The sequence below is a fragment of the Cupriavidus sp. GW822-FHT06G04 genome (assembly GCF_058799075.1).
In genome coordinates this window covers 171,120-286,462 of sequence record NZ_JBXALD010000005.1, presented here as the reverse complement: position 1 = coordinate 286,462, position 115,343 = coordinate 171,120, and the positions used below count along the sequence as shown (strand labels likewise).

Below are 115,343 nucleotides of genomic sequence, written 5' to 3'. Positions count from 1 at the left end.
CTGGCGCTGGGGTCGGTCGGCTTTGGCGTGATCACCGCATTTATTACGCTCTATTACGCCAACCATGGCTGGGACCACGCCGCGCTGGCGCTGACGGCGCTGGGCACCTGCTTCGTGCTGACGCGACTGGTGATGGCCGATGCGATCGGACGATTTGGCGGCTATGCGGTCGCGCTGGTGTCGTTTGCCGTGGAAGCGGCCGGGCTTGCCATCATCTGGATGGCTCATGCGCCATGGCAGGCGCTGGCCGGCGCCGCGGTGGTCGGGTTCGGCTTCTCGCTGGTGTTTCCCGCACTGGGCATGGAAGCGGTCAAGCGCGTGCCCGCGACCAACCGCGGCTCGGCGCTCGGCGCTTACGCACTGTTCCTCGATTTCGCGCTGGGCCTGACCGGCCCGGTGGCCGGCCTGATCGCCAAACACGGCGGCTATCCGGCCGTGTACCTGTTTGCCGCGCTCAGCGCGCTGGCCGCGTTGGGATTGAGCCAGGTGCTGGCCGTGCGCTACCGCGCCCAGTTGGCGCCTGCCGCCTGAGCGATGGCGTTGGCGGCTACAGGCGCTGGCAACAGTAGGCTTCGGTGCTGTACGGGAACGACACCTCGTCGCGGCCCTGCAGCGCCGGATCGGTGGCGATCACTTCGCGCAGCCGCGCGCGCACCGCATCCTGCTCAGCCTGCGGCAACGACGCGATAAAGCTCACCGACATCACGCGATCGACGATCACATGCTCGGGCGAGCCGTTGTGGGTATAGGGCAGGCGCGTCAGCGCGAGCGGCCCGAACCCTTCGGCCGGGAACACCTTCTTCCAGTCGCCCTTGTAGAAGCGCGGCGCATCGCCCTCGTACGGCGTCATGATTGCGGTGAGCTTGGCCACCCACGGATACGATTCGTCGCGGACATTCCAGACCAGCCCCAGCCGTCCGCCCGGCTTCAGCACGCGGCGGATTTCCTGCATCGCCGCGGCGTTGGCAAACCAGTGGAACGCCTGCGCGCAAACCACCGCATCGACGCTGGCATCGGGCAGCGGCATCGATTCCGCGCTGCCCGCCAGCACCGTCACGTCAGGCAGTCGGGATGACAGTTGCGCGCGCATGGCGTCGACCGGTTCCACGGCGATAACGCTGGTGCCGGTGGGCAACAGCAGGCGCGTGAACTTGCCGGTGCCGGCGCCCAGGTCGACCACGCTTCGGCCCTCGGCCAGGCCCAGCGTATCGCGCAGCCAGCCGCCCAGCTCGGCGGGATAATCGGGACGCCCGCGGGCGTAGGTATCGGCCTGGGCGGAGAAGCCCTGGGCCGCGGCATGATGGATTGTCGTCATGGCCCGTCACGATACGCCGGCTTCATGACTGCGGCAAGCCACGCTGCCGCAATCGCTCGGCAGTTCGATCACTCAGTGCTGCACGCCCCAGCGCCGCACCGTCAGGCGTTCCAGCGTGGTGAACACCAGCCCTTCCACGGCCAGCCCGATCAGGATCACCGTGGCCAGCCCGGCAAAGACCCGATCGGTGTAAAGCTCGTTGCGATTCTGGAAGATGTACCAGCCCAGACCGCCCTTGCCCGACGAAGCGCCAAACACCAGTTCGGCCGCGATCAGCGTGCGCCAGGCAAATGCCCAGCCGATCTTGAGCCCCGAAACGATTGCCGGCAGCGCCGCCGGCACGAGGATCAGCACGACGTAGCGCAGCCCGCGCAGCCCGTAGTTGCGGCCCGCCATGCGCAGCGTTTCAGGCACGCCGCGAAACCCCGCATAGGTGTTCAATGCCAACGGCCACAGCACCGCGTGCACCAGCACGAAAATCAGGCTCTTGCTGCCCAGGCCGAACCAGAGCAACGCCAGCGGCAACAGCGCGATCGCGGGCAATGGGTTGAACATCGCGGTCAGCGTTTCGAGCAGGTCGCGGCCGATGCGCGTGGACACGGCCAGCGTGGTCAGCACGAATGCCAGCACGATCCCGGCGGCATAGCCCTGCAGCAATACCGATAGCGACACCACGGCCTTGCCCGGCAATTCTCCGTCGACGATGGCATCGACAAACGCGCGCGCCGTGGCCATGAACGTCGGCAGCAGCAAATCGTTGTCCTGCACGCGCGCGGCAATCTCCCAGATCAGCGCCAGCACGATCAGCAGCGCGCCCTTGCGTAGCCAGCCCAGCTCCCACAGCCGCCGATGCCACGGCAACGCCTGCGACAGCGGCTGTGCGGTGAACGGTTCCAGTGCGCGCTCGTACTCGGCGCGCAACGGTGCTTGCATCGTGCTCATGATCGGTGCCCCGCGGCGTGAACGGTGGGTTGCGGCGCGTGCGCGGCGTCGGTCTCCGTCGCTGCCAAAACGCCATCGGCAGGCTGCTCGAACAGCATCTGATGGATGCGCTGCGCGGCGGCCTGGAAATCGGCGCTGCCTTGGCTGGCCAGCGAATACTGATGACTGTTGAGCTCCGCGCGCACGCGGCCCGGATGCGGCGACAGCAGCAAAATGCGGCTGCCTACCACCAGCGCTTCCTCGATCGAGTGCGTGACGAACAACAGCGTGAACGCCGCGTCCTCCCAAAGCGCCAGCAATTCCTCCTGCATGCGCCGGCGCGTCAGTGCGTCGAGCGCGGCAAACGGTTCATCCATCAGCAGCACCTTCGGCCGCATCGCCAACGCGCGCGCAATCGCCACGCGTTGCTTCATGCCGCCGGACAGCGTGTGCGGATAGGCGTCGGCAAATGCGGACAGGCCAACCTTGTCGAGAAAATGCAGCGCCACGTCCGCGGCTTCGGCCTTCGACAATCCGCGCGCGTGTCGCAGCGGGAACATGACGTTCTGCTTGACGGTTTTCCACGGCGGCAGTTGATCGAATTCCTGGAACACCACGATGCGATCCGGACCGGGCGCATCGACACGCTGCCCTTCGAGACGAATCTGCCCTTCGGCCGGCGTCACAAATCCTGCCACCGCCTTGAGCAGCGTGGATTTGCCGCAGCCCGACGGGCCCAGCAGCACAAAGCGGTCGGCCGCATGCACATCGAAACTGACGCGATGCGTGGCGCGCACCACGCGCTGCGGCGTGCGATATTCCAGCGACACCTCGTCAACCTGCAGCAGCGGCTGCGGATGCGACACGACACGCAGATGCGCGCCGCCGTGATTGCCGTCGGCCATCTCAACTCCCCTGCGCGGTGACGGGATCCTGGAAGAAATAGTCCTGCCAGGATTTCGGCTGGTTCTTGATCGCGCCGACGCGATGCATGAATTCCGCGAGCGGATAGGTGTTCTGCGGCGCCACCTTGAACTGGACCTGCGGATTCTTCAGCACCTTCACCAGCAGCGTGCGATCGATTTTTGCCTGGTTGACGCGGATATAGAGATCGGCCGCCGCTTCGGGATTCTTGCTTGCAAATTGCGCGGCCTCGGCCAGCGCATCGACGAATGCGCGGTACGTCTTCGGATTGTCATTGCGGAATTTCTCGGTGGCGTAGAGCACCGTTGCCGAGCTGGGACCGCCAAGCACATCGTAAGAATTGAGCACGATATGCGCGTTGGGATTTCCCGCAAGCTCCTGTTCCTGGAACGGCGGATTACCGAAATGCGCGGTGATTTCCGTGCCCCCCGCGATCACTGCCGCCGCCGCGTCGGGATGCGGCACCGCCACGGTCCATTTGTCGAGACGATTGAACTCCTTGTCGCCCCACTGCCTGGCGGCGGCTAGCTGGAGCACGCGCGATTGCACCGACACGCCGACCGCCGGCAATGCGATGCGGTCCTTTTCGGTGAAATCGGCAATCGATTTCACCTTGGGATTATTGCTGACGAGGTAGTACGGATAGTTGCCAAGCGACGCCACGCCCTTGACGTTCTGACGCCCGCGCGTGCGGTCCCACAGCGTGAGCAACGGGCCGACGCCGGCGCCGGCGATATCGATCGAGCCCGACAGCAGTGCATCGTTGACCGCCGCGCCGCCCGACAGCTGCGTCCACTCCACCTTGATATCGACGCCCTGCTGCTTGCCGTGCTTTTCGATCAGTTGCTGGTCGCGCGCCACGTTGAGCAGCAGATAGACCACGCCGAACTGCTCGGCAATGCGCAGCCTGCCTTCGGCATGGGCGGCGCCGCTCAGCGCGAGGCCAGCGGTCAGAACTGCCAGCGTGGCGCGGCGGGCAAAGGTGTTGGCCGTGTTGGCGAACGAAAACAGGGGCATGCAGTAGCTCCGGTGCGAGTCAGTCGGTATGCAGAAAATTGCAGGCGTGGCCGCCGAGGGCGGGCCTTAGAACGGCGTATCGCCCTCGATCGTCGTGCGGTACATCACGCGGCGCAGATCATCGGGTGTGCCGCCGGCAAGATGCAGCAGCGAGCGGTTGTCCCAGAACACCAGATCGTGTTCGCGCCATTGATGCCGGTAGACGTGCGCGGGCTTCACGCTGTGCGCAAACAGTTCGTCCAGCAGCGCGCGGCTTTCCTCGTCGGGCAGGCCGATGATGCGGGTGGTGAAATGCTCGCTGACAAACAGCGCCTTGCGGCCCGTTTCCGGATGGGTGCGCACCACGGGATGCACCACTGGCTTGACCTGCGCAATCTGCTCCGGCGTCAGGTTCGGACGCCACGGACTGCGCTTTTGCAGCTCCGCGTAGCGCGCCAGATAGGTATGCTCGGCGCGCAAGCCTTCCACCTTGCGTTGCAGCGCCGGCGGCAGCGTCTCCCATGCGGTGTGCATGTTGGCAAACAACGTGTCGCCGCCCTGCGCCGGCAGTTCGATCGCGTGCAGCAGCGACCCCAGGCTCGGCTTTTCCTTGTACGAAAGATCCGAGTGCCAGAAATGTCCGGCATCGCCGAGCCCGATTGGTTTGCCGTTCTCGACCACGTTGGAGACGATCAGGATCTCCGGATGGTTGGCCAGCTGGAACTGGTGCAGCACGTGAATCTGCAATGGCCCGAAGCGCCGGCTGAAGGCCACCTGCTGCGCGGGCGTGATGCGCTGGTCGCGGAACACGACCACATGGTGATCCAGATGCGCGCGATGAATGCGCTGGAAATCTGCGGAGGAAAGGGGCTGATTCAGATCGAGGCCGACCACTTCCGCGCCGAGCGCGGCGTCGAATGGACGGATCTCGAAATCCTGAACGGTATCTGCAGCGGCAAAAGTCATGACAGTCACAGGCTCTGGGGGAAGCACAAGCCTTGCACTGTATGGACGCCGCATCGCGCGCGCAACGAATCAAATCGTGCGCCGTTATGCGCTGTGCGTATATGGCTGCGTGCACCGCGCCCCGCGTCGGCGTGCGGCACCGCACGCCCGTTCCGCGTTGGCGTGCCCTATATTGCATGCAGCAGCGTCCACAAGATGCTGCGCCGCACAGGACACAGCGAACCACAAGGGGACTTCCACATGGGCACTGTTGCGCGCTTTGAAATCGGCTTTACCCGCTATCTGTCCGCCGAGGGCGCCGCCGCGCCCGATCTCCCCGAATTTGCCCGCGATCCGGCCGCACTGCTGCCGCTGTACCGCGCCATGGTATTGACGCGGCAATTCGACCTCAAGGCAATTGCGATGCAGCGCACCGGGCAGATCGGCACGTTCGCATCGGCATTGGGACAAGAAGCGATCGGCGTTGGCGTGGCCAGCGCGATGCGCGCGGAAGACGTGCTGGTGCCGTCGTACCGCGACCACGCCGCGCAATTTGTGCGGGGCGTCACGATGACCGAAAGCCTGCTGTACTGGGGCGGCGACGAACGCGGCAGCGCTTTTTCCGCAGCGCCGCACGACTTCGGCAACTGCGTGCCGATCGGCACGCAGGTAGGACACGCCGCGGGCGTGGCCTATGCCTGCAAGCTGCGCGGCGAGGCGCGCGTGGCCGTGTGCATCCTCGGCGATGGCGGCACGTCGACCGGCGATTTCTACGAAGGCATGAACATGGCCGGTGCGTGGCAGGTGCCGCTGGTGATCGTCGTCAACAACAACCAGTGGGCGATCTCGATGCCGCGCGCGCGGCAGACCGCCGCGCCCACGCTCGCGCAGAAGGCCATCGCCGCAGGCATTCCGGGCGAACAGGTCGACGGCAACGATATCGTCGCGGTGCGGCATCGCGTGGGCGAGGCGATCGAGCGCGCGCGCAGCGGCTCAGGTCCCACGCTGATCGAAGCGGTCACATACCGGCTGAGCGACCACACCACGGCCGATGATGCATCGCGCTACCGCGACGAAGCGGCCGTGAAGGAAGCCTGGCGGCACGAGCCGATCACACGGCTGCGCAGCTATCTGGCAAGCCTCGATGCGTGGGACGCCGCGCGCGAGGAAGCGCTGGTGCGCGAATGCCAGCAGGCCGTCGGCGCCGCGGTGGACGCTTACCTCAAGACGCCGCTGCCCAACGTGTCGGCGATGTTCGATTGCCTGTATGAAACGCTGCCCGCCGCCATGGCGGATCAGCTCGACACCGCGCAGCGCTATGCGGCCGGCGCACCGGAGACGCATCATGGCTGAACTGCACATGGTCGAAGCGGTCAACCTGGCGCTGGCGCATGCGCTGGCCAACGACGCCGACGTGCTGCTGCTCGGCGAGGACATCGGCGTGAACGGTGGCGTGTTCCGCGCCACGGTCGGCCTGCAGGCGCGCTTTGGCGAAGCGCGCGTCATCGACACGCCGCTGACCGAAGGCGGCATCGTCGGCGCGGCGATCGGCATGGCGGCGATGGGACTCAAGCCGGTGGCGGAGATCCAGTTCGCCGGTTTTATCTATCCGGCGCTCGACAACATCCTCAATCACGCCGGCCATATGCGGCATCGCACGCGCGGGCGACTTGGCTGTCCGCTGGTGGTGCGCGCGCCAAGCGGCGCCGGCATTCATGCTCCGGAACATCATTCGGACAGCCCCGAAGCACTGTTCGCGCATATCCCCGGACTGCGCGTGGTCATGCCGTCATCGCCGGCGCGCGCCTACGGGCTGCTGCTCGCGGCGATCCGGGATCCCGATCCGGTGATCTTCTTCGAACCCACACGGCTGTACCGCTTGTTCCGCCAGCCCGTCGAGGACACCGGCGAGGCCCTGCCGCTCGACGTCTGCTTCACGCTGCGCGATGGCACCGACATCACGCTGGTGAGCTGGGGCGCAATGATCCAGGAAACGCTCGCCGCGGCGGACCAGTTGGCCGACGAGGGCGTGTCCGCCAGCGTGATCGATGTGGCGACGCTCAAGCCGCTCGATATGGAGACGATCCTGGAATCAGTGGCGCAGAGCGGTCGCTGCGTGATCGTGCACGAAGCGCCGCGCACGGCAGGCGTCGGCGCGGAGATCGCCGCCAACCTGGCCGAGGCCGGGCTCTACTCGCTGAGTGCGCCCGTGCAGCGCGTCACCGGATACGACACCGTGGTGCCGCTGGCGCGCCTGGAGCATAGTTACCTGCCATCGGTGGCGCGCATCGTCGACGCGGCGCATCGGGCGCTGGCGGCGTCGTGAGGGTTCGCCACGCGCCACCCCACCCGAAACAGGATTGGCGATTGCTGGCAACAGGAGACAACGATGCGGATCTTCAAGCTGCCCGACCTTGGCGAAGGCCTGCAGGAAGCGGAAATCGTCACGTGGCATGTCAAACCCGGCGACAGCATCGACGCCGACCAGCCGCTGCTGTCGGTAGAGACCGCGAAGGCGATCGTCGAGATCCCGTCGCCGTTCGCAGGCCAGGTGGCGCGCCTGTTCGCGCAGCCCGGCGATATCGTGCATCTTGGTGCGCCGCTGGTCGGCTTCGAGGGGGCGGGCGCTTCTGACGATGCGGGTACCGTGGTCGGTTCGGTCACGGTCGGCACCCATGTGATCAGGGATGAGCAAGCGCGCATCGGCGCATCGGGCATACAGGGCGGGCACGGCATCAAGGCCACGCCTGCGGTGCGCGCGCTGGCGCGCAAGCTGTCCGTGGATCTGGCGATGGTGACGCCATCGGGCCACGACGGCGTGATCACCGCGACCGACGTGCAGCGCGTGGCCACCGCGCTTACGGAAAACGGTCCGGCCGAAGTCATTCGCGGCGTGCGTCGCGCGATGGCGCAGAACATGGCGCGAGCGCAAAGCGAAGTAGCCGCGGCTACCGTGATGGATGATGCCGACCTGCACGCCTGGCAATCCGTGGGCGCATCGGCAGGCGGCCACGACATCACGATCCGCCTGGTGCGCGCGCTGGTGGCCGGGGTGCGCGCCGAGCCTGTGCTCAACGCGTGGTACGAGGGCCAGACCGGGCGGCGTCATGTGCTGGAGAGAATCGACGTGGGCATCGCCGCGGACCTGCCCGAGGGACTATTCGTGCCCGTGCTGCGAAACGTGGGCAAGCGCGACGCGGCGGACCTGCGCACGGGGCTGGACCGCATGCGCGCCGATGTGCTGGCCCGCACGATCGCGCCGGAGGAAATGCGCGGCAACACCATCACGCTTTCCAACTTCGGCATGATCGCGGGGCGCTACGCGGCGCCGATCGTGGTGCCGCCTACCGTTGCGATTCTGGGCGCGGGGCGCATTCGCGACGAAGTGGTGGCCTTCGGCGGCGCGCCAGCCGTGCATCGCGTCATGCCGCTATCGCTCACATTCGATCACCGCGTGGTTACGGGCGGCGAGGCCGCTCGCTTCCTGCGCGCGGTCATCGCCGATCTGGAGCGCCCGGACTAGCAAGTGATTCGCACGCTACCGGCATCGACGCGTGGCTCATCCAAGCGCATGAACCACCGCCCGCGCATTCCGTTCCTATACTGGATGCGCCAGACCCGAACCTCTCCGACCGACCCACCACGCACCCTACCGAAGGAGCCTGACCATGGCCATTCGACTTGGCGAAACCGCCCCCGATTTCACCGCGGACACCACCGAGGGCAAGATCAACTTTCATGAATGGATTGGCGACAGCTGGGCCATCCTGTTCTCGCACCCGAAGGATTTCACGCCCGTGTGCACCACCGAACTTGGCTACATGGCCAAGCTGAAGCCCGAGTTCGACAAGCGCAATACCAAGATCATCGGCTTGTCGATCGACCCCGTGGACGACCACGCGCGCTGGGCCAAGGACATCGAGGAAACCCAGGGCACCGCCATCAACTACCCGATGATTGGGGACGCCGATCTCAAGGTCGCCAAGCTCTACGACATGATTCATCCCGAAGCCAGCGGCGGGGCGCGCACGGCCGTGGACAACGCCACCATCCGCTCGGTATTCATGATCGGCCCCGACAAGAAGGTCAAGGCGATGCTGGTCTATCCGATGAGCGCGGGACGCAATTTCGACGAGGTGCTGCGCCTGCTCGATTCGCTGCAGCTCAACGCGAAACACACGGTGGCGACACCGGTCAACTGGAAACCGGGCGACGACGTGATCATTCCGACTTCGGTGTCCGACGACGACGCGAAGAAAAAATATCCGGACGGATTCAAGACGCTGAAGCCATATCTGCGCACGGTGGCGCAACCCAAATAAACGCGCGCGGCAATCACGCCGCGCGTTGTGCGACGACACGGCTGGCCGCGCCGGCATCCCTGCCGGCGACTGCTGCGCGGCCTCGCCGAACTATCCACAGGTTGCGTGGATAATCCCCCTCTTGACAACCTGCCAGCCCGCGCCGGTACTGGATCGAGCTGGACTGCCTTTTTTTTGTGCAGTCAGAATTGCGGGGGTTTTGTTGCGTTGCGACGGAATTTATGCGTGCCGTGAAGCGATGCTGATTGGCGACGTTTTGTGCTTGACGGCGGCGCATCAGGCGCGCTAAGCGATGCCGACACATCGCGCAAGATGACGCAGCAATCGACAAGCGGCGACGCGCTTCGCGCGATGCGAATGCGGTCGCCGCGTGTGTCCCGGTGCATGACGAGGGCGCCTTGTGCGCGACGCCTTTCGGAAGCCGGCTTGGCCGGCATGCGTTACGGATGGCGCGCCAGCACGCCGCGGATCGTATCGGCCAGGTCCTTGGCCAGGAACTTCGATACGTAGGCGTCGGCGCCGACCTTGCGCACGTGCTCTTCGCTGGCCTCGCCCGACAGCGAGGAATGGATCACCACCGGCAGCGACTTCAGCCGCGCATCGGCCTTGATCTTGCGCGTCAGCGTGAAGCCATCCATCTCCGGCATTTCCAGGTCGGTCAGCACCAGCGCCACTTCGTCGCGGATGGTCTTGCCCTGGCTTGCCGTGAGGTCGGCGATCTGGCCAAGCATCTCCCAGGCTTCCTGCCCGGTCTTGGTCATCACCACCTGCACGCCCATCGCCTTGAGGCCGTTTTCGATCAGGCCGCGCGCCAGCGCCGAATCGTCGGCGCACAGCACCTTGCTGCCCGGGCGCAGATTCAGTTGCGGGCCCACGGTGGACGGATCCACATCGGGCTGGCGAGTCGGCAGGACGTCGCGCAGGATCTGCTCGACGTCGAGTACCTGCACCAGGCGCGGATTGTCGCCGCCCGCATCGAGCTTGGCGATGCTGGTCACCAGCCCGCCCTTCACACTGGTCTCGGCCGAGATCACCTGGCTCCAGTCCAGGCGCACGATTTCCTCGACGGCCTCGACGGCGAAGCCCTGCGTCGATCGCGCGTATTCGGTCACCAGCATGATGTTCAGGCCCGATTTCGGCGTGCATTCGAGCAGCCGCGGCAGATCGATCACAGGGATCACCTGACCGCGGATATCGGCCATGCCAAGGATCGATGGTCCCGCGCCCACCACGGTCGTCACGGAAGGCATGACCAGGATTTCACGCACCTTGAATACGTTGATGCCGAACAGTTCGGACTGTCCGCTGTGTGTCGCATCGCCAAGTCGGAACAACAGCAACTCGAACTGGTTGTTGTTGGTCAGGTTGGTGCGCTCGTCGATGTCCCTCATCGCGCTGGTCATGCTGTGGCTCCGCTGGCTTGGTGAATATGGGTGTTGCCAAAGGGCTATCGGCGCGGGGCGCGCGACCTTTAGCGCCGCAGCGCTCACGCGGCGCGCTTGTGACGTGTAGCTGGCCTGGACGGCGTCGCCACGCGCCACCGAGGGAAATCCCTGAGCCTTGCGGAGCACCGCGCGGCCGTGGTTATTCGGTCGCGGGCATGTTGCGCATGCGCGGCCGATGATGAACCCGCAGGATGCCTCGCCTACCTTTGAGCCTCGCCGAGATCCCGCCCGCCAGAGGCGCCGACCGGCCCCCGGCCCCCGCGCCGGACACCGAGGAACGAGACGCCCGCACCCTTCGCCCGATGCCACGGGACCTCCGCCCTCGCACCCCCGGAACCACGTGAGACGAGACTGACGCACGATCCGTACGCGGACGCGCGCAGCGCCCCAGCAAGGAGACAAGCATGATCGAACAGCCCTATCCGTCCGTCACGGACGCAGAGGCCGTACGCCCCGCATCGCAAGCCGCGGGCAGGATCGACCAGTATTTCGAGATCAGCGCGCGCGGCAGCACCCAGCGGCGCGAGGTCGTTGCCGGCATCACCACGTTCATGGCGATGGTGTATGCCGTGTTCGTGGTGCCCGGCATGCTGGGCAAAGCCGGCTTCGATACGAGCGCGGTGTTCGTGGCCGTATGCCTGACCACGGCCTTCGGATCGCTGCTGATGGGCCTGTGGGCCAGATTGCCGATCGCCATCGGCTGCGCCATATCGCTGACCGCGTTCATGGCATTCGGGCTGGTGCTGGGGCAGAAGCTGTCGCCGGCGGTGGCGCTTGGCGCCGTGTTCCTGATGGGCGTGGTATTCACCGCGATCTCCGTGACTGGCGTGCGGTCGTGGATCCTGCGCAACCTGCCCGCCGGCGTGGCGCACGGCGCGGGCATCGGCATCGGCCTGTTCCTGTTGTTGATCGCCTCGAACGAAGTCGGGCTGGTGGTCAAGAACCCCGGCCCGGGACTGCCCGTGGCGCTGGGTCACATCACCGCCTTCCCGGTGATGATGTCGGTGCTGGGGCTGGCCGCGATCTTCGGGCTGGAACGCCGTCGCGTGCCCGGCGGCATCCTGCTGGTTATCATCGCCATCTCCGCGCTGGGCCTGATATTCGATCCGGCCGTCAAGTTCACCGGCGTGTTCGCGCTGCCGACGCTGTCGGCACCGGGCCATGCATCGCTGATTGGTGCGATGGATATTCGCGGCGCGCTGAGCGCAGCGGTGCTGCCGAGCGTGTTGGCACTGGTGATGACGGCGGTCTTCGACGCCACCGGCACGATCCGCGCCGTGGCGGGACAGGCCAACCAGCTCGACGCCACTGGCCGCATCCACAACGGCGGCCGCGCCCTGACCGCCGATTCGGTCAGTTCGATCTTCTCGGCGTTCTTTGGCGGCGCACCTGCGGCGGCCTACATCGAATCGACGGTGGGCGTGGCGGCTGGCGCGCGCACCGGGCTGGCCGCGGTCACCGTCGGCCTGGCGTTCCTTGCCGTGATGTTCCTCTCGCCGCTGGCCGGACTGGTGCCGTCGTACGCCACGGCGCCCGCGCTGATGTACGTGGGCCTGCTGATGCTTTCCAGCGTCTCGCGCCTGCATATGGACGATCTGGTCGACTCGCTGGCCGGTCTGGTCTGCGCGGTGTTCATTGTGCTGACCTGCAATATCGTCACCGGCATCATGCTTGGTTTCTGCACGCTGGTGATTGGCCGCATCGTGGCCGGCGAATGGCGCAAGCTCAATATTGGCACCGTGGCGATTGCCGTGGCACTGGCCGCGTTTTATGCCGGAGGCTGGGCCATCTAATCTGTATCGCGCACTGCGACATCCACAACGACGATGTCTCCTCCACCTGGGATCACCGGTGGATTTGCCGCCCTCGGGGACTTTCCCTCCGAGGGCTTTTTTATTTGTGCGCACCCGCCGTTGCACCGCGATCGAAATAAAACGGCACGCCGATAGCGACACCGCGCTTCCGAATTTCCGCTCCCACGAATTACCGCGATGCCGCGTCGGACAATCTGAATTTCCGACGCCGTCGCCGTATCGCTTCATCAAAGCGTCGCCGCGATTGGCGCTTTCCGATCTCGTCTCGGAAAACGCAATGATAAATTTGTCAGCATCGGAATCTTCGGATGAATGTTGATTCGCTGACACCACAGCGACATGGCGGAATTGCCCCACTACGGCATTCATGCCAATGGCCATTGAGGTAGCAAATTGGCAAGCCAGTCTGGACGCGCACCGTGTCAACCTTACAATTGACTTGCGACGAGCGCCCAATTGATCTATCCGGACCCGGGAGCGGTAAATTGACGAAAATTGGCATGGGCGTATTGCTTCCAATTGCCGCTTTTGGTTACGATGCCATCCGCCGTCGATGAAACCCAAAGGTTGATCACCGGCAGCGATCGATAATCGAGTCGATTGCCTGCCGGTTTGACATCGATCTGGCCAGTTTTTTTTGCATTTCACGTTTGAATCGTGTTTGCACGGATAATTCTTGTAGTATTTTTGTTATGCGGCCGCAATGCATGGCTCATGCAACGGGCTGCCACTCTGCACTGGGGATCCAAAAAATGCCGACATACAAGCAACTGCTGGCCGAAAAAGAAGCACTGGAAGCCAAGCTGCACGAAGTCCGTGCCACTGAGGTATCCGGCGTGATCGAGCAGATCCGCCAATTGATGGTCGAATACGATTTGACCGCGGAAGACATCGCCCCGAAGCGCCGTCGCGGACGCCCTGCCGGCAGCACCGGCGGCGCCCCGAAGAAGACTTCGGCGCTGCCCCCGAAGTATCGCGACCCCAAGACCGGCAAGACGTGGTCGGGCCGTGGCCGCGCCCCGGCATGGCTGGGCAAGCGCCCCGAGCGCTTCCTGATCGAACAGGCCTGATTGGGGCCGTTGGCGTCACGGTCCTGACGCCCGGCGCGCGCCTAGCGCGACTCGCACAGGTATTCCGCGCGCAATGCACGGAACCCTTGCTGCGTCGATTCCTGGACCAGCACTGCGCCCCCGTCGGCCTGGGGCTGCAGTTGCAATACGCGGGCCGCGCAATGCGCCGCGGTCTCGTCCCGCGTGTACCGGATCTCGTACTGCCCGCCCGCTTGCGGGATGAAAGACACTCCCGCCGCGCATCGCATGTCCTCAGCCGGCGGCGCCGCATAAGAGATCGCCGCGATATAAATCCGCTTGCCCGGCAGCACCTTGCGCTCGCGCGTGCGCGCAGGCGGCTCCACAGACCTGCCCGCCATATCGAGCCCCGTTTCCCGACCCATCGCCGCCAGTTGCTTGCCCATGCCCGCCAGCACCCGCGGATAGGGTTTCGGGCAGGCATCCGGATCCAGCACGTTGAAGGTGGTGCGGTCGTCCGTGTCGCTAGTCAACCGCACGCTGGCGTACGGCGCATCCGACGGCACCCGGTAATAGGACACGCAACCTGCCTGCAGCGCCGCGGCGAGGACGGCAAATGAAGCTGTGGATAACCGGATCGTGAACATAGCGGGCAAGAAGCTGACAATTAGGCGAGGTTGGCGGCACGGCACAGCCGCGACGTGCAAGCCGGTAGTTTCCGGGGGAACTTTCAGGATATCCACAGGTTCTGTGGATATCCTGACTTAACAGGCGGCGCCGGCCGCATCCGTGCGTTACCGCACCGGGCTGCTCAAGAATTAAGCAGATCAGGGTGGCCAGGGTGCGCCGGGAGGGTTATCGCGCCAGCGATCGGCCAGAAAATCGACGAATGCGCGCACTCGCGGCGGCACCAGTCGCCGTTGCGGCATCACCGCGTAAATGCCGTTGGCCGCCATCGGAAAATTCGGAAGCACCTGCACCAGCCGCCCGGTCCGCAAGTCTTCGCGGACATGCCAGATGGAATGCAGCGCGATACCAAAACCCGCCAGCGCCGCGTCCGACAGCAGTTCGCCGGTGTTGGCCTCGATCCGGCCGCGCACGCGCACCGCAATCTCCCCACCGCTGCCATCCTCGAAGCGCCAGACGTCGGCGCGGCCCTGCGCCCCCACCAATACCAGGCACTGGTGCCGCACCAGATCCGCTGGCGACTCCGGATATCCGTGTTCGCGCAGGTACGCCGGCGATGCGCACAGCAGACGCTGGTTGTCCGCCAGCTTGCGCGCCACCAGCGTCGAATCTTCCAGCGCACCGATGCGGATGGCCAGGTCGTAGCCGCTGCTGACCAGATCGAGCACGTGGTCGGTCAGGTCGATGCTGAGGTTGACTCCGGGATGCGCGCGCAGGAAGTCCGGCAGCAGCGGCGACACATATTGGCGACCGAACGACGCCGAGGTGGTCAGCCTGAGCGTGCCGGTGACGCCGGCGCCCGCCTGGCGCAACGAGCTCGACAGCGCCTCCAGATCCTCCACCAGTACCCGTCCCTGCTCGGCCAGGATGGCGCCCTCCGGCGTGGCATGCAGCCGGCGCGTGGTGCGATGCAACACGCGAACGCCAAGGTCGCGCTCCAGACGCTGCAGGCGCTGGCTTGCCACCGCCACCGACAGATCAAGACTGCGCGCCGCGGCACTGATCGAGCCAAGGTCGAGCACCCGCAGGAACAATCCGATGTCACCAATACGATCCATGATTCTCAACGAAGATTTGAAACTTATTATTGATATTGCCCGTTTCCGAGAAAATTGGAAATGCCCACACTGCTCCCTTCTCTCTGCCGCCGGCCTTGCTGGAGACCCAACATGATTTCGCCCTCGTCTTCCCCTCAACCCTCTGGGTCGATCCCGTCATCGGCCGCGCCGCAGGCGACGCCTCCGGGCCGGCTGCCGCTGGCGCTGTACGCGCTGACCGCCGGCTCGTTTGGCATTGGATGTGCCGAATTCGTCATCATGGGCCTGCTGTTGCAGGTGTCGGCCGATCTTGGCGTCACGATCGCCGCAGCTGGGATGCTGGTGTCGGGCTACGCGCTCGGCGTGTTTGCCGGCGCACCGGTGCTGACCCTGCTGACGCGCCGCATGCCGCGCAAGAATGTGCTGATGGGATTGATGATCCTCTACACCATCGGCAATGCGGCCTGCGCGCTCGCGCCGGACTACACCACGCTGATGGTGGCGCGCGTCGTGACATCGCTCACGCATGGCACCTTCTTCGGCGTCGGCGCCGTAGTGGCCACCGGACTGGTGCCCGCCAACCGTCGCGCGTCGGCGATCTCGATCATGTTTTCGGGACTCACGCTGGCCACGCTGCTGGGCATGCCGGCCGGCGCCTGGCTTGGCTTGCACTTCGGCTGGCGCGCCACGTTCTGGGCCATGACGGCCATCGGCCTGTTGTCGTTCGTCGTGATTGCGGTAATGGTCAAGAACAGCCGCACGCACGAGGCCCCGGTGCGCCTTGCCGACGAATTGAAGACCATCGGTCGCCCTCAGGTACTGCTGGGATTGCTGATGACGGTGCTGCAGTCGATGGGGATATTTGCGGTGATCACCTATGTGCAGCCGCTGCTGACGCGCGTGAGCGGCTTCAGCGAAGCCGCGGTGTCGCCGATTCTGCTGCTGTTCGGCGGCGGCATGATCATCGGCAATGTGCTGGGCGGACGCATGGCGGATCGCCGGCCCACCGGGGCGCTGCTCGGCGCGCTGGCGATGCTGACGCTGACGCTGGCCACGATGACGCTGTCTGTGCACAACGCCGTGGCGGTGGTGGTCTTCGTCGGCGTGCTCGGCATCGCCGCATTCTCGACGGTGTCGCCTTTGCAGTTGCGCGTGCTGCGCCATGCCCGCGGCCCGGGCGAGAACCTGGCGTCGAGCTTCAATATCGCCGCGTTCAATCTGGGCAATGGGCTGGGCGCGTGGCTGGGCGGACTGGTGGTCGACCATGGTCTGGGCCTTACGGCGCTGCCCTGGGTGGCGTCGCTGGCCGGGCTGGCGGCACTGGCCGTTGCACTCTACGCAGTTCGTACGGAGCGCAACAGTACCAAGGCGAATGCTACATATCATCTCGATCCAGTTTGACCGCCGTCAACGAGACGATTGCCGAAGTTCATGATGATGTGCCCGCATGATGCGGGCGAGTTCCGGTTCATTGCCACATACGGCGCCTGCGATTCGACACCATGCCCTCAACGCATTGTCCCAACCGCTCGCCATGTTCAATGAAGCCCAGCTCTACCATCGCATGCAACACGATTTCCCGCTGCATGCGCGTCCCTACCAGCTTGCCGCCGAAGCCGTCGGCCTTTCCGAACACACCGTCCTGAGCCTGCTGGCGCGCGACCTGGGCAATGGCCGCATCAGCCGCATCGGCGCCGTATTTGCCCCGAATACGATCGGCGCCAGCACGGTTGCCGCGCTGTCTGTGCCGCAGATCGACCTGGAGCGCGTGGTCGACCGCATCAACGGCGACGTGAATGTCGCGCAGCACCACGCGCGCGCCGGGCATCGATACAACCTCTGGTTTGCGGCCGGTGCGCGCGATCGTCGCGGGCTGGACGACGTTCTGGCGCGGATCGCCGCGGACGTCGGCCAGAAACCGCTGGATCTTCCGCTCGAACGCGAATATCGCGTCGATACCGGTCCGCTGCTGGGCGGCCCGCGCCGCGCGCCGGCGCGCTCGGCGCAAGCCTTGCGGCCGCCGCCGCGCCCGAATCTGGACGAAGCGGACTGGCGCCTGGCAGCCGCGCTGGAAAGCGGCCTCGCGTTGACGCCGTCGCCCTACCACGTGCTGGCGCGACGCAGCGGCCTGCGGCTGGACGATGTGCTCGAGCGCCTGGACAACTGGCGCACCTCCGGCGTGATCCGGCGCTTTGGCGCGATTCTCCGTTACCGTCCTTTTGGCTACACGCACAATGCCATGTGCGTGTGGAACGTGCCCGATGCGCGCGTCGACATGATCGGCCAGCGGCTGGCGCATGTGCAGGACGTCACGATGTGTTATCGCCGGCCGCGCCGGCTGCCCGACTGGCAATACAACCTCTACGCGATGGTGCATGCACGGGGCGCCGAGGCATTCCACAGTACGTTGATGCAGTTCGACGCCGTCGAAGGCCTGTCGGACGTACCGTGCGCGGTGCTAAGAGCCAGCCAGTGCTTCAAGCAGCGCGGCACGCGCTACGGCGGCGTGATGCCCGAGTTCTGAGCCCGAGTTCTGACGCGGCCGCTGCCATCATGGGCGGGGCGCTCAAACCCTGCGCCATCACCCCAACGCAAGCTTCACACCGACGCTGCATCGCACCGCATCGCCACAAACGCTGTGGCAGGCGCGGCGCGACGCCGTGGAGGCTCACGTGGCGCGCGGCTCGGGAAACAGCAGCGCCAGACGCTGCGCCACGCTGCCAAGCCAGTCGGGCCGTGGCGCGGCGTCGAGCCAGTATTTGACCTCGAGCCCCAATGCCGTATCGCCGCGAATCGACAGCTTGCGCTGGAAAAACAGCGTATCGGTATCGGCGTGGCCGCCGATCAGCCGCAGATAGCTGAGCGCGCCAGCCCGCAGCGTCAGATCCGTTTCGCGCCCATCGAACGGGCCGGGAAGAAAACGTCCGTTGGCGCAGTGAAAGCGGATTTCAAGCGCCACATCCTCCACCGTCAGCGAGAACGTCTTGCCGTCCAGAGCCGCGGGCGCTTCAAGCCAGCCGGCCCGCCGTAGCGCTTCCATTGCGAGCACCAGTGGCGCGGCGCGCAAAGGCGCGGGCATCTGCCGATGCACGCGCTTCATCAACGATGTCAGCACCGTCATGCGTGCTCCCCTGCCGGTGCGGTCCAGCGGATGCCGGGTGCCCCACTCCAGTAGCCGTTGCTGGGCGCGGCGTCGGCGGGCAGCGCCGGACTTGGCCCGGCTTCGCGCAATCCGCGCCGGATCGCATCGAGATGCGCAATCGCTTCCAGCGTGCCGCTCGCGTGCGGGCTGACGCGCATGAAGTCGACACCCGCCGCCGCCATGCGCGACACTTCGGCGCACAGGTCCAGGCACGTCGCGGACTGGGTCTGGATGCCGTTCAGCGTGAAGAACGCCTGACCCTCGCCGGTGCTGGCCACCAGCCCGTCCGGATAGTCGAGGCAGCGGTACTGGCAGGCATCCTTGCGCAGCCGGTGATGCCGCGCCGTAAAGCAGCGCGCCGAAAACGCCAGCGGCATGCGGCCCCACACCATCGCTTCCAGCGCGATGCCGGCCGGGCGGGCAACCGCCAACGTCATCATGGTTGCGCCGTCCATTTCGACCGGCACCGTGCACCCGCGCGCGCCCATCTGAGCAAACCATGCCAGCGTGTCGGCGTGATAGACATTCAGATGCGGACCGCACAGGAACGGCCGATGCGCCATGCAGCGCACCGCGCCTAGATCGTTGGCCTCGACCATGAAATCGTCCTGCGCGCAGACCCGGCGCATCACAGCGATATCGCTTTCCGATTCCACCAGCACCGGCGTCGACAGCACTACCTGCTTGCCGGCATGGTTCAGCATCTGCGCCACGTCGATCCAGTCGTCGAAGCGCATTTCATGGCGGCGCGTGCAGACGGCCTCGCCAAGATACACGCGGTCGACGGGCGCTTCGGCCACCGACGCGTAGAACTGCAGCACCGCGGCACGCGGCCAGTAGTAGAGCAGCGGACCCAGTGCGATACGGAACGGCTCGGAATGCGGGGGGAAGGTCATGGCAAGGGACGATGGAACGGGCAATTGGGAGACCGCGCAGGAGGACGATCGCAAGGACGACCTGAAAGCGGGTTCGGCGGGGATGGCTGGCGCACAGCCCGCGTGCGCCCCGGCGCCGCCGGCGTGCGAAGCATCAGCGCCACGGGCGGTCATAGGCGCCCTGCGTGACCTGATCGCCTTCGGCATGGCGGCCCAGCGTGGCCTGCCAGTCCTGGCGCGGCACGAAGCGGCGCGGGTCGCGGCAGGCATCGTCGATGGCGGCGCGCAGCACGCCCACCACGTCGGCCACATAGCGCGGACTGCGCTGGCGTCCTTCGATCTTGATCGCGGCGACGCCGATATCGATCAGCGCCGGCAGCAGCGACACCGCGTTGAGACTTGTGGGCTCTTCCAGCACGTAGCCGTGTTCGCCCTCCACGGTGAAGCGGCCCTTGCACAGCGTGGGATAGCCGGCCGGTTCGCCGGGCGCGTAGCTGTCGATCAGGATGCCGGACAGGCGCGCCTGCATCGTGCCGTCGCGCTCGTCCCATCGCACCGCGTGCGCGGGCGAGCAGACGCCCTTGTTGTTGGGCGAATCGCCGGTGGCGTACGACGACAGCAAGCATCGCCCTTCGGCCATCACGCACAGGCTGCCGAAACCGAACACCTCCAGTTCGACGCTGGTCTGCCTGGCCAGGCGCGCGATCTGCGGCACCGACAGCACGCGCGGCAGCACGACGCGCCGGATGCCGAATCGTTCGCGCATCAGTTCGATGGCGTCGGCATGCGTGGCGCTGCCCTGCACCGAAAGATGAATGCGCAGCGACGGGTGTCGCGCCGCCGCGTAGGCGATCAGGCCGACGTCGGCCATGATCACGGCGTCCGCGCCCAGCGCGGCGGCCGCGTCGACGGCGTGGTGCCAGCGCTCGACCTGCCCCATCTGGGCGAACGTGTTGATCGCGAACAGCACCTCCGCGCCGCGCGCGTGCGCCTCGGCCACGCCGGTGCGGATGTCCTCCTCGCTGAAGTTCAGGCCGCCGAAATTGCGCGCGTTGGTGGCATCGCGCAGGCCCAGGTAGATTGCGTCGGCGCCGTGCTGCAGCGCCATGCGCAGCGCCGCGAGCGATCCGGCCGGCGCCACCAGTTGAGGGCGGCGGATGGTGTCCGCCGAAGCTTGAGTCATCGTCAGGATCTGGAAAATTAACTTCCGGATGCTAGCGATTCACCGAATTCAAGCCATTGACGCCGCGCAATAACAAAACGAAGTAGCCGTTTCCTTATGTTCGGACGTAGTGCAAATCGGCCACGCCGATGCCGTCGCGCCGGCTACTGCGGCGCACCCAGCCGCGCCGACAGCCGGTCGGCCAGCGCGCGCACCTCGCGGCCGATGCGCTCGCCGGTGACGGCGTCGATCTCGCTGCTGAGGAAACTGACGGCGATGGCCCCGGCCGCGCGCGCGCGCATCGCTTCGAACACCGGCGCGCCAAAGCACGTCATGCCTTCGCGCATCTGGCCGTTGTCGATCGAGTATCCCGCCGCACGCACCTGTTCCAGTTCGTCCGCCAGCGCCCTCAAGGTTGCCACGCTGGCGCGCGTGAGCGGCGCGGGCATGCCGTCGGCGAACAGGCGATGGACGTCCGCCGTGGGCAGCGTGCTCAGCATGGCTTTGCCGGTGGCCGTGTATGGCGCGGGCAGCCGCATGCCGATGCGGAACGTCACGCCAAGCGGACGATCGCCGTTCTGGCAGGCCAGATAGACCACTTCGGCGCCGTCCATCATCGACAACGTGACGGTTGCGTCGTGAAACGCATCGGTCTCGTCCCACAAGGCCTGAAATTCCGCGCTGATCTGCGTGCGCGAGAGGAACGCGCTGGCCCAGCTCATCACATGCGGACCGAGCGCCATGCCGCCGTTGGGCATGCGCTTGATCAATTGCAATTGGGCCAGCGTGTCGCACATCCCGTGCAGCGAGCTCTTGGGCGCGCCGGTCAGGCGCGTCAGGTCCGCCAGCGTGAGCGGCTCGCCGGCCGCCGCGATAGCGTCCAGTACCTGCACCGCGCGCACCACGGCTGGCGAGGTGGGCCGGGCGGCCGGGGTATCGTCGGATATGTCGTAGCTGGATTTGGGCATGGGCGTGAGGGTTGTGGCTGCCGACGGGCGGGAGACCGATGATTTTGAAGGAACGGCGATGCCTATTGCCGGTCTGCCGAGGATGGGCGTATCATCGGCCCATCGTTCAACGTACCGAATATAGTTCAATCTATTGAACTTACGCAAGCGGGACCTTATCGGGTCGCGCGTTGGCCAACTTCCAGGAATCACACGCCATGAAACTCAAGGATCCTTCGCTATTCAAGCAGCTGGCCTATGTCGATGGCCAATGGGTGGGCGCCGATTCGGGCGCCACGTTCGACGTGACCGATCCCGCCACGGGCGAGGTGATCGCCCGCGTTGCCGACCTGGGTGCGGCAGAAACCGAACGCGCCGTGGTCGCGGCCGAAGCGGCTCAGAAGGGCTGGGCGGCCCGCACTGGCAAGGAACGCGCGATCATCTTGCGCCGCTGGTTCGACCTGATGCTGGCCAACACCGACGACCTGGCCTACCTGATGACGCGCGAACAGGGCAAGCCATTGGCCGAGGCCAAGGGCGAGATTGCCTACGCGGCCAGCTTTATCGAATGGTTTGCCGAAGAAGCCAAGCGCGTGGATGGCGAAGTGCTGGCCACGCCCGCGGCCGACAAGCGCCTGGTCACGCTGCGCCAGCCAGTGGGCGTGTGCGCCGCCATCACGCCGTGGAATTTCCCGGCCGCGATGATCACGCGCAAGGCCGCGCCGGCGCTGGCCGCGGGCTGCGCCATCGTGATCAAGCCGGCCGAGCTGACGCCGCTGTCGGCCTTCGCGCTGGCCGAACTGGCGCACCGCGCGGGCGTGCCCGCTGGCGTGCTGCAAGTGGTCAGCGGCGACGCCAAGACCATTGGCGCCGTGCTGACCGGCAGTCCGATCGTGCGCAAGCTGTCGTTTACCGGATCGACCGAAGTGGGCCGCATCCTGATGGCCCAGTCCGCGCCGACGGTCAAGCGTCTGTCGCTGGAACTGGGCGGCAATGCGCCCTTCATTGTGTTCGACGACGCCGACCTGGACGCTGCCGTGGAAGGCGCGATCGCCGCCAAGTACCGAAACGGCGGCCAGACCTGCGTCTGCGCCAACCGCTTCTATATCCAGGACGGCATTTACGACGCATTCGCCGCGAAATTCGCCGAACGCACGGGCCAGCTGCGCGTCGGCAATGGGCTCGAAGACGGCGTGTTGATCGGCCCGCTGATTGAAGACGCGGCCATCGAGAAAGTGAAATCGCTGGTCGAGGACGCCACCGCCAAGGGCGCGCGCGTGCTGACTGGCGGCGGTGCGCACAAGCTGGGCGGCACCTTCTATACGCCGACCGTAATCGCAGACGCGACGGCCGATATGCGCATGGCGCGCGAGGAAATCTTCGGGCCGGTGGCACCGCTGTTCCGCTTCAAGCAGGATGCGGACGCCGTGGCCGCCGCCAACGCCACCGAATACGGCCTGGCCGCGTATCTGTACACACGCGATATCGCGCGCGCCTGGCGCACGGCCGAGGCGCTGGAATACGGCATGGTCGGCCTGAACACCGGGCTGATCTCGAATGAGGTGGCGCCGTTTGGCGGCATCAAGCAATCGGGCGTAGGCCGCGAGGGATCGCGCCACGGCATCGAGGAATATCTCGAGATCAAGTATCTTTGCCTGCAGATGTAAAGCGTCACCGCTCGCCGCTCCGCGCGTGCAAAGCGCCGCGGGGCGGCACGATAAGAAACTAGCCATCGGACATCCTCCCGGAGACACCATGAACCCTTTCCGCTTTCAGACTGTGCCCACGGTCGTCGTCGAATTTGGCGCCGCGCGGCGCCTTGGCGCGTTGCTGCGCGAGGCGTTTGCGCAGGCCCATCGGCTGTGCGTCGTGACCGATGGATTTCTCGCCAAAAGCGGACTGCTGGCGCCAGCCTTGGAAGACCTTGCCCGGCACGGCTGGCAGGTCACGGTGATCGACGATGTGATTGCCGACCCGCCCGAGCACGTGGTCCTGGAAGCCACCGAACGCGCGCGCCAGGCCAACGCGGAAGTGGTGCTCGGGCTCGGCGGCGGATCGTCGATGGATGTCGCCAAGTTGATCGCCGTGCTGCTGCCGGCCACGCAGACCATCGGCGAAATGTACGGCGTGAAGAAGGTCACGGGCACGCGCCTGCCGCTGGTGCAGATGCCGACCACCGCCGGCACCGGTTCCGAAGTCACCGCAGTGTCCATCGTCACCACGGGCGAGACCACCAAGATGGGCGTGGTTGCGCCCCAGTTGATCGCCGACCTGGCGATTCTCGATGCCGAGCTGACGCTCGGTCTGCCGCGCGCGGCCACCGCCGCCACCGGCATCGACGCCATGGTGCACGCCATCGAGGCCTACACGACTGCGCATCTGAAGAACCCGATCTCCGACATGCTGGCGGTGCGCGCGCTGCAGTTGCTGTCGCAGAACCTGATGCGCGCCTGCGACAACGGCGAAGACCGCGGCGCGCGCGAAGCAATGCTGCTGGGCGCGATGTTCGCAGGCCAGGCGTTCGCCAATGCGCCGGTGGCCGCCGTGCACGCGCTGGCGTATCCGATCGGCGGCATCTTCCACGTTGCGCACGGCCTGTCCAACGCGCTGGTGCTGCCGCATGTGATGAAGTTCAATGCGCCTGCCGCATGTCAGCTTTACGCCGAACTGGCCGATGTGGTGCTGCCCGGCACCACTGGCAGCGCGGAAACCAAGACTGGGGCACTGATCGCGCATATCGAGGGACTGATCGCGGCCACTGGCATTCCGCGCACGCTGCGCGAAGTCGGTGTCAAGCAGACCGATATCGCGCGCATGGCCAGCGATGCGATGCTGCAGACGCGGCTGCTCGTGAATAACCCGCGCGAAGTGCTGGAAGCCGACGCTCACGCCATCTACAGCGCCGCATACTGAGCCCGGCGCGGCCGCATCGCACACGCCCCCCACGCCGCCAGCCGCGCGCACCCCGTTGCGCGCCGGTGCGCCGACAAACGCGCCCACTCGCGGCGCCGAAGTGTCGTCATATTCCTACAGTGAATTCAGCCCCTGCCTGCCTTGGGGATGGTCGGCGCTGTTCTAACCTGTAATCACCGGGACAGCGCAGCGCGGGGCACCAAATGCCGCCGCGCCGCCCGCACCACAACAAAGGAGCACGACATGGCCATTGGAACCATCCTCTTGATCATTCTTATCCTGCTGCTGATCGGCGCACTACCGACGTGGCCGTACAGCTCCGGTTGGGGCTACGGACCCAGCGGCGGTCTCGGGCTGATCGTCGTCATCGTTGTGATTCTGGTGGTGTTGGGCCGGATATAGGCGCGGATAAAGGCGGCCAGAGGTGACAGCCGTTGCAAACCGCATTTGCCCGTTGCGGCGCGAATCGCGACGCCGCGACGATTCTTCTGAACCTCGCATCGAAGGAGATCGACATGCCAGCCAAATCGAAGGCACAGCAAATGGCGGCCGGAGCCGCGCTTTCAGCCAAACGTGGCGAGCGCACCGCCGGTTCTCTCAAGGGCGCATCGAAGTCGATGGCCAAATCGATGAGTAAGAGCGAGCTTGAAAAAATGGCTTCCACCAAGCAAAAGGGCAAGCCGATGCACAAGTCCAAGAGCTAAGCGCGCCTTATCGCTCCTAAGCCCCTCGTCTGCGTCATGCGGACGAGGGGCTTGGTTTTTATTGGCATGCGTATTGGCGCGCGCCCAGCGCCTATCGCCGTCGACTATCGGTGTCCAACGCTCACCCGTCTATTCGCAACGCCCAATGAAACCCGGCAGTCGGCGCGCCTTGCTACTGCGCGCCAGCGGAATCGCCACCGTCATCGCGCGGGCAAATCCCGCGATGCTCTTCATGTCCTCCTCGACATGACGCCGAAAAAACCCCGCCCAGCGAAAGTCGCCATAGGCATTGCCCGGTTTGCGGTACGCCCCCGCCATGCGCGTGAACGCCGCCAGGCTGCGGTATGGATCGTCACGCATGCCCATCACTGTGGACGGCAACGCGGCCGTATCGAGCAGCTTGCCGTGCTCGTCATAGGGATGCACGTGTCCCAGCTTACGCATGCGCTTCCAGAACTTGCCAGGCGGCAGGCCGCTCAAATCGTCGAGTATGACCACCGGCGCGCGCCGCCATCCCAGCTCCAGCCACGCGCGGGTCCAGTGATGATGGTCGGCGATAAACAGCGCCCCGCCGGGGCCGACGATGGTCTTGATGCGGTGCTCGTTCAGGAACCGCTTGAGCGCCTCGGGCTCGCGCGGTCTGGCGGAGACATCCATCTTTTGCCGCACCTGATACAGCCCCAGCGTCAATTGCGTGGGACGCAGGGTATCGAGATCGGCCATGGCATGCAATTCCATCGACATCCTCCATGCGGCGCCGCATCACGGCACGATGCCGCATCACGATCAGTTATGGCTGGCCACTTGGCGATCGACGTAATGCTCGAGCTCGCTGCCGGGATCCTCGTTGCCTGTGCTCTGTTCCGCAACCGCCTCCGCGGCGACCGGGCCGGCGTGGTCGCGCCGGGCATCGTCCGCGCCGCGGTGCGATGACTGCGTCGCGGCGGCAGACGGCGCGGGCCAGCACTCGCCCGCGACGTCGTCCACCAAGGTCGGCGGCTGGTGCGGATCAAAGTCGACCCACTGGCCCCCGTCCCACTTGCCGCTGGCGCGCTCGATGTCGCATGCGCCGCCCTCGCGCAGGACGTCCAGCGCTTCGTCGCGGCGCTCGCCCTTGGCCCGTGCCGCGAGCAAAACGCCGGGCGGGCGCGCACCGCCGGGATTGACCGACATGATCGATACATCCCACACCGAAAAGCCGCGTGCATAGAGCTTCTGCGCGATCTGTTCGGCTTCGGGAATCGAGTTGAAACGTCCTGCGACAATCGATGACATGCTCGCTCTCCATGTTGATGGCGGAATCCAATCTGCAATGCGGACCTAGGCATTGACCACTTCGCCACCGTTGATGTGAAGGACCTGACCGGTGATGTAGCTCGCCGCGTCGGATGCCAGAAACACGTAGCCCGCGGCCACTTCGAACGGTTGACCGGGGCGTCCCATCGGCGTCTTGGTCCCAAACTCGGCCACTTCCTCCGCGCTGAATGTCGACGGGATCAAAGGCGTCCAGATAGGACCCGGCGCCACGCCGTTGACGCGAATGCCGCGCTTGACCACCTGCAGCGCCAGCGACCGCGTAAAGGCGACGATGGCGCCCTTGCTGGCCGAATAGTCGAGCAGATGAGCGCTACCGCGGTAGGCCGTCACCGACGTCGTATTGAGGATCGCCGCACCCTTCTGCAATTGCGGCAACGCGGCACGAGTCACATGAAACATTGCGAACACGTTGGTCCGGAACGTGGCCTCGACTTGCCCCGGCGAGACCTCTTCGAGCGACTCGCGCGGGTGCTGCTCGGCGGCATTGTTGACCAGGATGTCGAGGCGGCCAAACTGGGCAATGGTGTCAGCCACGATCTTGTCGGCGTGGGCGACATCGGCAATATCGCCCGCCATCGCCAGCGCGCGCTGTCCCGACTCAGTGATCAGTCGCTCGGTCTCCTGGGCATCCTCATGTTCGTCGAGATATGCAAAGGCTACGTCTGCGCCCTCGCGCGCGAAGGCGACGGCAATCGCGCGGCCGATGCCGCTGTCGCCGCCGGTGATCAGGGCCACCTTGCCTTTTAGCCGGCCGCTGCCGATATAGTCGTCGGCGCCGCTGTCCGGCCGTGGCGTCATCTCGCTTTCCAGCCCCGGCTCGCGCGCCTGGTGCTGGGGCGGTACTTTCTGTGGCGTGGACATCGAGCGCTCCCATTGAATAACGGATAACCGATCTGCCAGCGCATGGCGCAATTTCCATGCCGCACGGCTGTGCGCGCCGCGCAGCGCCGCGGCGTGCCACCGCACGGGTAAGGGTTACAAACGATGGCAAGCTTTCCCGGCGCCACATGCGCGCATGGCCCGCCCGCGCATCGGCGGCACGGCACGAACCTTGCTGCCTGCAGCACATCGCCAACCCGCACACGACGGCCGATGACCACCAAGCGGAAGGAACCAGTACGCCTGCTCAGGGAAGGCGCCCGACTGATGGTTCCAGTCGATCATCTGCGCCCCACCCAGATCACGGTGGGCGGCTATCACGTCGCGCAGAAAATCCACGTCACGCGGCGCCTGTCGCATGCGGAATTGCCGGGCTTTCTGGACAAGCACCGGATTCATGTAGTGCTCGGTCCCGAACAGACGTTGTATGTGGTCGATCACCACCACTGGGTGCGTGCGTGGCACGAGATGGGGATCGTGATGGTGCCTGCGATCGTGCGGGCAGACCTGAGCCATCTTTCTCCACGCAAATTCTGGAAGCACATGGTCGACACGCACATGGTTCATCCCTATGACGAACACGGCAAGCGTCGGCCGTTGAAGGAGCTTCCTGGCGATATCCACGGTATGCGCGACGACCCGTACCGCAGTCTCGAAGCGTTTGTGCAACTGGCCGGCGGCTATCGCAAGGTCAAGGCCGCCTATCCGGATTTCCGCTGGGCCGACTTTTTCCGCAAGCACATCGACGGTCCACTCGACAGCCATCACAGCTTCGCGACTGCGCTCGCGCGTGGGGTCAGGCTAGCGATGAGCCCGGCCGCGCGCGAACTGCCGGGATATATCGGTCCCTGCAAGCCGGCACGCCGCTAGCCCGGCGTTTTTCGGCGGCCTCAGCCTTCAGAACGCGCGGCGGCGTCCGATGCGGCGGCGTTGCGGCGCGCCATATCGCGTGCGTGCGTCAGCGCGCAGCACAGCAGAAAATACGCGCGCTTGAATTCGTTGGCGGCTTCGTGCGTGCTGCCACTGCGCGCATGACGAAAGCCCGCGTGCAGTCTTTCCTCGATGCCGCGCTCGATCTCGGGCTGCAGGAAAACGGCTCGATCGCGATTGCGCCACAGCGCCATGGTCGTGGTGTGGCGCGTATCCAGCGTCGCTGCGAGCCATGCCTGATCGGGGCTGCGCAATTCCAGACGCATCTCGCACAACGCCTGCATCAGCACGCGCGCCTGCCGCATATCGGCGCCACGCAGGGCACGCGCGCCGCTGCCCTTGGCGCGGGCCACCGTCGCAAGCCGCGCCGCGCGGATATGCCGCGCATTGGGATGGGGATGAGGGAGGACGACATCGGGCAGAATCGTCGGCGCATGCGTAGCGCAAAGCGATGCGTGCGCGGCTGATTCTTCCGATCGCTCTTGTCGTGCTGTTTGTATTGTCTTGGCTGTTTGCGCTGTTCGGGCGGTTGCCGCGCCGCTGCCATCGGCCTGCGTGCTCCGCGTAATGACTTGTTCCACCTTGGGCCTCGCTTGCTACGTGCTGGATGTTGTTGTGATGCACGTATCGATGCAATAGGCGTGCCGGGCAAATGCGGTGAACAAGCGATGAGAAAGCGATGAGAAGCCCGTGCATGGTCGCACCGCATTCCCATGCTTTCGCCCCGCTTTAAACGCGATCAAGCCGCCTTGCGCGCGGCGGTCGCGGGCGCCTGGGTACTTTCCAGCAAGGCCAGCAATCTCGCTTCGTCGGCGCGCAGGCGAATTGCGGAACGCGGTGCCGGTAAGGCTTGCAAAGTATCGGCCATGAACGCCGTCAGCACATCGGGATGCACGTAGCATTTGCGGCAGACCGCCATCGTGTTGCGCAGCCGCCGTGCAACTTCGCGGATGACTTCCACCACGGCCTTCTTGCGTGCGGTTTCGCTGTCGGCCGCCGTCTTGCGCAACAGCGCCAGCGCGTGCACGCTGCCTGCCCACGTGCGGAAATCCTTGGCCGTGAAATCGCCGCCCATCACTTCGTGCAGATAGGCGTTGACGTCGACCGATCCGATCTCGCGGACGTCGCCCTCGCCATCCTTGTACTTGAACAGCCGCTGTCCGGGCAGTTCCGCGCAGTTGCGCACCACGCGCGCCAGCCGCGCATCGTTGACGGACACATCGTGCGTGACGCCGCTCTTTCCGGTGAACTGGAAGCGCAGCCGACTGCCCCGCACCACAACGTGCTTGCGATGGAGCGTGGTAAGACCGTAGGTACGATTCTGCTCGGCGTAGCGCGGCGTACCCACCCTTACCAGCGTGGCGTCGAGCAACGCCACCACTGCGGCAAGCACCTTTTCACGCGGCATACCGTTGCGCGCCAGATCGCGCGTCACGCGTCCGCGCAACCTTGGCAAGGCCCTGCCGAACGCCATCAGGCGCGTGTACTTGTTGGCATCGCGCAGTACGGCCCAGTCCGGGTGATAGATGTACTGCTTGCGGCCGCGCGCATCGCGCCCTGTCGCCTGCAAATGACCGGACGGATCGCAACACACCCAGACCGACTCGTAGGCCGGCGGGATGGCCAACGCATTGATGCGGGCGAGCGTGGCCTCGTCGACACGCTTGCCGTCCGGGCCCACATAGGCAAAACCGGACCCGCTGCGGCGCCGCTTAATGCCGGGCTCGCTGTCGTCGACGTGGCGCAAACCCACGCGTTTCAGCGCCGCCGCTGTGGCGGCCGTGTCATCGTCAGGTTGCAGAGTTGCAGGATTGGCGGAGCTCATATGGCAACGCTCTGCACAAGCCATGCCATCCGCCGAACATGTGATCGCTGTGGGACATGGCAGTTTTTACACGCCAGCCGCGCACCAATCGTGCAAGTCTTGCAAGCGGGGAGTTCCCTCGCCCGTCAGGCGCTGCGCCGCGGCTGGGCGGCGATGACCTGCGGATCGTTGTCGTCGTCGCCCGCCGTCACCGCCTGTGCCGGCTCGTCGGGCACAGTGGACAGGCCATCGTCGTGATGGGGCGCCGATGTGGCGCTGGACGGCTTCGACGGCCGGCTTGGCACCGCGGGGCCGGTACGCGCCTCGGTCACCATTTCGCGCAGCCAGCGCAGCAACAGCTTGGTATAGGCGCGCTGGCTGTCTTCGGACGACAGGCCGTGGTCGGCGCCCTTGAGCACGCGGTAGGTGATAGAACTGGCCTGGATGCACGCATCGACGTAACTGAGCACCGCCGTGTGCGGCACGATGTTGTCGTGCTGGGATTCCACTACAAGTACGTCGCCCTTGAAGTTGGTACAGGCGCGCAGCGCCCGATTGCTCTCGGCCGCCACCACCTTGCGCCGATACGCCACCAGATCCTGGTCGCGATGCAACTGGCGCTTGGGCGATTCCCACCCGCTGTCCATGTAGAGCGCGGGTGCGCGAAACGCCAGCCATCGTACTGAGCGCAGTTCGCACAACACCGCTGCCAGATATCCGCCGTAGCTGCTGCCCACCACCGCGATGGCGTTGCGGTCGACCTCGGGGTGCCGCACCAGCATGTCGTAGGCGGCCAGCACATCGGCGAGATTGCGCATGCGGCTGACGGTCTCGTATTGCGCGGCCGTGCCGGCATGGCCAGTCAGGTCGAACGTCATGCACACCGCGCCCAACCCCGCCACTTCACGGGCGCGTGCCAGATATTGCTGCTGACTGCCGCCCCAGCCGTGCACGAACAGCACGCCGGGTAACTTGGTGGCGGGCGAGATCACTGTCCCGGCGATGACGCCGCCATCGGTATGGATCTTTATCGATTCTTCATGTGTGGCCATTGGAAACGGACTCCAGAATTGCGTACTTGGTCAGTGCACCGACACTGCGGTCTTCTCCCTGAAAATAGACGTCCGCGCCCGCCGGCACGGTGACGTCGGCTCCGTAGATTTCTCGCGTGCTGGCGGTGGCGCGCACGCATTGCGGATCGGCCTGAAAGGCGGCCAGCGCCGCCAGTTCCGCGCCGGTCGCGCCGCCCACGCGCCACGACTGCTCCAGCACACCGAGGCAGGCCTGCGCGCCGTGCCGGCCCAGCGCCACGTCGTAGTTGCAGCGCGATACCAACACGCCGGGAAAGCACGCCACAGCCGCCGCGTGATAGGCGATGGCCGCGCGCACCGCATCGCGCAAATGCGCTTCCACCGGGTGAGCCAACAGATCCTCCAGCCCGCCGCGCACCATGCGCAGCGTGGAGCCGCCATAGACTTCCTGCCCCGCATTGTTGGGCGTCAGCGTTTGCGTGCCGCAGTAGCTTGCGCGCAGATCGCCAATTTCCACCTGGCCCACGCTGTACGTCACCACGTCGTCAAGATTGCGTTCGAGCACGAGCCCTTCCCGGACCACGCGATCGGCGTCCAGGCCGGCCAGCGCCGCGTCAAGCTCGGCGGCGTTGCGCACCACCTGCTGTCCCAGCCCGCCGATCCCGCACGGCTCCTTGACCCGCACCGCGCCATCGCTCAGCATGCGTTGCCCGGCGCGACGCGCATCGTCGAGCGAGAACGCCGTGAATCCGGGCAGGACGTGGTCGCGCACATGCGCGGCAAACGCCTCGCTCCACCCTTCCGGCGCCTGCGCGTCGGGAGACACGAGCCCATGCGAGATCGCCTTGGTGCCGATGAAGGCGTGCGGCACTACGCCGCCAAACAGATTCTGCAGGCTTGTGATGCCAAGCTGCCGCGCGTGATCGAGACCGATCAGCGTTTGCTCGGGCACGAAGTAAAGCTTCCCGTCGGCGGTGCGGTGCGTTGCGGCGTCATAACTACCCGCATAGGTGAAGCCGGCCAGCCGCGCCACGCGCTGCGCGATGCCGGCGAGCGTGGCGCCCTGGTGGCTGCGCGGATCGTCACAATCGGCGCGGCCGTAGGCCACCACCCGAACGTCGCGGCTGACGGGATCGGGCGCAGCGTCGATGTCGATCGCCGCGGCCGAGGCCGATTGGGGAGTCGCGTGGGTCGCCATGTGGGCTCCTGTGCGGCCAGGCCGCTTTCTACGCCATGGGTTGTACGGTGTACGGAAGGACCGCGCGCAGGCATCGGCCCGATTGCGCCGATGCGCTCAGGCCGCGGCGGACGCCTCTCCCGTTTCCTGCTGGACCGCTGGATGGTGCCGTCCGTGGCGCGATAGCTGCGCCTGCCGCTTGTCGCGATGATTCAGGTTGGCCTCGTCGATCGAGTGGCTGCATTTCACGCCGCCCTCCTCGTCGGCAAGCTTCGCGAGCTGCCGGTAGAACGCCACGAGCTGGCGCAGTTCTTCCTCGTCGAGGTCCTCGATCGAGACCAGATGGTTGCTGGCCTCGCGATGCGACGCCAGCAACTCGTTGAGCTTCAGGTGCACGGCAAGGGCGTCCTTGTTCTGGCTCTGCTGAATCAGGAACACCATCAGGAAGGTAATGATGGTGGTGCCCGTGTTGATCACCAGTTGCCATGTCTCCGAGAACTTGAACATCGGCCCGGTGACGGCCCATATCACCACCACGAGCACGGCCAGCACGAACGCCACCGGCGAGCCCGCCTGCCGCGTGGCGGAGCCGGCAAAGCGATCGAATAAATGCAGAATGCGGCGATTGGTTGGCTGTGGCATGAATCGCTCCCATGCGAAGCAGGACTGACTACATTGTAGGGAGCGCCCTCATGCAGTTTCAGTCGGTGGCGTCCTACAAGGATGTCATCCGGCACCGTGACACGTCGTTTCTACAAACCTCGACGTGAACCTGGGCGCTCCGCGTGGGCATGACGATTGCGTCTCACCGGTGTGCGTGCGCGGCAAGAAGCTGGCCGCGTCCATCTCTTGTCCGACAGGAAAGGAACCACCATGACGCAGACTGCAAACGCAACGCCCGAGCGGCTTCACAACGACGACGAAGACGAACAACTGCGCGAGCGCGTCGGCACGTGCATCGCCGAAGCGTGCGGCGGCGACATGCCGGACGGCGTGGCCGTGCACGTGGTGGATCGGCGCGTAACGATCACCGGCCGCGTGGAAGATATCGACATCGCGCAGCGCATCGAAAAGGCCGCGTCCACCCCGCCCGGCATCCTGGGCGTATCTAACCAGTTGACCACGCGCGTACCGCCGCCCCAGGAACCGATGGGACAGCCGCCGGAAGCCACCGGCATGCGCGCCGACCCTTCCAACAAGCCGCCGGGCCAGGTCAACCACAAGGTATAGCGGATCCAGAAACGAAAGCCGCCTCGCATGCACAGTAACGCGAGGCGGCGGATTCTTGCCCGGCTCGCATCCGCGCGAGCCGGGTGGTGACAATACTGGCGTTCAAGCCCAGGGATCGTAGCGATCCTTTTCCCAGTAAGGCGAGATACCGTAGTACTCGTGAATGCTGGTGGCCCATTGCGAATTCGCCATGGTGGGCCAGTGCTCCTTGTCGAAACCGGGAGCGGCCTTGATCCGCTCTTTTTCGACGCCGAGCACGAAGCATTTGCGGCGCGTGTCGAGCGTCAGCGCGGACCAGGGCAACGCATGCAGGCGCTCGCCGATACCCAGAAAGCCGCCCATCGCCAGCACCGCATACGCGATGCGACCGCCAAGCACGTCAAGCATGATGTGGTCGATCGTGCCGATTTCCTCGCCCGACGGATCGACGACCTTGTTTCCCTCGAGCGTATCGGAGGCCATCACAAACGGGCCGCAGCCGGCTCCTGTTTGATCGACATCGCCGATGATCGCGGCGCCGCGCACCGGGCCGCCGGGCGGCGGGGGTACTTGTGGTTCAACGGGCTTCATGAGCAGCTCCTCTGGGTGAAAAATAAAAAGGGAATCGATCACGCGCGCTCGCTCGCGCTGGTGCGGCCCACAGGCACCGGCGCGGCCAGGGGATCGAAATCTTCCCAGCGTCCGTTGCGCCATTGGCCCTCAGCGCGCTCCACGTCCTGCGCGCCGTTCTGTCGCAGTTCGTTGGCGACCAGCGTGGTGTTATCGGGACTGACATGCGCGGCCAGCAAAACGCCCGCGTGACGCATGCGGCCGCTACGCTGGCTGGTCAGCGACAGCGCGCCAACCAGCGACCCGCCATACGCGCCGAGCCCGGTCGCAAAGGCCACCACCAGTACCAGCACCCACGGCTGCAGGTTCGCGCCATACCAGGCGCGCACCGCCGCCGCGAGGCAGATGCCGATACCCGCGCCAATTACCGCGCCGATCAACGCTCCACGGCCCGCGCCCTTGCCGGATTTTCGCGCAGCCGGGTCGGCCGCGTGGTCGCCGCCGATCGGATATGCCGCGTGCTGGCCGGCCGGATTCACATAGAACATGTTCAGATCGTCCTGCTTGACGCCCTTGGCCATCAAACGCGTTGCGGTGGTCTCGGCCCGGGCAAACGTATCGAATCGTCCTGCGATGATCGTAGACATCCTGAGGCTCCGTTCAAGGCATGTTGCAATGCAATGGTGTCCAGGCGCACAAGCCGGCGCTTCGGAATTTCAATCGCTCGGCTCGCCGGCGCCAACTGGCGCGACATCTCGCGGCGCGCTGCGCCTTCGCGCGATTCAGCGCTTGTCGGTGGCGCCCTTGCGGTGCGCCGCGGCCTTTTCGCCGGTCGGCTGGTGTTCGCTGCCCTTCTTGAGTTTCCAGTCGACGTCGTCGCGCTTGGTCTGGGTCTGCTTTTCCGCGTGCACTGCAGCACCCGGCGAAATCGGATCGCTGGCGGGGAACGTCATGTCCAACGATTCGTCGACAGCGGCCTGATATGTGCGGGCCGGCTTATCGGATTTGCCGTGCGTGGATTTGTCCGATGCCTGCGTCGAAGGCTTGGCGGACGGCTTGTGCGATCCCTTCGATTCTCGTGCCATGGCGTCTCTCCAGTTGCATATCGCATATCGAGTTGGGATCCCCTGTTGGCGGGGCTCCGTCTGCATACGATGCAAGTGCCGGGCCAGCGCACGCGCGCGTCGAGGCGTGCACAACGCGACGCGGGCCAGATCCGCCCCGCGGCGACGGCCAGCCGCGTTATGGCGGCGTTATCGAGGCGGTACTACGACGATAGCGGCACGACAGGAAAGGCGCGCGACGCGGCGCATGAGAGACGTTGCAGCGCACAAGGCGCTGCACTTTGTGCGCACGGCGGTAAAAACTGCCGCAGCACATGAGGTGGAAGCGAAGACTGGGCTCAGGCGGAATGCTTGCGCGGGAAACGGACGGCGATGCAGATCGTCACGCTATCGGTGTCGCACGCTTCGTTTTCCGCGGTCAGTTGCGCGCCCTGCAGTTCGACCATGCGGCGCGTCAGTAGCAGCGCGGTGCTCTGGCGCGGCGAATGACTGCCATCGGGCGGGATGCGGCGCGCGAAGAAATCGCTCAGCGCCGCCAGGCGGCTGGCGCCGCGCGTTTTTTCGACTGGCGGGCTCTCGGTAATCCGGAACTTGACGTAGTCGTCTTCTGCGGTAAGGTGCACGCTGACCGATCCGCCCGCGGCAGCGCGCCAGATGCAGTGCACCAGCAGATGCCGGAGCAGTGGCGCCATGCGCAGCGAATCGCCCTGCACCAGAAAATCGCGCCCTTGCGGGCTACGGCAATCCAGATCGGTCAACATCACGCCTCGCGCCTCGGCTGCGGGCCGCTTATCGGCAATCGCCTGTTCGGCCACCACGCGCAGATCGGCTTCTTCCCACGCCGGGGTGCGTTCATCCGCCAGCAGGCGCACGCCCTCTTCCATTTCCTCGATCAGTGCCAGCTGCTGCTGCATGCCCGAGCGCATACCTGCCAGCGCGCGCTGCGCGGGGCCGGCCATCGCATCGATCGAGCGATCGAGTACGTAGCTCCAGCTCTGGATCGCATTCAGCGACGAGCGCAGGTCATGAGAAGCCTGCTCCATCAGGGCCGTTACCTCGTTGATGCTGTGCACGGGCAACGGCGCATCGCAGGGATCACAGACATCGTGGGACTGCGGTAGCGCGCTCGATGCATCGCGTGCATCACTGGAAGGGTTTCTGGGGGCGTCAGCCATGTCGCTGCTCAACCATTGATCTGCACTTGGGAAATTGCAATGGCACCTTGCACGCAAGAATCGTGCGCCCCGGCGGGCGCGTTGCTGCGCGATCGGCCCATGCCGTGGCGAATCGCCTCGCGGGACCGCGGCTCACGCGCGCTTATGAGGCCGCCGGAGGGCTGGCGTCACCGTTGCGCGACGTGCGCAGCCATTCGGGCAGTTCGCCCTTGGCCGCATAATCCTCCAGCCGGTTGTACAAAGTTTTCAAACTGATACCCAGAATTTCCGCCGCATGCTTCTTCACGCCGGCGCATTGCTCCAGCGTGGCGAAGATCAGCTGGCGGTCAGCCTCGGCCAGCGACATGCCCACCGGCACCGACACCATCGCCGTGCCGCTGGTGGGCGCGGCGGCCACCTGCAGTGGGATCTGTACCTCGGTGATCACATCCTGGTCGGCCATGATGTAGGCGCGCTGCACGAAGTTGCGCAGCTCGCGCACGTTGCCGGGCCAGGCGTGCATGCGCAGGCTTTCCAGCACGGTGGACGAGAAGCGTCGCTGCGTGCCTTGTTCCGCGTTCAATTGTTCGAGCATGGTGTTGGCGATCTGCACCACGTCGTCGCCGCGCGCGCGCAGCGGCGGTAGTTCGATCGGGAACACATTGAGCCGGTGATAGAGGTCGGCGCGCAGCTTGCCTTCGGCCACCGCTTCCTCCGGATTGCGGTTGGTGGCCGCCAGCACGCGCACGTCGGCATGCTGCTCGCGGTTGGTGCCCACGCGCATGAACGTGCCGTTTTCCAGCACGCGCAGCAGCTTGACCTGCAATTCAAGCGGCATCTCGGTGATTTCGTCGAGAAACAGCGTACCGCCGTCGGCGCGTTCGAAATAGCCCTTGTGCTGGCGGTCGGCGCCGGTAAAGCTGCCGCGCTCGTGACCGAACATTTCGGTTTCGATCAGCGTGGGCGAGATCGCGCCGCAGTTGACCGCCAGGAACGGCTGACGCCGGCGCGCCGACAACTCGTGCACGGTCTGCGCGGCCAGTTCCTTGCCGGTCCCGCTCTCGCCGATCAGCAGCACGGTGGCTTCGGTCGGCCCAACCTTGCTGAGCTGGTCATAGACCGCCTGCATGGCCTCGGAGCTGCCCAGCAGCCGGCCAAAGCGGCCGTAGCGCCGCAGCTCGCCGCGCAGCGAATGGATCTCCGCGCGCAGCTCGCTCGTGGTGGCGATGCGCTTGAGCACGGTCTGCAGGCGCGTGACGTTGATCGGCTTGACCAGATAGTCGGTGGCGCCCAGCCGCAGCGCTTCCACCGCGGATTCGACGCTGGCATAACCCGTGGTCAGGATGACCTCGACGCCGGCCGATCCCACCTCGTCAAACAACTCCATGCCGCTGCCGTCCGGCAGACGCAAGTCCGCCAGGATGGCGTCGGGCATGCGCCATCCCAGTTGCAGCCGCGCTTCGCGCAGATTGCCGGCAGAGGCGGAGGAAAAACCTTCGATCGCAACGATTTCCTCCAGCGCCGCGCAGGCGTTTTCATCGTCGTCGACGATCAGGATGTGGGGCATAGGCGCAAGTAGGGGACGTCGTCTGACCAGCGTCGGGATGTCATGGCCGAAGCGGTGGAATGATAGTTAGGCGCACGGTTGGAGACTGCCGCCTCGCGCGCCGGTTTAGGCTGAAGTGTAATGATTGCACACTGGCCGATATGCCAGTGTCTGTCTTACACGCCTGTGGGATCATGCCGCGACGCGCCCTCGGGCGGTAGCCACTTGGCGCTCGAGCGGATAGCATGATAGGCATCTTCACCATCATGAAGCGCTCGCACCCCCCATCGCGGCAGATGTGCCCCCGGCGGGACAGGGCGGCGCGCCAGACAAATCCGTGTCAACCACTGCCACGCTCCCTTCCGGACGCTCCGTCCCGCCCCCGGCCCGCACGCCGGGGCGCCGTGCCGCCCCGGCCCAGGTTTCGCCGCTCTGGGACAGCACGTCGCCAGCCATGCAACGCCTCATCGCCCAGCTCAACCGCGTCGCCGTGACCGACGTCACCATGCTGGCGGTGGGGGAATCAGGCACTGGCAAGGAGGTGGTGGCGCGGGCCGTACACGACCGCAGCAATCGCCGCAACGGTCCGTTCGTGGCGGTCAACTGCGGGGCGATTGCCCCGACGCTGATCGAATCGGAACTGTTCGGGCACGAAAAAGGCGGCTTCACCGGCGCGCTCGACCAGAAAGCCGGTTACTTCGAACAGGCGCAGGGCGGCACGCTGTTCCTCGATGAAGTCACCGAGATGCCGGTGGAGATGCAGATCAAGCTGCTGCGCGTGCTGGAAAGCCGCTCGTTCCATCGTGTCGGCGGCGATACGCCGCTGGTGAGCGACGTGCGCATCCTGGCCGCCACCAACCGCGACCCGATGGAAGCCGTGCGCGGCGGCCAACTGCGCGAAGACCTGCTCTATCGGCTGGCGGTGTTTCCGCTCCATATTCCGCCGCTGCGCGAACGCGTCGAGGACATCACCGTCTTGGCGCGCCATTTTCTCGATGAATTCAACGCCATGGAGCAGACCGACAAGACGTTCGCGCCCGGATCGCTGGAACGCCTGACGCGCTACGACTGGCCCGGTAACGTCCGCGAACTGAAGAACACGATCTATCGCGCGTACATCCTGGCCGATCGTCAGGTGGAAATCGGCAACCCCGGCATGTCCAGCCAGCCGCCCCGGCCCACCACGGTGGACGGCGTGGTCAGCGTGCGCGTCGGCACCACACTGGCCGATACCCAGCGCGAGATTATCCTGGCCACGCTGGCCCGCTTCGACGGCGACAAACGCCAGGCCGCCAAGGCGCTCGGCGTCAGCCTGAAGACGCTCTATAACCGGCTCGACGTGTACCGCACGAGCTGATGACGCGCCGGGGTCTCCCGGCGTTTTTTTGCCCGCCATCTTCCATTTCGCACAGTCGGTCGCCTGCGCATCGACGCCTCACGTCACCCGAACGGAGGATGTGGAGCGCCCGACGCACACGCCATTCCTACCCTGAACAGGGCGCCACGCACGCAATTTTTACAACGCTGACAGGTCCGCCTTCCTGGTCCGGTTACCGTCGATCTCCACCATTCCGTTGCTCCGCCACGGCCGTGCTGAAAATCCTGTCGCGGCGCGCACACTGGCACGTGATTCGCATGTCCGGTCCGAATTGAAACAGACGAAACAGACGTCGCGCGCCCAACCTGCCCCGGGGCGCTCACGGCCAGAGGACTCTTGCAGTGCGCATATGCCAACTCAATCTGACGGACGCCCGGGCAGTGGATCGCGACGCGCTGGTACGCGCCGCGTCGCTCGGATTCGACCATATCCTGCTGGCCGGCTGGTCAGCGCCTCACACGTCGCAAGACGCGCTGCACCAGGCGCTACAGGCCTGCCGCGCCGAAGGGCTTGCCCCGCTGCTCGATCTGGCGCTCGATCGACTCCCGTCGAACATCGCCGGCCAGCATGACGGCTGGGTCGATCACGCGCGCCCGTCGGGCAGCCCCGACGCTACGGACAGTCATCTGCCCGGCGTGCGCGCGCGATGGTTCGACGACGCGATTGCCGAGCAACTGGTGGCGTGGTGGAGCGCGCAGCTTGGCGACGCCGTCCAGGCCGGCGCGGCCGGTTTCTGCTGCCGTGCCCCGGCGCGCGTGGCCGCTAGACACTGGACCGAACTGATCGAAACCGTGCGGCGTCAGGGCGACGCGCTGTTCCTGGCGTGGACGCCGGGTACTTCGGCCGCGCAACTCGACGAGCTCGCCAGCGTGCCGTTCGACGGCGCGTTCTCGTCGCTGCCCTGGTGGGACTATCGCAGCGCCTGGCTGACCGAGGAGATCGCCCGGCTGCGCCGCTTCGGCCGCGTGCTGGCGGCGCCGGCGCTGGCGCCCGACGGCGTCGACGTGCTGGCTGCGCGCCGCGCGCTCTGGACCGCCGCCGCCATCGGCGACGGCTGGCTGGTGCCGGCCGGGTATGAAACGGGCGCTGCCGCAGCGCAGGCCGCCAGCTTCGATGGCAGTGCCGTGTCCTCTGCGGGACAGGGCGACGGCCCAGCCGGCGACATCGTCGACGCGCCTTACGATCTCACGCACGAACTGATGCAGGCCAACGCGTGGCTGACCGCGCGCGATCCCGAACCGGCCGTTGCCATCCGGCACGTCAGCGGCCCCGGGGCCCCGCTGACGGTCCTGGCGCGCGTGCCGCGCCATGCTTCCAATGGCGCGCCCGCCGCACCAGCGCTGACGGTGGTGGTCAATCCCTGCCCGCTTGAGCCCGCCTGCCTGGGCGCGGACCGCGTGCTGGGCGCCTTGCCGCAGCCGGCCGCCACGCTGACACCCGCCGCAGGCGGCCCCGGCAGCGCGCTGGAAGCCGATGCGCCGCTCGATCCTTCCAGCACCATCACATTGCCGCCCGCCGACATCCGCCTGTACGAAGCCCGGCCCGCGCCTGCGGCCGCCGCGCCGAAGCGCGCGACCAACGGGCGCAAGACCACTAACCGCGCGCTGGCGTCGGCACTGGCCGCACCGCGCGTGGCCATCGAAAATCTCTCGCCCAGCGTCGACAACGGCCGCTTTGCCGTGCGCCGCGTGGTCGGCGAGCGCGTGGAGGTGACCGCCGACATCTGGATGGACGGTCACGACAAGCTGGCCGCAGCGGTGCTGTGGCGCGGCCCGGGCGACCAGGAGTGGCACGCCGCGCCGATGACGCACGTGGACAACGACCGCTGGCGCGGCAGCATTCCGATGGTGGCGCTGGGACGCCATGAGTTCACGGTCGAAGCCTGGCGTGATGCGTTTGCAAGCTGGCTCGACGAAATCGGCAAGAAGCGCAAGGCCGGCGTGCAGATCACGCTCGAGATCGAGGAAGGCGCGCGGCTGGTAGCCGAAACGCTGAACAGCCCGCAGGCGAGCGGCATCGACGATGCCGCCGCATTGCTGGCGGATCTCGACGCAGCAGCCGGCGACGATGCGCTGCGCCTGGAAATACTGCTTTCACCTCGCACCGAAGCCGCCATGCGCGCGGCCATGGCAACGCCCGCCGGCCGGCCGTTTGCCAGCCGCTATCCCACCGCGATGCCGATCGAGGCCGATCGTCTGGCCGGACGCTTCGCCAGCTGGTACGAGCTGTTTCCGCGCTCGGAAAGCGGCGACGTCAATCGCCACGGCACCTTTGACGACGTGATCCGGCGCCTGCCGGCAATTCGCGCGATGGGCTTCGACGTGCTGTACTTTCCGCCGATCCATCCCATCGGCCAGGCACACCGCAAGGGCAAGAACAACAGCCTGAAGGCCGAGCCGGGCGATGTCGGCAGCCCCTACGCGATCGGCAGCGCCGAAGGCGGCCACGACGCGATCCACCCGCAACTGGGCACGCTCGAGGACTTCCAGCGGCTGCGCCAGGCGGCGGCCGCGATGGGCATCGAGCTCGCGCTCGACTTCGCCATCCAGTGCTCGCCCGACCATCCGTGGCTGCGCGAGCATCCCGAGTGGTTCTCGCACCGGCCCGACGGCACGCTGCGCTACGCCGAGAATCCGCCCAAGAAATACGAGGACATCGTCAACGTCGATTTCTACGCCGCTCCGCCGGCCGGTGAACAGCTGTGGCAGGCGCTGCGCGACGTGGTGATGTTCTGGGCCGAACAGGGCGTGCGGATTTTCCGCGTCGACAATCCGCATACCAAGCCGCTGCCGTTCTGGGAATGGATGATCGCCGATGTGCGCGCCCGATATCCGGACACGCTGTTCCTGGCCGAGGCGTTCACGCGGCCCAAGATGATGGCGCGGCTGGCCAAGCTGGGCTTCGCGCAGTCATACACGTACTTCACGTGGCGCAATACCAAGGCCGAGCTGACCGAATACATGACCGAGCTGACGCAGAGCCCATTGCGCGAGTTCTATCGTCCGCACTTCTTTGTCAACACGCCCGATATCAACCCGTTTTTCCTGCACAACGGGGGACGTCCCGCGTTTCTGATTCGCGCCGCGCTGGCCGCGCTGCTGTCCGGCCTGTGGGGCATGTACAGCGGTTTCGAGGTTTGCGAAGGCGCCCCGCTGGTGCTGAACGGCGTGGAGCGCGAGGAGTATCTCGATTCCGAGAAATACCAGCTGCGCGTACGCGACTGGCAGGCGCCGGGCAATATCGTGGCCGAGATCGCGCGGCTCAATCAGATTCGCGCCAGTCATCCGGCGCTGCAGAACCATCTCGGGCTGCGCTTCTATCACGCCAGCGACGACGCGGTGCTGTATTTCGCCCGCTATATGCGCGCCGATCCGTGCGATCCGGCCAGCGCGGCGGGCACGGAGGCCGTGCGCCAGCGCGAGTTCGGCGACGACGTGCTGCTGGCCGCCATCAACCTCGATCCGCGCGCCGCCCGCGAATGCGACATCGAACTGCCGCTGTGGGAGTGGGGACTGCCCGACCACGCCGCGCTAAACGCGGAGGACCTCATGCACGGCAAGCGCTTCACGTGGCACGGCAAGCGCCAGCGCATCCGCCTCGATCCGCACGAATTGCCGTTTGCGCTCTGGTATGTGCGCCCGCAACAACAAGGAGAAACGGCATGAAGCGACTCTCCGAGCGCGCCAACGCCGCACTGCTCAATGCGGACCCGCTCTGGTACAAGGACGCGGTCATCTATCAACTGCACATCAAGTCCTTCTACGATGCCAATGGCGACGGCGTGGGCGATTTCGCCGGGCTGCTGGCCAAGCTCGACTACCTGGTAAGCCTGGGCGTCGACACCATCTGGCTGCTGCCGTTCTACCCGTCGCCGCGCCGCGACGATGGCTACGACATTGCCGACTATCGCAACGTGCATCCCGACTACGGCACGCTGGCCGAGGCCAAGCGCTTTGTCACCGCGGCGCATGCGCGCGGGCTGCGCGTGATCACCGAGCTGGTGATCAACCACACATCGGACCAGCACCCGTGGTTTCAGCGCGCGCGCAAGGCCAAGCCGGGATCAGCGGCGCGCAACTACTACGTGTGGTCCGACAACGACCAGAAATACGCGGGCACGCGCATCATCTTCTGCGACACCGAAAAGTCGAACTGGAGCTGGGACGCGGAGGCCGGCGCGTATTTCTGGCATCGCTTCTATTCGCACCAGCCCGACCTGAATTTCGACAATCCGCAGGTGCTCAACGAAGTGCTGTCGGTGATGCGATTTTGGCTCGACATCGGCATCGACGGACTGCGCCTGGACGCGGTGCCGTACCTGGTGGAACGCGAGGGCACCAGCAACGAGAACCTGCCGGAAACCCATGAGGTGATCCGCAAGATCCGCCGCCACCTGGACGAGCACTACACGGGCCGCATGCTGCTGGCCGAGGCCAACATGTGGCCCGAGGACGCGCAGCAATACTTTGGCGGCGCCAGCGGCGGCGGCACGGCGGACACCACCGGCGCGGCCAGTCCGGACGGCGGCATCCAGGGCGACGAATGCCATATGTCGTTCCACTTTCCGCTGATGCCGCGCATGTACATGGCCATCGCGCGCGAGGACCGTTTTCCGATCACGGACATCATGCGCCAGACGCCGGAAGTGCCGCCCAATTGCCAATGGGCGATCTTCCTGCGCAACCACGACGAACTGACGCTGGAAATGGTCACCAGCAGCGAGCGCGATTATCTCTGGGAGGTCTATGCCACCGACCGCCGCGCACGCATCAACCTCGGCATTCGTCGACGCCTGGCGCCGCTGATGGAACGCGATCGCCGCCGCATCGAACTGATGAACAGCCTGCTGTTCTCGATGCCGGGCACGCCGGTGATCTACTACGGTGACGAGATCGGCATGGGCGACAACATCCACCTGGGCGACCGTGACGGCGTACGCACGCCGATGCAATGGTCGCCCGACCGCAACGGCGGTTTCTCGCATGCCGATCCGGAACGGCTGGTATTGCCGCCGTTGCAGGGGCCGCTGTATGGCTATGAAGCCGTCAACGTGGAAGCGCAGACGCGCGATCCGCATTCGCTGCTGAACTGGATGCGCCGCATGCTGGCGCTGCGGCGCCAGCATCATGCGTTCGGCCGCGGCACGCTGCGCTTCCTGTTTCCCGGCAACCGCAAGATCCTTGCGTATCTGCGCGAATACGACGGCGAGCACATCCTGTGCGTGGCCAACCTGTCGCGCGCGCCGCAGGCCGTGGAGCTGGACCTGTCGCAATTCAACGGGCGCGTACCGGTGGAAATGCTCGGCGCCACGCCGTTTCCCGCCATCGGCCAGCTGACCTATCTGCTGACGCTGCCGCCGTATGGCTTCTACTGGTTTGTGCTGAGCGAAGACGCGGCGCCGCCCGCCTGGCACGTGCACGCCCCCGAACAAATGATCGATCAAGTCACGCTGGTCCTGCAGAACGTCGGCCAACGCAGCGAGCTAACGGAAGCTGCGCGTCGCACGCTGAACAACGAGGTGCTGCCCCACTACCTCGCCCGCCGCCGCTGGTTTGCATCGAAGGGCGAGCGCATCGAACGCGTGAGCGTGGCCTATGCATGGCCGATTGCGCAGGTCGACAACAACGAGGAGATCTGGCACTGCGAAGTGGAAGTCTCGCTGCCGGGCCGCACCGAATGCTATCAACTGCCGGTGGCGCTGCTGTGGGACCGCGAAAGCACGGACGGCATGCCGCAACTGGTGCACGGCCTGTCAATGGCGCGCGTGCGCCGCGGCAGCCGCGTCGGCGTGGCCACCGACGGCTTCGTGCTCGAATCGTACGCGCGCGCCATCGTGAAGGCGATGCGCAATGGCGTGCAGGCGGAAACCGCGCGCGGCGTGATCCGTTTCCAGGCCGAACCGGGCCTGGCCGCCGCGCCGCTGGAAGACGAGCCGGTGCAGTGGATGTCGGCCGAGCAATCGAACAGTTCGCTGGCATACGGCAACAGCGCGGTGTTGAAACTGGTGCGGCGCGTGGCCGGCGGCGTGCACCCCGAGGCCGAAATGACGCGCTACCTGACCGCCAACGGCTACACACATTCCGCGCCGCTGCTGGGCGAAGTGGTGCGCGCAGGGGCCGACGGCACGCCGCATACACTGATGCTGCTGCAGGGCTACATCCTCAACCAGGGCGATGGCTGGGACTGGACGCTCGATTACCTGGGACGCACCATCGACGACGCGCTGCCCTCCACCGACGGCGAGGACGAATTCGACGAGTCACTGAACGGTTATGCCGCGATGGTCGGCACGCTGGGGCGGCGTCTGGCCGAACTCCATGCGGTACTGGCGCGGCCGGCCGAAGACGCTGCGTTTGCGCCCGAATCCGCCGGTGAGGACCAGGCCAGCGAATGGGCCAACGAGGCATTGCATTCGCTGAACGAGGCGCTCGATCTGCTAAAGGCACACCGCAAGTCGGCCACCGGCGATTTCGCCAGCGATATCGACATGCTGCTGGACAGCCGCGACGCACTGCCGCGTCTGGTGGCGCGGCTCGCCACGGCCGCGCCGGGCAGCCTGCAGACGCGTATCCATGGCGACTTCCATCTGGGACAGATCCTGATCGCGCAGAACGACACCTATATCGTCGATTTCGAAGGCGAACCGCGCCAGCCGCTGGCCTTCCGCCGGCGCAAGACGTCGCCGCTGCGCGACGTGGCCGGCCTGCTGCGCTCGCTCGATTACGCGGCGGCCACGGTCGGCACCGATCGGCGTGAACGCACCCATGCCACGTTGCCGCCCGCGCAGGCGCAACGGCGCGCCGCGCTGCTCGACCGCTTCCGCGCCACGGCCGGCAACGCGTTCCTGCACTGCTATGCGCAAACCATGGCGGCCGCTGCGCAACCGTGGGCCACGCCGGAGCAGCTGCATCCGCTGCTCGACCTGTTCCTGCTGGAACGCGCGGCCTATGAGGTGGGCTATGAAGCGGCCAATCGCGTGGCGTGGATCGACCTGCCCACCAGCGGGCTGGCGCGTCTGGTCCGCCGACTTCTGGGAGACGATCATGGCCAGCAATGACGCCGCGCTCGACCTGCCCGCGCCGACCCTGCCGGGTCCGGTCATCGATGCACTGCGCGAAGGCCGGCTTGCCGATCCGTTCGGCGTGCTGGGTCCGCATCGCGACGAACATGGCATGACGGTGCGCGCCGTGGTACCCGGCGCTGCAGCCATGCAGCTTACCGATGCGCATGGGGATTTCCTGGCCGACATGGTGCAACTGCATCCAGACGGCGTGTTCGCGGGCCGCTTGCCCGATTGGCCTGAGACCGGCCGCAATCCGGTCGGCAATCAGCCCGACGCGCAGCGCCTGCCAGGCGTCCAGGACTATCGCCTGCGCGTCCGCTGGCCGGACGGCAGCGAGCAGATCAGCGCCGACCCGTACGCGTTCGGCCTGCTGCTTGGCGATCTCGACCTGCATCTGTTCAACGAGGGCCGCCATCTGGAACTGGGCAAGTGCCTCGGTGCGCAGTGCCTGACGATCGAGGGAGAGCCCGGCGTGCGCTTTGCCGTGTGGGCGCCCAACGCGCAACGTGTGTCGGTGATCGGCGATTTCAACGGCTGGAATCCTGCACGGCATCCGATGCGGCTTCGCCTGGGGTCCGGAGTCTGGGAACTGTTCGTGCCGCAGGCGATGGGCGCGGCGGGCGGCAGCCGCTACAAGTACGACATGACCGGCCCGCACGGCGAGGCGCTGCCCGACAAGGCGGACCCGGTGGCGCAGGCCACCGAGCTGCCGCCGGCCACCGCGTCGGTGGTGGCGTGCGCGGGCCGTATGGCGCCGCCGTTCCAGTGGAATGACGCGGCGTGGCTGGAACAGCGCGCACGCACCGATCCCTATGCGACGCCCATGTCGGTCTACGAGCTGCATGTCATGTCGTGGCAGCGCGCGGCCAACGATACCGGGCGCGGCTGGGATATCCTGGCCGAGCGGCTGATTCCGTACGTGCGCGATCTGGGCTTCACGCATATCGAACTGCTGCCGGTGACCGAGCATCCGTTCGGCGGATCTTGGGGCTACCAGCCGCTCTCGCTATTCGCGCCCACATCGCGGCTGGGACCGCCAGACCGGTTTGCCGCGTTCATCGACCGCTGCCACCAGGCCGGCATCGGCGTGATCCTCGATTGGGTGCCCGCGCACTTTCCGACCGATCCGCACGGGCTGGCGCAATTCGACGGCACCGCGCTGTACGAACACGAGGACCCGCGCGAGGGCTATCACCAGGACTGGAACACGCTGATCTACAACCTCGGCCGCAACGAGGTGCGCGGCTTCCTGCTGGCCAACGCGATGCATTGGCTCGAACACTTCCACGCCGATGCGCTGCGCGTCGACGCCGTGGCGTCCATGCTGTACCGCGACTACAGCCGCGAGCCGGGCCAATGGGTGCCAAACCGCTTTGGCGGCCGCGAGAACCTGGAATCGGTGGCCTTTCTGCGCGAGATGAACGCGCTGGTGCGCGAGCGCTGCCCCGGCGCGTTGACTATCGCGGAAGAGTCCACCGCATGGCCCGGCGTCACGGCAAGTGTGGAATCGGGTGGCCTGGGCTTTCATTTCAAGTGGAACATGGGCTGGATGCACGACACGCTGCGCTATTTGTCACACCAGCCGATCCACCGTCCATGGCACCACAGCGACATGACCTTCGGGATGGTCTACGCCTGGTCCGAAGCGTTCGTGCTGCCGCTGTCGCACGACGAAGTGGTGCATGGCAAGGGATCGATGATCGGCAAGGCGCCCGGCGACGACTGGCAGCGCTTTGCCAACCTGCGCGCCTACTACGGCTTCATGTGGACGCACCCGGGCAAGAAGCTGCTGTTCATGGGCGGCGAGTTCGCGCAGTGGCGCGAATGGAACCATGACGAGGAACTCGACTGGGCGCTGCTCGATCAGCCCGCGCATCGCGGCGTGCATTCGCTGGTGCGCGATTTGAACCGCCTGTATCGCAACCTGCCGGCGCTCCATGCCGCCGATCACCGGCCCGAAGGTTTCCAGTGGATCGTGGGCGACGATCACCAGAACAGCGTCTTTGCCTATCTGCGCCGCGCCGCGGCCGACAGCCGCGACACGGTGCTGGTGGTGGTCAACATGACACCGGTGCCGCGCTACGGCTATCGCGTGGGCGTGCCGTTTGCGGGCGACTGGGAGGAATGCCTGAACACCGACGCCGGCGTCTACGGCGGCAGCAACCTGGGCAACGGCGGGCGCGTGCAGGCCGACGCGACGCCATCGCACGGACAGCCGGCATCGGTGGCGCTGACGCTGCCGCCGCTGGCGACGCTGGTCCTGCGCCCCGCAACCGATTTGTAATCACCGCCACACCGACAACAACCACAAACAGGAGCCTCTTGGATGGCGAGCAATACCGTGGATCGCCTGCTGCCCGGAAAACCGTGGCCGCTTGGCGCGCATTGGGATGGACTGGGCGTCAACTTCGCCGTGTTTTCCGCCAACGCCAGCCGCATCGACCTGTGCCTGTTCGCGGCCAATGGTCGCAAGGAAGTGCAGCGCCTGCAGCTGCCCGAATGCACCGACGAGATCTGGCATGGCTATCTGCCGCACGCGCAGCCGGGCCTGCAATACGGCTTTCGCGCGTTCGGCCCGTACGAGCCCGCGCGCGGCCATCGCTTCAATCCGTACAAGCTGCTGCTGGATCCGTATGCGCGCGCGCTGAGCGGACCGGTGCGCTGGTCCGACGCGCTGTTCGGCTATCGCCTGAACAGCCCGCGCGCCGACCTCACGCCGGACCGCCGCGACAGCGCGCCGACCATGCCCAAAAGCGTGGTGGTCGACGAAAGCTTCAACTGGGGCGACGATCGCCCGCCCGCCCATCCGTGGCCGCAGACCTCGATCTACGAGGTCCACGTGCGCGGCGCATCTATGCTGCGCGACGATCTGCTGCCGCAGGCGCGCGGCACGTTTGCCGCGCTGGCCGATCCGCGCTTCATCGATCATCTGCACAAGCTCGGCGTCACCTCGATCGAACTGCTGCCGATCCATGCATTCCTGCAGGACCGCTTCCTGATCGAGCGCGGCCTGCGCAACTACTGGGGCTACAACACGCTGGCGTTCTTCGCGCCGGAACCGATGTACATGTCCGGCCGCCAGCTCCATGAAGTCAAGATCGCGATCCGCCGCCTGCATGCGGCCGGTATCGAAGTGCTGCTCGACGTGGTCTACAACCACACCTGCGAAGGCAACGAACTCGGGCCCACCATGTCGTGGCGCGGCCTGGACAACGCCAGCTACTACCGGCTGATGCCGGGCGACGAACGGCACTACGTCAACGACACCGGCTGCGGCAATACGCTGAATCTTTCGCATCCGCGCGTGCTGCAGATGGTGATGGATTCGCTGCGCTACTGGGTCGAGGTGTTCCATGTCGATGGTTTCCGCTTCGATCTGGGCAGCACGCTGGGCCGCGAGCCGACCGGCTTCGATCCCAATTGCGGTTTCTTCGATGCGTTGCTGCAGGATCCGGTGCTGTCGCGCGTGAAGCTGATTTCCGAGCCGTGGGATCTGGGCCCCGGCGGCTATCAAGTGGGCAACCATCCGCCCGGCTTTGCCGAATGGAACGACAAGTACCGCGACAACGTGCGCCGCTTCTGGCGCGGCGACGCGGGCCAGCGTGGCGAACTGGCGGCCCGTCTGACCGGCTCCGCGGACCTGTTCGACCGCCGTCATCGCAAGCCGTGGGCCAGCATCAACTTCATCACCGCGCACGACGGCTTCACGCTGGCCGATCTGGTCAGCTACAGCCACAAGCACAACGAGGCCAACAACGAGGACAACCGCGACGGCAACGACGACAATGCCAGCGCCAACTGGAGCCCGGACGGCAGCGTGGAAGGCCCGACCGACGACGAGGCAATCCTGGAAACGCGCAGCCGCGTGGCGCGCGCGATGATGTCGACGTTGCTGCTATCGCAAGGCACGCCGATGATCACCGCCGGCGACGAATGGGGCCGCAGCCAGCAGGGCAACAACAACGCCTACTGCCAGGACAACGAACTGTCGTGGCTCAACTGGAATGACGCGGCCGAGCCGTCCAACGCGCCCATGTTGCGCGTGGTAAGCCGCCTGCTTGAGCTGCGCAGCCAGTTGCCGGTGCTGATCGAAAACCGCTTCGTGCACGGGCGCTCGCAACCGGCGCCGGGCTTGCCCGATATTGCGTGGTTCGGCCCCGATGGCAACGAGCTGAACAGCGACCAATGGGCCAACCCGGAAGAGCGCACGCTGGCTCTGCGCCGCGCCACGCACACGGCGCAGGAAGAGGTCGAAGTCATCCTGCTGTGTCTGAACGCCACCCACGAGGACGTAGTATTCCGCACGCCAGCGCCGGGCGAGGACTGGCGTCTGTTGTTCGATAGCGCTGCGCCCGATTTGGAGGACGATCCGGTGCCGGCCGACGAGGAAGGCCGTCCCGCGTACAAGGTGGCGGCGCACAGCGTGGCGCTGCTGGCGGCGGCCGTGCCCAAGGACGAGGGTCCATCGCAATGACCACCGGCGATCCGCTCCGTCAACTGGCAGCGCGCGCGGGCCTGCAGGTGCACTGGCGCGATGCGTGGAACCGGCCGCAGGCGTTGACCGACGAGGCCCTGCGCGCGGTGCTCACGGCGCTGGAGCTGCCGTGCGGATCTGCCGGCGAATGCGCGGCGTCGCACGCGCGGCTGGCCGCTGACGACGGCGCGCAGCCGCTGCCACCGCTGATCACCGCCGATCAGCATCAGCCCGTGATCGTGCCGTGGGCGCATACCGTGCCGCAGCGGCCCTATCGTCTCGATCTCGAGGACGGCACGATCATCGAGGGCGTGGCGCAGCGCATCAGCGAGAGCGCCATGCAGATCGAGCCGATTGCGCAGTGGGGCTATCACCGTCTGTTGCTGGGCGATGCCGAAACCATCGTGGCGGTGGCGCCGCCGCGATGCTTTGGCGTGGCCGACGCACTAGCCGCTTCGCCGCGCGCGGCGCAGGCGCGCAAACCTTGGGGCGTCTCCGTCCAGCTCTACGGCCTGCGGCGCGGCGCCGATACCGGACTGGGCGACCTGAGCACGCTGGCACTTTGCGCCGAAGCCGCGGCGCGTGCCGGCGCCGATGCGGTGGCGATCAACCCGCTGCACGCGGGCTTCATCGGCCTGCCCGAACGCTACAGTCCGTACTCGCCGTCGAGCCGGATCTTTTTCAATGCGTTGTACGCCGATCCCGCGCGTGTGTTCGGCCAACAGGCCGTGGCCGACGCGATTGCCGCGCTGGGCCTGGGCGACGCGCTGGCACTGGCCGAGCGGCGCGCGGAAATCGACTGGCCGGCGCTGGCGCACGCGCGCCATGCGCTGCTGCGCGCATTGTGGGAGCGGCATGACACGCTGCTCAGCACCACGCAACGTCAGGCATTTGCCGCATTCCGTGCGCGCGGCGGCAATGCGCTGCTGGCCCATGCGTGCTTCGAAGCGATTCAGAACGCGCGCCTTGCCGACGTGCGCGAGCGCGAAGCCGCTGGCGGCCTCTCGCCTGAATCCTTGCAAGAAGCCATCGCCGACGCGGCCGACTGGCGACGCTGGCCAGTGGCATTGCGCTCACCGAACGGCGCGGCCGTTACCGCGTTTGCGACCGAGCATCCCGACGCCATCGGCTTTCACACCTTCGTCCAATGGCTGGCTGCCGACGGGCTCGACGACGCGCAGCAGCGTGCGCGCCGCGCGGGCATGGCGATCGGCGTAATTGCCGATCTGGCCGTCGGCACAGACCCTGGCGGCAGCCATGCATGGACGCGCCAGACCGAAATCATCAACGGCTGCCATGCAGGCGCGCCGCCCGATCTCTATAACCCGCTGGGTCAGGACTGGGGCGTGGCCGTGTTCTCGCCGCGCGGATTGCGTCGCCATGGCTACGCCGCATTCATCGAGATGCTGCGCGCCAATCTGGCCCACGCGGGCGGCTTGCGCATCGACCACGTGCTGGGCCTGGCGCGCATCTGGCTGGTGCCGTCGGGCGCGCCCGCCAGCGCCGGCGCCTATCTGTCATATCCGCTCGACGATCTGCTGCGCCTGGTGGCGATCGAGTCCTGGCGGCACCGCGCGATCATCATCGGCGAAAACCTCGGCACCGTGCCGGAAACGCTGAACGCCGCGCTCGAAGCACGCGGCGTGCTTGGCATCGACGTGCTGTGGTTCGAACGTGCGGCGCGAGATGACGACGCGGCTGGGGCAGAGGAAGCGGCCAAAGAAGCGGCGACGCCGCAATCCGCCGACACAGGCACCAAGGCATCCGATGAAACGTCCGTCGATAAAGACGCCTACGGAGACGCCGATGCGTCCGCGCCGTTCCTGCCGCCGTGGCAATGGCCCGCGCAAGCGGTGGCCACGACCACCACGCACGATCTACCGACCATCGTCGGATGGTGGTCCGGCAACGACATCGCGTGGCGCGCGCGCCTGCGGCAGTTGGGCGCCGATGAAACCGAAGCGTCGGCCATGGCGGCGCGCGCGCGTGAGCGCAGCGCGCTATGGCAGGCGATGCGCGACGCAGGCGTGGCGCATGGCGACGAACCGCCGGCGCAAGCCGCGCCGGTCGATCTCGTGCTGCAGTGGCTCGGGCGCGCCGCGACACCGCTGCGCCTGGCGCCGATGGAAGACCTGCTTGCGCTGCGAGAGCAGCCCAACCTGCCCGGCACGATCGCCGATCACCCCAACTGGCAACGGCGCATCGACGCCGACGTGCGCGACGTGTTCGACCGTCCCGAAGTGCGGCGCCGTATTGCGGCGCTGACCGCCAATGGCGAAGAGGCCAGCGCGAGCGCAACGCATACCGGCAAGCGCAGCGATGGGTAAATCACGCGCGGAGGTCTCCGGCCAGCGCGCGGCACAACGCCTCCACGGTCAGTGGCTTGACCAGATGCGCGTCGAAGCCGGCGGATTCGGTCAGTCGCCGGTCCTCGGGCGTGCCGCGGCCGGTCAGAGCGAACACACGCAGGCCGGGATGCTCGCGGCGCAGCACCGCCAGCACTTCGAAGCCGCTCATGTCCGGCATTTCCAGATCCAGCAGCACCACGTCGGGCGTGAAGTCGCGCAATATCTCCAGCGCGCGCAGGCCGGTGTAAGCCGGCCGCGCGTCGTGTCCCAGCACGATCAGCAACTCGGCCATGCTGTCAGCCGAATCGGCGCTGTCGTCGACGATCAGGATGCGCTGGCCCGTGCATGTGGCCGGGCTGGCGCGCTGCATGCCGGCGCCATCCATTTCGACCTCGGGCAGGATCACCGTGAACGTGCTGCCGCGACCTTCGCCCGCGCTGCTGGCCCGGATCGCGCCGCCATGCGCATCGACCACCGCGCGCGCCAGGGCCAGGCCGATGCCGAGCCCGCTGCGCGCGGTGTCGGCATCGCCCTCCTGCGCGAACAGATGAAAGATGCGCTCGAGCGCCGCGTCGGCAATACCGCGTCCCGTATCGCTGATGGTAGTGATCACCTGGCCATCGTCGGCCCTGACGCGCACCGTCACCGTGCCGCCGCGCGGCGTGTACTTGGTGGCATTGCTGAGCAGGTTCGACATGACCTGTTCCAGCCGGGCCGCGTCGCCGTTGACGAACACCGGCCCGGGCGGCAGCGTGACCGTCAGCGTCTGGCTGGCCGCTTCCAGCGCCGGGCGGATAGCCTCGATCGATGCGGTGACCACGTCGTTGTAAAGGATCGGCACCCGTTGCACCTTCAGCTTGCCGCTGGTGACGCGCCCCACATCCATCAGGTCGTTGACGAGCCGCGTCAGCAACTGCAGCTGGCGGCCGATGATCTCGGCGCAATGGCGAATGCGCGTGTCGCCGCCCGGCGTCAGCCGGATCACGTCGACCGCATTGCGGATCGGCGCCAGCGGGTTGCGCAGCTCGTGGGCCAGGATGGCGAGGAACGCCTGCACGCGATGGCCCGCGCGCTCCAGTTCATCGAGCCGCGCCGTATCGGTGATATCGCGCGCGGTCCACAGGATGCCGGACAGGCTTTCGGCGCTGTCGCGCTGCAGCACCTGCTGGATGCGGCAGCGCACCACTGTGCCGTCCTGACGCTGCAGGCGTTGCTCGCCGCACCAGCTGCCGGTTGCGCGCACGGCTTGCAGCCCGGTCTGTTCGCCATCGGCCGCAGCATCGTTGCCCGGATAGAGGCTCGACAGCGGCTGTCCCACCATCTCGGCCGCGGTATAGCCGAACAGGCGCTCGGCGCCCGGGCTCCAGCTGCGGATCTCGCCTTGTGCGCTCAGTTCGCACACCGCGGTATCGTCGAGCTGCGCCAGCAGTTGAAGTTGGCGCGCCTCTGTCTGCCGCGCATGTTCCTCGGCGGCGTACTGGATGGTGATGTCGCGATAGACCACGGCGAACCCGCTGGGTGCGCCATCGGTATCAGGCAACGCCACCAGCACTGCGCTGGCGTAGAACACGCTGCCGTCGCGACGCACGCGCCAGCCGCGGTCTTCGGCGCGTCCGCTTTGCCGGGCAGCCTCGATCCAGCGCGCAGGCTCGCCGGTGGCGGCGGATTCGACGGAGTGAAAGCGCGACAGGTGGCTGCCCAGCGCTTCTTGTTCGGTGTACAGCAGGGTGCGGCGTGCAGCCTCGGTCCACAGGCAGACATGCCCGTCGAGACTGATCTCGAAGATCGCGGTATCGTCCACGGCATCGAGCAGCGCACGCGCGCGATCCCCTGGCGCGGGCGCGCCATCCGATATCGATTCCCTCCCCGCCCGGCGCACGACTACGCCTGGCGTGCCATCCGTCTGCAGGTCCGGCATGCGGAGTCCCTTTTGTTCGGATTGTTCTATGGAAATATGGCAGCGCTCTGTGACGATTCTTGCGGCAATCGTCGCAGCGTTCCGCGGCGCTTTGCCATACGGCTGCAACGGGTTTTATCGTGGCCCCCATGGCAGCGCCTTTTAATCATAGCTGGCGCTTCGCGATCCGCAGATAGCGCGAATGCAATTCGTACAACGATCGCGCCAAGGGTGCTGGAATCCTTACGTTGCATGCGCGCCGCGCGCGGTCGACCAGCGTCGCACCGCTCGCGCGGCACGCGCCCCACGCAGAGTGGCCGAGGGCGGCGTTGGATGCTTGTCCGGCAGGTTGCGTGCCGGCTGATCCCCTTTTTCCTTGCCGTGATCGGGACTCTGGTCGGGCCGGGGGTCCGGCTTGCGTACGGGGTCGTGCGGAATCTGGTTCGCCATGGTGCGCCTCGCAGCCGTTCACGTGAAAAATGGAATCGTCAGTGCAGCAGCTTTCATACCAGCTTTACCGGCAGTCTGTAACTTGACGCCGGAGGCACGATTTCTAGCATGAAAGATCGCGCCGCGCCCATCGATATCGATTATTTGTCCTTTTCGTGTAGGAGTTACGTGATGACCGATGCATCCCGGCTCTGGCCGGCCCATGCCGATGCAAACCGCAGTACCGCTCAAGAAGTCCGGTCGCAGCATGACCAGGGCGACGACACGAGAACCGCGATGTCCAGCGCCACGATCCGGCGCGCGTTTCTCGATCACGTTTTTTATACGCAGGGAAAGCTTCCCGGTCATGCCAGCGGCAACGATCTCTACCAGGCCCTGGCGCATACCGTGCGCGACCGGCTGGTACAGCGCTGGATCAGCACAGCTGAGACCTATCAGGCACAGCCGTCGCGCACGGTGGCGTATCTTTCCGCCGAATTCCTGATGGGCCCGCATCTGGGCAACAACCTCGTCAACCTCGGTATCGTCGACGAGGTGCGCGGCGCGATGGCGTCGCTCGACCTCGATCTCGACGACATCCTGGCGCAGGAAGAAGAGCCGGGCCTCGGCAATGGCGGCCTGGGGCGTCTGGCGGCGTGCTTCATGGATTCGCTGGCGACGCTCGAAATCCCGGCGCTCGGCTACGGCATCCGCTATGAATACGGCATCTTCCACCAGAACATCATCGACGGCATGCAGGTGGAGACCACCGACACCTGGCTGCGTCACGGCAACCCGTGGGAGATCCAGCGTTCCGAATGGGCCGTACAGGTGCGGCTGGGCGGACGCACCGAGCACTACACCGACGACCGCGGCCGCTATCGCGTGCGATGGGTGCCGGAAAAGACGGTGGTCGGCGTGCCGTTCGATTCGCCGATTCTCGGCTATCGCGTCAACACGGTGAATACGCTGCGCCTGTGGCGCGCCGAAGCCACCGAGGCGTTCGACTTCCACACCTTCAACCGGGGCGACTACCTGGGTGCGGTGAGCCGCAAGATCACCTCGGAAAACCTGACCAAGGTGCTCTACCCCAACGACGAGACCGTGCAGGGCAAGGAACTGCGGCTGGAGCAGCAGTATTTCTTCGTCGCGTGTTCGCTGCAGGACATGCTGCGGCTGCTGGCCACGCACGGCATCCCGGTGACGCGCTTCCATCAGAAGTTCGCCGTGCAGCTCAACGACACGCATCCGGCCGTCGGCATTGCCGAACTGATGCGCCTGCTGGTGGACGATCACGACCTGGCGTGGGACGACGCCTGGCACATCACGCGCAGCGCGTTTTCCTATACCAACCACACGCTGCTGCCCGAGGCGCTGGAGCAGTGGCCGGTGGAACTGTTCCGCCGCATCCTGCCGCGCCATCTGGAAATCATCTGCGAGATCAACGCGCGCTTCCTCGACGAAGTGCGCATCCGCTTCTACGGCGACGCGACGCGGCTGGCGCGGCTGTCACTGATCAACGAGCAGGGCGAGCGCTACGTGCGCATGGCCGGGCTGGCGTGCGTAGGTAGCCACACCATCAACGGCGTGGCCGAGTTGCATTCGCGGCTGATGCGCGAGGACGTGCTGCAGGATTTCCACGCCATGTGGCCCGACAAGTTCACCAGCATCACCAACGGCGTGACGCCGCGACGCTGGCTGGCGCTGTCCAACCCGCGCCTGACGCGGCTGGTCAGTGACGCCATCGGCGACGGCTGGATCAAGGACCTGGACCAACTGCAGGCGCTCGAGCCGTTCGCCGAGGACGCCGCGTTCCGCGAGCAGTGGCAGGCCGTGCGGCTCGACAACAAGCGCGACCTGGCGCGCCTGATCCACGAATGCACCGGCGTGTCGGTGGACCCGACATCGATGTTCGACGTGATGGTCAAGCGCATCCACGAATACAAGCGCCAGCATCTGGCCGTGCTGCACATCATCGCGCTGTACCACCAGATCAAGTCCGATCCGCACGCCGATGTCTTGCCGCGCACCTTCCTGTTTGGCGGAAAAGCGGCGCCGGGCTATCACTACGCCAAGCTGATGATCCGCTTCATCACGTCGGTAGCCGATGTGGTCAACCGCGATCCGCAGGTGCGCGATCGGCTCAAGGTGGTATTTCTGCCCAACTTCAATGTCACCTACGGGCAGAAGATCTATCCGGCGGCCGATCTATCCGAGCAGATTTCGCTGGCTGGCAAGGAGGCGTCAGGCACCGGCAACATGAAGTTCGCGATGAATGGCGCGCTGACCATCGGCACCATGGACGGCGCCAATATCGAACTGCGCGACGCCATCGGCGCGGAGAATTTCTTCCCGTTCGGCCTCAATGCCACCGAGGTTTATGCGCTCAAGGCGGCCGGCTATCACCCGGCCAACTATTACGACAGCAGCCCCGAACTGCGCGCGGTAGTGGATCTGATCCAGCACGGCTTCTTCTCGAAGGGCGACGCCGCGGTGTTTCGTCCGCTGTTCGACGGCCTGTTGCAGCATGATCCGTACATGCTGATGGCGGACTTTGCATCCTATCTGCAGTGCCAGCGCGACGTGTCGGCGGCCTATGCCGATACGCAGCGCTGGCAGCGGATGTCGGTGCTGTCGTCGGCGCGCTCGGGACGGTTTTCGTCCGATCGTGCGATTCGCGAATACGCCGAGCGCGTATGGCATGTGAACGCCGTGCCGGTTTGCCTGCTGCGACGCTCGAGCGGCCAGGTGCAGGGGCCGCATCGCCCCGCCGATCCAGGCGAGCCAGCCAGCGGCGGATTCAGCGAGCGCTGCAAGTAGACGACGCCGGATGCGCGTCCGGGTGCTCGATCCCGGACGCCGATGCGCACAGCTTTTTCGCACGCCCGTTCGCACGCCCCCTCGCACGCCACTGCACCGGTTCTGAAGCTTTGTTCCCTCCCGCGCCACGGCGCGGCGAACATTTACAGAGGTGGCCCATTCGCCGGCGCGGCGCTGCACTTTCTACAACAGCGCCAGCAGCTTATACATCCGAGACCTTGTCGACCGCTCCGCCGCGCGGCGTCCGCCGTTGACGGCACAAGGAAAGCGGACTGCATTTTGCACCGCCGCAAGCTGGCACAAAGTTCGCATTGCTGTACGCCGCGCCGTCACCGACGCCGCAGGCAGCACGTCCCAAATAGAACAGAACAGCAATGAGCGGGAGTCTCACCTTGAACGCAAACACCTTGTTTGTCGCGGCGGAAGCGCAGCCCCTGGCCAAGACCGGCGGATTGGCCGATGTCGTGGGCGGGCTGGCGCAGGCACTGGCGCAGCGCGGCGCCGACGTCACCATCCTGATGCCCGGCTATCCGCGCGCAATTGCCGCGGCGCGCGACGTGCGCAGCCTGGGCACGATCCAACTGCCGATGGCGCTGCCTCCCGGACATAGTCCGGCGCGGCTGCTGTTGGGGCTGATGCCCGATAGCGGCGTGCGCGTGGCTTTTCTCGATTGCCCGTCGCTGTACGACCGGCCTGGCTCGCTTTACGTGGACGCCACCGGCCGCGACTACTGCGACAACGCCCAGCGCTTTGCCGCGCTGGCGCACGCCGCGGCGGCCATTGCCGCTGGCGAGACGCCGTTGCCGGTGCCCAGCCTCGTGCATGCGCATGACTGGCATGCCGCGCTGACGCCGCTGCTGATGCATCTGCGCGGCCTGCGCATTCCCAGCGTCTGCACGATTCACAACCTCGCGTTTCAGGGCGTGTTCCCGATGGAGTGCGCCGAACGTATAGGCTTGCCCGCAAGCTGCCTGACGCCGGACGGCATCGAGTTCTGGGGAAAGATCAATTTCCTGAAGGCCGGCATCCGCTATGCCGACCGGATCACCACGGTCAGCCACACCTATGCGCGCGAAATCCTGACGCCGCATTTCGGGCATGGGCTCGATGGCTTGCTCAACCACCGCGCGGCGGCGTTGGGCGCGATTCCCAATGGCATCGATACCCATGCATGGTCGCCCGCCACCGACCGGCTGCTGCCGCAGCGCTATGACGTGCGCAGCATCGCCAACAAGCGCGTATGCAAGGCAGCGCTGCAGGCACGCCACGGTCTGCCGCTGGACCCCGACCACCCGATCATCGCCATGGGCAGCCGGCTGACGCATCAGAAGATGGCCGACGTGGCGCTGCCGGCGATCGAGCAGGCGCTGGCCACGCATGACGATGTGCAGTTCGTGGTCCTCGGCTGCGGCGACCCGGCGCTGGAAGCGGCATACAGTGCGCTGGCGCAGCGCCATCCCGGACGTGTCGGCGTGACCATCGGCTATCGCGAGGAAGACGCGCATTTGCTGCATGCGGGCGCCGACGCGCTGCTGCACGGCAGCCGCTTCGAGCCGTTCGGCCTGACGCCCGTGTACGCGATGCGCTACGGCACCGTGCCCATCGTGTCGCGTGTAGGCGGCCTGGCGGACACCGTGCGCGATGTGGGCAACGGCACCAGTCCGCTGGCGCGTGCCAACGGCATCGTGTTCGAAGGCGAATCGGTCGAATCGATGGGCGTGGCCATCGCGCGTGCACTAGGCTGGTATGGCCGCCCGCGCCATTGGCGCACCCTGCAACGCAGCGGCATGCAAGGCGACTTCGGCTGGGAATCGCCGGCGCAGCAGTATCTGGCGCTGTATGGCGCACTGTCGCCAGCGCTGGCCGGTCTGCCGGTGGCGCCTGCCCATGCCGAAGCTGAAGCCGAGAGGATCGGGACCGTGCCGGTGCGCCCCACGCCCGCCCGCGCGCGCCGCCCGGTGCTCGTGCCGGACACGGCGGCGTTGTCCGCTGCCGACCCCGGCCCCGCCGCAACGCTCGCCTGAAACTTGCCGGACTCTTGCCCGAGGTAGCGCATCATGATGAGCTCTGTCCCCGCCATGCCGCCGCGCGGCGGTGTGGCGCCTCCCCCGAACTGGCAGACGTTGGGCGCCGACGCGCGCCTGCTGCCATGCGGCGACAAAAGCGCCCAGGCGTATCAGTTCGGCCCGGTCAGGCTCGCCGATGGCCGCGTGCGGTTCCGCCTGTGGGCGCCCGACGCCGCCGCGCAAGGCCAGACCGTGCGACTGGAAGTGGCTGGCATGGCGCCCGTGCCGATGGTCGAAGCGCGCTCCGGATGGTTCGAAGCGGTGGCGCCATGCTGTGACGGGGCGCGCTACTGGTTCCGCCTCGACGACGGCACCATCGTGCCCGATCCTGCGTCCCGCAGACAGGCGGACGGCGTGCACGGCGCCAGCGTGCTCTGCTCGCCGGACAGTCCGGCCAACGACTTCGCATGGCAGCACACCGAATGGCGCGGCCGGCCGTGGCAGGAGGCCGTGATCTATGAAATGCACGTGGGCCTGTATGGCGGCTTCGCCGGCGCCGCCGCGCAATTGCCGCGGCTGGCGACGCTCGGCTTTACGGCCATCGAGCTGATGCCGTTGGCGGAGTTTCCAGGCCAGCGCAATTGGGGCTATGACGGCGTGCTGCCGTTTGCGCCGCAGCACAGCTACGGCAGCCCGAACGATCTGCGCACGCTGATCGACACCGCGCACGGCCTGGGACTGATGGTCCTGCTCGATGTGGTGTACAACCACTTCGGCCCCGAAGGCAATTACCTGCATCGCTACGCGAGCGCCTTCTTTCGCGAGGACCGGCAGACGCCGTGGGGCCCCGCCATCGATTTCCGCCGCGCAGAAGTGCGTCGCTTCTTCGGCGAGAACGCACGCTATTGGCTCGAATCGTTCCGCTTCGACGGCCTGCGTCTGGATGCCGTGCACGCGATCGAAGACGAAGGCTGGCTGCCGCAGCTGGCCGCCACGCTGCGCGAATGCCTGCCCAATCGCCATATCCATCTGGTGCTGGAAAACGACCACAACGACGCGAGCCTGCTGCAGGCCGGATTCGACGCGCAATGGAACGATGACGCCCATCACGCGCTGCATGTGCTGCTGACGGACGAACACGATGGCTACTATCGCGAATACCAGGCGCCGTTGCCGGGCGCCGCGCGCACTCAACAACCCGGCGTGCCGGCGCTGCATCATCTGGCGCGCGTGCTGTCCGAAGGATTCGCGTGGCAGGGCGAGGTCTCACCGCACCGCAGCGGCGACGCCGACGGTCCCATGCAAGGGCGCGAGGTGCGGCGCGGCCAGCGCAGCGCCGGGCTTTCGCCGACAGCCTTCGTGATGTTCCTGCAGAACCACGATCAAACCGGCAACCGCGCCTTCGGTGAACGGCTGGCTGCGCTGGCCGATCCCGATGCGCTGCGCGCCGCCGTGGCGTTGCAGTTGCTGTGCCCGCAGATTCCGCTGGTCTTCATGGGCGAGGAGCACGGCGCTCGCACGCCGTTCCTGTACTTCACCGATCATCCGCCCGAACTGGCGCAAGCGGTGCGCGACGGACGCCGTCGCGAATTCGCCGCGTCGAGCGCCTTCCGCGACGACGCACGCGCGGCGGAGATATCGGACCCGAACGCAATCGAAACCTTCGACGCGTCGCGCCCCGTTTGCGACGACACCGACGGCTATTGCCGCGCGTGGAACCACTACTACGGCGAGCTGCTGTCGATTCGTCGACACGAAATCGTGCCGCGTCTGCGCGATTGCCGCACCGCCGGCGTCACGCCGCTTGCCGACAAGGCACTGGTGGCGCGCTGGCGCATGGGCGACGGCAGCCATCTGGCGATCTGGCTCAATCTGGGCGAAGCGCCGGTGCAGGTGGACTGCGATGGCGGGCAGATGCTGCACGCCAGCCAGGCCGGCGCCATCGCGTCGCTGACTGCGGGCACGCTGCCCGGGTACTGCTGCATCGCCTGTCTGCATCCCGCATCCGATTCGCCCAACACATCGCCATGACGCAATCCGCCGATCTGGACCACGCCGGCGTGCCACGCGCGACGGCGCGGCTGCAACTACACGCGGGATTCACGTTTGCCAACGCCGCCGATCTGGTGCCCTACTACGCCGGCCTTGGCGTCAGCCATCTGTACCTGTCGCCGATCACCACGGCGCGACCGGGATCCACGCACGGCTACGATGTCACCGATTTCACGCGCATCAATCCCGAGCTTGGCGGCGAAGCAGGCTTTCTGGCGCTGGCCGAACGCGCGCGCGCCGCGGGTCTTGGCATCGTGCTCGATATCGTGCCGAACCACATGGCAGCCGACGCGATGCACAACGCATGGTGGCGCGATGTGCTGGCGCGCGGCGCGCAAAGCCCTTACGCGCACTATTTCGACATCGACTGGCAGTGCCCCGACGCAGACCTGCGCGGCAAGGTCGTGCTGCCGATCCTTGGCGAGCCATACTGGAACACCGTGCAATCCGGCGCCTTGACCGTGCAGCGCCATGACGATGGCGCGCCAAGCCTGCGCTATGGCGACCTCGATCTGCCGCTGTGCGAGTCCAGCGTCAGTCAGGATATTTCCGACGACATCGCGCACGAGCCCGAGGCGCTGCACCGGCTGCTCGAACAGCAGCACTACCGGCTGACGTGGTGGCGAGCGGGCGCGGCGACGCTTAACTACCGGCGCTTCTTCGAGATCACGGATCTGGCCGGCGTGCGCGAGGAATGCGAAGACGTGTTCGAAGCGGTGCACGCGCTGGTGTTCCGGCTCTATCGCGAAGGCTGGATCGACGGCGTGCGCATCGACCACGTCGACGGGCTGGCCGATCCGGCAGGCTATTGCCGCCGCGTGCGCGCGCGTCTGGATACGTTGCGCGCCGGGCGGCCCGCGCCGCTGGCACTGATGCATCCGTGGCTGGTGGTCGAGAAAATTCTTGGCGAGAACGAACCGCTGCCGCGCAACTGGCAGACGGACGGCACGACCGGCTACGACTTCATGGACGAAGTCAGCGCCGTGATGCACGACCTGCGCGGCGAAGCACGGCTGAACATGCTGTGGATGGGCATCAGCGGCAGCGACCGCAAGTTCTGCGACGAAGTGCGCGCCGGACGCCATCGCGTGTTGGCGCGCCATCTGGTGGCCGAAGTCGACGCGCTGTGCACGCGCCTGCACGACGCGGCCCGTGCGCAGCCGATCACGCGCGACCTGAGCCGTCACGCGCTACATCGGGCGCTGTCGGCCTTCATGACGGCGATTCCCGTGTACCGCAGCTATTACACCGGGCGTGATGACGTCCGCGCGCTTTCCGGCAATGACGGCGATGCCAGCGCCGGGCGCGATGGCTGCGCCGATGACGAGCGGGACGCCACCGATGACGACAACATGGTCACGTCCGCAGCCAACGCGGCGCGCGCGCATTTGTCGCCCGACGAAGCAGCGGCGCTCGATTTCATCGTGCAGCGCCTGCGCGATGACGCGCCGCTGGACACGCCCGCCGGCGTGCTACGCACCAAGCTTCAGCAACTGATGCCGGCGCTGGCCGCCAAATCGACCGAGGACACGGCGTTCTATCGCTACGGACGCCTGCTGTCGCGCAATGAAGTGGGCAGCGATCCCGGCACGCTGGCCATGGCGCCGGCGCGTTTTCACGATCGCATGGCCGCGCGGCGCAAGGCATTCGCCCACGCCATGCTGGCCGTCGCCACGCACGACCACAAGCGTGGCGAGGATGCGCGCATGCGGCTGGCAGTACTGAGCGAACTGCCCGACGAATGGGCCGACGCCGTGGCGAGCTGGGAAGCGCAACTTGCGCCGCTGCTGATTGCATCGCCAAAAGGCCCCGATGGCGTGGACCGTCTGATGCTGTATCAGACGCTGGTGGGCGCGTGGCCAGCGGATCCTCTCGCACTGCAATCGGAAGAGACGCAGCGTGCGTTTGTCGAGCGGATTCTGGCGTGGCAACGCAAGTCGATTCGCGAAGCCAAGCGGCATGGCAGTTGGACGCATCCGGACGAGGAATACGAAGCCGCGTGCGAAGCCTTTCTGCCGGCGCTGGCCAGCGGCGAGGCCGATAGCGTGCTGGAACGGATCGGGCGCTTTGCCGCGCGGATCGGCCCTGCCGGTGCGCTGAACAGTCTGGCGCAGACGCTGCTCCAGTTGACCGCGCCGGGCGTGCCTGACCGCTATCAGGGCAACGAGACGTGGGATTTCAGTCTCGTTGATCCCGACAATCGGCGTGCCCCGGATTACGCGCGCCTGCAGGCGCATCTTGAATGCCGCGCGGGCTGGGCGCACTGGCTCTCGCACTGGCAGGACGGCCGCATCAAGCAGCAACTGATCCGCAGCGCGCTGAAGCTGCGCCAGGCGCAACCTGACCTGTTCGCGCAGGGCAGCTACACGCCGCTATCGGCAAGCGGAGAGCTGGCGGACAACGTCTTGGCATTTGCGCGGCAATGCGGCAACGTGCAGATGGTGGTGGCAGTCACGCGGCTGGCGGCGCGGCATGTCGATCAGTCCCTGCCGCGCGTGCCACCGCAATGCTGGCGCGACACGGGCCTGCACGTGGGCGACGGCGCGTGGACCGACGCGCTGACTGGCCACAGCCTCACGTCGCATGCGGGGTGGTTGCGCGCCAAGGACATGTTTGCGACGCTGCCGGTGGCACTGCTGATGCGTGAGTCCGAGGTGGGGCGCGGCTGATTTCTGGGGGCTATTTCGGGCGATGACTGCGGCGGCCGATGAGGGGGGCGCCGGGGGCGCTGGCCCATGACTGCCGCTGGCTGGCCGCCCGTCGCCCGTCGCCCGTCGACACTGGTGCCTGGAATCTGCTACAGGCAAGCCGGAATCCTCAGTCTGCAACCTGAGGGCGCAATTACTGGCGCCCGCCGAGCGCGGCGGCGAGATCGCGGGCAACATCGTCGGCCGTGCGCTCAAACTGCAGCGGCGTCACCGCGATGGCGCCGCGCGCCACCACCACGGCCTCCGCGTCGTCCACATCGGCGCGCGGTGCCCGGGAAAACTGCAGCCAGTGATAAGGAATGCCGCGCGGATCGACGTGCGCGCGCACGTCGATAGCTTGGACCAGCCCGCGGCCTTGCCGCGATACCGTCAACGGCCCGGCTGCGTCGGCTTCCACATCGGGAAAATTCACGTTAAGGCACGCGCCGTCGCTCCAGCCGGTGGCCACCAGTTGGCGGATCACGCCCGGTGCCAGGGCGCGCGCGGTATGCCACTTTACGGCGTTGCGATCAGTGAACACCTGACTCAGCGCGATCGAGCGGATGCCGAGCAGCATGCCCGTCATCGCCGCGCCGACCGTGCCCGAGAAGACCGTTTCCAGCCCAAGGTTGCCGCCGCGGTTGATGCCGGACAGGATCAGATCTGGCGGCGTGTCGCGCATGATCTGGCGCGCGGCCATCACCACGCAATCGCCGGGCGTGCCCGAAATGCCAAAGCGGCGCTCGCCGTGCGCGGCGATGCGCAGCGGCGCATGCAGACTGATCGAATGCGAGGTGCCGCTCTGGTCATGTTCGGGCGCGACGATCCATACCTCGCGCGCCAGTGCGGCCGCCACGTCCTCCAGCGCACGCAAGCCCGGCGCGTCGATACCATCGTCATTAGTGAGCAATACGCGATCGACTACAAAATCAGACATCGGATAGCCTTTTATTGAAGTGGACAAATCGTGTGGGGCTAACTGTAGCGCAATCACGTGTCAGAAACTGTTGGGGGCCAATGCTTGGCACGCGGCAGACCGCCGAAAAAAAACCCGCATCGTTGCGATGCGGGTTTCGACGAGGCGGCCTGGGCAAGCCGATTACAGGTACTCCAACGTGATCGTGGCCGAACCGTCCAGTTCAACGTTCGATGTCAGCGACGGCAGATCGGCCGTGCTGTTCAGGGCGCCGACGATACGAAGGATTTGCGAGATGGTCTTGTACGGATGAGGGGTGCCGCCGCCGGTGTCAGACCACGACACTACCTCGTTCACATTCGTATAGTTTCCGTTACCTGATAGAGAACCACTACTTGCGTAGTCCGCATACACAACGTCGCCCACGGCGGCGCCGTCTGCCGTCGCGTCTGCGACACGGGCCTGAATGCCATAGGCGCCCAGATTTTTGCCGTCCACGGCACCCAGGCCTAGGGGATAGATACCCTCGGCTTTCGGATCGACGTCGTCCAAAATCCAGGACTCCGTTCCCAACCGATTGTCCGCAACGCGAAAGCCAACCTTGGTAGCCGCCTCGCAGTTGATCGTCATCGTCACGTCACGATCGGGCAGCTTGGTGACGTCGGTAGCGCTCAGGCTCTTGGCCGAAATCGTGCCGTAGTCCACCGTGCCGTTGTTCGACAGGGCACTTGAACAGGCCGAGGGGCGAATCACGCCCTTGACCGCCAGGTCCGCGCTTTCGGCCGCAAACGCGCCGGAGCAAGCCGTGGCCAGCATTGTCAGTAGCAGACCGTTACGCAGTTGAGTGGAGATGTTCATGATCGATTTCCTTTCAGATGTGGGGGCTTTAGGTGCTCCGTCGGCGTTGCCGGGCGGGGACAGCTGAAGTCTGGTCTATGCGCGGTGTGTGCTTAATCACCGAATCTTCAAATGTTGAAACCGCCAATCTCTGACCGGCGCAACGGTGCAGCGCTCCGCGGCGCACGCGCATGAAAAAACCCGCATCGTTACGATGCGGGTTTCGACGAGGCGGCCTGGGCAAGCCGATTACAGGTACTCCAACGTGATCGTGGCCGAACCGTCCAGTTCAACGTTCGACGTCAGCGACGGCAGGTTGGCCGTGCTGTTCAGGCCGCCGACGATGCGAAGGACTTGCGAGATGGTCTTGTACGCATGCGGGGCACCGCCTTCGGTGTCAGACCACGACACTACCGCATTTATATCCGTATAGTTTCCGTTACCCGATAGAGAACCAGAACTCGCGTTGTTCGCATACACAACGTCGCCCACGGGGGCGCCGTCTGCCGTCGCATCTGCGACACGGGCCTGAATTTCATAGGCGCCCAGATTCTTGCCGTCCACAGCACCCAGGCCCAAGGGATACACAGCCCACGCTGCCGGATCGATGTCCTCCAAAATAAAGGACGCTGTTCCTTGCCGATTGTCGTATACCCAAAAACCAACCTTGGTGGCCGCCTCGCAGTTGATCGTCATCGTCACGTCACGATCGGGCAGCTTGGTGACGTCGGTAGCGCTCAGGCTCTTGGCCGAAATCGTGCCGTAGTCCACCGTGCCGTTGTTCGACAGGGCAATTGAGCAAGCCGACGGGCGAATCACGCCCTTGACCGCCAGGTCCGCGCTTTCTGCCGCAAACGCGCCGGAGCAGGCCGTGGCCAGCATTGTCAGCAGCAGACCGTTACGCAGTTGAGTGGTGATGTTCATGATCGATTTCCTTTCAGATGTGGGGGCTTTAGGTGCTCCGTCGGCGTTGCCGGGCGGGGACAGCTGAAGTCTGGTCTATGCGCGGTGTGTGCTTAATCACCGAATCTTCAAATGTTGGACCAGCAAATCTTTAACCGACAAAAAGGCGCAGCGCTTCGCGGCGCGCGCACATGAAAAAACCCGCATCGTTACGATGCGGGTTTTGGCGAGGCGTTTCGTCCGAGGCCGATTACAGGTACACCACAGAAATCGTGGCCGAGCCGTCCAGTTCAACGTTCGATGTCAGCGACGGCAGGTTGGCTGTGCTGTTCAGCCCGCCGACGATGCGAAGGACTTGCGAGATGGTCTTGTAGGAATTTGGCGTGCCGCCGTCGGTGTCAGACCACGCAAAGATTTGACCGAACGTGTAGTTGCCAAGCTCAGATGCAGGCTGCCACAAAGTGTCACCATCAAGACTGTAAGAGTTCCCTCCCACGGCAGCTCCATCGCCAACGGCGTCGGCGGGCAGCACTTTGATTCCATAGGCGCCCAGATTCTTGCCGTCCACAGCGCCGAGGCCGTAGCCAGCGAGGTCCAAAACGGACGGATCCACTTTACTCAGGATCTGCGCCGCCGTTCCTACACGATTGTCCGCAACTTGAAATCCAACCTTGGTGGCCGCCTCGCAGTTGATCGTCATTGTCACGTCACGATCGGGCAGCTTGGTGACGTCGGTAGCGCTCAGGCTCTTGGCCGAGATCGTGCCGTAATCCACCGTGCCGTTGTTCGACAGAGCAATTGAGCAAGCCGAGGGGCGAATCACGCCCTTGACTGCCAGGTCCGCGCTTTCTGCCGCGAACGCGCCGGAGCAGGCCGTGGCCAGCATTGTCAGCAGCAGACCGTTACGCAGTTGAGTGGTGATGTTCATGATCGATTTCCTTTCAGATGTGGGGGCTTTAGGTGCTCCGTCGGCGTTGCCGGGCGGGGACAGCTGAAGTCTGGTCTATGAGCGGCACGCGCTTAATCACTGAATCTTCAAATGTTGGACCAGCAAATCTTTAACCGACAAAAAGGCGCAGCACTTCGCGGCGCGCGCACATGGAAAAAACCCGCATCGTTACGATGCGGGTTTTGGCGAGGCGTTTCGTCCGAGGCCGATTACAGGTACACCACAGAAATCGTGGCCGAGCCGTCCAGTTCAACGTTCGACGTCAGCGACGGCAGATCGGCCGTGCTGTTCAGCCCGCCGACGATGCGAAGGACTTGCGAGATGGTCTTGTACGCATGAGGGGTGCCGCCGCCGGTTTCAGACCACGAAACCAGCCACGGTCCATTCGTATAGTTTCCGTAATCCGATAGAGACTCAGGAGACGTGGGGTTATTGAGGAACACAACGTCGCCCACGGCGGCGCCGTCTGCCGTCCCATCTGCGACACGGGCCTGAATGCCGTAGGCGCCCAGATTCTTACCATCCACGGCACCCAGACCATAGGGAGTCACAGCCCACGCGCCCGGATCGACGACATCCAGAATCCAGGATCCTGTCCCCGACCGATTGTCCGCAACGCGAAAGCCAACCTTGGTGGCCGCCTCGCAGTTGATCGTCATCGTCACGTCACGATCGGGCAGCTTGGTGACGTCGGTAGCGCTCAAGCTCTTGGCCGAAATCGTGCCGTAGTCCACCGTGCCGTTGTTCGACAGAGCAATTGAGCAAGCCGACGGGCGAATCACGCCCTTGACTGCCAGATCCGCGCTTTCTGCCGCAAACGCGCCAGAGCAAGCCGTAGCCAGCATTGTCAGCAGCAGACCGTTACGCAGTTGAGTGGAGATGTTCATGATCGATTTCCTTTCAGATGTGGGGGCTTTGGGTGCTCCGTCGGCGCTGCCGTCCGGGGACAGGCTGAAGTTTGGTCTACGCGCGCTGTCCGCTTAATCACGGAATCTTCAAATGTTGGAACCGCCAATCTCTGACCGGCGCAACGGTGCAGCGCTTCGCGGCGCACGCGCATGAAAAAACCCGCATCGTTGCGATGCGGGTCGGTTTAGCTGTCAGATATCCACCGAAATCTGTGGATACCTTACAGACGCCTCACAGATATACGACAGAGACCGTGGCCGAACCCTCGAGCCGCAGGTTCGTGGTCAGCTCCGGCAGGTTGGCCTTGCTGTCGACAGCCGCTGCCAGTTTGAGCACTTGCGCTACGGTTCGATAACGCAGCGGTTCTCCGCCATCCACAGCGGCCCAGGCGCTCACCACCATCGGCGCGACGTAATCGAACACCGCAGTGGCGCTGAGCCAGGTTGCGCCGCCATCGACCGAGCGCGTGCCACCGGCAACCGCCGCGCCATCGGCAACCGCGTCGGCCGGCAGCGCGCGGATGGCGTAAGCGCCCAGATTCTTGCCGTCGACAGTGCCCATGCCAAACCCCATCGTTTCGCCGATATTGGCGTCCAGGCCACGCAAGATCGGCGCCGCAGTGCCGGCACGGTTGTCGACAAGCCGATAGCCCACGACCGTGGCGGCGTCGCACGTCATCGTCATGGTGATCTCTTGCTCGGGCAGCATGGTTGGTTTGGTATCGCTCAGCGCGCGGGAGGAGATCGTGCCGAAATAGACGTTGCCGTCGCCGGACAAATCAACCGAACACGCGGAAGGCCTGATCACGCCCTTGATCGTCAAGTCGGCGTTTTCCGCGGCAAACGCGCCCAGGCAGCCAGTTACCAGCAGTACCAGCCAAAGTTCGTTGCGCAGCGAGACGGCGATTTTCATGGTGGGGTCCTTTCAGAGTCCAGAAAGTTTGTCTGCCGCGCAATGTCACTGACGCGACAGAATCTACAGTCTGGTGGAACGACACCGAGGGTTTAATCGCGAACCCTTTAATTGGCGCGCTATTATCCGCGCGCTTGTTCTGACCCGCATTCGGATGCGACGCCGCCGTCCGGGCGAGCGGCGGCGCAACTATCCGAGAAACGATCCGAAAGATCATGCGCAAGCGTATCCGCACCGCAGCGCCGGATACTTTTCCGGCGCGATACGGTACGGCACAGCGCGCTCAGTGCAAGCGGTGCGCGTCGGTGTCGAGCACCTGTTCCGCGGCGTCGCCGGTCAGTCCCCGATAGTAGAGATGCACGCCGATGGCGAGCGAATCGTGGCGGATTTCATGCAGCGCGCGCCAGGCCTGCGCGACATCGGTGAACACCAGATAGTGCGCCTCGCGCTCCACCAGCGTGGCCACTTCATGCAAGCCGTGGTTGCGCAGCGCGCCGACCAGCAGATCGAGGCTGCGATGCGTGCGCGCATCGGTGCGCGGATACAGCATGTGCAGCACCGCGACAGGTTGCGCGCCCGCTTGCGCGGTGAACGCCGCCACGATGTCCTGATGACGGATCGCCGTGACTGGCTCGCCGGTTTGGGTCCGAAATGCTTGTGGGGCGGTGTCGAGAGTCGCGTTGCGCATGGCTTTACCTCCGGGTCAGAATCTGTACGACAGTGGAGGAAAGATTAGAGCAAGTTTGATGCGGCGCAATACTTGTTTTGTGCAACAGTGAATTTCATCCGATCCGCGGAACTGATTGTCCAGCGGGTTGCCCGCGCAGCCGCGCACGGACAACCTTTCAGTTGGCTTACTTCGATGGCGTCACGCTGCCGAGCAGACCGCCCACCACGGGCAGATTGCTTACCGGACTGATCGGACTTGTTGCACCGCCAGAACCGGCCGCGCCCTTCAGCGCGTTGGTCACCGGCGCCAGCACCGGGCTGAGCGGACCGCTGGCGCCGCCCGTCGCATTGGTCAAGGTGGAAACGGTGGTGTTCACCAAATTGGTGACCGGCGCGAGCGCCCCGGAAGGGCTAGGCAGCGATCCGCCCGATCCTCCGCCAAGATTGCCCAGTCCGCTTAGCAATTGCGTGACAGGCGCCAGCGGACTGGCCGGCGTCGTACCGCCCGATGGCGTGCTCACCGCTCCGCCCAACGCCGACACCGTGGTGCCGACCGTTGCGACGATACCGCCCACATTGCTGACCACCGGCGCGTTGGTCTGATCGATCGCGGTGCCGATCTGATTCACTGCGCCGCCCGTAGCGACCAGCAGATTATTCAGCGGCGCACCCAGGCCGGTCGTGGCGCCGATGGTCTGCGTCGCACTGCCCAGCGCCGCAGTCAGCGGCACGATCGCGGTGTTGGCGGTCGTCAGCACCTGGTTGACGGGATCGCTCAGCGTCTGCGGCGTGAGGCCGCCCACCAGGCTGCCGGTCTGGCTGACGACCGAACCAACCGGCGCGGTCACGCTGGCCAGTGGCCCGGTGCCGAGCGTGCCGACCGTATTGCCGACGCTGCTGACGGCGGCGCCGACTTCGGCCAGCGGCGTCGGCCCGGTTGCGCCGGTCGCTCCCGTGGCACCCGCGACGCCGGTGGCGCCCGTGGCACCCGTCGCACCCGCGACACCGGTGGCGCCTGTGGCTCCCGTCGCGCCGGTGGCGCCTGCCGCGCCCGTGGCACCGGTTGCGCCATCGGCGCCATTCGAACCATTCGTGCCGTTCGAACCCGCAGGTCCGGCCGCGCCGGTCGCACCCGTCGCGCCCGTTGCGCCTGCCGTGCCTTGCGATCCCTGCGCACCGGTCGCGCCTTGCGATCCCTGCGCACCGGTCGCACCTTGCGCGCCCGCAGTGCCCGCCGTGCCGGCATCGCCGGTGGCACCTTGCGCACCTTGCGGACCCATCGCGCCCGGCTTGCCGTCATGGCCATTCGCACACCCGCCCAGCAACGCCGCAACACTGACGGTCACACCGATCCAATATTGTCGTTGACGCATGCTTCCACCCCTCATTTGTGTTGTGTTGGATGGATCAGGACAAGGCAACGGCCGTGCCATTGACCTACGCGTGGCAGACGAGAGCCGCAGGCGCACGGCGCTTCGGCCTGCAAACCCGCGCGGATGCTCGGTTTGCAGGCGACCCCGGCAAATCCGGCCAGCCGTTTGATACGGGTGGATCGGTCAGTCGTTGCTGTTACGTGTTACGTAACGCCGCATGGGCAGCGCGGGAACGTGCGGCACGGACGGCGCGGAAAAGCGCACCGCCCGGCCATGGCGAGATCCGCCGCGCGCGGTGCGCGGCTCGCTTAATCGAAGGGTCGCGGCTTTGGCGTGGCGTTGGTGGACGGCGGCAGGATCGGCAGCACGATGCGCGGCTGCTCGCCGGTCAGCGTATTCAGGAAGGCAACGATGTCGGCGTTTTCCTCGTCCGTGAACTGGCGGCCGAGTTGCAAGCGTCCCATCACGTCCACCGCCTGCGTCAGCGTGGCGGCGCCGCCATCGTGGAAATACGGATACGTCAGTGCAACGTTGCGCAGGGTCGGCACCTTGAAGCTGAAGCGGTCGATATCGTTGCCCGTGATGGCGGCGCGCCCCTGCGACGGATTGCTGGTCTGATACGGCGTGACGATCCCCATCTTCTGGAACGACGCGCCGCCCACGTTCGGGCCGTAGTGGCAGGCCACGCAGCCCGCAGACTTGAACAGCCGATAGCCGCGCAGTTCCTGGGCGTCGATCGCATAGTCGTCGCCATTGAGCCATTTGTCGAAGCGCGAATTGGGCGTGACCAACGTTTCCTCGAACGCGGCGATCGCCAGCGAGATTTCGTCCATCGTCAGCTTCTCGGTGCTGAACACCTTGCGAAATTCCATCACGTAGTCGGGAATCGATTGCAGCGTGTCGACGGCCAGTTCATGCGTGTACGCCATCTCAACGGGATTGGCGATGGGCCCGCCCGCTTGCTCGGGCAGATTCCTGGCGCGGCCGTCCCAGAACTGCACGAAATTCAGGCTGGCATTGAGCACTGTGGGGGAATTGATCGGGCCCTGCTGCCAGTGGTCGCCGATCGATGTCTTGAGATTGTCCGTACCGCCCAGGCTGAGGTTATGGCACGAGTTGCACGAGATGAACCCCGAGCGTGAGAGTCGCGGTTCGAACCACAGCTTCTGGCCCAGCGCCACGCGCGCCGGATCGGTGATGGCCGGGCGGGCGATCGGTTGCACGGGCTCCGCGCGCGGGGTGGCGGCCTGCACGCCGCAGGCGAGGACAAGGGCCGCCCATGGCGGCAACAGCAGCAGTTTCAGCTTCATCGAAGGGCTCCGGTCGATCCAGCGCGGTGCGCATCGCCATGCGTGCCGCGCGAAAAAACCGGATTAGGCCCGCAAGCCCCGCAGCCGGCGTTGATAGCCATCAAGCCGGTTCCGAAAGCCAATCGTAAGGCGGCGCCAGATATCGATAGCCATTCTTCTTCGTTGGCGCGCGGGCGCGGCACGCCTACGATGTGGCCTCGCCTGCTGCGGCAACGCCCGATCCGGGGCGCCGGTCACGCGCTGACCAGGCCGCGCTGCAAGGCTGTTTTGAGCATCGAAAAGACATGACGCGCGACGGGATTGACCGCATTGGGACGTGCCCACAGGTAATAGGTGACATCGGGCAGCCGCGGCAGTCCGTCGGCCTCGCCAAGGATGCGCATGTCCGCGGCCAGCAGGTCGATGCTGCGCGCAGTAATCCCGAGCCCGCCGCGCAGCGCCGCCTTGATGCCGATCAGGCTCGGTGCCAGGTAGGCAATGCGCCAGGGCACGCCGGCCTGCGTCAGCGCCTCGAGCGACAGCTTGCGGAACAGGCTCGGCTCGTCGGCCAGGATCAGCGGCACGGGCGCGCCGCGTTCATAGACGAAATCGGCCGAACATACCCAGATGGTGGGCGTGGTGCGCAGCACGATGCCGTCGAGCGTGTTGTCCTCGCGCGTCGACACGGTCAGGTCGATTTCGCCGCGTCGCAGCGATTCCATCAGGAAGGGACTGCGGCCGACATGGATCTCCAGCCGCAACGCCGGCGACGAGCGCGCGATATGCGACAGCAGCCCCGGCAGGATCGTATCGGCCACATCGTGCGGCGCGCCAATGCGCAGCGATCCGGTCAGGTCGCCCTCGCGCAGCATGCGCAGCGCCTCGTCGTTGATGGCCAGCATCTGGCGCGCGTATTCCACCAGTTTCTTGCCATGCCGCGTCAGCAGCTTGCCGCGCCCCTGGCGTTCGAACAACGCGAGGCCGAGCTGCTCTTCCAGCCGCTGCATCTGTTGCGTGACGGCCGACTGCGTGCGCTGCACCGTCAGCGCCGCGGCGCCAAAGGTTTCGTGGTCGGCAATCGCGACCAGCGACCGCAGCAGGTCCAGATCGAGGTTACGCATACATTAGCCCTGCTAATGAATTTTCGTTGCGCATTAAGTGGTTTTTAGAACAGGTGTTCATTACAGTGAAACACGAAGCACCGTTCTACCCCCCAAAAACAGAGATTGCAAGGATTGATCGCACCATGTCCATCGCCCAACAGCGCCAGACTGCCGTCGGAGACACCATCGAATCCATTAGGAACATTGTGAACAAGGGGGGCGTCACCCGCGCCAGCCTGGCCGATGTCCTGACCCAGGTGGAAGAACTGGCCGCGCGCACCGAACTATGGAACGAAGGCGATTTCCCGCCGCCGGAGCCGGGCGAGCGCCAGGCCCGCTATCTGATTTCCGAGGATCCGGACCAGACCTTCGCGCTTTACCTGAACGTGCTGCGTCCGGGCAAGCGCATTCCGCCGCACAACCACACCACCTGGGCGTGCGTGGCGGGCGTGGTTGGCGTGGAGTTCAACGACGTCTATGTGCGCACCGATGACGGCAGCCAGCCCGGCGTGGGCACGCTCGAACACGAGCGCACCGTGGAAGTGGGTCCGCGCAACGGCATCGCCCTGCTGCCCGACGACATCCATTCGGTAGAGATTCGCGGCGACGACATCATTCGCCATCTGCACATGTACGGCCGGTCGCTGGAAACGCTGACCGAACGGCTCACGTTCGACCTTGAAACCGGACGCTGCCAGATCATGAACGTGGGCGTCCAGACCCGCCGCTAAACAATCCTGACCGGGGCGGCGCCGCGCCGCACTACGCCGGCTGCCCGCCCCGACTCCTGAAAATCAGCTTGCCGAAATTTCCTCTGTGCGCAGAGGACGGCCCCCTATTGCCCGGAATTTCATGAGCCAACCTACCTACACCGCAGTCGACGCCGTCACGCTCAAGGGCTGGCTGCACGATGCCGACGAGATCGCGCTGTTCGATGTGCGCGAACACGGCCAATACGGCGAAGGCCATCCGTTCTATGCCGTGCCGCTGCCCTACAGCCGTCTTGAACTCGACGTGGGACGCCTGGCGCCGCGCACCGATGCGCGCATCGTGCTGGCCGACGATGGCGACGGCGTGGCGCAACGCGCCGCCGCCGCGCTGGCGAAGCTTGGCTATACGCGGCTGTTCGTGCTCGATGGCGGCATGCCGGCGTGGCAGGCATCCGGCTACACGCTGTTTGCCGGCGTCAACGTGCCGTCGAAAACCTTTGGCGAACTGGCCGAGCACCACTACAACACGCCGCGCATTTCCGCGCAGGATCTTGCCGCGATGCAGGCCGGCCCCAATGCGCCGGTCGTGCTCGACGGGCGGCCCACGTCGGAATTCCGCAAGATGAACATTCCCGGCGCGGTCTGCTGCCCCAACGGCGAACTGGCCTACCGTCTGCGCGACCTGGTGCCCGACAGCACGACGCCGATCGTGATCAACTGCGCGGGACGCACGCGCAGCATCATCGGCGCGCAATCGCTGATCAACTTCGGCGTGCCCAACCCGGTCTATGCGCTGGAAAACGGCACGCAGGGCTGGTATCTGAACGATTTCACGCTGGAACACGGCGGCACGGCGCGCTATCCGGACAACACCGCGCCGCGCGACCTCGATGCCGCGCGCAGCGCCGCGCAGGCGCTGACCAAACGCTTCGACGTGCCGCATATTTCGGCCAGCGAAGCGATGGCATGGCTGGCCGACGACTCGCGCACCACGTTCCTGTGCGACGTGCGCACGGCCGAGGAATACGCCGCGCAGACGCTGCCCGGCGCGCAGCACACGCCAGGCGGCCAGTTGATGCAGGCCACCGACCAGTACGTCGGCGTGCGCCGCGCGCGGCTGGTGCTGTTCGACGCGGAAGGCGTGCGCGCCACCGTGGTAGCCAGCTGGCTGCGTCAGATGGGCCATCACGCGGTGGTACTCGACGGCGGCCTGCAGGCGGGACTCGCGGCTGGCGTGCGCGCCGCCGCCGGGCCGCAGCATGAAGTGGTCGCGCCACCCACGGTCGACGCCGCGCAACTCGCCGCGGGCTTGGCCGATCAATCGATGCTGGCGCTCGATCTGCGCGGCAGCATGGCGTATCGCGCCGGACATATCGCCGGTAGCCGCTGGGCCACGCGCGCGCGGCTGGCGCAAGACCTGCACGGCGTGCCTCACGACACCACGCTGGTACTGGTGGGCGACGCCGATGCCGACGATCCGGCCGAACTGGCGGTGGGCGATCTCCACGCGCTGGGCTACCGCGACGTGCGCCGGCTGCACGGCGGCTTTGCCGCATGGCGCGATGCCGGCCACGCCGTCTCGCAAGGCGCACACACGCTGCCCGATGCGCGCTGCATCGACTACCTGTTCTTCGTGCACGACCGCCACGACGGCAACAAGGCCGCCGCGCGCCAGTACCTGGCGTGGGAAACAGGCCTGATCGCGCAGCTCGACGCGCAGGAACTTGCCACCTTCCGTTTTCCGCAGCACGACTGAGCTGCCGACGATTCCACGCACACGCATCCGTATCCGCATCGCAAACCTGCCCGAGAAAAGAGGTCGCCCCCATGCCACGCCCGATGTCATCCCGTCTTTCGCAGTATCTGGTCACCGCCGTTGCCGTCACCGCCACCGCCATGACGGGTCTTGCGTCGGCGCAGCCGCTGACGCCGGTGAACGGCTTTCCGTCGCAGCCGCTGCGCATCGTCTCGCCATTCCCTGCAGGCGGCGGCAACGATGCGGTGACGCGCGTGGTGGCCACGCGCCTGTCGCAAGTGCTGGGCCAGAGCGCGGTCACCGACAACCGCGGCGGCGCGGGCGGCAATATCGGCACGCGCTACGTGGCCGAATCGAAGGCCGACGGCTATACGGTGCTGACTTCGCAGGTATCGATCATGGCGGTCAACCCGACGCTGTACCGCGCGCCGGGCTTCGATCCGGTCAAGCAGTTCACGCCGGTCACGCAGATCAATGCGGCGCCGCTTGCCATCGTGGTAGCGGCCAATGCGCCGTGGAAAACCTTCGAGGAGATGGCGGCGCAGGCCCGCGCGCAGCCGCAGAAGATCACCTACGCGACGCCGGGCAACGGCACGCTGTCGCATCTGGTTGGCGTGGTGCTGGAAAAGGACAGCAATGTCGCGCTGCAGCACGTGCCCTACAAGGGCGCCGGCCCCGCGATCAACGATCTGCTGGGTGGCCAGGTCGATGTGCTGATCACGTCGACATCGTCGGTGGCCGGCTTTATCCAGACCGGCCGCATGCGCGCGCTGGCCGTCACCAGCCCGCGCCGCCTCGGGGTATTCACCAAGGTGCCGACGCTTGAAGAACTCGGCTATCGCAATGCACGCTTCGAGGACTGGTACGGCTTCTTCGTACCGGCCGGCACATCGCCGGAGCGCGTGGCGCTGCTCAATCGCGCCATCGTGCAGGTGCTGCAGATGCCGGACGTGGTCAAGACCATCAACGATGGCGGCAGCGATGTGGTGGCCAATACGCCCGACGCATTCGCCGCGCAGTTGAAGCAGGACATCTCGCGCTGGTCGCAGATCGTCAAGCTGTCGGGCGCGCATGTCGATTGAGCCGGCGCCGTGCCGCAAGGCACGGTCCTTGCGACCGTTTTCCATCAATACCAGCCATCCCACAGGGCAACCATGACGTCATCGCTCCCCACCCGCCTGGCGCATGCCGGACGCACATCCACCGTGCCAGGCGGCCAGCCCGTGAACCCGCCGGTGGTGCGCGCCAGCACCGTGCTGTTCGATTCCGTCGCGCAGCAACGCGAAATGCGCGCGCGCCGCGATACCGAGCGCCTGTTCACCTACGGCGCGCGCGGCAATCCCACCAACTTCGCGCTCGAAGATATGGTGACGATGCTCGAAGGCGGCTATCGCACGCGGCTGTTCCCGTCGGGCCTGGCCGCTGCGGCGATGACGATCCTGGCCTATGTGCGCCCCGGCCAGCACGTGCTGCTGCCCGATTGCGTCTATGAACCGGTGCGCAACCTCGCCAACGGATTCCTGCGCCAGCACAACATCGCGGCCGACTTCTACGCCGCGGATGGCTCCGACCTCGATGCAAAGCTGCGTCCCGAGACGCGGCTCGTCTATGTCGAGGCGCCCGGCTCGCTGACCTATGAGATGTTGGACCTGCCCGCGCTCGCGGCGCGCGCGCATGCGCACGGCGCACTGGTCGCGGCCGACAACACGTGGGGATCGGGGCTGCTCTATCGCCCGCTGGAACTGGGCGCCGACATCTCGCTGATGGCCGCCACCAAGTATCTGGGCGGCCATTCGGATGTGATGATGGGCACGGTCTGCACCACCGAGGCCGCGTGGCCCGAACTGGCGAGCATGGCCGACGCGTTCGGCATCACAGTCAGCCCCGACGACGCCTATCTGGTGCAACGCGGCATCCGTTCGCTCAGTGCGCGGCTGGCGCAACACCAGCAAGGCGCGCTTGCGGTGGCGCAGTGGCTGCATGCGCGCACCGATGTGGCCGAAGTGTTTTGCCCCGCGCTGCCGCACGATCCCAATCACGCGCTATGGCAACGCGATTGCCACGGCACCAATGGCCTGCTGTCGTTCACGCTGCGTTCGCGCGCGCCGGTGGCCGCCGAACGTTTTGTCGACAGCCTTGAGCTGTTCGGCATTGGCGCATCGTGGGGCGGCTTCGAGAGCCTGGCGGTGCTGGCCGACATGCGCCGCGCGCGCAGCGTCACGGACTGGTCATCGCACGGCACCGTGATTCGGCTGCATATCGGGCTCGAAGCCGTCGACGACCTGCTGCGCGACCTCGCGCACGCGTTCGACGCGATTGCCGATCTTTCCACTGAACAGGAGTCTTCCCATGCCAATCATCGGTGACTGGCTGCGCCAACCAACGGGCCCTGCCCGCATCAGCGGCCATCTGCCCGTTGGCTCGATGGCATCGGGGATGGCCGTCACTCTGCCCTACGTGGCAGTGCGCGGTGCTCAGCCGGGCCGCACGCTCTGGCTGCACGGGCAGGTGCATGGCGACGAGATCAACGGCATGGTGGCCGCATTGCGCTTTGCGCGCAGCCTCGACCCGGCGACCATGCACGGCAACGTGGTGGTGACGCCCACCGGCAATCCGCAGGCGCTCGATGCGCGACGCAAGCGCAATCCCTACGATGAACTCGACCTGGACCAGACCTATCCCGGCAATGCAGGCGGACTGGTGTCAGAGCGCCTGGCGCATGCGTTGATCAGCGAAGTACGCGGCGTGGCCGATGTGCTGATCAACTTGCACACCATGAATCCGCTGTTCGACGCGCGCCCCTACACGGTCTACAAGGTCCATCCGCAAAGCCGCGTGACGGAGGCCGACGTGCTGGCCGCCATGGCGCCGTTCCATCCGCATGTGGCATGCCAGCAGGACGTCGGCGGCAAGGGCGAGCTGCCCGGCAATATCGCCGGCGCGCTCGACTATCAATGCCTGGCGGCCGGCGTCTGCGCGTTCATGCTGGAACTGGGCAGCGGCAGCCGCTTCGAGCCCGAGAACATCGCCGTGGCCGAAAACGGATTCCAGACGCTGGCCGTGCAGATGGGCATCCTCGCTGCGCCCGCGACGCGCGCGGCGGCTACCACACTTCGGCGCGTGACACGGCGCGGCTGGATCACCGCCGACGAGGGCGGCCTGTTCGTGCCCGCGGCGCGCGCCGGCGACCGGGTGGCCGAAGGCGCATCGATCGGCGACACGCTCAAGCTCGACGCGTCGCTCACGCCGGTCAAGCCGTTTGCGCGCGACGGTGTACTGATCGGCCTGCGCAGCGATCCCGTGGTCCACACCGGCGAACGGCTGGCGTTCGTGGCGTGGGAATGGGACACGGTGCCGGTCCCGCCGCCCCGCAACGCCTGACATCCGATCTTCGTCACGCCTCGATGTTTTGACGTCTTGATGCTTTCCCCACCTGCCGGAGTCTTGCCATGTTTTCCCCTCGCGCGCTGCGCCTGCTTGTTCCGCTACTCGCCGTCCTGACGCCATTCGCCGCGCACGCGGCGTGGCCGGACGCCTCCCGGCCGATCCGCCTGGTCGTGGGCTTTCCCGCGGGCGGCGGCGCGGACGCGCTGGCGCGCGCCATCGCCCCGGCGCTGTCGGACCAGTTGAAGGCCAACGTCATCATCGACAACCGGCCCGGCGCCGGCGGCCTGATCGCCACCGACATGGTTGCCAAGTCCGCGCCCGACGGCTACACGCTTTACGTGGCAACGCCCGGCTCCTTCACGATCTGGCCCAACCTGCGCAAGCTGAACTACGACCCGCAAAAGGACTTCGCGCCGATCAGCGTGCTGGTGACAATGCCCAACGTACTGGTGACCGGCGCCGATACGCCGTACAAGGACATACAGGGCTTGCTGGCCGCCGTGCGCAGCGCCAACGGCAAGTTCTCGTACGCGTCCGGCGGCAACGGCACCATCGGCCAGATCGCGGCCGAACAGTTCAAGATGCTGACCGGTCTGCAGATGCAGCATGTGCCGTACAAGGGCACCACGCCGGCGCTGACCGATGTGATGGGCGGCATCGTGCCGATCACGTTCTCCGATCCGTCGGCCAAACCGTTGATCGCCTCGGGCAAACTGCGCGCGTTGGCCGTGACCACCGCCACGCGCTCACCGCAGTTTCCGGGCGTGCCGACCGTGGCCGAAGCGGGCGTGCCCGGCTATGACGTGACCAACTGGTACGGACTGGTGGCGCCAGCCGGCACGCCGCCGGACGTCGTTGCGCAATTGAACAAGGCGCTGGTCAAGGTGATGGCCGATCCCGAAATCCGCAATCGCCTGGCGATCTCCGGCATGGACGCCACCTCGGACACGCCGCAGCAGTTTGCCCGCCTGCTCAGCACGGAACGCGCCAAGTGGGGCGATCTGATCCGCAAGGCCGGCATCCAGGGCGATTGATCCCGTGACCGTTCGCCGCTATCCGCAACTGGCGCATTGGGGCGCCTTCACCGCCGTGGTGGAAGACGAGCGTCTGGTCCGCTGCGAACCCTTCGCGGCGGACCCCGACCCATCGCCGCTGCTCGATTCGATCGTGCCGTCGGTGTATTCGCCCACGCGCATCCGTGCGCCGATGGTGCGTCGCGGCTGGCTTGCGCGGCGCGGCGACGGTGACGGTGACGGTGACGGACAGGCGCGCGGGCGCGACGAGTTCGTCGAGGTGTCGTGGGATGCGGCGCTCGATCTGGTCGCCGGCGAAATCGCCCGCGTGCGCGCCGAGCATGGCCCATCCGGCATCTTTGGTGGATCCTACGGCTGGTCTTCGGCGGGACGCCTGCATCATGCGCGCTCGTTGATCCGGCGCTTTCACTTCCACGGCGGCGGCTGCGTCGATCAGGTTGGCAACTACAGCTGGGGCACCGCGCAATTTCTGCTGCCGCATGTGATCGGCACCGATCGTCCGCTGACCGGCCGCGTCACGGCATGGCCGAGCCTGATCGCGCATACCGAGGTCTTCGTCGCGTTTGGCGGTCTGGCCCTCAAGAACGGACAAGTGTCGTCGGGCGGCGCGGCCGAACACACGCAGCAGGGCTGGCTGCGCAAGCTGGCCGCCAGCGGCGCCACCGTCATCAACATCAGCCCCACCCGCGACGACTGCCCGGCGTTTCTCGGTGCCGAGTGGATTCCGATCCGGCCCGGCACCGACGTGGCGCTGATGCTGGCCGTAGCCTATGAACTGCGGCGCGCGGACGCACACGCCGCCGCGTTCCTGCACACGCATTGCAGCGGCTGGCCCGAACTGGAAGCGTATCTGCTGGGGCAGAGCGACGGCACGCCCAAGACGCCGCAATGGGCGGCGCAGATCACCGGCATCCCCGCCGCGCGCATCGCGCAACTGGCCAGGCAACTTGCCGGCCGGCGCAGCTACATCACCTGCAGCTTTGCGGTGCAACGCCAGCACCGCGGCGAACAGCCCTACTGGATGGCGATTGCGCTGGCGGCAATGCTTGGGCAGATCGGTTTGCCGGGCGGCGGTTTCGGCTTTGGCCACGGATCGATGAATGGCGTCGGCAATCCGCGCGTGGCAACGCCGGGCCCGGAGATGCCGGTCGGCCGCAATCCCGCCAATCTGGACATCCCGTGCGCGCGGCTGTCGGACATGCTACTCAATCCCGGCGGCGCCTATCGTTTTCGCGGCGAAACGCGCCACTATCCGGACGTCAAGCTGATCCACTGGGCCGGCGGCAATCCGTTCCATCACCATCAGCAACTGTCGCGCCTGCGCCAGGCGTGGGCACGGCCGCAGACTGTGATCGTGCAGGACATCTGCTGGACCGCCACCGCGCGTCATGCCGACATCGTGTTGCCCGTCACCACGGCGCTCGAGCGCAACGATATCGGCGGATCGTCGCGCGACCGCTATGTGCTGGCGATGCATCAGGCGATTGCACCGCTGCATCGCGCACGCAGCGACTTCGACATCTTTGCCGAACTGGCCGACCGTCTCGGCTATCGCGCCGCCTTCACCGAACAACGCGCCGAGCGCGACTGGATCGCCAGCATCTACGCACGATGCCGCGATGCGCAGGCCCGCGCGGGCATCGACATGCCGGACTTCGACCAGTTCTGGCGCACCGGCTACGTGGCGCTGCCGCCGCCCACCGAAGACTTCGTGCTGTTCGACGATTTCCGCGCCGATCCGGTGGCCCATCCGCTGCGCACGCCAAGCGGTCGCATCGAGTTGTCCAGCCCCACCATCGGCGCGATGTCCAGCGATTGCGGTACGCATCCGAACTGGCGGCCGCCCGTGGAATGGCTCGGCGCGGCGCAGGCGCAAACCCATCCGCTGCATCTGGTGTCGGTGCAGCCGGCCGATCGGCTGCACAGCCAGCTCGATGCCGCGCCGCTGGCGCAGGCCGGCAAGATCGCCGGCGCCGAGCGCATCACCCTGCATCCCGCAGACGCCGCGGCACGCGGCCTGCATGCGGGCATGCGCGTGCGCGTGCATAACGGGCGCGGCGCGCTCGCCGCGGGGCTGGCCATCAGCGACGGCGTGGCGCGCGGCGTGGCGGTCATCGCCACCGGCGCATGGTACGACCCCGACGCCGACGGCATCGACCGCGCGGGCGCGGCCAACACGCTGACGCTCGATATCGGCACATCGGACCTGACCCAGGGGCCCAATGCGATGAGCTGCCTCGTGGAGGTGTCGCGCGAAGCCTAGGCGGCACGACCGACGCCGCAGGGTGCGGCGTCGGTCGTGCCGTCATTCGCGCCAGCGCGCCGTCGCTCGCGGCGATTTCCTGTCGATTCGGCCCAGCCCCCTGGAAAGTGCATGTCGCGTGGCATACAAAGGAGCCATCGCAATGCATTTCAAGAACAGGAACGAGCCATGCAACCGAATCACCCACCCTTCCCGCCGCCCGACGACAATGCCATGGCCTACTGGCGCGCACGCCGCGCGGTGCGCAAACTGCGCGGCTGGTATGTGCACCTGCTGGTCTATCTTGTGGTCAACGGCTGGTTGTGGTTCCGCTTCTTCTACTTCCCCACGCCGTCGTGGTCGCACCATGCCACCAGCGGCTGGCCATGGCCGCTGAGCACCACGCTGGCGTGGGGCCTGGCACTGGCGGTGCACGGCATCCTGGTGTGGACGCGCCTGTCGCGCTGGGGCCGCGACTGGGAGAGCCGCAAGATCCGCGAATTCATGGAACGCTACTAAGCGGCGCGCTGCGCCAAAGCGCGCGGCCTACATCTGGCGGAAGCGATGCACATACGCGCGCGATACGGGCAGTTCCGTATCGCTGTCGCGCATGCGCACGAACAGGCGTCCCGAATCGTCGCGCCGCGTGCCGGCCACGTATTCCATGTTGACGATGGTGGAACGATGCACCTGCCAGAACACGTCCGGATCGAGCCCGTCGATCAGTTCCTGAAGCGGCGTCCGGATCAGATGTTCGCCATCGCGCGTATGCACCACCACGTATTTATCGTCACTCTGGAAATACAGCACGTCCTGGATCGGTACATGGCTGGTGGTATTGCCGCGGCTGGCGCGCACCCAACGCAGCGGCCCGGCACCTTCGGCGCGCGGCTGCCCGCGCGTGAGCTGACCGAGCAGTTGCGCCAGTTCCGGCAACGGCGCCGCATCCTGCAAGGCGCGGCGCAGCCGTCCGATGGTGCGCGCCAGACGCTCGTCGTTGACCGGTTTGACCAGATAGTCCACTGCCGCGCGCTCGAAGGCATCGAGTGCGAATTCGTCATAGGCCGTCACAAACACCAGCCGCGTATCGGTTTCCATGCCCTGCGCCACTTCCAGCCCGGACATGCCCGGCATCTTGATATCGAGGAAAGCCACGGCCGGCGCATGCCGTGCAATCAGCGCCGCGGCCTCCACACCGTTGGCGGCCTCGGCAACGATATCGAGTTCGGGCCATAGGCGCGCCAGCTTGCCGCGCAGATGCGCGCGCAGGTGCTCTTCATCGTCGGCGATCAATGCGGTGAGCGTCATGCAGCGTCTCCATTGGTGTCTCCCTTGGCGTCTCCATTGCGGAATTGGCGCGGCAGCGGGATTTCGATCAGCACGGCGGTGCCTGGCGCGCGATCCTCGATCCGCACATGGGCGTCGCCGTCGTACAGCACCGCCAGCCGTTCGCGCAGGTTGGACAGCCCGACGCCCGACGCACCGCCGGGCCGGAACCCCATGCCGTCATCCTCGATCGTGGCCAGCATGCGCGGCCCGCGGCGCTCCACCTTCACCAGCAGGCGGCCGCCTTCGATCTTCGGCTCCAGCCCGTGCTTGACGGCGTTCTCCACCACGGGCTGCAACAGCATCGGCGCCAGGGGGACGGCTTGCAGCGCGGCGTCGACTTCGATCGCGTATTGCAGGCGGTCGCCCATGCGGATCTTGATCAGCGCAAGATAATCGCGCAGCAGCGTGGCTTCCTGTGCGACCGTGCCCTGCGTGGCCCGGCTGGCCGCCAGCGATGCGCGCAGGTAGGCGATGAAATGCTCAAGCATCAGCGTGGCCTTTTGCGGCGCTGGCTCGATCAGGCTGACCACATTGGCCAGCGTGTTGAACAGGAAATGCGGTTCGATCTGCGCCTGCAGCAGCCGCATCTGCGCTTCCACCAACTGCTTTTCCGTCGACAGCGTACGCACCTGATCGCGCGCCATGTACTCGGCGATCTTGCGTTCTTCCCAGTTGCGGCCGAGCAGGCCGACACGGCTCCACGTCATGATGCCGTGCACCGCCAGCCCGACGCCCCATCCCATCAGCGGCGCGCTGGCCCACGGACGATGCGGCGAGGTGATCAGGTTGATGACGATTAGCAGCGCATTGACGCCCACATACACCAGCGCATGCATGTAGAAGAAACGCAGCCCCCGCACACGGCGGCGCGCTTCGTTATAGGCATGCTGGTCGGCGGCGTTTCGCCAGAGATCGGGATCGACGGGGCGCACGGTTCGGTGGGTGGGGGGCTCGCAGTTGCAGCGAGATTAACACCGGCCCTGGCGCGATGGACACCGGGATTGCGCGGATCGACAGAACGGCGGCGTCGTTGACGGCTGGACGGCGCGAGCCGCCGCGACATCGCATGCGAATCGCGCACGCCGGTGCCCCGCTGCCTTCAGCCGCCGAAGCGGCGCGGATCGTACGGTGCGGGGTCGACGTAAGGCCGGTCGTGATCGAACAGTTCCGCCAGCAGCCGCGCGGTGGCCGGGCCCAGCGTCAGTCCCTGATGGCCGTGGCCGAAGTGAAACCAGAGGTTGGCATGACGCGGCGCACGGCCGACCACCGGCCGCATGTCGGCGATACAGGGCCGCGCGCCCATCCATGGCTGCGCTTCCACCGGATCACCCAGCCGCACGAGTTCGGCCGCCAGTTGCTGCGCGCGCACCGATTGCACCGGCGTGGGCGGCGCTTCGTGATGAGCGAATTCCGCGCCCGTGGTCAGGCGCAGGCCCTGCCGCATCGGCGCCAGCAGGATGCCGTTTTCCGCGTCGAGCAGCGGTTTTTGCGGCATGTCCTGCACGTGATAGTGGCGGTGATAGCCGCGCTTGACGAACAGCGGCAGCCGGTACGCCAACTTCTGCGTCAGTCCCGCCGCCCACGGTCCCAGCGCGATGACCGCGTGTTCGGCGTCGATCGCGCCCGCGCTGGTCTGCACGGTCCAGCCGCTGCCGACGGCGCGCAGCGTATCGGCGTCGCCGCGCACAAACACGCCGCCTTCGCGTTCGAACAGCGCCGCATAGCGCGCCACCAGTTCGCCGGGATCGCTCACGGTCCAGGGGTCTTGCCAGTGCACCGCGCCAGCCAGGCGGCGTTGCAGCGCGGGTTCCGCGGCGGCCAGCGCGTCGCCGTCGAGAATCGCGGTATGCAATGCGTGCTGCGTCGATACCGCCTGCGCGTCGCGCGCGGCGGCCTCGAATGCCGCAGGCGTGCGATACGCCTCGAGCCAGCCCGATTTGCGGATCAGGTCCTGCGCGCCAGCGCGTTCGACCAGCGGCGCGTGTTCGTCGATGCAATGCTCGATCAAGGCCGCGTAGGCGGTCACCGTGGCCGCGTAGCGCCGCGGCGCGGACGCGTGCCAGTAGCGCGCCAGCGACGGCACCAGCGAAGGCAGCGCGCGCAGGTGGTAATGCACGTCATTGCCGCGCCGCGCGGCCACGCGCAGGATGGCCTGCCATGCACGCGGAAACGCATAGGGCTGCACTGCTTCGCGCTGGATGATGCCGGCGTTGCCGTAAGACGTCTCGCGCCCTGGCGCGTTACGGTCGATCAGGCAAACGGCGTGGCCGCGCTGCTGCAGCGCCAGCGCGGTGCACACACCGACAATGCCGGCGCCCAGTACCACCACTTCGGTACGGCGGGAATTTCTGGCTGCGTCTGTCATGACGTCCTGACTGCGGTCTTCAAAGGGTTTCGGGATCTGCCGCGAGGCTTCGCGATCTGGCGCGCTTCCTCCTGCAGGCAGGCGATCAGTTCGGTAGCGCTGGGGGCTGGCCGCCGATCGCGCAATGTCATCAGTCCGATCGGCGGCAGATCGATCCGCACCGTCATCGGCAGCACGTGGAAGCGTCCTTCGGACTGCAACTGCCGCCCCACCGAGCGCGCCACGAATCCTACCGCGTGGCGCTGCGCGACGAACGTCGTGACCGCCAGATACGACGACGACTCCATCACATCCGCGGGCGGCTGGTGGCCGTGCCGATGAAAGGCCTGCTCGATCTTGACGCGCAGCGACGCCCACGGCGGCGGCATGACCAGCGGATGCCGGGCCAGGTCCGACCAGTCGGGCCGCGCCTTGCGCGCCAGTGGGTGGTCCGGCGCGACGATCGCCACCATCGGGTCCTCATAGAGCGCCTGCGTCGACAGGTCGGGAGCGGCATAGGCGGGTTCGAGCCGGCCCACGACCACATCGAGCTCGGACAGGCGCAGGCGCGGCAGCAGGTGCGTGAGGTCGCCCTCCTCGATCAGCACCGTGGCGCGTGGCGCACGCTGCTTCAGGCGCGTCACCGCGCCGGCCACCAGCACCGGCAGCGCGGCGCTCATCGATCCCACGCGCACACGACCGGCCGCGCCGCTGGCTTCGGCCTCGATCTCGTCGCGCGTGAGGTCGTACTGGGCCAGCACCGAACGCGCAAACCGCACCAGCGAAGCGCCGGCCGCGGTGGGTTCCGTGCCGCGCGTGGAGCGCGTGAACAGCGTCATGCCCAGCATCTTTTCCACCTCGGCCAGCACCTTCGACACGGCCGGCTGGCTGACCGAAAGAAATTCTGCGGTACGCCCCAGATGGCGGAACTCGTCCAGCGCCACCAGCAATTGCAGGTGGCGCAGCTTGATATTGGAGCGGAAGGCGCGATCGATATGGGCCATGGCCGCGAGTCTACTAAACCCGCAGGTTATGAAGCAATGCCGATTTTCTATTGGATGGTTATGTTGATCGCCCTGACAATCGCATGCAGAGCGGTAGGCGCCGACCTTGCCGCGACATACAACAATGTTGGAGACATCCCCATGACTGACCGCCGTCCCGCCAACCCGATGCGCCGCCGCCTGTTGCTGGGCGGCGCCGCGGCCACCGCTGCCGCCGCGAGCGGCGCCAGCCTGCTGATCCCGGGCGTGGCGCGCGCAGCTGCCGAGTATCCCGAGCGTCCCATCACTTTCATCTGCCCGTGGCCCGTCGGCGGCACGGCCGACCAGTCAATGCGTGCGCTGTGCCAGGTGGCATCCGGCATCCTGAAACAGTCGATCGTGGTGGAAAACCGCGCCGGCGCGTCGGGCATGATCGGCACCAAGGCGCTGTCACGCGCCAATCCCGATGGCTACACCATCGGTCAGGTGCCGATTTCAGTCACGCGCTTCTCGCAGCTCGGCATGCTGCAACTCGATCCGCGCACCGACCTCACGTATCTGGCGCGCACCTCGGGCCAGACGTTCGGCATTGCCGTGCCATCGGCCTCGCGCTTCAAGACGCTGGCCGACGTGATCGCCGAAGCGCGCGCCAACCCTGGCCGCGTCACTTATGCGCATGCCGGCATCGGCGGTGCCACGCACGTCGGCATGGAACAGTTTGCGCTGGCCGCTGGCGTGAAGTTCAACGCCATCGCTTACAAGGGCGGCTCCGCCGCGCTGCAGGACGTGCTGGCCAACCAGGTGGACCTGCTGGCCGATTCCAGCTCGTGGGCGCCGCATGTCGAAGGCGGCAAGCTGCGCCTGCTGGCAACCTGGGGCGAGCAGCGCACGCCCCGCTTCAAGGACACGCCGACGCTCAAGGAACTTGGCTACGACGTGGTGGTGGAAGCGCCCAACGGCATCGGTGCACCCAAGGGCCTGCCGCCGGCCATCGAGACCAAGCTGCGCGAGGCGTTCCGCGCCGCCGTGGCCAGCCCGGAGTTCAAGTCCGTCGCCGCGCGCCTGGACGCGCCCCTGATGTACCTGGACGGACCCGACTACAAGAAATATGTGGCGACGGTCTACGCCCAGGAAACGCAATTGATCAAGCGCCTGAAGCTCAAGGAAATGCTCGCGCAGAGCTAACCCGCAACGCATCTTTCAAACGTGACCCTTTCTCCCGTCATTCGTCTGCATGCCAACGACAACGTCCTGATCGCCCGAACCGATCTGACGCTGGGCCAGCCGCTGGAAGCGCTTGGCGTGCGCATGCGCGCCCAGGTGCCTGCCGGACACAAGATCGCCGCGCGTGCGATTGCGCGCGGCGAACAGATTCGCAAGTACGACACCGTGATCGGCGTGGCCGATCGCGACATCGCGGCGGGCGACCACGTGCACAGCCATAACCTGCGACTCGTCGATTTCTATCGCGATCCGGAATTCTGTCGTGACGTGCGGCCCGTGGACTATGTGCCCGAAGCCGAGCGCGCCACGTTCATGGGCTACGTGCGCCCGGACGGCCGCGTGGGCACACGCAATTTCATCGGCATTCTTTCATCGGTGAACTGCTCGGCCACCGTCATCAAGCACATCGCCGCGCATTTCACGCCGGAGCGGCTGGCGGCCTATCCCAACGTCGACGGCGTGGCCGCGTTCGCGCAAAGCAGCGGTTGCGGCATGTCGTCGCCCAGCGAGCATTTCGATCTGCTGCGCCGCACGCTGGCAGGCTACGCGCGCCACCCCAACCTGGCCGGGGTGCTGATCGTCGGACTGGGCTGCGAGCGCAATCAGGTGGCGTCATTGGTGGACTCGCAGGGGCTCACGCCCGGCGAAAACCTCCATACGCTGGTGATGCAGGACACTGGCGGCACGCGCGCCACCATCGAGGCGGGCATCCGCGCCATCGAGGCCATGCTGCCCGCCGCCAACGCATGCACGCGGCAAGCGGTCAGCGCCAGCCATCTGAAGATCGGCCTGGAATGCGGCGGCTCCGACGGCTTTTCGGGCATCACCGCCAATCCGGCGCTGGGTGCGGCCATGGATATTCTTGTGCGCCACGGCGGCACGGCGATCCTGTCAGAAACGCCCGAGATCCACGGCGTGGAATACATGCTGACGCGCCGCGCGGTCACGCCGGAAGTCGGCCAGAAGCTGCTCGACAGACTGGCCTGGTGGGAACGCTACACGGCGGGACACAACGCGCAATTCAACGGCGTGGTCGGCCACGGCAACCAGCAGGGCGGCCTGGCGAACATCTTCGAAAAGTCGCTGGGCTCGGCCATGAAAGGCGGCACCACCCCGCTGCAGGCAGTGTACGAATATGCCGAGCCGATCGACACCGCGGGCTTTGTCTTCATGGATTCACCAGGCTACGACCCAGTGGCCGCAACCGGCCAGATCGCCAGCGGCGCCAACCTGATCTGCTTTACCACCGGGCGCGGTTCGATGTTCGGCTCCAAGCCCGCGCCCACCATCAAGCTGGCATCGAATTCGCCGATGTATCGCCGCCTGGAAGAAGACATGGACATCAACTGCGGTCTGGTGCTCGATGGCGAACTGAGCGTTGCGCAGATGGGCGAACGGATCTTCGAGCACATCCTGCGCGCGGCATCGGGCGCTCCCACCAAGAGCGAACTGCTCGGGCTCGGCGATCATGAATTCGTGCCCTGGCATGTCGGCATCGTCAGCTAACTTTTCTTCGCATTCCTCATGCTTGAATCCCTTTCCAACGGCGAACTGCTGCGTTCGCAGAATTTCATCGCGCAGCAATGGTGCGATGCGCGAGACGCACGCCAGATGCTCGAAGTCACCGACCCAGCCACGGGTGACGTGATTGCCCGCGTGCCAGACAGCGGCGCGGCCGACGCCGCACGCGCGGCCGATGCGGCGGCGGCCGCGTTTCCGGCATGGAGCGCCCGCACCGCACGGGAACGCGCGCAAACCATCAAGCGCTGGCACGCGCTGATCCTCGCCAACGAGGCCGATCTGGCGCGCATCATCTCGGCCGAACAGGGCAAGCCGATGCACGAAAGCCTGGGCGAAGTGCGCTATGGCGCGTCGTACGTCGAATGGTTTGCGGAAGAAGCCACGCGCATTTGCGGCGACGTGGTGGCCGAAGCGGTGCCGGGACGCAAGATGATCGTGCTGAAGGAGCCGGTCGGCGTGGTGGCGGCGATCACGCCGTGGAACTTCCCGCTGGCGATGATCGCGCGCAAGATCGCCCCGGCGCTGGCCGCCGGCTGCACCGTGGTGGCCAAACCCGCCGAAGACACGCCGCTGACCGCGCTGGCGCTGGTGTATCTGGCCCAGCAGGCCGGGCTGCCCGATGGCGTGCTCAACATCGTGACCGCGTCGCGCGCCAGCACGCCGGCCGTGGTCGATACCTGGCTGGCCGATCCGCGCGTGCGCAAGATCACGTTCACGGGATCGACACCGGTGGGCAAGCATCTGGCGCGCGAATCGGCCGCCACGCTCAAGAAGCTGTCGCTGGAACTGGGCGGCAACGCGCCGTTCATCGTCTTCGACGACGCCGATGTCGATGCGGCCGTGGAAGGGCTGATGGTGGCCAAATTCCGCAACGGCGGGCAAACCTGCGTCTGTCCGAATCGCGTCTACGTGCAGGCTGGCGTGCATGACGCCTTCGTCGACAAGCTCGCGGCCCGCGTGAGCGCGCTGCATGTGGGCCCGGCCAGCGAGGCCGCCGCGCAGATCGGGCCGATGATCAACGCGCGCGCTGTCGACAAGATCGACCGCCACGTGCAGGACGCCGTGGCGCACGGCGCGCGCGTGGTGGTGGGCGGCCGGCGCGTGCGCGAGGCCGACGGCCCGCACTATTACGCGCCGACCGTGCTGGTCGATGCAACGCCGGCGATGGCGCTGGCGCACGAGGAAACCTTCGGCCCGGTGGCGCCCGTGTTCCGCTTCACGCACGAGGACGAAGTGGTGCGCGACGCCAACGACACGCCGTTCGGCCTGGCGGCCTACTTCTATTCGACCGACGTGCGGCGCATCTGGCGCGTGGCGCAGGCGCTGGAAACCGGCATCGTCGGTATCAACGAGGGGGCGCTGGCGTCCGAAGCCGCGCCGTTCGGCGGCGTGAAGGAATCGGGCTACGGCCGCGAGGGATCGCGGCACGGGCTTGACGATTACATGCATACCAAGTATCTCTGCCAGGGCCAGTTGAACTGAGCCCACCCAACAGGAGACAACCCCCATGCCCGCACACAACCCGTTCAAGACCGCGCTGGCCGCGCGCCAGGCGCAAATTGGCCTCTGGATGTCCGGCGCCACGCCCTATCTGGCCGAAGTCAGCGCGACGGCCGGCTTCGACTGGCTGCTGGTCGATGGCGAACATGCGCCCAACGATGTGCGCACCATCCTGCAAACGCTGCAGGTGCTGGCGCCCTATCGGTCGCAGCCCGTGGTGCGCGCCGTCTCTGGCGAAACCGCGCTGATCAAGCAACTGCTCGATATCGGCGCGCGCACGCTGCTGATCCCGATGGTCGATACCGCCGAGCAGGCCGCCGCGCTGGTGCGCGCCACACGCTACCCGCCCTTCGGCGTGCGCGGGGTGGGCAGCGCCGTGGCGCGTGTGTCGCAATGGACGGCGCGCAAGGACTATCTGGACGTGGCCGACGACGAGGTGTGCCTGCTGGTGCAGGCCGAAACCGTGACCGCCATGCAAAACCTGGAAGCGATCTGCGCCGTGGAGGGCGTCGACGGCGTGTTTATCGGTCCGGCCGACCTGGCTGCGTCGATGGGCCACCGCGGCAATCCGGGCCATCCCGATGTGCAGGCGCAGATCGAAAGCGCGATGCGCACCATCGTGGCCAGCGGCAAGGCCGCCGGCACGCTCACTTCAGACAACGCGCTCGCGCGTCGTTATCTGGAACTGGGCTGCACCTTCGTGGCCACCGGCGTCGACGTGCTGGTCTTCGCCAACGCGGCGCGCAAGCTGGCCGCCGAATTCCTGCCGGATCGCGCGCAACGCATCGACGCGCCCGGCGCCGCCTACTGATTGTTGAAGATGACCTCACTGCCCTCTCAAGACGTTCTGCTGCATGCCATGCAGGACATCGTTGGCGCCAACGGCTGCCTGGTAGCCGACGCCGATACCGAATCGTTCGTCACCGACTATCGCCGCATCTATCGCGGCAAATCGCCGCTGGTGGTGATGCCGTCGTCGACCGAACAGGTCAGCCGCGTGATGGCGTGGTGCTACGCGCATGACGTGCCGGTGGTGCCGCAGGGCGGCAACACGTCGCTGATGGGCGGCGCCGTGCCGGACGACAGCGGCACGGCAGTGGTGGTCAGCCTGAAGAAGATGAATCGCGTGCTGGACGTCGACACGGTCAACGACACCATGACCGTCGAGGCAGGCGTCACGCTGTCGGCCGCACGCGCCACCGCCGACGAAAACGGGCGGCTGTTTCCCTTGCGCATCGGCTCCGAGGGGTCATGCCAGATCGGCGGCAATCTATCGACCAATGCCGGCGGCACGGCAGTGCTGCGTTACGGCAATATGCGCGACCTGGTGTTGGGGATCGAAGTCGTGCTGCCCGACGGGCGCGTGTTTTCGTCGCTCAAGGGGCTGCGCAAGGACAACACCGGATACGACCTCAAGCATTTGTTCGTCGGCGCGGAGGGCACGCTCGGCATCATCACCGGCGCGGTGCTCAAGCTGATGCCGCAGCCGCGCGCCACGGCGGTGGCGTTCGTCGCGGTGCAAAGCCCCGCAGCGGCCGTGCAACTGCTTGGCCAAGCGCGTGCGTTGTCGGGCGGCGCGGTCACCGCCTTCGAGCTGATCTCGGCGCCCGCGCTCGATCTCGTGCTCGAATACCTGGGCAACGCGCCGTCGCCGCTACCCGCGCGGCACGACTGGATGGTGCTGATCGAACTGACCTCGGGCGCCGACGAGGACAGCCTGAACGCGACGCTGATGGAAATCCTCGAAACGGGCCTCGGCAACGGCTGGGTGGTAGACGCCGCCGTCGCTTCGAGCCTGGCCGACATCCAGCAGTTCTGGCGTATCCGTGAAGAAATCTCGGACGCCCAGACCCGCACCGGCGGCAGCATCAAATGCGATATCTCGGTGCCGGTGTCGCGCATCGCCCAGTTCATCGAAAAGGCATCGGCCGACGTGCTGGCGCTGGAGCCCGCTACGCGCATGGTGATCTACGGTCACATGGGCGACGGCAACGTCCACTTCAATCCGCTGCGGCCGCGCGACCGCGACGCAAAATCGTTCCTTGCGCAGTGGTACAAGCCCGTGTCCGATCTGGTCGATGGGCTGGCCCATGCCGAGAACGGTTCGATCTCCGCGGAACATGGCATCGGGGTGGCCAAGCGCGACGATCTCCGGCAATACAAATCGCAGGTGGAACTGGAATTGATGTGGCAGGTGAAGCGCGCGCTCGATCCCAAGAACCTGCTCAACCCCGGGCGCGTGCTGCCGCAAATCGATGGAGCGGCGGCGTCCTGATCGCAGGCAGGATCGCGGTCGTTGCCAACGGTTGTTGCCAACAGAAAAGAGAAAAGGCGGGGCATCGCGCCCCGCCTTCCGTGACTGCATTTTTCACTGGCGCGCGCCGTGCCGCAGCGCACGCCAGTTCGCAGGGGTTTCCGCTCAGCGCGGATTCCGGTTCTTCTTCATGTCTTCCTTGGCGTCGCCATAGGCAGCCTGCGTGCGGCCCGCTACCTGCTCGGCCTTGCCCTTGACTTCCGTGGACGCCTTGCCGGTTACCTTGCCGGCCAGTTCCTTGGCCTTGCCCTTGGCTTCGTTCACACGGCCTTTCACTTGGTCCTTGTTCATGGTCACGCTCCTATGATCGGTTCGAAAAGGCCGGGTCCCCGTCAACGGACCGTCGCCAGCGGCGACGCGTTGCATGGGAAGCGGCGCTAGAGGACAGTGTAGAAAATACGCTGGCGCATGCACGTAGGACGACACCGCAATGGTGTGTCGGACGCCATCTCCGGCGCGGCCGCGCGGCCGCTCGCAAGTGCCGCAAAGGCGGCTTCACCCGTTTGTCGGCACGGCACCGGCGGCTAGCGCCGGCCGCCGGCCAGTTTCACGGCGTCCGGATGTTGCCTGAGCCGCCACATCGCCACGCAGCCGAGCGCCGGGCCGATAGCGAGCATGCCGAAGCCACCGCGCCACCCCAGCAGCGCCACCACGTCGGGCAGCAGGTGGATGCTGACCAGCGTCAGCAGAAATCCGGCGCAGGTTTGCGCGGTCAGCAACGTGCCGATGGACGAGGGATCGGCCAGTTCGGTCACGCTTGCGGAAAACTGCGCGGAGTCGGCGATGACCGATACGCCCCATACCAGCGCGACTGCCACCAGCACGGTCATCGGCGCCGCGCCGAGCCAGCCCATCGCTGCGGCGCACGATGCGCTGACGGCCATCGCGCCGATCGTCACCGCGGTGCGCCCCACGCGGTCGGCCAGCCAGCCGCCGAGCCACGCGCCCAGCGCGCCGATGGCAATCACCGTGAAGGTCAGCAGTTCCGCATCGGTGCGCGCGTCGGTGGCGCCGCGGGCCGCCAGCGTCTGTTGCAGGAACAGCGCCAGCCACGCCCACATCGCGTAAAGCTCCCACATATGGCCGAGATAGCCGAGATTGGCCAGCCGCACGGCAGGCTGACGCCATGCCTGCGCGATCTTGGACAGGTCGATGCGCGCGGCGCGCTTCAGATGCGGACCGATGCCAGCCAGCCCGATGATTGCCGCCGCGCACGCGGCGCAGGCCGCGGCCACGCCGTAAATCGTGCGCCAGTCTGCGCCGCCGGTGGCCGCCACCAGATGCGGGCTGGCCGATCCCAGTGTCAACGCGCCCACCAGCAAGCCGATCAGCAAACCCAAATCGCGTTGCGCCCAGGTGGCGGCAAGCCGCATGCCCACTGGATACACGCCGGCCATGCACACGCCGGTGACAAAGCGCAGCACCGCCACCGTGCCGCCGGTTGGCGGCAGGAAGGCCAGCGCGCCCGTGGCGATGGCCGCCAGCAACGCCGAGCCCGCGAACAGGCGCCGCAGATCGTAGCGATCGGCCAGGGAAAGCAGCGCGGACGCCAGCGTGCCGGCCACGAAGCCGAACTGCACGGCGCTGGTCAGCAGCGCTTCATCGAAGGCGCTGATCGAATGCGTGCGCTTGATCACCGCCACTGCCGTACTGGCGGAAAACCACACGCCCATTGCCGCCACTTCGGCCAGCAACAGGATCACGATCGAGAACAGTTTGCCGCGTGAGGGCGATGCCGGCATGCTCACGCCGCGGCCGATAGCGCGGCGGCGCCGACGCGATGGAAGTCGCGGCCGAAATAGATCAGGCCGTCCCTATCGATGGCGGTTTGCGCGGCCTTGATTTCGCAGAAAAACACGGTATGCGTGCCGACTTCGGTCACCGATACGATCTCGCAATCGAGTGCGGACACCGCGCCATGCAACACCGGCGCGCCGGTCACCAGCCGGTCCCACGCGGCACCGGCAAAACGCGCGTCGATCGACAGCTCCTTGTCGGCAAAGCGCATCGCCACATCGCGCTGTTCGGCGCTCAGCACGTTCACGCACAGCCTGCCGTTGGCGCGCATCGCCGCATTGTTGCGGCTGGCGCGATGGATGCAGACCAGCAGCGTGGGCGGCTCATCGGTCACCGCGCACACGGCGGACGCCGTGCAGCCGGCCATGCCGGCCGGGCCATCGGTGGTGACGACATTGACGGCGGCGCCCAGGCCAGCCATCGCGTCACGAAAGGTTGTCTTGTCGACCATGATCCAAAGCCCGACGATTACAGGTTGGCGCCCGCGCCGCGATAGCGCGCGGCGGTGTGCGATGCCGGCAGCCGCGCGCGGCCAAACAGCTTGTCGCGATAGGTGCCGGTCCGATACGCGGTCTTGTAGGCGCCGCGCTCCTGCAACAGCGGCACCACCAGATCGATCACGTCCGTGAAACACTCGGGCACCACGGTGCGCGACAGGTTGAAGCCATCGACGCCGGTTTCCTCGCTCCACGCCATCAGCAGATCCGCCACGCGCTCCGCGGAGCCCACCCACGGCGGCTGGCGGCTGCCCAGCACCATCTGTTCCAGCAGCTTGCGGCGCGTCCACTGTGGCCCGGCGCTGCGCGTCATCGCTTCGACGTTGGACACGATGGCCTGGCTCTTGCCCGTATCGATCGGCTCGTCGAGGTCATAGCGCGCGAAATCGATGCCCAGCGAAGCCGCCGCATGCACCAACGCCGCTTCGGAGCTGACATAACGGCGATATTCCTCGAATTTTTCCTGCGCCTCGGCGTCGGTGCGCCCCACCACCAGCGTCGCGCCGAGAAACACCTTGACGTCCTCCGCCTGCCTGCCCAGTTGCACGGCCTGCCTGCGAATATCGTCGACGATGTCCCTGACGCCCTCCTTCTTCTGTCCGTTGACGAACACACATTCCGCGTGCGTGGCGGCAAAGCGCCGGCCGCGCGTCGATGCGCCTGCCTGATACAGCACTGGCGTACGCTGCGGCGACGGCGCGCAGAGGTGCATGGCGTCGACCTTGTACTGCGGCCCATGATGATGAATCGCACGCACCTTCGCGGGATCGGCGTAGATGCCGCGCGTGCGGTCGGCGACCACCGCATCGTCATCCCAACTGCCTTCCCACAGCTTGTAGACCAGCGCCATGTATTCGTCCGCCAGATCGTAGCGGTCGTCGTGCGCCACTTGCCCTTCCATGCCGATCGCGCGCGCGGCGCTGTCCAGATAACCGGTGACGATATTCCAGCCGATGCGCCCGCCGGTCAGGTGATCGAGCGTGGACATGCGGCGCGCGAACAGAAACGGCTGCTCGTAGATCAGATTGGCGGTGACGCCAAATCCCAGATGCTGCGTCACCGCGGCCATGGCGGGGATCAGCAGCGTAGGATCGTTGACCGGCACCTGCACGGCGCCGCGCAGCGCGGCATCGGCACTGCCGCCGAAGACGTCGTACACGCCCAGCACATCGGCAAAGAAGATGCCGTCGAACAGGCCGCGCTCGAGTGTCCTGGCGTAATCGACCCAATATTGGAGCTCGGCGTAGCGATGCGACTGGTCGCGCGGATGGGTCCACATGCCTTGCTGGATGTGGCCGACGCAATGCATGTCGAAGGCATTCAGGCGGATTTCGCGCGGCATGGGGGCTCCGTTCGGCGATTGGGGCGTTCGATTTGCCATCCACTATAGTGGACGAAATGCCATTATCGTAAGGACTTACCGCGCAGGGTTTACCCGTATGCCTTCGATCGATGCGCGCCGGAGCCAACGCCGCGCCGCTCTTATAATGCGACGTCTCCCGACTTGCCCATCACCATGAGCCGACTCCCCGAAGACCCGACCCACGCCATCTCGGCGCGCGTGCGCATCGAGCGCGAATCGCGCGGCTGGTCGCTGGCGGATCTGGCCGACCGCTCGGGCGTATCGCGGGCGATGATAAGCAAGATCGAGCGCGGTGAAGCCAGTCCAACGGCGACGGTGCTGGGGCGACTGTCCGGCGCGTTTGGGTTGCAGCTGTCGATGCTGTTGGCGCTGGCCGAGCAGAGCGGCGAACGAACGAGCCGCCATGCGGACCAACCGGTATGGCAGGACCCCGAAACCGGCTACACGCGCCGCGCGATCTCGCCGCGCAATGGCGGCATGCTGGAACTGGTGCACGTCACGCTGCCCGGGCGTGCGCGCGTGGCCTATCCTTCGTCGGCGTTCACGTTCCAGCACCAGCAGATCTGGGTGACGGAAGGCACACTGGTCTTCGAGGAAGGAGAACTGGTGCACACGCTGCACGCGGGCGACTGCCTGCAACTGGGGCCGCCTGCGCCATGCACGTTCGTCAATCCTGGCAGCACGCCGTGCGTCTACGTGGTGGCACTGGTACGACGCTGAGGACCTCCCGCGCAACGGCGGCGGCCAGCATCAGTGCTGATCGGCGTCGATCCACACGTTGGTCGATGCACCGGCGCGCGACAGGCGCATCTGGTAGGTGTAGCGCTCCGGGTGATACAGGCCGACCAGAAACTGTACGGGCCGGCCTTTGCTGTCGCTGGCCACACGCGACACGCGCAGCAGCGGCACGCCCGGCGCGATGCGCAGGATGCGCGCCACATCGAGATCGGCCACTGCGGCGCCGAGCGTCTGCTCGGCCGACACCACCTCGACGCCATGCTGTTGCAGCGCCACCAGCATCGGCGTGTCCTGCAGCGTATGGCGATCCAGTGCGCCGGCCAGATCGCCGGGCACGAACACTTCGGTGTAAGCGATCGGCTGCGTCTTGAACTTGCGCACGCGCACCACCTTCAGCACCGGTGCGCCTGGCGGCAAGCCAAGCGCGGTGCTGACCGACGGCGGCGCCGGCATGCGTCGCCATTCCAGCACCTGCACGCGCGTGCGCATGCTGACGCTGACGATATTGTCGAGCAGCCCGCCGCTGACGTGCGGCACGGTGGACGCCTGCGCGCGCCCGTGCCGGAGCGTCGGCACCGTGCCCTTGCCACGCATGCGCATGACCAGTCCCTCTTCCTGCAGCCGTGCCAGCGCCGCGCGCACCGTCACGCGCGCCACGCCGAATTCTTCGGCAAGCTGACGCTCGCCGGGCATGGGCATGCCGGTTTCATAGAGACCGGCGCGCAGGCGGTCCCGCAGGATCAGGCGAACCTGCTGAAAGCGCGGCAGGCCGGTATGGGTATCGAGCGTCATGCTGGAAATCGAAGCCGCGGACGCGGGGCCGGAAACGCGGCGGATGGTTGGCGACGCCGCCACGGTACGCGCGCGGCGGCGCTTCGACAAGCGGTGTTATTCGTACTGCTTGCCCAGCGCCAGCATCTCGGGCGTGCCAATGACATCGTTGAGCGCCTGGAACGACAGCATCCTGTCCAGATACGGCGTGGTCGTGCCGTGGCCTTCCAGACTGTGGAGATAGCTGCGCAGCGCAAAACTCAGCGCGCGCACCGTGCCGCCTGGGAAGATCGCGATCCGAAAGCCGATCTCCTCGAGCTCCTGCGCGGGCAGTACCGGCGTCTTGCCGCCCTCGACCATATTGGCTAGCAGCGGCGCGCGCGCGCCGAGCCGGGCGATGGCCGTGGCCATGTCGGCGCGGCTGCGCAGCGCCTCCACGAACAGCACATCGGCGCCCGCGTCCGCGTAGCGTTCGGCACGTTCCAACGCCGCGTCCATGCCCTCCACGGCCACCGCGTCGGTGCGCGCGATGATCAACGTATCGTCGCTGCGCCGCGCATCGCAGGCCGCACGGATCTTGCCGGCCATTTCCGCCGTGCCGATCACCGACTTGCCGTCGAGATGTCCGCAGCGTTTCGGCATCGCCTGGTCTTCGAGCTGGATGGCGGACGCGCCCGCGCGTTCCAGCACGCGCACGGTCTGCATCACGTTCAGCGCGTTGCCGAAGCCCGTATCGGCATCGACCATCAGCGGCAGCGTCGGGCAGCGTTCGCGGATATTGCGCGTCACCGAGGCCACGTCATCAAGCGACAGAAAGCCGATATCGGGACGGCCAAAGCGCGTGTAGGCGATGCTTGCGCCCGACAGATACGCAGCCTGAAAACCCGCCTGCTCGACCAGCAGGGCCGACAGCGCGTCGTAGACGCCCGGCGCGGTGACGATGCCTGCGGCCTGCAGGCGTTGCTTGAGTGTCATGGCACGTCCTTGTTGACAGAGAGTTGACCCGACGCGATCCTGCGCGCCAGATGCGGCACCAGACCGCCATCGCGGATCATGGCCACCAGATGCGGGGGAATCGGCTCGCATTGCAATGCGGATTCGCCTTCGACAAACACCTGCGCGGTTTCGATCTCGCACCGCGCGCGCAGACCCGCGGCAATCGACGGCAGCGACGCGCAGGTGAACAGCGGCAGGCCGAGGTTGAAGCCGTTGCGATAGAACAGCCCGGCGAACGACGGCGCCACCACGGCGCTCACCCCGAGGTGGCGCAGCACTTCCACCGCCTGCTCGCGCGACGATCCCGCGCCGAAGTTGCGCCCGCCGATCACGATATCGCCGGGCCGCACGCGGGCGGCAAAACTCGGGGCCACCGCTTCCATGCAGTGCCGCGCGATCTCTTCGATACCGAACTTCATGTACGCGCCGGGCGCAAGCAGATCGGTGTTGATGTCGTCGCCGAACACCCAGGTGCGGCCGGTATATGCGGCGCTCATGCCAGCACCTCGCGTGGATCGGCGATGCGGCCCGCGATGGCCGACGCGGCCACCGTATAGGGCGAACCGAGATAGACCTGCGATGACGCCGCGCCCATGCGTCCCTTGAAGTTGCGCGCCGTGGTGCTGATCACCACGCTGTCTTCGCCAAAGCGGTGTTCGCCATAACCGGCGCAGGCGCCGCACGCATTGGGCAGCAGTTCCGCGCCCGCATCGGTCAGCGCGCCCAGCGTGCCTTCCTGCGTGGCGCGCGCCTGATCGGCGGCGCTGGCGGGTGCCACCAGCAAGCGTGTGCCAGTTGCCACGCGCCTGCCGCGCAGCACTTGCGCGGCCATGCGCAGGTCTTCAAGCTTGGCGCCCGTGCACGCCCCGATGTAGGCAACGTCGATGCGCACGCCGCCAAACGCATCGACATCGTCGGCATCGGCCGGCGTGTGCGGACGCGACACCTGCGGCGCCAGCGATGCCGCGTCGAACGCGTGCGTCGACAAATAGGCCGCATCAGCGTCGGACTGCCATGTGGCGAGATCGATGTCGTGCGCCGCCACGCCCGCGTTGCGCAGCCAGTCGTGCGTCACGGCGTCGGGCGCCACCAGTCCCACTTGTCCGCCCAATTCAGCGGTCATGTTCGAAAGCGTCATCCGCTCCTGCATCGACAGCGCGGCCACGGCATCGCCCGTGTACTCCACGGCCTGATACTGGCCGCCGTCCATGCCAAAGCGCGTGCACATGCGCAGCATCATGTCCTTGGCCGACACGCCCGCGCGTAGCCGCCCGTGCCATTGCATGCGGATGGTCTGCGGCACGCGCACCCAGATCTCGCCGGTCACCAGCACGCCGAGCATCTCGGTGGCGCCAATGCCGAACATATAGGCGCCAAACGCGCCTCCGGTCGACGAATGGCTGTCTCCGCCGACAGCGAACATGCCGGGACGCAGATAGCCGTGCTGTGGCACCACCACGTGGCAGATGCCCTCCATGTCATGAAAGCGCGTCACGCCGGCCTCCTTCACCCAATCGCGCGCGATCTGCACGATCTTGCGGCTGTCCGCGTCGTGGGCGGGCACGTAGTGATCGGTGACCACCACGACCTTGTCCGGATTCCACACCTTCGCACCCAGCTTTTCGAGCATCGGCTTGACGCGGCGCGGTCCGCCCGAGTCGTGCATCATCGCCAGATCCACGCGGCATGTGACGATTTCCCCCGGCGCCACGGCGGCCCTGCCCGAAGCGCGGGCCAATAACTTCTGTGCCAATGTCTGGCCCATCATGCGTTCCCTTACTCCACCCGAGTGCCAGACGCCTGGATCACGCGGGCCCAATGCTGGATATCGGCGCGCACGAATTGCGCGAACGCCTGCGGCGTTATGTTCACGGTCGTAGCGGCTTCCGTTTCCATGCGCTGCTTGTACGCCGGATCTTCCAGCGCGATCCTGACCGCGCGATACAGCTGGTCGGTGGTGGCCGACGGCAGCTTTGCCGGACCGAACAAGCCGAACCACGCCGACGATTCGAAACCCTTCACCGTTGCGCCGATCGGCGGCACGCCCGGAAACTGCGGCAGCGCGTCCTTGCTGCTGACGCCAAGAAACTTCAGCGTGCCCGCTTTCAGGTGCGGCAGCACGTTGACCGTGCTGGCGAACATCAGGTCGACGGTGCCGCCGCCGAGCAGATCGGTCAGCGCGGGATTGGTGCCCTTGTAGGGAACGTTCACGATATCGGCACCGGTCTGCAGCTTGAACTGTTCGCTGGCCAGATGCAGCGACGATCCCTGCGCGCCGATCGCAAACGTCAGCTTGCCCGGATTGCGCCTTGCATAATCGATCAGTCCGGCCGTGGTATCGAATGGCGCGTTCTTGCGCGCCACCAGCACACTGGGCACGCGCGCCACCATCGTGATCGGCGTGAAATCCTTCACCGGATCGAACGGCAGGTTCTTGTAGAGCGACGCGTTGATGGTGTGCCCAGTGAAACTCATCAGCAGCGTGCTGCCGTCCGGCGTGCTGCGCGCCACGTATTGCGCGGCGATGTTGCCGCCCGCGCCGGGGCGGTTGTCCACCACCACCGTGCGATGCAGCGTGTCGCCCATCGAACGCGCAATCAGGCGCGCCAGGGCGTCGGTAGTGCCGCCCGCGGGGCTGCCCACCACGATCGTGATCGGCTTGTCCTGCGCCGCGTGCAGCGCCGGCGCGACGAGCGCAAAGGTCGCCAGCGCGGCGCCGGCCGTGAGCTTTCTTCGACTGATCATCGATGTCTCCGCCTTTTTTGATGGGGTTTCGGCGGACTGTATGCCCCGGCGTCGCACCGCTCAATGGAACCAGCTGGTCCTATCCACGGGACCACCGGGCGACGCGCATTGTCCTGACATTGTCGTGCCGCCCGCATGTCGGCACATTGCGCCACGGGGCGACCGCGCAAGCCGCGACGGGCCGCGCGCAAAGCGTGCAATGGTACACAAAACGCGCACATCGCGTCGCCCGCGGGGCGGGTTTTCCCGCTTGACACTGCCTTGCCGAGGACTTACATTGCCCCGGCAGATTCAGATAAGAGACCATCTGTAGGATGGTCTCTTAGCGCGTGCAGTTTGCTGCGGCCTCTTACAGAACAACGATAAAGGAGACCGCCGTGCAAAGCTCTGCCATCAAGATACGTGGCATCGACGATGTCATCGCCTTCATAGATTCCTGTCCTGGTATTCGTGGCCGCGCCGGCGTTGTCTGGTGGCTGGCACTGGGCGGACTGTTTCTCGACGCCTTCTCCAATTCGGCACTGAGTGCGGGCCTGGGCCCGATGACGCGCGACCTGCATATGGAACCCGGACAGGTGGCGCTGCTCACGTCGTTCGCGTCGTGGGTGGCCATCGCCTTCAACCCGCTGGGCGGCTGGATGGCGGACCGTTGGGGGCGCGTCAGGCCGCTGATCCTGGCCAAGCTGTTTGCCGTCACCGGCGCCCTGCTGGTGGTGTTCGCACCGGATTTCCAGACCATCCTGATCGGCCGCTTCTTTGTGGGCGCCGCATACGGCATCGACTTCGCCATTGCCATGGCCGTGCTGGCAGAGTTCACGCCGGTCAAGCTCAAGAGCCGCCTGAATACCTGGCAAGGCATGTGGTACACGGCCGTCTGTCTGAACCTGGTGCTGGCGCTGCTGTTCCATTCGTGGAATGTGGGCGATGCGATCTGGCGCTACTCGGTGGCCGCCACGGCCGTGTTCGGCATCGTCATCCTGATCCTGCAGGTGCTGTTCCTGGTGGAAAGCCCAACGTGGCTGGCCCGCAAGGAAAGACTCGATGACGCCGCGCGCGCGATGACGCGCATCTATGGCCGCGCCTTCGAGGCCGCGCCGCCTGCCGAGCGGATTCCGGTCACCAATATGGCGCGGCGCGGGCTGGCCAATGTGCTGCTGATCTTCCGCGGCATCTATCTGCCCCGCACGATCCTGGCCGCCACGGTGCAGATCGGGCAGTCGATCCAGTACTTCGGCATCGGCTGGTATCTGCCGCTGATCAGCGCGGCGCTGTTCGGCAAGGATTTCGTGTACGCCACGCTGGGCGCGCTGGTGTTCAACATCTGCGGCATCTTCGGCGGCTTCCTGTCGCCCGTCATCGGCCGCCGGCTGGGGCTGCGCCGCGCATCGGCGTTCGGCTTTGCCGCGGTGTTCGTCATGCTGCTGATCCTTGGCCTGTTCAACGGCAGGATGCCGACGTGGGTGGCCGTCATCGTGCCGTCGCTGTTCATCCTGTTTCATTCGGGCGGCCCCGGCGCCAACGGCAAGAGCCTTTCGTCGCTGTCGTTCCGCAGTGAACTGCGCGCGGGCGCCAACGGCGTAATCGGCGCGCTGGGCGCCATCGGCGCTGCGCTTGGCCTGCTGGTGTTTCCACTGTTCCGCGCGCGCTACGGGCTGGAAACCACGTTCCTGATTCTTTCGGTCGTGCCGCTGGTCGCCAGCATCATCTGCTTTGCGATCCGCTGGGATCCGACGCGCACAACCATTCATCCCGATAACGAAGCCGACGCGCCGCAGTTCCGCAGCGATGCGCGCGACGCAGCCGGCTTCATGCATCCCGCCACAGAGAAGTAGATCGTCATGCCAAACAGGAACGTCATCCTCGCCATCGACGAGGGCACGTCCGGCACGCGCGCCGCGGTCGTCGCCAGCGACGGCCACGTCTCGTGCCTTGAATACACCGCACTGCAGGTCGATTCCCCGCGCCCCGGCGTTGTGGAACAGGACGCCAACGTGCTGCTGGAAAAGACGCTCGACGTCTGCCGCGCCACGCTGGCGCAGGCCGCACGCGAGAATCTCAACGTCGTGGCGCTGGCGGTCGCGACACAGCGCGCCACTGGCGTGCTGTGGGACACCGTGACCGGCCGCGCGCTGGTGCCCGCGATGGTCTGGCAGGACACGCGCTATGCCGCCGCGCTCGATCGCCTGGCGCCCGAATGGGACCCGCGCCTGCGCGCCAGCGTCGGGCGACCGGCCGGCGTGCGTTCGCCCTACCTGTGGGCCGCCACGCATCTGCGCGAGACACCGGCCGTGGCCGACGCCTGGCGCCGGAAACGGCTGGCGTTCGGCACCGTCGACAGTTGGCTGCTGTGGCATCTGTCGACCGAGCGCGCCTGCGTCACCACGCCCACCAACGCCACGTCCTGCAGCGCCTATGTGCTGGGCGAACACCGCTATCTGGCCGAATGGATCGACGCGCTCGGCTTTCCGCATGAGCTGCTGCCCGCGCTGCGGCAGGACGCCGACGATTTCGGCCGCACACGCGTCGACCTGCTGGGCATCGATGTGCCGATCCTGGCCTGCGCGGGCGATCAGTTGGCCGGCGCGGTCGGCCTGGGCTGTCTCGACGCCGGGCAATCGATGTGCCTGCACGGCACGGGCAGTTTCGTGGACCTCGTGATCGGTCCCGGGCTGCCGGCGCGCAGCGGACAATCGGACAGCACACTGACGATGACGGCGCGACGCCTGCACGACGTGTCGCATTTCTCGGTGGAGACCTTCGTCGCCACCACGGGATCGGCGCTGAACTGGGTGTGCGACAGGCTGCGCTGGTTCGAAAGCGCCAGGCAGATCAGCGCGCTGGCATCCAGCGTGACGTCATCGCGCGGCGTGACCTTCATTCCGGCGCTGACGGGGCTGCGTGTGCCGGCGATGCAGCCCGAGGCGCGCGCCGCGCTCAACGGCGTGTCGATGGCCACCACACAGGCCGAAATCGCCTACGCGATTCTCGAAGGCATCGCCCATTCGGTGGCCTCGTGCATCGACGCCAATCGCGACATCGCCGGCGTGCCGGTGCGCGATCTGGTGGTCGGCGGCGGGCTATCGGGCAGCGACGCGCTGCTGCAGATGCAGGCCGATCTCACCGGCTTGCCGATTCACCGCATGCAGGAAAGCGATCGCGCCAGTCTGCGCGGCATCGCCTATCTGGCCGGCGCCTCGGGCCTGCTGTGGGATGGCCTGCAGCAGGCGCGCACCACCACCCGGCCCGACGCGGTGTTCACGCCGCGCATCGGCGACGACGAACGGGCCGCGCGCCGCGCGCTCTGGCACGCGCGCGTGGCCTCCGAACTCAACCACGTGCAGGCGTTTGCCGCGCATTGACCCACCTGGAGAAGCAAGCAACATGATGGTCCTGCCATCCCGCAGCGCAAACCGCGAGCGCGCCGCCATGACCCGCACCGATCCGTTGCGGCTGGTGCGGCGCGAACAGCTCGACCGCCTGGGCGCCGACACGTTCGACATCCTGATCGTGGGCGGCGGCGTGACCGGCGCTTACGCCGCACTGGACGCCAGCCTGCGCGGCTATCGCGTGGCGCTGGTCGAAAAGAGCGACTTCGCATCGGGCACGTCGTCCAAGTCGTCGAAGATGGTGCATGGCGGCCTGCGCTATATCGAACAGGGCAACCTTGGCCTGGTGCGCCATTCCCTGCTGGAACGCCAGCGCCTGCGCCGTAACGCGCGGCATCTGGTGCAGCGCCTGCCCTTCCTGTTTCCGGTGCTGGAGCGCGACGGCGTGTTCGACCAGCGCCTGGCCAAGGCCTTCGAAGGCCTGCTGTGGACCTACGACCTGGCCGGCGGCTGGCGCGAAGGGATCCTGCACCAGAAGCTGACAAAGGCCGAAGTGCTGTCGCACTGCCCCACCTTCAACGAGGAACATCTGAAGGGCGGCTTTCTCTATTTCGACGCGCGCGTGGACGATGCGCGGCTGACGCTGAATATCGCGCGCACCGCCGCATTTCACGGCGCCGCTGTCACCAACCACGCGCGCGTCGCGGAAATCACGCGCAACGCGCATGGCAAGGTGGACGGCGCGATCGTCCAGGCCGACGGCCGCGAGATCCGCGTGCGCGCCGGCGCGGTGATCATGGCCACCGGCGTGTGGCTGCGCGACTGGACCGGGCGCCGCAAGGACGAACAGAAGACGCTGCACATCCGGCCCGCCAAGGGCGTGCACATAGCGATCCCGTGGCTCAAGATCCGCAACGACTGCACGGTCACGATCCCGGTGCCGGGCCGCAGCCGCCGCGCCACCATCACGCGCTGGGGCAATGTGTCGTACCTCGGTACCACCGACGAGGACTACGACGGCGATCTCGACAACGTTATGTGCACGCGGCAGGAACTCGATTTCCTGCTGGACGGCGCACGTTCGGCGCTGAAGACCGACCTGCAGCCCGAGGACGTGGTCGGCAGCATCGCGGGATGCCGGCCGCTGGTGGCGCCCCCGGGCGGCAAGACGCTGGAAATCAAGCGCAATCACGAAATCCACGTGGCCGGCGACGGCCTGGTGACGATCGTTGGCGGCAAGCTCACCACGTCGCGCCATATGGCCGAACAGACCATCGACGCCGCACAGCAGGTGATCGGAAAACGCGCCAGGTGCCGCACGAAATCGGCCTATCTGCTGGGCGCCGCGGGCTACGACGCGCAGGCCATTGTCGCCTCGGGTGGCATGGCCGCGCACCTGGGCGAGCGCTACGGCACCGAGGCGCGCTTTGTCAGCGACATCCTGCAAGCCGACCCGTCGCTGGCGCGGCCCATCGTCGAGGGCCTGCCGCACACCGAAGCCGAGATCGTCTATGCCGTGCGCCATGAACTGGCCGGCACCGTAGACGACATCCTTTCGCGCCGCATCCGCGCCCGCCTGATGGCGCGCGATGCATCGGCGCAGGCCGCGCCGCGCGTGGCCCAGATCCTCCAGGCCGAGCTCGGGTTGTCCGGGCAGGCCGTCGCGCAGCAGGTCAGTGACTATCTGGCCGCCGTCGCACTCGAAAAATCCGTCCTTATGGGAGACGCAGCATGATCAGCAAGGAAGCCATCAAACGCGGCTACAACCGCGGCAACTACGTGGTTGGCAAGCACACGCCGCCGCACTTCGCCGCCAGCATTACCGAAACGCCGGACCGGCCGGGCCTGCAGCGCGATGCGGTGCCGGTCGACGCCGCCACCATCGACGCCCTGCGCCGCGTCGCCGACGAGGTGCTCACCGCCACGGGCGACGTGGTCAACTGGACGCGCGACTGGTGGGCCGGATCGATGATGACCGAGACCGGCGGTGCGCCGGCCACGCCGCGCGGTGTGATCGTGCGCGCCTCCACTGTCGAGCAGATCCAGGCGGTGATGCGCATTGCCCATGCCAAGGCGATTCCGGTCACGGTTTCGGCCGGGCGCAGCAACGTCACGGGCGCAGCGCTGCCGGTGCGCGGCGGCATCGTGCTCGATGTCTGCGATCTGAACGCGTTCCTCGGCTTCGATCGCGATAGCCAGATCGTCGAAGTGGAAGCGGGCATGTTCGGCGATATCTTCGAGCAGACCATCCAGCAGGAGTACGGCATGACGATGGGCCACTGGCCGTCGTCGTTTGCCATCAGCACCGTGGGCGGCTGGGTGGCGTGCCGCGGCGCGGGACAGCTCTCCACGCGCTACGGCAAGATCGAGGACATGGTCGTGGGCATGGACGTGGTGCTGGCCGACGGCCGGCTCGTCACGGTGGGCGGCTATCCGCGCGCCGCGCTGGGGCCAGACCTGATGCAGATGTTCATCGGATCCGAAGGCACGCTGGGCGTGATCGTGCGCGTGCGGCTCAAGCTGCATCGCCTGCCCGACTATGGCCGCGCCATCGCCTATGGTTTCAAGTCGTTTGCGATCGGCCTCGAAGCGTGCCGCGAGATCATGCAGCGCGGCGCCAATCCCGCAGCACTGCGCCTGTACGACGCGCTGGAAAGCGGCGTGCAGTTCGGGCTGCCCGATACCAATGTGCTGCTGGTGGCCGACGAGGGCGCGCCGGAAATGGTCGACGCGGTGATGGCGATCAGCGAGCGCGTGTGCGCCGAACTGGGCGACAGGCTCGATGGCGATGCCATCTTCGAACGCTGGCTCGATACGCGCTACCTGACCGGCAAGAGCGCCGAGGGGTTCAAGCGCAGCCCCGGTTTTGTCGCCGATACGCTGGAAATGGCGGGCCCGTGGAGCGATCTCGCGGCGATCTACACCGACGTGGTGGCCGCGATCAACGCGGTGCCCGGCACGCTGGCCGGCTCGGCCCATCAGTCCCACGCCTACGTGGATGGCGCCTGCCTGTATTTCTCGCTGCGCGGGGACGTGGCCGTGGAAGACCGCCAGAAGTGGTATCGCGCCGCCTGGGACGCCGCCAACGCGGTGCTGATCCAATACAATGCCGCGCTGAGCCACCACCACGGCATCGGCCTGCTGCGCGCGCCCTACATGGCGCCGTCGCTCGATACGGCCTTTGCGGTGCTGGAGACGGTGAAGCGGGCGCTCGATCCGCTCAACATCCTCAATCCCGGCAAGCTCGGCCTTTCCGACACGCTGCCCCACGAAGCCAGGAAGTAACACATGGACAGGTCTCTCGGCGCCCGCCTGACACGACACCCGGTGATCGCCACGCTGTACGGCGTGGAACAGATCGACGCCTTCATCGACAGCGAGGCGGAAGTCTCGATCGTGGCCAACGTGGAGCTGCGCAAGCTGCAGCCCGTGATCGCCACGCTGACGAAAGCCGGCAAGTACGTGATCGTCAATATCGACAGTTGCGAAGGGCTGTCGCAGGACAAGGGCGGCGTCGAGTACCTGGCCGATATCGGCGTGACCAGCCTGGTTTCCACGCGTGTGGCCACCATCCAGCGCGCCAACCGGGCTGGCATGGTGACGATGCAGAAGGTGTTCGTGACCGATCGCTCGACATGGCCGCGCAGCGTCAAGGCGCTGGAACAGAGCGATCCGAACCTGGTGCAGTTGATGCCCGCGCCGATGCTTTCGCACCTGCCCGAGGCGGACCGCAAGGCGCTGCCACCTATCGTCACGTCGGGCTTCGTGTGCAACCAGGACGATATCCGCAGCGCCATCGCGCACGGCGCGGTGGCGATCTCCACCAGCGACCGCACGCTCTGGCATCTGCAGGCCGCGATGCTCAAGGGCGATGCGGCGGCGCAGGGCGATGCGCCAAAGGCCGCAACGCCGCGCGCAAAGTCCAGGGCCGCCGCCCGGCCCGCTGCGGCAGCGACCGCTTCCACGTCTACGTCCGCGTCTACTGCTACGTCCGCGACATCGTTTCCGGCGTCACCGGCGGCATTTTCCAGGGCCGCCTCGTTGACGGCTTCCTTATCGACGCCCTCCCCTTCATCCTCATCGACGTCCTCACGCCGCACGCGCTAGATCACGCGGCAAACCGCAGCGCGCCGGCCATCAGTCGATCGTGGCTCCGGAAGCCTTGACCACCTTGCCCCACTTGTCGATTTCGCGCGCGATGAACTGACCGGTGTCGGCGGGCGATGTCCATGTCGCGGCAAACCCCTGGCTCGCGAATCGCGCGCGCACGTCGTCCTGATTGAGCACGGCCTTGAGCGCTTCGGACAGCCTTGACTGCACGGCCGCGGGCGTGCCCGCCGGCACCAGCAGCGCATTCCACGCCGTCGCCTCATAGCCGGGCAGGCCCGCCTGCGCCATGGTCGGCACATCGGGCGCGGCGGGCGAGCGCGTGGCGCCGGTGATGGCCAGCGCCCGCAGCTTGCCATCGCGCACGAACGGCATGGCCGACAGCATCGTATCGAACATCACCGTGGCCTGCCCCGCCATCACATCGGTCAGCGCGGGCGCGCTGCCCTTGTACGGCACGTGGGTCATGCGCACGCCGGCCATGCTGTCGAACAGTTCGGCGGCCAGGTGGGTCGATTGCCCGTTGCCCGAGCTGGCAAACGTGACCTTGCCCGGATTCGCACGGGCCATCGCGATCAGCTCCGCGACGCTGCCGGCCGGCGTCGATGGCGCGGTGACCAGCACAAGCGGCCCGCTGGTCAGCATCGACACCGGCGCAAAGTCCGTGCGCGTGTTGTAGCCCGGCTTCGAGAACAGCGTCATGTTGATCGCGTGCGCCGTGGTGGCCACCAGCATCGTGTAGCCGTCGGGCGCCGACTTGGCCACCGCGTCGGCGCCGATATTGCCGCCCGCGCCGGGACGGTTGTCGACCACCACCGTTTGCCCGAGCCGCTCCGACAGTTTCTGCCCGACCACGCGCGCCACGATATCGGTGGGCCCGCCCGGCGGATATGGCACCACCATGCGGATCGGCCGGGTCGGCCAGTCCTGCGCGCCGGCTGCCGGCGCGACCGCCAGCAACGACCAGCACAGCCACAACGGCGAGGTTCGCAACAGCTTGCTTGCCAGGTACATGCGCACTCCTGAATCGCGATGGTTTGCGGAATGAAACAGCATCGACAGCGGAATCAGTGCGTATATAGGCGCCGGCCGCACGCTATGTCACTCTGCAGCGCACCAAAGTTTTGCGGATCGAAACCGCCGGTGCGTTTCGGCAGCCAGGAGGCGCGGGAGGCGTGGCACGTAGGCGTGGAATGCAGGCGCGGGCGAAACCCGCCGACGATCACAACGGCGGCAGGCGACGCCGCACCGGTTGCGACTTGACGATGGCCGAGCTGGTTTCGGCCAGGTCGGTGATCTGTTCGAGGATATGGTCCAGGTGTTCGATCGAGCGCAGATAGAGGCGGCCGATAAAGCAGTCGTCGCCGGTGACCTTGTCGCACTCGGCAAACTCGGGAATCGCTTCGATCAGCTTCTGCACCGCGTGCAGCTTGCCCGGCAAGGGCTTGATGCGCACGATGGCCTGCATCGAAAAGCCCAGCGTGCGCGGCTCCACCTCCACCGTGAAACCCCGGATCACGCCGCGATCCTCGAGGCGGCGCAGGCGCTCCGACGCACCGGGCGCGGACAGCCCGACCTGCTCGGCCAGCGCCTTCACGGGCATGCGCGCGTCCTGCTGCAGCAGCGCCAGGATGCGGCGATCGAGATCGTCCAGCGACATAAGGTATTTTCCGTGGTTTGCCTGCAAAAAAATGGAAAGCGCGCGCCAATGACTTTCTTTTCGACTGTCGATTGTAGGGCGGAGCTCTTAAACTGCAACCCTTGATTGGCAGGAGACCCAACGTGGAAGACAGGACGCGCGGCATGCTGGAAATGGCGGCGGCGATGGTGATTTCGGGCACCATCGGCTGGCTGGTGGTGATATCGGGGCGACCGGTGACGCAGGTGGTGTTCTGGCGCTGCGCGTTTGGCGCGATGGTGCTGATTCCGGTCTGCGCGGCGCGCGGCTATTTGCGGCGCGACGCGATATCGCCGCGTCAGGTATGGCTTGCCGTGGCCGGTGGCATCGCCATCGTGGCCAACTGGCTGCTGCTGTTTTCCGCCTATTCGGGCGCGTCGATCTCGATTGCCACGGCCGTGTACAACACGCAGCCATTCATGCTGGTGGCGCTCGGCGCGCTGTTCCTCGGCGAGCGGATCACGCTGGCAAAGCTGGCGTGGCTGGCAACCGCGTTTGGCGGCATGCTGCTGATCGTGCAGGCCAAACCCGACACCGGCGCGCTGCCTGGCAACTATCTGGCCGGCATCGGCATGGCGCTGGGCGCGGCGTTCTTCTATGCGCTGGCCGCGCTGATCGCCAAGCATCTGAAGGGCGTGCCGCCGCATCTGATCGCGCTGATTCACGTGCTGGTGGGCAGCGTGGCGCTGCTGCCGCTGCTGGCGCAGGGCGGCTGGCCCACCGGGGCGCTGACATGGGGGACGCTGGCCACCATGGGCGTGGTGCACACGGGGCTGATGTATATCCTGCTGTATGGCGCGATCCAGAAACTGCCGACGCACCTGACCGGCGCGCTGTCGTTCATTTATCCTATCGTGGCCATTCTGGTGGATCGGCTGGCATTCGGGCATCACCTGCATCCCGCGCAGCTCGTGGGCGCTGCGCTGATCCTGTTGGCCGCCGCCGGCATGACGCTGGGATGGCCCTGGCGCAGGCTGCTGCCGTGGGAGGCGCGCAAGTCTTCCAGCTGAACGCTGCCGCCGGGGCCGTGACTGTCGCACACACACAGGACGGAGACACCAATATGCAAGGCAGGGAAACGCGGGGGATGTGCCGGGAGCGGCTGGGCCGGATCGAACAGTTCATCGACCAGACCTATGTATCGACCGGCAAGCTGCCCGGTGCGCTGGTGCAGGTCTGGCGGCGCGGCGAGCTGACGCTGAACACGGCGCTGGGCATGGCCGACCGCGAACGGCAGGTGCCGCTGGCCGAGGATTCCATCTTCCGCATCTATTCGATGACCAAGCCGATCACGTCGGTGGCGATCATGATGCTGCTGGAAGAATGCAAGATCGCGCTCGACGATCCGGTCAGCAAGTACATCCCTGCCTGGGAAAACCTCGGCGTGTTTGCCGGCGGTTTCATGGAGAGCTTCCAGACGCGCGCGCCGGCGCGGCCGATGCTGGTGGTGGATCTGCTGCGTCATACGTCGGGACTGACCTACGGATTCCAGCAAAACAGCAATGTCGACGCGGCATATCGCAAGCACAAGCTGGGTGACCTCGCCGTCGAAGGCACGCTCGACGACATGATCGCCAAGCTTGCCACGCTGCCGCTGGAGTTTTCGCCGGGCGAGGCGTGGAACTATTCGGTGGCCACCGACGTATTGGGCTATCTGGTCGGCAAGATCAGCGGCATGTCCTTCGACGACTTCCTCAAGCAGCGGATATTCGATCCGCTGGGCATGGTCGATACCGCGTTCCACGTGCCGCAGGAAAAGATCGGGCGTTTCTGCGCCTGCTACGCCGTCGGTACGCTGGGCTCCAAGGTGATCTCGCCGCGCGGGCCGATGCTGCAGGACGATCCGCAGGCCAGTCTCTATCTGAAGAAACCCACTTTCCTGTCGGGCGGCGGCGGCCTGGTGTCGACGGCGGCGGACTACATGCGTTTTGCGCGCATGCTGCTCAATGGCGGCGAACTGGACGGCGTGAGGCTGTTGAGCCCGAAAACGCTGGCGCTGATGACCGCCAACCACTTGCCCGGCGGAGTCGATCTGCCGCGCATGTCGCGCTCGATGTTCAGCGAAGCCACCTACGAAGGCGTGGGCTTTGGACTGGGTTTTGCCACCAC

The 115,343-nt window shown here is 66.3% G+C and carries 96 protein-coding genes and 1 pseudogene (2 of these 97 cut by a window edge); 46 read left to right on the top strand and 51 right to left on the bottom strand.

All coding sequences use genetic code 11. The annotated features are described in order from the left end of the window. A protein-coding gene (locus AC1RKI_RS14140) for an MFS transporter (protein ID WP_061957102.1) crosses the window boundary here: on the top strand, nucleotides 1–531 show its end. 696 nt of this gene lie to the left of the window's left edge; the window shows 531 of its 1,227 coding nt (coding positions 697–1,227); its start codon lies off the left edge, out of view; its stop codon occupies nucleotides 529–531. Between the two features lie 16 nt (nucleotides 532–547). Here the strand turns inward: AC1RKI_RS14140 and AC1RKI_RS14135 are convergent, their stop codons facing one another. The 5 genes from AC1RKI_RS14135 to AC1RKI_RS14115 form a co-directional block, all read right to left on the bottom strand. Continuing rightward, nucleotides 548–1,315, bottom strand: coding sequence for a class I SAM-dependent methyltransferase (locus AC1RKI_RS14135; RefSeq protein WP_227460847.1), 768 nt, complete (start codon nucleotides 1,313–1,315; stop codon nucleotides 548–550). Nucleotides 1,316–1,387: 72 nt separating this feature from the next. Next, nucleotides 1,388–2,257: an ABC transporter permease gene (locus AC1RKI_RS14130; RefSeq protein WP_061956957.1), complete on the bottom strand. Its 870-nt coding sequence runs from the start codon at nucleotides 2,255–2,257 to the stop codon at nucleotides 1,388–1,390. Continuing rightward, nucleotides 2,254–3,141, bottom strand: a complete 888-nt coding sequence (locus AC1RKI_RS14125; protein ID WP_490714219.1) for an ABC transporter ATP-binding protein — start codon at nucleotides 3,139–3,141, stop codon at nucleotides 2,254–2,256. The genes AC1RKI_RS14130 and AC1RKI_RS14125 overlap by 4 nt, the downstream gene beginning before the upstream one ends. A 1-nt stretch (nucleotide 3,142) precedes the next feature. Beyond that, nucleotides 3,143–4,177 (bottom strand): ABC transporter substrate-binding protein, encoded by a 1,035-nt coding sequence (locus tag AC1RKI_RS14120; RefSeq protein ID WP_227460845.1) that lies wholly within the window; start codon nucleotides 4,175–4,177, stop codon nucleotides 3,143–3,145. 66 nt (nucleotides 4,178–4,243) lie between these two features. After that, entirely contained in the window at nucleotides 4,244–5,122 is an 879-nt protein-coding gene (locus AC1RKI_RS14115; protein WP_061956960.1) for a TauD/TfdA dioxygenase family protein, read from the bottom strand. 240 nt (nucleotides 5,123–5,362) lie between these two features. On the opposite strand from AC1RKI_RS14115, the gene pdhA reads away from it, so the two are divergent. The 4 genes from pdhA to AC1RKI_RS14095 all read left to right on the top strand — a co-directional run bounded on the left by pdhA (nucleotide 5,363) and on the right by AC1RKI_RS14095 (nucleotide 9,423). After that, entirely contained in the window at nucleotides 5,363–6,454 is a 1,092-nt protein-coding gene (gene pdhA / locus AC1RKI_RS14110; protein ID WP_061957020.1) for a pyruvate dehydrogenase (acetyl-transferring) E1 component subunit alpha, read from the top strand. Next, nucleotides 6,447–7,427, top strand: a complete 981-nt coding sequence (locus AC1RKI_RS14105) for an alpha-ketoacid dehydrogenase subunit beta (protein ID WP_492795797.1) — start codon at nucleotides 6,447–6,449, stop codon at nucleotides 7,425–7,427. The genes pdhA and AC1RKI_RS14105 overlap by 8 nt, the downstream gene beginning before the upstream one ends. Nucleotides 7,428–7,490: 63 nt before the next feature. Continuing rightward, on the top strand, nucleotides 7,491–8,624 hold the full coding sequence (locus AC1RKI_RS14100; protein WP_061956962.1) for a dihydrolipoamide acetyltransferase family protein: 1,134 nt from the start codon (nucleotides 7,491–7,493) through the stop codon (nucleotides 8,622–8,624). Between the two features lie 145 nt (nucleotides 8,625–8,769). Further along, nucleotides 8,770–9,423 (top strand): peroxiredoxin, encoded by a 654-nt coding sequence (locus AC1RKI_RS14095; protein WP_061956963.1) that lies wholly within the window; start codon nucleotides 8,770–8,772, stop codon nucleotides 9,421–9,423. Nucleotides 9,424–9,863: 440 nt separating this feature from the next. Here the strand turns inward: AC1RKI_RS14095 and AC1RKI_RS14090 are convergent, their stop codons facing one another. Beyond that, nucleotides 9,864–10,826 (bottom strand): chemotaxis protein, encoded by a 963-nt coding sequence (locus AC1RKI_RS14090; protein WP_061956964.1) that lies wholly within the window; start codon nucleotides 10,824–10,826, stop codon nucleotides 9,864–9,866. A gap of 446 nt (nucleotides 10,827–11,272) precedes the next feature. Here AC1RKI_RS14090 and AC1RKI_RS14085 point away from each other — a divergent pair, with 446 nt between their 5' ends. Both AC1RKI_RS14085 and AC1RKI_RS14080 read left to right on the top strand, forming a co-directional pair. Continuing rightward, nucleotides 11,273–12,661, top strand: coding sequence for an NCS2 family permease (locus tag AC1RKI_RS14085; protein ID WP_061956965.1), 1,389 nt, complete (start codon nucleotides 11,273–11,275; stop codon nucleotides 12,659–12,661). Nucleotides 12,662–13,434: 773 nt separating this feature from the next. Further along, nucleotides 13,435–13,752, top strand: a complete 318-nt coding sequence (locus AC1RKI_RS14080; RefSeq protein WP_061956967.1) for an H-NS histone family protein — start codon at nucleotides 13,435–13,437, stop codon at nucleotides 13,750–13,752. Nucleotides 13,753–13,793: 41 nt separating this feature from the next. Here AC1RKI_RS14080 and AC1RKI_RS14075 read toward each other — a convergent pair whose 3' ends face one another. After that, nucleotides 13,794–14,291, bottom strand: a complete 498-nt coding sequence (locus AC1RKI_RS14075; protein ID WP_492795794.1) for a hypothetical protein — start codon at nucleotides 14,289–14,291, stop codon at nucleotides 13,794–13,796. A 246-nt stretch (nucleotides 14,292–14,537) separates the two neighbouring features. Beyond that, nucleotides 14,538–15,455 (bottom strand): LysR family transcriptional regulator, encoded by a 918-nt coding sequence (locus AC1RKI_RS14070; RefSeq protein WP_492795792.1) that lies wholly within the window; start codon nucleotides 15,453–15,455, stop codon nucleotides 14,538–14,540. A gap of 111 nt (nucleotides 15,456–15,566) precedes the next feature. Between AC1RKI_RS14070 and AC1RKI_RS14065 the strand changes: the two genes are divergently transcribed. Both AC1RKI_RS14065 and ahbB read left to right on the top strand, forming a co-directional pair. Then, nucleotides 15,567–16,835: an MFS transporter gene (locus AC1RKI_RS14065; protein ID WP_420868821.1), complete on the top strand. Its 1,269-nt coding sequence runs from the start codon at nucleotides 15,567–15,569 to the stop codon at nucleotides 16,833–16,835. A 133-nt stretch (nucleotides 16,836–16,968) separates the two neighbouring features. After that, nucleotides 16,969–17,958 carry a siroheme decarboxylase subunit beta gene (gene ahbB, locus AC1RKI_RS14060; protein WP_061956971.1) on the top strand — a complete coding sequence of 330 codons (990 nt, stop codon included), beginning with the start codon at nucleotides 16,969–16,971 and terminating at the stop codon, nucleotides 17,956–17,958. Between the two features lie 144 nt (nucleotides 17,959–18,102). Here ahbB and ubiT read toward each other — a convergent pair whose 3' ends face one another. The 4 genes from ubiT to AC1RKI_RS14040 form a co-directional block, all read right to left on the bottom strand. Next, nucleotides 18,103–18,555 carry a ubiquinone anaerobic biosynthesis accessory factor UbiT gene (ubiT, locus tag AC1RKI_RS14055; RefSeq protein WP_061956972.1) on the bottom strand — a complete coding sequence of 151 codons (453 nt, stop codon included), beginning with the start codon at nucleotides 18,553–18,555 and terminating at the stop codon, nucleotides 18,103–18,105. Continuing rightward, nucleotides 18,552–19,472: a U32 family peptidase gene (locus tag AC1RKI_RS14050; RefSeq protein ID WP_251164558.1), complete on the bottom strand. Its 921-nt coding sequence runs from the start codon at nucleotides 19,470–19,472 to the stop codon at nucleotides 18,552–18,554. Before AC1RKI_RS14050 ends, ubiT begins: the two co-directional genes overlap by 4 nt. 133 nt (nucleotides 19,473–19,605) lie before the next feature. Next, nucleotides 19,606–20,634: a ubiquinone anaerobic biosynthesis protein UbiU gene (ubiU, locus tag AC1RKI_RS14045; protein ID WP_167585458.1), complete on the bottom strand. Its 1,029-nt coding sequence runs from the start codon at nucleotides 20,632–20,634 to the stop codon at nucleotides 19,606–19,608. 143 nt (nucleotides 20,635–20,777) lie between these two features. After that, entirely contained in the window at nucleotides 20,778–21,581 is an 804-nt protein-coding gene (locus AC1RKI_RS14040; protein WP_492795789.1) for an IclR family transcriptional regulator, read from the bottom strand. A 197-nt stretch (nucleotides 21,582–21,778) separates the two neighbouring features. Between AC1RKI_RS14040 and AC1RKI_RS14035 the strand changes: the two genes are divergently transcribed. From AC1RKI_RS14035 to AC1RKI_RS14020, 4 genes are all read left to right on the top strand, one after another. Beyond that, the gene (locus AC1RKI_RS14035; protein WP_492795787.1) at nucleotides 21,779–23,227 is read left to right on the top strand and encodes an NAD-dependent succinate-semialdehyde dehydrogenase; all 1,449 of its coding nucleotides are present in this window, start codon (nucleotides 21,779–21,781) and stop codon (nucleotides 23,225–23,227) included. Nucleotides 23,228–23,315: 88 nt separating this feature from the next. Further along, the gene (locus AC1RKI_RS14030) at nucleotides 23,316–24,473 is read left to right on the top strand and encodes an iron-containing alcohol dehydrogenase (RefSeq protein ID WP_492795785.1); all 1,158 of its coding nucleotides are present in this window, start codon (nucleotides 23,316–23,318) and stop codon (nucleotides 24,471–24,473) included. A gap of 243 nt (nucleotides 24,474–24,716) precedes the next feature. Then, complete coding sequence (locus AC1RKI_RS14025) at nucleotides 24,717–24,875, top strand: DUF3309 family protein (protein WP_084003989.1); 159 nt, start codon at nucleotides 24,717–24,719, stop codon at nucleotides 24,873–24,875. Nucleotides 24,876–24,988: 113 nt separating this feature from the next. Next, nucleotides 24,989–25,177: a DUF3008 family protein gene (locus AC1RKI_RS14020; RefSeq protein WP_061957022.1), complete on the top strand. Its 189-nt coding sequence runs from the start codon at nucleotides 24,989–24,991 to the stop codon at nucleotides 25,175–25,177. A 129-nt stretch (nucleotides 25,178–25,306) separates the two neighbouring features. On the opposite strand, the gene AC1RKI_RS14015 is transcribed toward AC1RKI_RS14020, so the two are convergent. From AC1RKI_RS14015 to AC1RKI_RS14005, 3 genes are read right to left on the bottom strand one after another with little or no spacing between them, the layout of a single operon-like run. Further along, nucleotides 25,307–25,915, bottom strand: coding sequence for a ParB-like protein (locus AC1RKI_RS14015; RefSeq protein WP_492795783.1), 609 nt, complete (start codon nucleotides 25,913–25,915; stop codon nucleotides 25,307–25,309). Between the two features lie 48 nt (nucleotides 25,916–25,963). Further along, on the bottom strand, nucleotides 25,964–26,452 hold the full coding sequence (locus AC1RKI_RS14010) for a hypothetical protein (RefSeq protein WP_061956979.1): 489 nt from the start codon (nucleotides 26,450–26,452) through the stop codon (nucleotides 25,964–25,966). A 45-nt stretch (nucleotides 26,453–26,497) separates the two neighbouring features. Beyond that, complete coding sequence (locus tag AC1RKI_RS14005) at nucleotides 26,498–27,355, bottom strand: SDR family oxidoreductase (protein WP_492795781.1); 858 nt, start codon at nucleotides 27,353–27,355, stop codon at nucleotides 26,498–26,500. 231 nt (nucleotides 27,356–27,586) lie between these two features. Between AC1RKI_RS14005 and AC1RKI_RS14000 the strand changes: the two genes are divergently transcribed. After that, nucleotides 27,587–28,243 (top strand): ParB/Srx family N-terminal domain-containing protein, encoded by a 657-nt coding sequence (locus AC1RKI_RS14000; protein WP_227460833.1) that lies wholly within the window; start codon nucleotides 27,587–27,589, stop codon nucleotides 28,241–28,243. A gap of 20 nt (nucleotides 28,244–28,263) precedes the next feature. On the opposite strand, the gene AC1RKI_RS13995 is transcribed toward AC1RKI_RS14000, so the two are convergent. The 5 genes from AC1RKI_RS13995 to AC1RKI_RS13975 form a co-directional block, all read right to left on the bottom strand. Beyond that, on the bottom strand, nucleotides 28,264–28,656 hold the full coding sequence (locus AC1RKI_RS13995; protein WP_492795779.1) for a hypothetical protein: 393 nt from the start codon (nucleotides 28,654–28,656) through the stop codon (nucleotides 28,264–28,266). Nucleotides 28,657–29,042: 386 nt separating this feature from the next. Further along, on the bottom strand, nucleotides 29,043–30,128 hold the full coding sequence (locus AC1RKI_RS13990) for a DNA topoisomerase IB (protein WP_341248554.1): 1,086 nt from the start codon (nucleotides 30,126–30,128) through the stop codon (nucleotides 29,043–29,045). Between the two features lie 125 nt (nucleotides 30,129–30,253). After that, the gene (locus AC1RKI_RS13985; RefSeq protein WP_061956982.1) at nucleotides 30,254–31,159 is read right to left on the bottom strand and encodes an alpha/beta hydrolase family protein; all 906 of its coding nucleotides are present in this window, start codon (nucleotides 31,157–31,159) and stop codon (nucleotides 30,254–30,256) included. Beyond that, a complete protein-coding gene (locus tag AC1RKI_RS13980) occupies nucleotides 31,146–32,336 on the bottom strand; it encodes a DUF3182 family protein (RefSeq protein WP_150981391.1) in 1,191 nt (396 codons plus the stop codon). The genes AC1RKI_RS13985 and AC1RKI_RS13980 overlap by 14 nt, the downstream gene beginning before the upstream one ends. A 96-nt stretch (nucleotides 32,337–32,432) precedes the next feature. Continuing rightward, complete coding sequence (locus AC1RKI_RS13975; RefSeq protein ID WP_061956984.1) at nucleotides 32,433–32,957, bottom strand: low affinity iron permease family protein; 525 nt, start codon at nucleotides 32,955–32,957, stop codon at nucleotides 32,433–32,435. A 231-nt stretch (nucleotides 32,958–33,188) separates the two neighbouring features. Here AC1RKI_RS13975 and AC1RKI_RS13970 point away from each other — a divergent pair, with 231 nt between their 5' ends. Further along, a complete protein-coding gene (locus tag AC1RKI_RS13970; RefSeq protein ID WP_227460828.1) occupies nucleotides 33,189–33,545 on the top strand; it encodes a BON domain-containing protein in 357 nt (118 codons plus the stop codon). A 102-nt stretch (nucleotides 33,546–33,647) separates the two neighbouring features. Here the strand turns inward: AC1RKI_RS13970 and AC1RKI_RS13965 are convergent, their stop codons facing one another. From AC1RKI_RS13965 to AC1RKI_RS13945, 5 genes are all read right to left on the bottom strand, one after another. Further along, on the bottom strand, nucleotides 33,648–34,115 hold the full coding sequence (locus tag AC1RKI_RS13965; RefSeq protein ID WP_061956986.1) for a PRC-barrel domain-containing protein: 468 nt from the start codon (nucleotides 34,113–34,115) through the stop codon (nucleotides 33,648–33,650). Nucleotides 34,116–34,153: 38 nt separating this feature from the next. Further along, the gene (locus AC1RKI_RS13960) at nucleotides 34,154–34,741 is read right to left on the bottom strand and encodes a hypothetical protein (RefSeq protein WP_061956987.1); all 588 of its coding nucleotides are present in this window, start codon (nucleotides 34,739–34,741) and stop codon (nucleotides 34,154–34,156) included. Between the two features lie 135 nt (nucleotides 34,742–34,876). Beyond that, nucleotides 34,877–35,179 (bottom strand): hypothetical protein, encoded by a 303-nt coding sequence (locus tag AC1RKI_RS13955; protein ID WP_223506203.1) that lies wholly within the window; start codon nucleotides 35,177–35,179, stop codon nucleotides 34,877–34,879. A gap of 317 nt (nucleotides 35,180–35,496) precedes the next feature. Beyond that, on the bottom strand, nucleotides 35,497–36,333 hold the full coding sequence (locus AC1RKI_RS13950) for a sensor histidine kinase (protein ID WP_492795776.1): 837 nt from the start codon (nucleotides 36,331–36,333) through the stop codon (nucleotides 35,497–35,499). A gap of 142 nt (nucleotides 36,334–36,475) precedes the next feature. After that, nucleotides 36,476–37,879 (bottom strand): sigma-54-dependent transcriptional regulator, encoded by a 1,404-nt coding sequence (locus AC1RKI_RS13945; protein ID WP_061956988.1) that lies wholly within the window; start codon nucleotides 37,877–37,879, stop codon nucleotides 36,476–36,478. Between the two features lie 316 nt (nucleotides 37,880–38,195). Between AC1RKI_RS13945 and AC1RKI_RS13940 the strand changes: the two genes are divergently transcribed. The 6 genes from AC1RKI_RS13940 (at nucleotide 38,196) to malQ (ending at nucleotide 53,100) form a co-directional block, all read left to right on the top strand. Next, nucleotides 38,196–39,215, top strand: coding sequence for a sigma-54 interaction domain-containing protein (locus AC1RKI_RS13940; protein WP_061956989.1), 1,020 nt, complete (start codon nucleotides 38,196–38,198; stop codon nucleotides 39,213–39,215). A 362-nt stretch (nucleotides 39,216–39,577) separates the two neighbouring features. Continuing rightward, entirely contained in the window at nucleotides 39,578–42,901 is a 3,324-nt protein-coding gene (locus tag AC1RKI_RS13935; RefSeq protein ID WP_492795773.1) for an alpha-1,4-glucan--maltose-1-phosphate maltosyltransferase, read from the top strand. Further along, entirely contained in the window at nucleotides 42,898–46,293 is a 3,396-nt protein-coding gene (gene treS, locus AC1RKI_RS13930) for a maltose alpha-D-glucosyltransferase (RefSeq protein ID WP_244788138.1), read from the top strand. Before AC1RKI_RS13935 ends, treS begins: the two co-directional genes overlap by 4 nt. Then, the gene (gene glgB, locus AC1RKI_RS13925; protein ID WP_492795771.1) at nucleotides 46,280–48,583 is read left to right on the top strand and encodes a 1,4-alpha-glucan branching protein GlgB; all 2,304 of its coding nucleotides are present in this window, start codon (nucleotides 46,280–46,282) and stop codon (nucleotides 48,581–48,583) included. The genes treS and glgB overlap by 14 nt, the downstream gene beginning before the upstream one ends. Nucleotides 48,584–48,625: 42 nt before the next feature. Further along, nucleotides 48,626–50,773, top strand: coding sequence for a glycogen debranching protein GlgX (gene glgX / locus AC1RKI_RS13920; protein WP_492795769.1), 2,148 nt, complete (start codon nucleotides 48,626–48,628; stop codon nucleotides 50,771–50,773). Continuing rightward, entirely contained in the window at nucleotides 50,770–53,100 is a 2,331-nt protein-coding gene (malQ, locus tag AC1RKI_RS13915) for a 4-alpha-glucanotransferase (RefSeq protein ID WP_492795767.1), read from the top strand. The genes glgX and malQ overlap by 4 nt, the downstream gene beginning before the upstream one ends. 1 nt (nucleotide 53,101) lies before the next feature. Here malQ and AC1RKI_RS13910 read toward each other — a convergent pair whose 3' ends face one another. Further along, complete coding sequence (locus AC1RKI_RS13910; RefSeq protein WP_492795765.1) at nucleotides 53,102–55,039, bottom strand: PAS domain-containing hybrid sensor histidine kinase/response regulator; 1,938 nt, start codon at nucleotides 55,037–55,039, stop codon at nucleotides 53,102–53,104. Between the two features lie 705 nt (nucleotides 55,040–55,744). Between AC1RKI_RS13910 and AC1RKI_RS13905 the strand changes: the two genes are divergently transcribed. The 4 genes from AC1RKI_RS13905 to treY all read left to right on the top strand — a co-directional run bounded on the left by AC1RKI_RS13905 (nucleotide 55,745) and on the right by treY (nucleotide 64,994). Further along, nucleotides 55,745–58,267: a glycogen/starch/alpha-glucan phosphorylase gene (locus AC1RKI_RS13905; RefSeq protein WP_492795909.1), complete on the top strand. Its 2,523-nt coding sequence runs from the start codon at nucleotides 55,745–55,747 to the stop codon at nucleotides 58,265–58,267. 392 nt (nucleotides 58,268–58,659) lie between these two features. After that, nucleotides 58,660–60,291 (top strand): glycogen synthase GlgA, encoded by a 1,632-nt coding sequence (gene glgA, locus AC1RKI_RS13900; protein WP_492795763.1) that lies wholly within the window; start codon nucleotides 58,660–58,662, stop codon nucleotides 60,289–60,291. A 36-nt stretch (nucleotides 60,292–60,327) separates the two neighbouring features. Next, entirely contained in the window at nucleotides 60,328–62,304 is a 1,977-nt protein-coding gene (treZ, locus tag AC1RKI_RS13895; RefSeq protein WP_492795907.1) for a malto-oligosyltrehalose trehalohydrolase, read from the top strand. Continuing rightward, nucleotides 62,301–64,994, top strand: a complete 2,694-nt coding sequence (treY, locus tag AC1RKI_RS13890; RefSeq protein ID WP_492795761.1) for a malto-oligosyltrehalose synthase — start codon at nucleotides 62,301–62,303, stop codon at nucleotides 64,992–64,994. Before treZ ends, treY begins: the two co-directional genes overlap by 4 nt. A 172-nt stretch (nucleotides 64,995–65,166) precedes the next feature. On the opposite strand, the gene surE is transcribed toward treY, so the two are convergent. The 10 genes from surE to AC1RKI_RS13840 form a co-directional block, all read right to left on the bottom strand. Then, nucleotides 65,167–65,949, bottom strand: a complete 783-nt coding sequence (surE, locus tag AC1RKI_RS13885) for a 5'/3'-nucleotidase SurE (protein WP_251164539.1) — start codon at nucleotides 65,947–65,949, stop codon at nucleotides 65,167–65,169. A gap of 162 nt (nucleotides 65,950–66,111) precedes the next feature. After that, the gene (locus tag AC1RKI_RS13880) at nucleotides 66,112–66,786 is read right to left on the bottom strand and encodes a DUF1120 domain-containing protein (protein ID WP_492795758.1); all 675 of its coding nucleotides are present in this window, start codon (nucleotides 66,784–66,786) and stop codon (nucleotides 66,112–66,114) included. A 228-nt stretch (nucleotides 66,787–67,014) separates the two neighbouring features. Further along, nucleotides 67,015–67,689 (bottom strand): DUF1120 domain-containing protein, encoded by a 675-nt coding sequence (locus AC1RKI_RS13875; protein WP_244788149.1) that lies wholly within the window; start codon nucleotides 67,687–67,689, stop codon nucleotides 67,015–67,017. A gap of 229 nt (nucleotides 67,690–67,918) precedes the next feature. Then, nucleotides 67,919–68,596, bottom strand: a complete 678-nt coding sequence (locus AC1RKI_RS13870; RefSeq protein ID WP_492795756.1) for a DUF1120 domain-containing protein — start codon at nucleotides 68,594–68,596, stop codon at nucleotides 67,919–67,921. 230 nt (nucleotides 68,597–68,826) lie between these two features. Continuing rightward, complete coding sequence (locus AC1RKI_RS13865) at nucleotides 68,827–69,504, bottom strand: DUF1120 domain-containing protein (protein WP_244788151.1); 678 nt, start codon at nucleotides 69,502–69,504, stop codon at nucleotides 68,827–68,829. A gap of 253 nt (nucleotides 69,505–69,757) precedes the next feature. After that, entirely contained in the window at nucleotides 69,758–70,438 is a 681-nt protein-coding gene (locus tag AC1RKI_RS13860; RefSeq protein WP_061957001.1) for a DUF1120 domain-containing protein, read from the bottom strand. A 283-nt stretch (nucleotides 70,439–70,721) separates the two neighbouring features. Then, complete coding sequence (locus tag AC1RKI_RS13855; protein WP_251165118.1) at nucleotides 70,722–71,126, bottom strand: hypothetical protein; 405 nt, start codon at nucleotides 71,124–71,126, stop codon at nucleotides 70,722–70,724. Between the two features lie 166 nt (nucleotides 71,127–71,292). Then, the gene (locus AC1RKI_RS13850; RefSeq protein WP_492795753.1) at nucleotides 71,293–72,480 is read right to left on the bottom strand and encodes a collagen-like triple helix repeat-containing protein; all 1,188 of its coding nucleotides are present in this window, start codon (nucleotides 72,478–72,480) and stop codon (nucleotides 71,293–71,295) included. 308 nt (nucleotides 72,481–72,788) lie between these two features. Then, nucleotides 72,789–73,790 carry a cytochrome-c peroxidase gene (locus tag AC1RKI_RS13845; protein WP_251165116.1) on the bottom strand — a complete coding sequence of 334 codons (1,002 nt, stop codon included), beginning with the start codon at nucleotides 73,788–73,790 and terminating at the stop codon, nucleotides 72,789–72,791. 233 nt (nucleotides 73,791–74,023) lie between these two features. Beyond that, nucleotides 74,024–74,890 (bottom strand): LysR substrate-binding domain-containing protein, encoded by an 867-nt coding sequence (locus tag AC1RKI_RS13840; RefSeq protein WP_061957005.1) that lies wholly within the window; start codon nucleotides 74,888–74,890, stop codon nucleotides 74,024–74,026. A 125-nt stretch (nucleotides 74,891–75,015) separates the two neighbouring features. Here AC1RKI_RS13840 and AC1RKI_RS13835 point away from each other — a divergent pair, with 125 nt between their 5' ends. The 8 genes from AC1RKI_RS13835 (at nucleotide 75,016) to AC1RKI_RS13800 (ending at nucleotide 84,520) form a co-directional block, all read left to right on the top strand. After that, the gene (locus tag AC1RKI_RS13835; protein ID WP_061957006.1) at nucleotides 75,016–75,603 is read left to right on the top strand and encodes a cysteine dioxygenase family protein; all 588 of its coding nucleotides are present in this window, start codon (nucleotides 75,016–75,018) and stop codon (nucleotides 75,601–75,603) included. A gap of 121 nt (nucleotides 75,604–75,724) precedes the next feature. Further along, a complete protein-coding gene (locus AC1RKI_RS13830; protein ID WP_492795750.1) occupies nucleotides 75,725–77,338 on the top strand; it encodes a rhodanese-like domain-containing protein in 1,614 nt (537 codons plus the stop codon). Between the two features lie 83 nt (nucleotides 77,339–77,421). Further along, the gene (locus AC1RKI_RS13825) at nucleotides 77,422–78,420 is read left to right on the top strand and encodes a Bug family tripartite tricarboxylate transporter substrate binding protein (protein ID WP_061957029.1); all 999 of its coding nucleotides are present in this window, start codon (nucleotides 77,422–77,424) and stop codon (nucleotides 78,418–78,420) included. 72 nt (nucleotides 78,421–78,492) lie between these two features. Then, nucleotides 78,493–79,704 carry a cystathionine beta-lyase gene (gene metC, locus AC1RKI_RS13820; protein WP_227460808.1) on the top strand — a complete coding sequence of 404 codons (1,212 nt, stop codon included), beginning with the start codon at nucleotides 78,493–78,495 and terminating at the stop codon, nucleotides 79,702–79,704. Then, a complete protein-coding gene (locus AC1RKI_RS13815; RefSeq protein ID WP_492795748.1) occupies nucleotides 79,688–80,719 on the top strand; it encodes a M14 family metallopeptidase in 1,032 nt (343 codons plus the stop codon). The genes metC and AC1RKI_RS13815 overlap by 17 nt, the downstream gene beginning before the upstream one ends. A 68-nt stretch (nucleotides 80,720–80,787) precedes the next feature. Then, entirely contained in the window at nucleotides 80,788–81,759 is a 972-nt protein-coding gene (locus AC1RKI_RS13810) for a Bug family tripartite tricarboxylate transporter substrate binding protein (protein ID WP_061957010.1), read from the top strand. Nucleotides 81,760–81,763: 4 nt separating this feature from the next. Next, the gene (locus tag AC1RKI_RS13805) at nucleotides 81,764–84,022 is read left to right on the top strand and encodes a molybdopterin-dependent oxidoreductase (protein WP_492795746.1); all 2,259 of its coding nucleotides are present in this window, start codon (nucleotides 81,764–81,766) and stop codon (nucleotides 84,020–84,022) included. Nucleotides 84,023–84,190: 168 nt separating this feature from the next. Next, the gene (locus tag AC1RKI_RS13800) at nucleotides 84,191–84,520 is read left to right on the top strand and encodes a 2TM domain-containing protein (protein WP_150980426.1); all 330 of its coding nucleotides are present in this window, start codon (nucleotides 84,191–84,193) and stop codon (nucleotides 84,518–84,520) included. A 27-nt stretch (nucleotides 84,521–84,547) separates the two neighbouring features. Here the strand turns inward: AC1RKI_RS13800 and AC1RKI_RS13795 are convergent, their stop codons facing one another. From AC1RKI_RS13795 to AC1RKI_RS13780, 4 genes are all read right to left on the bottom strand, one after another. Continuing rightward, nucleotides 84,548–85,309, bottom strand: coding sequence for a LytR/AlgR family response regulator transcription factor (locus AC1RKI_RS13795; RefSeq protein WP_150980423.1), 762 nt, complete (start codon nucleotides 85,307–85,309; stop codon nucleotides 84,548–84,550). Beyond that, nucleotides 85,306–86,262, bottom strand: coding sequence for a sensor histidine kinase (locus AC1RKI_RS13790; RefSeq protein ID WP_338127472.1), 957 nt, complete (start codon nucleotides 86,260–86,262; stop codon nucleotides 85,306–85,308). Before AC1RKI_RS13790 ends, AC1RKI_RS13795 begins: the two co-directional genes overlap by 4 nt. Nucleotides 86,263–86,429: 167 nt before the next feature. Next, on the bottom strand, nucleotides 86,430–87,695 hold the full coding sequence (locus AC1RKI_RS13785; RefSeq protein ID WP_244788160.1) for an NAD(P)/FAD-dependent oxidoreductase: 1,266 nt from the start codon (nucleotides 87,693–87,695) through the stop codon (nucleotides 86,430–86,432). Further along, the gene (locus tag AC1RKI_RS13780) at nucleotides 87,692–88,678 is read right to left on the bottom strand and encodes a LysR substrate-binding domain-containing protein (RefSeq protein ID WP_244788161.1); all 987 of its coding nucleotides are present in this window, start codon (nucleotides 88,676–88,678) and stop codon (nucleotides 87,692–87,694) included. Before AC1RKI_RS13780 ends, AC1RKI_RS13785 begins: the two co-directional genes overlap by 4 nt. Before the next feature lie 141 nt (nucleotides 88,679–88,819). Between AC1RKI_RS13780 and AC1RKI_RS13775 the strand changes: the two genes are divergently transcribed. The 5 genes from AC1RKI_RS13775 to AC1RKI_RS13755 are packed head-to-tail and all read left to right on the top strand — an operon-like array spanning nucleotide 88,820 to nucleotide 95,177. Next, nucleotides 88,820–89,842, top strand: coding sequence for a tripartite tricarboxylate transporter substrate binding protein (locus AC1RKI_RS13775; protein ID WP_492795742.1), 1,023 nt, complete (start codon nucleotides 88,820–88,822; stop codon nucleotides 89,840–89,842). Nucleotides 89,843–89,863: 21 nt separating this feature from the next. Continuing rightward, entirely contained in the window at nucleotides 89,864–91,387 is a 1,524-nt protein-coding gene (locus AC1RKI_RS13770; protein ID WP_150980413.1) for a UxaA family hydrolase, read from the top strand. Between the two features lie 18 nt (nucleotides 91,388–91,405). Next, complete coding sequence (locus AC1RKI_RS13765; protein WP_061957018.1) at nucleotides 91,406–92,884, top strand: NAD-dependent succinate-semialdehyde dehydrogenase; 1,479 nt, start codon at nucleotides 91,406–91,408, stop codon at nucleotides 92,882–92,884. 25 nt (nucleotides 92,885–92,909) lie between these two features. Further along, the gene (hpaI, locus tag AC1RKI_RS13760; RefSeq protein ID WP_061957019.1) at nucleotides 92,910–93,713 is read left to right on the top strand and encodes a 4-hydroxy-2-oxoheptanedioate aldolase; all 804 of its coding nucleotides are present in this window, start codon (nucleotides 92,910–92,912) and stop codon (nucleotides 93,711–93,713) included. A 9-nt stretch (nucleotides 93,714–93,722) separates the two neighbouring features. Next, nucleotides 93,723–95,177, top strand: a complete 1,455-nt coding sequence (locus tag AC1RKI_RS13755; RefSeq protein WP_251165104.1) for an FAD-binding oxidoreductase — start codon at nucleotides 93,723–93,725, stop codon at nucleotides 95,175–95,177. A gap of 144 nt (nucleotides 95,178–95,321) precedes the next feature. On the opposite strand, the gene AC1RKI_RS13750 is transcribed toward AC1RKI_RS13755, so the two are convergent. The 4 genes from AC1RKI_RS13750 to AC1RKI_RS13735 all read right to left on the bottom strand — a co-directional run bounded on the left by AC1RKI_RS13750 (nucleotide 95,322) and on the right by AC1RKI_RS13735 (nucleotide 98,852). Continuing rightward, on the bottom strand, nucleotides 95,322–95,507 hold the full coding sequence (locus AC1RKI_RS13750; protein ID WP_061954659.1) for a CsbD family protein: 186 nt from the start codon (nucleotides 95,505–95,507) through the stop codon (nucleotides 95,322–95,324). Nucleotides 95,508–95,740: 233 nt separating this feature from the next. After that, a complete protein-coding gene (locus AC1RKI_RS13745; RefSeq protein ID WP_492795739.1) occupies nucleotides 95,741–96,958 on the bottom strand; it encodes an MFS transporter in 1,218 nt (405 codons plus the stop codon). A 2-nt stretch (nucleotides 96,959–96,960) separates the two neighbouring features. Next, nucleotides 96,961–97,464 (bottom strand): flavin reductase, encoded by a 504-nt coding sequence (locus tag AC1RKI_RS13740; RefSeq protein ID WP_227460795.1) that lies wholly within the window; start codon nucleotides 97,462–97,464, stop codon nucleotides 96,961–96,963. A gap of 17 nt (nucleotides 97,465–97,481) precedes the next feature. Next, entirely contained in the window at nucleotides 97,482–98,852 is a 1,371-nt protein-coding gene (locus AC1RKI_RS13735) for an LLM class flavin-dependent oxidoreductase (RefSeq protein ID WP_490714512.1), read from the bottom strand. Between the two features lie 174 nt (nucleotides 98,853–99,026). Here AC1RKI_RS13735 and AC1RKI_RS13730 point away from each other — a divergent pair, with 174 nt between their 5' ends. Further along, the gene (locus AC1RKI_RS13730; protein WP_492795736.1) at nucleotides 99,027–99,593 is read left to right on the top strand and encodes a helix-turn-helix domain-containing protein; all 567 of its coding nucleotides are present in this window, start codon (nucleotides 99,027–99,029) and stop codon (nucleotides 99,591–99,593) included. Nucleotides 99,594–99,623: 30 nt separating this feature from the next. On the opposite strand, the gene AC1RKI_RS13725 is transcribed toward AC1RKI_RS13730, so the two are convergent. From AC1RKI_RS13725 to AC1RKI_RS13705, 5 genes are read right to left on the bottom strand one after another with little or no spacing between them, the layout of a single operon-like run. After that, nucleotides 99,624–100,493: a GntR family transcriptional regulator gene (locus AC1RKI_RS13725; protein ID WP_341249371.1), complete on the bottom strand. Its 870-nt coding sequence runs from the start codon at nucleotides 100,491–100,493 to the stop codon at nucleotides 99,624–99,626. A 6-nt stretch (nucleotides 100,494–100,499) separates the two neighbouring features. Then, nucleotides 100,500–101,357 (bottom strand): isocitrate lyase/PEP mutase family protein, encoded by an 858-nt coding sequence (locus AC1RKI_RS13720; RefSeq protein ID WP_061954647.1) that lies wholly within the window; start codon nucleotides 101,355–101,357, stop codon nucleotides 100,500–100,502. After that, on the bottom strand, nucleotides 101,354–101,875 hold the full coding sequence (locus tag AC1RKI_RS13715; protein WP_492795733.1) for a LeuD/DmdB family oxidoreductase small subunit: 522 nt from the start codon (nucleotides 101,873–101,875) through the stop codon (nucleotides 101,354–101,356). The genes AC1RKI_RS13720 and AC1RKI_RS13715 overlap by 4 nt, the downstream gene beginning before the upstream one ends. Next, complete coding sequence (locus AC1RKI_RS13710) at nucleotides 101,872–103,146, bottom strand: 3-isopropylmalate dehydratase large subunit (protein WP_492795731.1); 1,275 nt, start codon at nucleotides 103,144–103,146, stop codon at nucleotides 101,872–101,874. The genes AC1RKI_RS13715 and AC1RKI_RS13710 overlap by 4 nt, the downstream gene beginning before the upstream one ends. A gap of 8 nt (nucleotides 103,147–103,154) precedes the next feature. Further along, complete coding sequence (locus AC1RKI_RS13705) at nucleotides 103,155–104,123, bottom strand: Bug family tripartite tricarboxylate transporter substrate binding protein (RefSeq protein ID WP_492795729.1); 969 nt, start codon at nucleotides 104,121–104,123, stop codon at nucleotides 103,155–103,157. Between the two features lie 377 nt (nucleotides 104,124–104,500). Here AC1RKI_RS13705 and AC1RKI_RS13700 point away from each other — a divergent pair, with 377 nt between their 5' ends. The 5 genes and pseudogenes from AC1RKI_RS13700 to AC1RKI_RS13680 all read left to right on the top strand — a co-directional run. Next, nucleotides 104,501–105,955 carry an MFS transporter gene (locus tag AC1RKI_RS13700; RefSeq protein WP_251165100.1) on the top strand — a complete coding sequence of 485 codons (1,455 nt, stop codon included), beginning with the start codon at nucleotides 104,501–104,503 and terminating at the stop codon, nucleotides 105,953–105,955. Between the two features lie 6 nt (nucleotides 105,956–105,961). After that, nucleotides 105,962–107,482: an FGGY family carbohydrate kinase gene (locus tag AC1RKI_RS13695; protein WP_492795727.1), complete on the top strand. Its 1,521-nt coding sequence runs from the start codon at nucleotides 105,962–105,964 to the stop codon at nucleotides 107,480–107,482. Between the two features lie 22 nt (nucleotides 107,483–107,504). Continuing rightward, the gene (locus AC1RKI_RS13690; protein ID WP_492795725.1) at nucleotides 107,505–109,184 is read left to right on the top strand and encodes a glycerol-3-phosphate dehydrogenase/oxidase; all 1,680 of its coding nucleotides are present in this window, start codon (nucleotides 107,505–107,507) and stop codon (nucleotides 109,182–109,184) included. Next, complete coding sequence (locus AC1RKI_RS13685; RefSeq protein ID WP_061954632.1) at nucleotides 109,181–110,734, top strand: FAD-binding oxidoreductase; 1,554 nt, start codon at nucleotides 109,181–109,183, stop codon at nucleotides 110,732–110,734. Before AC1RKI_RS13690 ends, AC1RKI_RS13685 begins: the two co-directional genes overlap by 4 nt. 3 nt (nucleotides 110,735–110,737) lie before the next feature. Then, nucleotides 110,738–111,298, top strand: a pseudogene (locus tag AC1RKI_RS13680) (glycerol-3-phosphate responsive antiterminator); the annotation flags it as partial. A gap of 288 nt (nucleotides 111,299–111,586) precedes the next feature. Here AC1RKI_RS13680 and AC1RKI_RS13675 read toward each other — a convergent pair. Both AC1RKI_RS13675 and AC1RKI_RS13670 read right to left on the bottom strand, forming a co-directional pair. Next, nucleotides 111,587–112,570 carry a tripartite tricarboxylate transporter substrate binding protein gene (locus AC1RKI_RS13675; RefSeq protein WP_061954699.1) on the bottom strand — a complete coding sequence of 328 codons (984 nt, stop codon included), beginning with the start codon at nucleotides 112,568–112,570 and terminating at the stop codon, nucleotides 111,587–111,589. Between the two features lie 208 nt (nucleotides 112,571–112,778). After that, complete coding sequence (locus AC1RKI_RS13670) at nucleotides 112,779–113,216, bottom strand: Lrp/AsnC family transcriptional regulator (RefSeq protein ID WP_061954630.1); 438 nt, start codon at nucleotides 113,214–113,216, stop codon at nucleotides 112,779–112,781. Nucleotides 113,217–113,338: 122 nt separating this feature from the next. Between AC1RKI_RS13670 and AC1RKI_RS13665 the strand changes: the two genes are divergently transcribed. Together AC1RKI_RS13665 and AC1RKI_RS13660 are read left to right on the top strand one after the other, a co-directional pair. Beyond that, nucleotides 113,339–114,244, top strand: coding sequence for a DMT family transporter (locus AC1RKI_RS13665; protein ID WP_492795722.1), 906 nt, complete (start codon nucleotides 113,339–113,341; stop codon nucleotides 114,242–114,244). 53 nt (nucleotides 114,245–114,297) lie between these two features. After that, a protein-coding gene (locus AC1RKI_RS13660; RefSeq protein ID WP_061954694.1) for a serine hydrolase domain-containing protein crosses the window boundary here: on the top strand, nucleotides 114,298–115,343 show its 5' portion. It continues 211 nt past the right edge of the window; the window shows 1,046 of its 1,257 coding nt (coding positions 1–1,046); it begins with the start codon at nucleotides 114,298–114,300; its stop codon lies off the right edge, out of view.

Excerpts from the sequence above, each read along its gene's own strand:
- AC1RKI_RS14030 (WP_492795785.1), top strand. The coding sequence starts at position 23,316 with ATGAACCCTTTCCGCTTTCAGACTGTGCCCACGGTCGTCGTCGAATTT.
- AC1RKI_RS13685 (WP_061954632.1), top strand. The coding sequence starts at position 109,181 with ATGATCAGCAAGGAAGCCATCAAACGCGGCTACAACCGCGGCAACTAC.
- AC1RKI_RS14005 (WP_492795781.1), bottom strand. The coding sequence starts at position 27,355 with ATGTCCACGCCACAGAAAGTACCGCCCCAGCACCAGGCGCGCGAGCCG.
- AC1RKI_RS13965 (WP_061956986.1), bottom strand. The coding sequence starts at position 34,115 with ATGAAGCCCGTTGAACCACAAGTACCCCCGCCGCCCGGCGGCCCGGTG.
- AC1RKI_RS13835 (WP_061957006.1), top strand. The coding sequence starts at position 75,016 with ATGTCCATCGCCCAACAGCGCCAGACTGCCGTCGGAGACACCATCGAA.
- AC1RKI_RS13950 (WP_492795776.1), bottom strand. The coding sequence starts at position 36,333 with ATGGCTGACGCCCCCAGAAACCCTTCCAGTGATGCACGCGATGCATCG.
- AC1RKI_RS13945 (WP_061956988.1), bottom strand. The coding sequence starts at position 37,879 with ATGCCCCACATCCTGATCGTCGACGACGATGAAAACGCCTGCGCGGCG.
- AC1RKI_RS13740 (WP_227460795.1), bottom strand. The coding sequence starts at position 97,464 with ATGGTCGACAAGACAACCTTTCGTGACGCGATGGCTGGCCTGGGCGCC.
- AC1RKI_RS13985 (WP_061956982.1), bottom strand. The coding sequence starts at position 31,159 with ATGGCCACACATGAAGAATCGATAAAGATCCATACCGATGGCGGCGTC.
- AC1RKI_RS13795 (WP_150980423.1), bottom strand. The coding sequence starts at position 85,309 with ATGACGCTCACCGCATTGATCGCCGACGATGAAGAGCACCTGCGCGCG.
- AC1RKI_RS13730 (WP_492795736.1), top strand. The coding sequence starts at position 99,027 with ATGAGCCGACTCCCCGAAGACCCGACCCACGCCATCTCGGCGCGCGTG.
- AC1RKI_RS13960 (WP_061956987.1), bottom strand. The coding sequence starts at position 34,741 with ATGTCTACGATCATCGCAGGACGATTCGATACGTTTGCCCGGGCCGAG.
- AC1RKI_RS13810 (WP_061957010.1), top strand. The coding sequence starts at position 80,788 with ATGTTTTCCCCTCGCGCGCTGCGCCTGCTTGTTCCGCTACTCGCCGTC.
- AC1RKI_RS14080 (WP_061956967.1), top strand. The coding sequence starts at position 13,435 with ATGCCGACATACAAGCAACTGCTGGCCGAAAAAGAAGCACTGGAAGCC.
- AC1RKI_RS13695 (WP_492795727.1), top strand. The coding sequence starts at position 105,962 with ATGCCAAACAGGAACGTCATCCTCGCCATCGACGAGGGCACGTCCGGC.
- AC1RKI_RS13840 (WP_061957005.1), bottom strand. The coding sequence starts at position 74,890 with ATGCGTAACCTCGATCTGGACCTGCTGCGGTCGCTGGTCGCGATTGCC.
- AC1RKI_RS13710 (WP_492795731.1), bottom strand. The coding sequence starts at position 103,146 with ATGATGGGCCAGACATTGGCACAGAAGTTATTGGCCCGCGCTTCGGGC.
- AC1RKI_RS14090 (WP_061956964.1), bottom strand. The coding sequence starts at position 10,826 with ATGACCAGCGCGATGAGGGACATCGACGAGCGCACCAACCTGACCAAC.
- AC1RKI_RS13870 (WP_492795756.1), bottom strand. The coding sequence starts at position 68,596 with ATGAACATCACCACTCAACTGCGTAACGGTCTGCTGCTGACAATGCTG.
- glgX (WP_492795769.1), top strand. The coding sequence starts at position 48,626 with ATGGCGAGCAATACCGTGGATCGCCTGCTGCCCGGAAAACCGTGGCCG.
- pdhA (WP_061957020.1), top strand. The coding sequence starts at position 5,363 with ATGGGCACTGTTGCGCGCTTTGAAATCGGCTTTACCCGCTATCTGTCC.
- AC1RKI_RS13670 (WP_061954630.1), bottom strand. The coding sequence starts at position 113,216 with ATGTCGCTGGACGATCTCGATCGCCGCATCCTGGCGCTGCTGCAGCAG.
- AC1RKI_RS14035 (WP_492795787.1), top strand. The coding sequence starts at position 21,779 with ATGAAACTCAAGGATCCTTCGCTATTCAAGCAGCTGGCCTATGTCGAT.
- AC1RKI_RS13815 (WP_492795748.1), top strand. The coding sequence starts at position 79,688 with ATGCCAATCATCGGTGACTGGCTGCGCCAACCAACGGGCCCTGCCCGC.
- AC1RKI_RS14065 (WP_420868821.1), top strand. The coding sequence starts at position 15,567 with ATGATTTCGCCCTCGTCTTCCCCTCAACCCTCTGGGTCGATCCCGTCA.
- AC1RKI_RS14010 (WP_061956979.1), bottom strand. The coding sequence starts at position 26,452 with ATGTCATCGATTGTCGCAGGACGTTTCAACTCGATTCCCGAAGCCGAA.
- AC1RKI_RS13705 (WP_492795729.1), bottom strand. The coding sequence starts at position 104,123 with ATGATCAGTCGAAGAAAGCTCACGGCCGGCGCCGCGCTGGCGACCTTT.
- AC1RKI_RS14015 (WP_492795783.1), bottom strand. The coding sequence starts at position 25,915 with ATGGAATTGCATGCCATGGCCGATCTCGATACCCTGCGTCCCACGCAA.
- AC1RKI_RS13750 (WP_061954659.1), bottom strand. The coding sequence starts at position 95,507 with ATGAACAAGGACCAAGTGAAAGGCCGTGTGAACGAAGCCAAGGGCAAG.
- AC1RKI_RS13690 (WP_492795725.1), top strand. The coding sequence starts at position 107,505 with ATGATGGTCCTGCCATCCCGCAGCGCAAACCGCGAGCGCGCCGCCATG.
- AC1RKI_RS14135 (WP_227460847.1), bottom strand. The coding sequence starts at position 1,315 with ATGACGACAATCCATCATGCCGCGGCCCAGGGCTTCTCCGCCCAGGCC.
- AC1RKI_RS14115 (WP_061956960.1), bottom strand. The coding sequence starts at position 5,122 with ATGACTTTTGCCGCTGCAGATACCGTTCAGGATTTCGAGATCCGTCCA.
- AC1RKI_RS13745 (WP_492795739.1), bottom strand. The coding sequence starts at position 96,958 with ATGCCGGCATCGCCCTCACGCGGCAAACTGTTCTCGATCGTGATCCTG.
- AC1RKI_RS13720 (WP_061954647.1), bottom strand. The coding sequence starts at position 101,357 with ATGACACTCAAGCAACGCCTGCAGGCCGCAGGCATCGTCACCGCGCCG.
- AC1RKI_RS13675 (WP_061954699.1), bottom strand. The coding sequence starts at position 112,570 with ATGTACCTGGCAAGCAAGCTGTTGCGAACCTCGCCGTTGTGGCTGTGC.
- AC1RKI_RS13755 (WP_251165104.1), top strand. The coding sequence starts at position 93,723 with ATGACCTCACTGCCCTCTCAAGACGTTCTGCTGCATGCCATGCAGGAC.
- ahbB (WP_061956971.1), top strand. The coding sequence starts at position 16,969 with ATGTTCAATGAAGCCCAGCTCTACCATCGCATGCAACACGATTTCCCG.
- AC1RKI_RS13715 (WP_492795733.1), bottom strand. The coding sequence starts at position 101,875 with ATGAGCGCCGCATATACCGGCCGCACCTGGGTGTTCGGCGACGACATC.
- AC1RKI_RS14050 (WP_251164558.1), bottom strand. The coding sequence starts at position 19,472 with ATGACCTTCCCCCCGCATTCCGAGCCGTTCCGTATCGCACTGGGTCCG.
- malQ (WP_492795767.1), top strand. The coding sequence starts at position 50,770 with ATGACCACCGGCGATCCGCTCCGTCAACTGGCAGCGCGCGCGGGCCTG.
- AC1RKI_RS13825 (WP_061957029.1), top strand. The coding sequence starts at position 77,422 with ATGTCATCCCGTCTTTCGCAGTATCTGGTCACCGCCGTTGCCGTCACC.
- AC1RKI_RS13875 (WP_244788149.1), bottom strand. The coding sequence starts at position 67,689 with ATGAACATCACCACTCAACTGCGTAACGGTCTGCTGCTGACAATGCTG.
- AC1RKI_RS14085 (WP_061956965.1), top strand. The coding sequence starts at position 11,273 with ATGATCGAACAGCCCTATCCGTCCGTCACGGACGCAGAGGCCGTACGC.
- AC1RKI_RS13775 (WP_492795742.1), top strand. The coding sequence starts at position 88,820 with ATGACTGACCGCCGTCCCGCCAACCCGATGCGCCGCCGCCTGTTGCTG.
- AC1RKI_RS14130 (WP_061956957.1), bottom strand. The coding sequence starts at position 2,257 with ATGAGCACGATGCAAGCACCGTTGCGCGCCGAGTACGAGCGCGCACTG.
- AC1RKI_RS14040 (WP_492795789.1), bottom strand. The coding sequence starts at position 21,581 with ATGCCCAAATCCAGCTACGACATATCCGACGATACCCCGGCCGCCCGG.
- AC1RKI_RS13765 (WP_061957018.1), top strand. The coding sequence starts at position 91,406 with ATGCTTGAATCCCTTTCCAACGGCGAACTGCTGCGTTCGCAGAATTTC.
- metC (WP_227460808.1), top strand. The coding sequence starts at position 78,493 with ATGACGTCATCGCTCCCCACCCGCCTGGCGCATGCCGGACGCACATCC.
- AC1RKI_RS14000 (WP_227460833.1), top strand. The coding sequence starts at position 27,587 with ATGACCACCAAGCGGAAGGAACCAGTACGCCTGCTCAGGGAAGGCGCC.
- treY (WP_492795761.1), top strand. The coding sequence starts at position 62,301 with ATGACGCAATCCGCCGATCTGGACCACGCCGGCGTGCCACGCGCGACG.
- AC1RKI_RS14095 (WP_061956963.1), top strand. The coding sequence starts at position 8,770 with ATGGCCATTCGACTTGGCGAAACCGCCCCCGATTTCACCGCGGACACC.
- AC1RKI_RS13780 (WP_244788161.1), bottom strand. The coding sequence starts at position 88,678 with ATGGCCCATATCGATCGCGCCTTCCGCTCCAATATCAAGCTGCGCCAC.
- AC1RKI_RS13975 (WP_061956984.1), bottom strand. The coding sequence starts at position 32,957 with ATGCCACAGCCAACCAATCGCCGCATTCTGCATTTATTCGATCGCTTT.
- AC1RKI_RS13905 (WP_492795909.1), top strand. The coding sequence starts at position 55,745 with ATGTCCAGCGCCACGATCCGGCGCGCGTTTCTCGATCACGTTTTTTAT.
- AC1RKI_RS14100 (WP_061956962.1), top strand. The coding sequence starts at position 7,491 with ATGCGGATCTTCAAGCTGCCCGACCTTGGCGAAGGCCTGCAGGAAGCG.
- glgB (WP_492795771.1), top strand. The coding sequence starts at position 46,280 with ATGGCCAGCAATGACGCCGCGCTCGACCTGCCCGCGCCGACCCTGCCG.
- AC1RKI_RS14120 (WP_227460845.1), bottom strand. The coding sequence starts at position 4,177 with ATGCCCCTGTTTTCGTTCGCCAACACGGCCAACACCTTTGCCCGCCGC.
- AC1RKI_RS13980 (WP_150981391.1), bottom strand. The coding sequence starts at position 32,336 with ATGGCGACCCACGCGACTCCCCAATCGGCCTCGGCCGCGGCGATCGAC.
- treS (WP_244788138.1), top strand. The coding sequence starts at position 42,898 with ATGAAGCGACTCTCCGAGCGCGCCAACGCCGCACTGCTCAATGCGGAC.
- AC1RKI_RS13850 (WP_492795753.1), bottom strand. The coding sequence starts at position 72,480 with ATGCGTCAACGACAATATTGGATCGGTGTGACCGTCAGTGTTGCGGCG.
- AC1RKI_RS14025 (WP_084003989.1), top strand. The coding sequence starts at position 24,717 with ATGGCCATTGGAACCATCCTCTTGATCATTCTTATCCTGCTGCTGATC.
- AC1RKI_RS13785 (WP_244788160.1), bottom strand. The coding sequence starts at position 87,695 with ATGACAGACGCAGCCAGAAATTCCCGCCGTACCGAAGTGGTGGTACTG.
- AC1RKI_RS13970 (WP_227460828.1), top strand. The coding sequence starts at position 33,189 with ATGACGCAGACTGCAAACGCAACGCCCGAGCGGCTTCACAACGACGAC.
- AC1RKI_RS14125 (WP_490714219.1), bottom strand. The coding sequence starts at position 3,141 with ATGGCCGACGGCAATCACGGCGGCGCGCATCTGCGTGTCGTGTCGCAT.
- AC1RKI_RS14020 (WP_061957022.1), top strand. The coding sequence starts at position 24,989 with ATGCCAGCCAAATCGAAGGCACAGCAAATGGCGGCCGGAGCCGCGCTT.
- AC1RKI_RS13735 (WP_490714512.1), bottom strand. The coding sequence starts at position 98,852 with ATGCCGCGCGAAATCCGCCTGAATGCCTTCGACATGCATTGCGTCGGC.
- hpaI (WP_061957019.1), top strand. The coding sequence starts at position 92,910 with ATGCCCGCACACAACCCGTTCAAGACCGCGCTGGCCGCGCGCCAGGCG.
- AC1RKI_RS13880 (WP_492795758.1), bottom strand. The coding sequence starts at position 66,786 with ATGAACATCTCCACTCAACTGCGTAACGGTCTGCTACTGACAATGCTG.
- ubiU (WP_167585458.1), bottom strand. The coding sequence starts at position 20,634 with ATGACTCAAGCTTCGGCGGACACCATCCGCCGCCCTCAACTGGTGGCG.
- AC1RKI_RS14070 (WP_492795792.1), bottom strand. The coding sequence starts at position 15,455 with ATGGATCGTATTGGTGACATCGGATTGTTCCTGCGGGTGCTCGACCTT.
- AC1RKI_RS13830 (WP_492795750.1), top strand. The coding sequence starts at position 75,725 with ATGAGCCAACCTACCTACACCGCAGTCGACGCCGTCACGCTCAAGGGC.
- AC1RKI_RS13845 (WP_251165116.1), bottom strand. The coding sequence starts at position 73,790 with ATGAAGCTGAAACTGCTGCTGTTGCCGCCATGGGCGGCCCTTGTCCTC.
- AC1RKI_RS13910 (WP_492795765.1), bottom strand. The coding sequence starts at position 55,039 with ATGCCGGACCTGCAGACGGATGGCACGCCAGGCGTAGTCGTGCGCCGG.
- treZ (WP_492795907.1), top strand. The coding sequence starts at position 60,328 with ATGAGCTCTGTCCCCGCCATGCCGCCGCGCGGCGGTGTGGCGCCTCCC.
- AC1RKI_RS13990 (WP_341248554.1), bottom strand. The coding sequence starts at position 30,128 with ATGAGCTCCGCCAATCCTGCAACTCTGCAACCTGACGATGACACGGCC.
- surE (WP_251164539.1), bottom strand. The coding sequence starts at position 65,949 with ATGTCTGATTTTGTAGTCGATCGCGTATTGCTCACTAATGACGATGGT.
- AC1RKI_RS13865 (WP_244788151.1), bottom strand. The coding sequence starts at position 69,504 with ATGAACATCTCCACTCAACTGCGTAACGGTCTGCTGCTGACAATGCTG.
- ubiT (WP_061956972.1), bottom strand. The coding sequence starts at position 18,555 with ATGACGGTGCTGACATCGTTGATGAAGCGCGTGCATCGGCAGATGCCC.
- AC1RKI_RS13855 (WP_251165118.1), bottom strand. The coding sequence starts at position 71,126 with ATGCGCAACGCGACTCTCGACACCGCCCCACAAGCATTTCGGACCCAA.
- AC1RKI_RS13800 (WP_150980426.1), top strand. The coding sequence starts at position 84,191 with ATGCAACCGAATCACCCACCCTTCCCGCCGCCCGACGACAATGCCATG.
- AC1RKI_RS13860 (WP_061957001.1), bottom strand. The coding sequence starts at position 70,438 with ATGAAAATCGCCGTCTCGCTGCGCAACGAACTTTGGCTGGTACTGCTG.
- AC1RKI_RS14105 (WP_492795797.1), top strand. The coding sequence starts at position 6,447 with ATGGCTGAACTGCACATGGTCGAAGCGGTCAACCTGGCGCTGGCGCAT.
- AC1RKI_RS13955 (WP_223506203.1), bottom strand. The coding sequence starts at position 35,179 with ATGGCACGAGAATCGAAGGGATCGCACAAGCCGTCCGCCAAGCCTTCG.